At 65.8% G+C, this 104,643-nt stretch carries 102 protein-coding genes and 2 pseudogenes (1 of these 104 running past the window's edge); 50 read left to right on the top strand and 54 right to left on the bottom strand.

Annotated features, from left to right (window positions below; genetic code table 11):
• The 4 genes and pseudogenes from ASE96_RS19255 to ASE96_RS15210 form a co-directional block, all read right to left on the bottom strand.
• A pseudogene (locus tag ASE96_RS19255) lies at positions 1-288 on the bottom strand (hypothetical protein); the annotation flags it as partial.
• Between the two features lie 129 nt (positions 289-417).
• On the bottom strand, positions 418-699 hold the full coding sequence (locus tag ASE96_RS15220; protein WP_056432145.1) for a hypothetical protein: 282 nt from the start codon (positions 697-699) through the stop codon (positions 418-420).
• A gap of 117 nt (positions 700-816) precedes the next feature.
• Entirely contained in the window at positions 817-1,830 is a 1,014-nt protein-coding gene (locus ASE96_RS15215; protein WP_056432250.1) for an isopenicillin N synthase family dioxygenase, read from the bottom strand.
• 123 nt (positions 1,831-1,953) lie between these two features.
• Complete coding sequence (locus ASE96_RS15210) at positions 1,954-2,664, bottom strand: DUF2306 domain-containing protein (RefSeq protein WP_056432142.1); 711 nt, start codon at positions 2,662-2,664, stop codon at positions 1,954-1,956.
• A gap of 108 nt (positions 2,665-2,772) precedes the next feature.
• On the opposite strand from ASE96_RS15210, the gene ASE96_RS15205 reads away from it, so the two are divergent.
• The 4 genes from ASE96_RS15205 (at position 2,773) to ASE96_RS18955 (ending at position 5,148) form a co-directional block, all read left to right on the top strand.
• A complete protein-coding gene (locus ASE96_RS15205) occupies positions 2,773-3,504 on the top strand; it encodes a TetR/AcrR family transcriptional regulator (RefSeq protein ID WP_056432139.1) in 732 nt (243 codons plus the stop codon).
• Positions 3,505-3,623: 119 nt separating this feature from the next.
• Positions 3,624-4,160, top strand: coding sequence for a dienelactone hydrolase family protein (locus tag ASE96_RS19730; RefSeq protein WP_268753764.1), 537 nt, complete (start codon positions 3,624-3,626; stop codon positions 4,158-4,160).
• On the top strand, positions 4,130-4,594 hold the full coding sequence (locus ASE96_RS19725) for a dienelactone hydrolase family protein (RefSeq protein ID WP_268753763.1): 465 nt from the start codon (positions 4,130-4,132) through the stop codon (positions 4,592-4,594). Before ASE96_RS19730 ends, ASE96_RS19725 begins: the two co-directional genes overlap by 31 nt.
• Positions 4,595-4,803: 209 nt before the next feature.
• Positions 4,804-5,148, top strand: coding sequence for a YegP family protein (locus ASE96_RS18955; RefSeq protein ID WP_082492786.1), 345 nt, complete (start codon positions 4,804-4,806; stop codon positions 5,146-5,148).
• Between the two features lie 47 nt (positions 5,149-5,195).
• On the opposite strand, the gene ASE96_RS15190 is transcribed toward ASE96_RS18955, so the two are convergent.
• A complete protein-coding gene (locus tag ASE96_RS15190) occupies positions 5,196-6,215 on the bottom strand; it encodes a hypothetical protein (protein WP_056432138.1) in 1,020 nt (339 codons plus the stop codon).
• A gap of 98 nt (positions 6,216-6,313) precedes the next feature.
• On the bottom strand, positions 6,314-6,616 hold the full coding sequence (locus ASE96_RS15185; RefSeq protein ID WP_056432134.1) for a DUF4193 domain-containing protein: 303 nt from the start codon (positions 6,614-6,616) through the stop codon (positions 6,314-6,316).
• Between the two features lie 427 nt (positions 6,617-7,043).
• On the opposite strand from ASE96_RS15185, the gene ASE96_RS15180 reads away from it, so the two are divergent.
• Positions 7,044-7,382, top strand: a complete 339-nt coding sequence (locus ASE96_RS15180) for a YnfA family protein (RefSeq protein ID WP_056432127.1) — start codon at positions 7,044-7,046, stop codon at positions 7,380-7,382.
• Positions 7,383-7,478: 96 nt separating this feature from the next.
• On the top strand, positions 7,479-8,168 hold the full coding sequence (locus ASE96_RS15175; RefSeq protein ID WP_056432124.1) for a DsbA family protein: 690 nt from the start codon (positions 7,479-7,481) through the stop codon (positions 8,166-8,168).
• A gap of 33 nt (positions 8,169-8,201) precedes the next feature.
• Here the strand turns inward: ASE96_RS15175 and cls are convergent, their stop codons facing one another.
• The 4 genes from cls to ASE96_RS15155 all read right to left on the bottom strand — a co-directional run bounded on the left by cls (position 8,202) and on the right by ASE96_RS15155 (position 13,422).
• Positions 8,202-9,674, bottom strand: a complete 1,473-nt coding sequence (cls, locus tag ASE96_RS15170) for a cardiolipin synthase (protein ID WP_056432121.1) — start codon at positions 9,672-9,674, stop codon at positions 8,202-8,204.
• 67 nt (positions 9,675-9,741) lie between these two features.
• Entirely contained in the window at positions 9,742-10,128 is a 387-nt protein-coding gene (locus ASE96_RS15165) for an SHOCT domain-containing protein (protein ID WP_056432118.1), read from the bottom strand.
• 93 nt (positions 10,129-10,221) lie between these two features.
• Positions 10,222-10,647: a hypothetical protein gene (locus ASE96_RS15160; RefSeq protein ID WP_056432114.1), complete on the bottom strand. Its 426-nt coding sequence runs from the start codon at positions 10,645-10,647 to the stop codon at positions 10,222-10,224.
• 141 nt (positions 10,648-10,788) lie between these two features.
• On the bottom strand, positions 10,789-13,422 hold the full coding sequence (locus ASE96_RS15155) for a helix-turn-helix transcriptional regulator (RefSeq protein WP_156367626.1): 2,634 nt from the start codon (positions 13,420-13,422) through the stop codon (positions 10,789-10,791).
• 229 nt (positions 13,423-13,651) lie between these two features.
• Here ASE96_RS15155 and ASE96_RS15150 point away from each other — a divergent pair, with 229 nt between their 5' ends.
• The 4 genes from ASE96_RS15150 to ASE96_RS15135 all read left to right on the top strand — a co-directional run bounded on the left by ASE96_RS15150 (position 13,652) and on the right by ASE96_RS15135 (position 16,703).
• Positions 13,652-14,125: a potassium channel family protein gene (locus ASE96_RS15150; protein ID WP_235500277.1), complete on the top strand. Its 474-nt coding sequence runs from the start codon at positions 13,652-13,654 to the stop codon at positions 14,123-14,125.
• Between the two features lie 323 nt (positions 14,126-14,448).
• Positions 14,449-14,877 (top strand): DUF6325 family protein, encoded by a 429-nt coding sequence (locus ASE96_RS15145; RefSeq protein ID WP_056432105.1) that lies wholly within the window; start codon positions 14,449-14,451, stop codon positions 14,875-14,877.
• 29 nt (positions 14,878-14,906) lie between these two features.
• Positions 14,907-15,125 carry an SHOCT domain-containing protein gene (locus ASE96_RS15140; protein WP_056432102.1) on the top strand — a complete coding sequence of 73 codons (219 nt, stop codon included), beginning with the start codon at positions 14,907-14,909 and terminating at the stop codon, positions 15,123-15,125.
• Positions 15,126-15,299: 174 nt separating this feature from the next.
• Entirely contained in the window at positions 15,300-16,703 is a 1,404-nt protein-coding gene (locus ASE96_RS15135; protein ID WP_082492775.1) for a hypothetical protein, read from the top strand.
• Between the two features lie 66 nt (positions 16,704-16,769).
• On the opposite strand, the gene ASE96_RS15130 is transcribed toward ASE96_RS15135, so the two are convergent.
• Positions 16,770-17,600: a class II glutamine amidotransferase gene (locus ASE96_RS15130; RefSeq protein ID WP_056432098.1), complete on the bottom strand. Its 831-nt coding sequence runs from the start codon at positions 17,598-17,600 to the stop codon at positions 16,770-16,772.
• 107 nt (positions 17,601-17,707) lie between these two features.
• Complete coding sequence (locus ASE96_RS15125) at positions 17,708-18,088, bottom strand: PLDc N-terminal domain-containing protein (protein WP_056432095.1); 381 nt, start codon at positions 18,086-18,088, stop codon at positions 17,708-17,710.
• 313 nt (positions 18,089-18,401) lie between these two features.
• Between ASE96_RS15125 and ASE96_RS15120 the strand changes: the two genes are divergently transcribed.
• From ASE96_RS15120 to ASE96_RS15075, 10 genes are all read left to right on the top strand, one after another.
• Positions 18,402-19,007, top strand: coding sequence for a helix-turn-helix domain-containing protein (locus tag ASE96_RS15120; RefSeq protein ID WP_056432247.1), 606 nt, complete (start codon positions 18,402-18,404; stop codon positions 19,005-19,007).
• Entirely contained in the window at positions 19,000-19,740 is a 741-nt protein-coding gene (locus ASE96_RS15115; RefSeq protein WP_056432094.1) for a B3/B4 domain-containing protein, read from the top strand. Before ASE96_RS15120 ends, ASE96_RS15115 begins: the two co-directional genes overlap by 8 nt.
• 120 nt (positions 19,741-19,860) lie before the next feature.
• A complete protein-coding gene (locus ASE96_RS15110) occupies positions 19,861-20,736 on the top strand; it encodes an EamA family transporter (RefSeq protein WP_082492785.1) in 876 nt (291 codons plus the stop codon).
• 137 nt (positions 20,737-20,873) lie between these two features.
• Positions 20,874-21,770, top strand: coding sequence for a dihydrodipicolinate synthase family protein (locus tag ASE96_RS15105; RefSeq protein ID WP_056432093.1), 897 nt, complete (start codon positions 20,874-20,876; stop codon positions 21,768-21,770).
• Positions 21,748-22,407, top strand: a complete 660-nt coding sequence (locus ASE96_RS19635) for a hypothetical protein (protein WP_235500276.1) — start codon at positions 21,748-21,750, stop codon at positions 22,405-22,407. Before ASE96_RS15105 ends, ASE96_RS19635 begins: the two co-directional genes overlap by 23 nt.
• 326 nt (positions 22,408-22,733) lie before the next feature.
• On the top strand, positions 22,734-23,444 hold the full coding sequence (locus ASE96_RS19630; RefSeq protein ID WP_235500275.1) for a RidA family protein: 711 nt from the start codon (positions 22,734-22,736) through the stop codon (positions 23,442-23,444).
• A gap of 193 nt (positions 23,445-23,637) precedes the next feature.
• Positions 23,638-24,048, top strand: coding sequence for a hypothetical protein (locus ASE96_RS15090; RefSeq protein WP_235500274.1), 411 nt, complete (start codon positions 23,638-23,640; stop codon positions 24,046-24,048).
• A 96-nt stretch (positions 24,049-24,144) separates the two neighbouring features.
• Positions 24,145-24,531: an SHOCT domain-containing protein gene (locus ASE96_RS15085; RefSeq protein ID WP_056432089.1), complete on the top strand. Its 387-nt coding sequence runs from the start codon at positions 24,145-24,147 to the stop codon at positions 24,529-24,531.
• A 158-nt stretch (positions 24,532-24,689) separates the two neighbouring features.
• Positions 24,690-25,844: an AI-2E family transporter gene (locus ASE96_RS15080; RefSeq protein ID WP_056432088.1), complete on the top strand. Its 1,155-nt coding sequence runs from the start codon at positions 24,690-24,692 to the stop codon at positions 25,842-25,844.
• 39 nt (positions 25,845-25,883) lie between these two features.
• Positions 25,884-26,549: a GAP family protein gene (locus tag ASE96_RS15075; protein WP_156367625.1), complete on the top strand. Its 666-nt coding sequence runs from the start codon at positions 25,884-25,886 to the stop codon at positions 26,547-26,549.
• An 88-nt stretch (positions 26,550-26,637) separates the two neighbouring features.
• On the opposite strand, the gene ASE96_RS15070 is transcribed toward ASE96_RS15075, so the two are convergent.
• The 5 genes from ASE96_RS15070 to ASE96_RS15050 form a co-directional block, all read right to left on the bottom strand.
• Positions 26,638-27,024, bottom strand: a complete 387-nt coding sequence (locus ASE96_RS15070; protein WP_056432086.1) for an SHOCT domain-containing protein — start codon at positions 27,022-27,024, stop codon at positions 26,638-26,640.
• Positions 27,025-27,218: 194 nt separating this feature from the next.
• A complete protein-coding gene (locus tag ASE96_RS15065) occupies positions 27,219-28,739 on the bottom strand; it encodes an MFS transporter (RefSeq protein ID WP_442853903.1) in 1,521 nt (506 codons plus the stop codon).
• A 182-nt stretch (positions 28,740-28,921) separates the two neighbouring features.
• Positions 28,922-30,652 (bottom strand): SulP family inorganic anion transporter, encoded by a 1,731-nt coding sequence (locus ASE96_RS15060; RefSeq protein ID WP_056432084.1) that lies wholly within the window; start codon positions 30,650-30,652, stop codon positions 28,922-28,924.
• A gap of 14 nt (positions 30,653-30,666) precedes the next feature.
• On the bottom strand, positions 30,667-31,800 hold the full coding sequence (locus ASE96_RS15055; protein WP_056432083.1) for a hypothetical protein: 1,134 nt from the start codon (positions 31,798-31,800) through the stop codon (positions 30,667-30,669).
• Positions 31,801-32,052: 252 nt separating this feature from the next.
• Complete coding sequence (locus ASE96_RS15050) at positions 32,053-33,054, bottom strand: SDR family oxidoreductase (RefSeq protein WP_082492773.1); 1,002 nt, start codon at positions 33,052-33,054, stop codon at positions 32,053-32,055.
• A 100-nt stretch (positions 33,055-33,154) separates the two neighbouring features.
• Between ASE96_RS15050 and ASE96_RS15045 the strand changes: the two genes are divergently transcribed.
• Together ASE96_RS15045 and ASE96_RS15040 are read left to right on the top strand one after the other, a co-directional pair.
• Positions 33,155-33,565 carry a winged helix-turn-helix transcriptional regulator gene (locus ASE96_RS15045; RefSeq protein ID WP_056432080.1) on the top strand — a complete coding sequence of 137 codons (411 nt, stop codon included), beginning with the start codon at positions 33,155-33,157 and terminating at the stop codon, positions 33,563-33,565.
• The gene (locus tag ASE96_RS15040; protein WP_156367624.1) at positions 33,562-34,458 is read left to right on the top strand and encodes an MBL fold metallo-hydrolase; all 897 of its coding nucleotides are present in this window, start codon (positions 33,562-33,564) and stop codon (positions 34,456-34,458) included. Before ASE96_RS15045 ends, ASE96_RS15040 begins: the two co-directional genes overlap by 4 nt.
• A 47-nt stretch (positions 34,459-34,505) precedes the next feature.
• Here ASE96_RS15040 and ASE96_RS15035 read toward each other — a convergent pair whose 3' ends face one another.
• A complete protein-coding gene (locus ASE96_RS15035; RefSeq protein ID WP_056432074.1) occupies positions 34,506-35,714 on the bottom strand; it encodes an alanine racemase in 1,209 nt (402 codons plus the stop codon).
• Between the two features lie 190 nt (positions 35,715-35,904).
• Here ASE96_RS15035 and ASE96_RS15030 point away from each other — a divergent pair, with 190 nt between their 5' ends.
• From ASE96_RS15030 to ASE96_RS15010, 5 genes are all read left to right on the top strand, one after another.
• Entirely contained in the window at positions 35,905-36,543 is a 639-nt protein-coding gene (locus ASE96_RS15030) for a hypothetical protein (RefSeq protein WP_235500273.1), read from the top strand.
• Positions 36,540-37,013, top strand: a complete 474-nt coding sequence (locus ASE96_RS15025; protein WP_056432073.1) for an NUDIX domain-containing protein — start codon at positions 36,540-36,542, stop codon at positions 37,011-37,013. Before ASE96_RS15030 ends, ASE96_RS15025 begins: the two co-directional genes overlap by 4 nt.
• Before the next feature lie 112 nt (positions 37,014-37,125).
• The gene (locus ASE96_RS15020; protein ID WP_056432070.1) at positions 37,126-37,452 is read left to right on the top strand and encodes a GYD domain-containing protein; all 327 of its coding nucleotides are present in this window, start codon (positions 37,126-37,128) and stop codon (positions 37,450-37,452) included.
• Positions 37,453-37,488: 36 nt separating this feature from the next.
• On the top strand, positions 37,489-38,013 hold the full coding sequence (locus ASE96_RS15015) for a hypothetical protein (RefSeq protein ID WP_056432067.1): 525 nt from the start codon (positions 37,489-37,491) through the stop codon (positions 38,011-38,013).
• Between the two features lie 67 nt (positions 38,014-38,080).
• Complete coding sequence (locus ASE96_RS15010; protein WP_056432066.1) at positions 38,081-38,689, top strand: dTMP kinase; 609 nt, start codon at positions 38,081-38,083, stop codon at positions 38,687-38,689.
• Positions 38,690-38,714: 25 nt separating this feature from the next.
• Here the strand turns inward: ASE96_RS15010 and ASE96_RS15005 are convergent, their stop codons facing one another.
• On the bottom strand, positions 38,715-39,902 hold the full coding sequence (locus tag ASE96_RS15005; protein WP_056432065.1) for a TerC family protein: 1,188 nt from the start codon (positions 39,900-39,902) through the stop codon (positions 38,715-38,717).
• 356 nt (positions 39,903-40,258) lie between these two features.
• Between ASE96_RS15005 and ASE96_RS15000 the strand changes: the two genes are divergently transcribed.
• The 3 genes from ASE96_RS15000 to ASE96_RS14990 all read left to right on the top strand — a co-directional run bounded on the left by ASE96_RS15000 (position 40,259) and on the right by ASE96_RS14990 (position 44,453).
• The gene (locus tag ASE96_RS15000; protein WP_056432064.1) at positions 40,259-41,371 is read left to right on the top strand and encodes a M20/M25/M40 family metallo-hydrolase; all 1,113 of its coding nucleotides are present in this window, start codon (positions 40,259-40,261) and stop codon (positions 41,369-41,371) included.
• A 122-nt stretch (positions 41,372-41,493) separates the two neighbouring features.
• The gene (locus tag ASE96_RS14995; protein ID WP_056432063.1) at positions 41,494-43,179 is read left to right on the top strand and encodes an alkaline phosphatase D family protein; all 1,686 of its coding nucleotides are present in this window, start codon (positions 41,494-41,496) and stop codon (positions 43,177-43,179) included.
• Positions 43,180-43,220: 41 nt separating this feature from the next.
• Positions 43,221-44,453: an LssY C-terminal domain-containing protein gene (locus ASE96_RS14990; protein WP_326952565.1), complete on the top strand. Its 1,233-nt coding sequence runs from the start codon at positions 43,221-43,223 to the stop codon at positions 44,451-44,453.
• Between the two features lie 44 nt (positions 44,454-44,497).
• Here ASE96_RS14990 and ASE96_RS14985 read toward each other — a convergent pair whose 3' ends face one another.
• The 9 genes from ASE96_RS14985 to ASE96_RS14945 form a co-directional block, all read right to left on the bottom strand.
• The gene (locus ASE96_RS14985; RefSeq protein WP_056432056.1) at positions 44,498-45,976 is read right to left on the bottom strand and encodes a rhamnulokinase; all 1,479 of its coding nucleotides are present in this window, start codon (positions 45,974-45,976) and stop codon (positions 44,498-44,500) included.
• Positions 45,973-48,009, bottom strand: coding sequence for a bifunctional rhamnulose-1-phosphate aldolase/short-chain dehydrogenase (locus ASE96_RS14980; RefSeq protein ID WP_056432240.1), 2,037 nt, complete (start codon positions 48,007-48,009; stop codon positions 45,973-45,975). Before ASE96_RS14980 ends, ASE96_RS14985 begins: the two co-directional genes overlap by 4 nt.
• 4 nt (positions 48,010-48,013) lie before the next feature.
• Positions 48,014-49,180, bottom strand: a complete 1,167-nt coding sequence (gene rhaI, locus ASE96_RS14975; protein ID WP_056432054.1) for an L-rhamnose isomerase — start codon at positions 49,178-49,180, stop codon at positions 48,014-48,016.
• Between the two features lies 1 nt (position 49,181).
• Positions 49,182-49,559, bottom strand: a complete 378-nt coding sequence (locus tag ASE96_RS14970; RefSeq protein WP_056432052.1) for an L-rhamnose mutarotase — start codon at positions 49,557-49,559, stop codon at positions 49,182-49,184.
• Positions 49,556-51,004, bottom strand: a complete 1,449-nt coding sequence (locus ASE96_RS14965) for an L-fucose/L-arabinose isomerase family protein (protein ID WP_056432046.1) — start codon at positions 51,002-51,004, stop codon at positions 49,556-49,558. The genes ASE96_RS14970 and ASE96_RS14965 overlap by 4 nt, the downstream gene beginning before the upstream one ends.
• 130 nt (positions 51,005-51,134) lie before the next feature.
• Entirely contained in the window at positions 51,135-52,196 is a 1,062-nt protein-coding gene (rhaS, locus tag ASE96_RS14960; RefSeq protein ID WP_056432043.1) for a rhamnose ABC transporter substrate-binding protein, read from the bottom strand.
• A 77-nt stretch (positions 52,197-52,273) separates the two neighbouring features.
• Positions 52,274-53,356 carry an ABC transporter permease gene (locus tag ASE96_RS14955; protein WP_056432042.1) on the bottom strand — a complete coding sequence of 361 codons (1,083 nt, stop codon included), beginning with the start codon at positions 53,354-53,356 and terminating at the stop codon, positions 52,274-52,276.
• Entirely contained in the window at positions 53,349-54,395 is a 1,047-nt protein-coding gene (locus ASE96_RS14950) for an ABC transporter permease (RefSeq protein ID WP_056432041.1), read from the bottom strand. Before ASE96_RS14950 ends, ASE96_RS14955 begins: the two co-directional genes overlap by 8 nt.
• Complete coding sequence (locus tag ASE96_RS14945; RefSeq protein WP_056432038.1) at positions 54,392-55,936, bottom strand: sugar ABC transporter ATP-binding protein; 1,545 nt, start codon at positions 55,934-55,936, stop codon at positions 54,392-54,394. The genes ASE96_RS14950 and ASE96_RS14945 overlap by 4 nt, the downstream gene beginning before the upstream one ends.
• A gap of 243 nt (positions 55,937-56,179) precedes the next feature.
• Between ASE96_RS14945 and ASE96_RS14940 the strand changes: the two genes are divergently transcribed.
• Positions 56,180-57,190 (top strand): LacI family DNA-binding transcriptional regulator, encoded by a 1,011-nt coding sequence (locus tag ASE96_RS14940; protein WP_056432035.1) that lies wholly within the window; start codon positions 56,180-56,182, stop codon positions 57,188-57,190.
• Positions 57,191-57,243: 53 nt separating this feature from the next.
• Here the strand turns inward: ASE96_RS14940 and ASE96_RS14935 are convergent, their stop codons facing one another.
• The 8 genes from ASE96_RS14935 to ASE96_RS14900 form a co-directional block, all read right to left on the bottom strand.
• Complete coding sequence (locus ASE96_RS14935) at positions 57,244-57,690, bottom strand: hypothetical protein (protein WP_056432032.1); 447 nt, start codon at positions 57,688-57,690, stop codon at positions 57,244-57,246.
• Between the two features lie 124 nt (positions 57,691-57,814).
• Positions 57,815-58,813 (bottom strand): hypothetical protein, encoded by a 999-nt coding sequence (locus tag ASE96_RS14930; RefSeq protein ID WP_056432031.1) that lies wholly within the window; start codon positions 58,811-58,813, stop codon positions 57,815-57,817.
• Between the two features lie 144 nt (positions 58,814-58,957).
• Positions 58,958-60,241, bottom strand: a complete 1,284-nt coding sequence (locus ASE96_RS14925) for an MFS transporter (RefSeq protein ID WP_056432030.1) — start codon at positions 60,239-60,241, stop codon at positions 58,958-58,960.
• A gap of 94 nt (positions 60,242-60,335) precedes the next feature.
• Positions 60,336-61,745: an MBL fold metallo-hydrolase gene (locus ASE96_RS14920; RefSeq protein ID WP_056432027.1), complete on the bottom strand. Its 1,410-nt coding sequence runs from the start codon at positions 61,743-61,745 to the stop codon at positions 60,336-60,338.
• A gap of 133 nt (positions 61,746-61,878) precedes the next feature.
• On the bottom strand, positions 61,879-62,241 hold the full coding sequence (locus ASE96_RS14915) for a thioredoxin family protein (RefSeq protein ID WP_056432024.1): 363 nt from the start codon (positions 62,239-62,241) through the stop codon (positions 61,879-61,881).
• Between the two features lie 60 nt (positions 62,242-62,301).
• Positions 62,302-62,598 carry a rhodanese-like domain-containing protein gene (locus ASE96_RS14910; RefSeq protein WP_056432021.1) on the bottom strand — a complete coding sequence of 99 codons (297 nt, stop codon included), beginning with the start codon at positions 62,596-62,598 and terminating at the stop codon, positions 62,302-62,304.
• A 42-nt stretch (positions 62,599-62,640) separates the two neighbouring features.
• Positions 62,641-63,552: a sulfite exporter TauE/SafE family protein gene (locus ASE96_RS14905; protein WP_056432019.1), complete on the bottom strand. Its 912-nt coding sequence runs from the start codon at positions 63,550-63,552 to the stop codon at positions 62,641-62,643.
• Positions 63,549-64,196: a rhodanese-like domain-containing protein gene (locus ASE96_RS14900; protein ID WP_056432016.1), complete on the bottom strand. Its 648-nt coding sequence runs from the start codon at positions 64,194-64,196 to the stop codon at positions 63,549-63,551. The genes ASE96_RS14905 and ASE96_RS14900 overlap by 4 nt, the downstream gene beginning before the upstream one ends.
• A 130-nt stretch (positions 64,197-64,326) precedes the next feature.
• Here ASE96_RS14900 and ASE96_RS14895 point away from each other — a divergent pair, with 130 nt between their 5' ends.
• Entirely contained in the window at positions 64,327-64,584 is a 258-nt protein-coding gene (locus ASE96_RS14895) for a metal-sensitive transcriptional regulator (protein WP_056432014.1), read from the top strand.
• Between the two features lie 218 nt (positions 64,585-64,802).
• Here ASE96_RS14895 and ASE96_RS14890 read toward each other — a convergent pair whose 3' ends face one another.
• Both ASE96_RS14890 and ASE96_RS14885 read right to left on the bottom strand, forming a co-directional pair.
• Complete coding sequence (locus ASE96_RS14890) at positions 64,803-66,266, bottom strand: protein adenylyltransferase SelO (RefSeq protein WP_056432012.1); 1,464 nt, start codon at positions 66,264-66,266, stop codon at positions 64,803-64,805.
• A 33-nt stretch (positions 66,267-66,299) separates the two neighbouring features.
• Positions 66,300-67,706 (bottom strand): aminotransferase-like domain-containing protein, encoded by a 1,407-nt coding sequence (locus ASE96_RS14885; RefSeq protein ID WP_056432011.1) that lies wholly within the window; start codon positions 67,704-67,706, stop codon positions 66,300-66,302.
• Between ASE96_RS14885 and ASE96_RS14880 the strand changes: the two are divergent.
• A pseudogene (locus tag ASE96_RS14880) lies at positions 67,705-68,644 on the top strand (DMT family transporter). The gene ASE96_RS14885 and the pseudogene ASE96_RS14880 overlap by 2 nt on opposite strands.
• Before the next feature lie 60 nt (positions 68,645-68,704).
• Here the strand turns inward: ASE96_RS14880 and ASE96_RS14875 are convergent.
• A complete protein-coding gene (locus tag ASE96_RS14875; RefSeq protein ID WP_056432008.1) occupies positions 68,705-69,007 on the bottom strand; it encodes a hypothetical protein in 303 nt (100 codons plus the stop codon).
• Between the two features lie 297 nt (positions 69,008-69,304).
• Between ASE96_RS14875 and ASE96_RS14870 the strand changes: the two genes are divergently transcribed.
• Both ASE96_RS14870 and ASE96_RS14865 read left to right on the top strand, forming a co-directional pair.
• A complete protein-coding gene (locus tag ASE96_RS14870) occupies positions 69,305-69,646 on the top strand; it encodes a carboxymuconolactone decarboxylase family protein (RefSeq protein ID WP_056432235.1) in 342 nt (113 codons plus the stop codon).
• Positions 69,647-69,708: 62 nt separating this feature from the next.
• A complete protein-coding gene (locus ASE96_RS14865; protein WP_082492772.1) occupies positions 69,709-70,281 on the top strand; it encodes an antibiotic biosynthesis monooxygenase in 573 nt (190 codons plus the stop codon).
• A 6-nt stretch (positions 70,282-70,287) separates the two neighbouring features.
• Here ASE96_RS14865 and ASE96_RS14860 read toward each other — a convergent pair whose 3' ends face one another.
• The 4 genes from ASE96_RS14860 to ASE96_RS14850 form a co-directional block, all read right to left on the bottom strand.
• A complete protein-coding gene (locus ASE96_RS14860; RefSeq protein ID WP_056432002.1) occupies positions 70,288-70,668 on the bottom strand; it encodes a VOC family protein in 381 nt (126 codons plus the stop codon).
• A 150-nt stretch (positions 70,669-70,818) separates the two neighbouring features.
• Positions 70,819-72,084, bottom strand: a complete 1,266-nt coding sequence (locus ASE96_RS14855) for an MFS transporter (protein WP_200913064.1) — start codon at positions 72,082-72,084, stop codon at positions 70,819-70,821.
• Between the two features lie 117 nt (positions 72,085-72,201).
• Positions 72,202-72,363 (bottom strand): DUF1905 domain-containing protein, encoded by a 162-nt coding sequence (locus tag ASE96_RS18950; protein ID WP_082492771.1) that lies wholly within the window; start codon positions 72,361-72,363, stop codon positions 72,202-72,204.
• Positions 72,364-72,414: 51 nt separating this feature from the next.
• The gene (locus ASE96_RS14850; protein ID WP_056431996.1) at positions 72,415-73,005 is read right to left on the bottom strand and encodes a ferritin; all 591 of its coding nucleotides are present in this window, start codon (positions 73,003-73,005) and stop codon (positions 72,415-72,417) included.
• Positions 73,006-73,336: 331 nt separating this feature from the next.
• Between ASE96_RS14850 and ASE96_RS14845 the strand changes: the two genes are divergently transcribed.
• Together ASE96_RS14845 and ASE96_RS14840 are read left to right on the top strand one after the other, a co-directional pair.
• Complete coding sequence (locus tag ASE96_RS14845) at positions 73,337-74,440, top strand: baeRF11 domain-containing protein (RefSeq protein WP_056431994.1); 1,104 nt, start codon at positions 73,337-73,339, stop codon at positions 74,438-74,440.
• An 87-nt stretch (positions 74,441-74,527) separates the two neighbouring features.
• Positions 74,528-75,658 (top strand): serine hydrolase domain-containing protein, encoded by a 1,131-nt coding sequence (locus ASE96_RS14840; protein ID WP_082492770.1) that lies wholly within the window; start codon positions 74,528-74,530, stop codon positions 75,656-75,658.
• 60 nt (positions 75,659-75,718) lie between these two features.
• Here the strand turns inward: ASE96_RS14840 and ASE96_RS14835 are convergent, their stop codons facing one another.
• Together ASE96_RS14835 and ASE96_RS14830 are read right to left on the bottom strand one after the other, a co-directional pair.
• Positions 75,719-76,657: a 5'-3' exonuclease gene (locus ASE96_RS14835; RefSeq protein ID WP_200913063.1), complete on the bottom strand. Its 939-nt coding sequence runs from the start codon at positions 76,655-76,657 to the stop codon at positions 75,719-75,721.
• A 91-nt stretch (positions 76,658-76,748) separates the two neighbouring features.
• Positions 76,749-77,675, bottom strand: a complete 927-nt coding sequence (locus ASE96_RS14830; protein ID WP_235500267.1) for an MIP/aquaporin family protein — start codon at positions 77,673-77,675, stop codon at positions 76,749-76,751.
• A gap of 146 nt (positions 77,676-77,821) precedes the next feature.
• Between ASE96_RS14830 and ASE96_RS14825 the strand changes: the two genes are divergently transcribed.
• Both ASE96_RS14825 and ASE96_RS14820 read left to right on the top strand, forming a co-directional pair.
• Positions 77,822-78,592, top strand: a complete 771-nt coding sequence (locus ASE96_RS14825; RefSeq protein WP_056431990.1) for a potassium channel family protein — start codon at positions 77,822-77,824, stop codon at positions 78,590-78,592.
• 238 nt (positions 78,593-78,830) lie between these two features.
• Positions 78,831-80,267, top strand: a complete 1,437-nt coding sequence (locus ASE96_RS14820) for a DUF2252 domain-containing protein (protein ID WP_056431987.1) — start codon at positions 78,831-78,833, stop codon at positions 80,265-80,267.
• Positions 80,268-80,306: 39 nt separating this feature from the next.
• Here the strand turns inward: ASE96_RS14820 and ASE96_RS14815 are convergent, their stop codons facing one another.
• Positions 80,307-81,803, bottom strand: a complete 1,497-nt coding sequence (locus ASE96_RS14815; RefSeq protein ID WP_056431984.1) for an APC family permease — start codon at positions 81,801-81,803, stop codon at positions 80,307-80,309.
• A gap of 275 nt (positions 81,804-82,078) precedes the next feature.
• Here ASE96_RS14815 and ASE96_RS14810 point away from each other — a divergent pair, with 275 nt between their 5' ends.
• Together ASE96_RS14810 and ASE96_RS14805 are read left to right on the top strand one after the other, a co-directional pair.
• The gene (locus ASE96_RS14810; RefSeq protein ID WP_056431980.1) at positions 82,079-82,750 is read left to right on the top strand and encodes a DNA alkylation repair protein; all 672 of its coding nucleotides are present in this window, start codon (positions 82,079-82,081) and stop codon (positions 82,748-82,750) included.
• Positions 82,751-82,958: 208 nt separating this feature from the next.
• Positions 82,959-84,068 carry a cytochrome P450 gene (locus ASE96_RS14805; RefSeq protein ID WP_235500266.1) on the top strand — a complete coding sequence of 370 codons (1,110 nt, stop codon included), beginning with the start codon at positions 82,959-82,961 and terminating at the stop codon, positions 84,066-84,068.
• Between the two features lie 71 nt (positions 84,069-84,139).
• Here ASE96_RS14805 and ASE96_RS14800 read toward each other — a convergent pair whose 3' ends face one another.
• From ASE96_RS14800 to ASE96_RS14785, 4 genes are all read right to left on the bottom strand, one after another.
• The gene (locus tag ASE96_RS14800; protein WP_056431974.1) at positions 84,140-84,865 is read right to left on the bottom strand and encodes a chitosanase; all 726 of its coding nucleotides are present in this window, start codon (positions 84,863-84,865) and stop codon (positions 84,140-84,142) included.
• A gap of 136 nt (positions 84,866-85,001) precedes the next feature.
• Positions 85,002-86,381: a glutamate decarboxylase gene (locus ASE96_RS14795; RefSeq protein ID WP_056431971.1), complete on the bottom strand. Its 1,380-nt coding sequence runs from the start codon at positions 86,379-86,381 to the stop codon at positions 85,002-85,004.
• 31 nt (positions 86,382-86,412) lie between these two features.
• A complete protein-coding gene (locus ASE96_RS19625) occupies positions 86,413-88,446 on the bottom strand; it encodes a chloride channel protein (protein WP_235500264.1) in 2,034 nt (677 codons plus the stop codon).
• 300 nt (positions 88,447-88,746) lie between these two features.
• A complete protein-coding gene (locus ASE96_RS14785; RefSeq protein WP_056431968.1) occupies positions 88,747-89,331 on the bottom strand; it encodes a helix-turn-helix domain-containing protein in 585 nt (194 codons plus the stop codon).
• A gap of 121 nt (positions 89,332-89,452) precedes the next feature.
• On the opposite strand from ASE96_RS14785, the gene ASE96_RS14780 reads away from it, so the two are divergent.
• Positions 89,453-90,451 carry an NAD(P)/FAD-dependent oxidoreductase gene (locus ASE96_RS14780; RefSeq protein WP_056431965.1) on the top strand — a complete coding sequence of 333 codons (999 nt, stop codon included), beginning with the start codon at positions 89,453-89,455 and terminating at the stop codon, positions 90,449-90,451.
• A 36-nt stretch (positions 90,452-90,487) separates the two neighbouring features.
• On the opposite strand, the gene ASE96_RS14775 is transcribed toward ASE96_RS14780, so the two are convergent.
• A complete protein-coding gene (locus ASE96_RS14775; RefSeq protein WP_056431963.1) occupies positions 90,488-94,006 on the bottom strand; it encodes an Ig-like domain-containing protein in 3,519 nt (1,172 codons plus the stop codon).
• Positions 94,007-94,426: 420 nt separating this feature from the next.
• On the opposite strand from ASE96_RS14775, the gene ASE96_RS14770 reads away from it, so the two are divergent.
• The 5 genes from ASE96_RS14770 (at position 94,427) to ASE96_RS14750 (ending at position 100,325) form a co-directional block, all read left to right on the top strand.
• The gene (locus ASE96_RS14770) at positions 94,427-95,110 is read left to right on the top strand and encodes a DedA family protein (RefSeq protein WP_056431960.1); all 684 of its coding nucleotides are present in this window, start codon (positions 94,427-94,429) and stop codon (positions 95,108-95,110) included.
• Between the two features lie 554 nt (positions 95,111-95,664).
• The gene (locus tag ASE96_RS14765; RefSeq protein WP_235500288.1) at positions 95,665-97,371 is read left to right on the top strand and encodes an acyltransferase family protein; all 1,707 of its coding nucleotides are present in this window, start codon (positions 95,665-95,667) and stop codon (positions 97,369-97,371) included.
• Positions 97,372-97,679: 308 nt separating this feature from the next.
• The gene (locus ASE96_RS19620) at positions 97,680-97,952 is read left to right on the top strand and encodes a hypothetical protein (RefSeq protein WP_056431957.1); all 273 of its coding nucleotides are present in this window, start codon (positions 97,680-97,682) and stop codon (positions 97,950-97,952) included.
• 246 nt (positions 97,953-98,198) lie between these two features.
• Complete coding sequence (locus ASE96_RS14755; protein ID WP_082492767.1) at positions 98,199-99,710, top strand: CYTH and CHAD domain-containing protein; 1,512 nt, start codon at positions 98,199-98,201, stop codon at positions 99,708-99,710.
• A 159-nt stretch (positions 99,711-99,869) separates the two neighbouring features.
• Positions 99,870-100,325, top strand: a complete 456-nt coding sequence (locus tag ASE96_RS14750; protein ID WP_056431954.1) for a nucleoside deaminase — start codon at positions 99,870-99,872, stop codon at positions 100,323-100,325.
• Between the two features lie 39 nt (positions 100,326-100,364).
• Here ASE96_RS14750 and ASE96_RS14745 read toward each other — a convergent pair whose 3' ends face one another.
• On the bottom strand, positions 100,365-101,024 hold the full coding sequence (locus tag ASE96_RS14745) for a dihydrofolate reductase family protein (protein ID WP_056431951.1): 660 nt from the start codon (positions 101,022-101,024) through the stop codon (positions 100,365-100,367).
• Positions 101,025-101,161: 137 nt separating this feature from the next.
• Complete coding sequence (locus ASE96_RS14740) at positions 101,162-101,893, bottom strand: lytic transglycosylase domain-containing protein (RefSeq protein WP_156367621.1); 732 nt, start codon at positions 101,891-101,893, stop codon at positions 101,162-101,164.
• 365 nt (positions 101,894-102,258) lie between these two features.
• Here ASE96_RS14740 and ASE96_RS14735 point away from each other — a divergent pair, with 365 nt between their 5' ends.
• The 3 genes from ASE96_RS14735 to ASE96_RS14725 are packed head-to-tail and all read left to right on the top strand — an operon-like array spanning position 102,259 to position 104,297.
• Positions 102,259-102,951: a histidine phosphatase family protein gene (locus tag ASE96_RS14735; RefSeq protein WP_056431944.1), complete on the top strand. Its 693-nt coding sequence runs from the start codon at positions 102,259-102,261 to the stop codon at positions 102,949-102,951.
• A 24-nt stretch (positions 102,952-102,975) separates the two neighbouring features.
• The gene (locus tag ASE96_RS14730) at positions 102,976-103,530 is read left to right on the top strand and encodes a DUF3090 domain-containing protein (protein WP_056431941.1); all 555 of its coding nucleotides are present in this window, start codon (positions 102,976-102,978) and stop codon (positions 103,528-103,530) included.
• Positions 103,530-104,297 (top strand): SCO1664 family protein, encoded by a 768-nt coding sequence (locus ASE96_RS14725; protein ID WP_056431938.1) that lies wholly within the window; start codon positions 103,530-103,532, stop codon positions 104,295-104,297. The genes ASE96_RS14730 and ASE96_RS14725 overlap by 1 nt, the downstream gene beginning before the upstream one ends.
• Positions 104,298-104,615: 318 nt before the next feature.
• Here ASE96_RS14725 and ASE96_RS14720 read toward each other — a convergent pair whose 3' ends face one another.
• Positions 104,616-104,643: the 3' end of an NADPH:quinone reductase gene (locus ASE96_RS14720; RefSeq protein ID WP_056431935.1), read on the bottom strand. Its footprint extends 1,004 nt past the window's final position; only the last 28 of its 1,032 coding nucleotides appear in the window; its start codon lies beyond the right edge, outside the window — the gene reads right to left on this strand; the stop codon is at positions 104,616-104,618.

Here is a 104,643-nt window from a genome sequence, read left to right as displayed (position 1 = left end):
CGCCCCGAGCTCGGCCGCCGGCATCCCGGCGTCGGCCTGTTCACGGCGCTGCAGCAGATCGAACGCGACGGACAAACGTGCCTGACGGGCAGCCAGGGCGGATTTCGCGTCTTCCAGGGCCCGGATTTCAGCAATCAATTGCGCACCGTTCAGCTCAGCCACGTCGCCGCCCAGGGCCCGGGCCACCTCCGCGACCGTGACCCCTGAGGCCACTTCCGGCTCACCTGCGCCAGCCGAATGACGTGTCCCAGCCGGTCGAAATGCGTCGGGCCCCTGCTTGCCGTCCATGAATACACGCTATCGGGCACCTGCGACGCTTTATCGCCGACGGCACGGCGTCAGATCCCCGCAGCTTAGAACCTGCTGAACCCCGGAGGAGGACCCTCCTTGTGCCGTGAATCCCGCTGCCCAAGGCAACTAGCGGGCAGGCCTCGAACGAAGCCGCAAACCCACAATCAGCAGGACCACACCAACCGCGACAATGCCCACCGACAAGTAGAAGAACGTCCGCTCGGCCACCGTTGGTGCGACAAGCAGGGTGAACAGTTCCGGTCCCACGGCCGGATCCACGTCCAGGCCCAGATCCTCGACGTGCATATACCGGGCGAACGACAGAAAACGCACGGCAAAGGCCACCGCTAGACCGACGGCCGTCAGGACGAATCCCAGCATGAAGAGCAGTTGGCTGCGGTTGAACAAGCTTCCCCCAAGAGTCGTTGACCTTCTCTGGCACCCGCAGTCTAACCGTCACCGGCGCAGCGGCCGGCGACGTGGCCAGTGAAGTGGCCAGCTGCGCAGCGGCACCGTGAGCCCGGCTCAGGCCCTCTGCAGATCCGAGTGGTGCTCGGCGACGACGTTGGGATGGGCCCGGAGCCGGTAGCGGAGGGCGTTGTCTCCATAGGTTTCAAGGATTGGGCTGTTCGTCGGATCGACGGACAGGCCGCGCGCCTTGGCTTGGAACTCCGGGCTCACCGCGAGCTGCGGCATCGTCGCGTCCAGCGCGGGGTTGAAGAAGAAGGGAAGCGATATCCGGTCCGTGCCCCGCAGAGGAGAGATCACGCGGTGCAGGGTCGCCTTGAGGTAGCCGTTCGTGGCCAGTTCGAGCATCTCGCCGATATTGACCACGAACGTACCCGGAACCTGCGGGGCATCGATCCATTGTCCTTGGTACTCCACCTGCAGTCCGCCCTTCCCGGGCTCCACAAGCAGCAGGGTCAGGACCCCGCCGTCGCGGTGGGAACCCACACCCTGCTTGGGCTCCGGATTGGACTCCCCCGGGTACCGCACGATCTTGAGCACCGGGAAGGCACGCGAGGCGAAGGCCTCGTCGAAGGTGTCCGCAGGTGCCCCGAGGGACACCGCCAGCTCCCGCAGGAGGGTCAGCGAGACGGCACTCAACCGTTCAGTCCACTCGGTAACAATCCCCCGCATTTCGGGCAGGGCATCCGGCCACAGATTGGGTCCCTCAAGACGCCAATAATCGGCGACGCCGGGCCCCGGCTCCACGGCAGCACGCTCGACGCCGATATCGATCTGCTCGCGCCAGTCCACCGCGCCGTCCGTGAGCTCGCCGCCGACCCTCGTGTAGCCACGGAACTGCGGGCTGTGGACGTTCTCGACGGCGAGCTTCTGCTCGTCGGTCAGCTCGAAGAAGCGCCGGGACACGTCAAGCATGGAATCCGTCAGCTCCTGCGGGATCCCGTGTCCGGCCAGGTAGAGGAAGCCCACTTCGTGCATGGCGTCCCGTAGCTCGTTCCGGAACCGCGCGGCCTCCTCGGGACCCGCGCTCAAACGGGAGAAGTCCAGGACGGGCAATGATTCGAGTGGCATCCAATAGTCCTTTTCGGTGAACATGGCAAGTTGCGGACCGTATTAGCTCCAATGTTACGGATCTAGCCGCTCCGGAGGACATTCAGATGTCGAATTAAGACTTTCGGAGGGCGCCGCTGGCCCTCATCGCGAGGCTCCCGCGCCGGTCCGGACCGGGCGGTCGGCACTACGCACCGTCCGGCCGGACGTTCTGGCCCGTCGCCGGATGACGTACTCGGCGACAGCGAGGTTGATCACCCAGGCCGCCGCCATCAGCAGTGCCTTGGTCCGCTCGTCGGGGGTGCCCACGAGCAGCAGCCAGGCGGAGATCACCACGGCCTGCGTTCCCGCGGCCACTCCGATGGCATAACCGCGCGTCATCCACGCGCCGTGCCGCACGAAATCCCGGCGCCGGATCGCGCCGATGCCCAGACTGAGGCTGACCAGCATGGCCGAACCGAAGAAGAGCCGGATCGGGACGTCGGTGGTGCCGTCCGGGAGCGGGTAGAACGCCGACATCCACAGGCCGGAGAGCCCGGCGAGCAGCCCGGCCGGAATGAGAATAGCGCCGGCGGCGCGGTGCCAGCCGCGCCTTCCCCGCAGGGCGGGGACGAACTGGAACGCCCCAAGCAGGCTGTAAATGGTGACACTCACGATGTGGATGACGACGGGGACGGGCGAGGCAAAGAACCGGGCGTTCTGCGCTGTGATGGCAGCGCCGCCGGTCAGTTCCGTCAACCTTGCCGCGCCGGCCATCACCGGGATCAGGCTCAGGAGGATCAGCGCCGCCAGTACAGGCCACTGGGGCCCGCGGCGCCTGATGGACGGGCGGGAGGTACTGGGTCTTGTTGTCATGAGCCTGGTCCTAGATTTCCGCGGTGTACGAGGTACACCTGACCCGCCCAACGGTAGGTGTACGCGGTACACTTGTCAAGAGGTAACTGCTAGGGAAAGGTTGTGCGGATGACTCAGCAGCTGGAGGCCACCCGCCGCACGCCCCTGAACAGGGAGCGGGTGCTGCGGGCCGCCGTCGAACTCGCTGACGATGTGGGATTCGAGTCGCTCAGCATGCGCAGGCTCGCCGAAGAGCTCGGCGTGGTGCCGATGGCGCTCTACAAGCACGTCGCAAACAAAGAAGAGCTACTCGACGGGATGGTCGCGAGCCTCATCGGCGAGATTGATCCCCCGGTCACCCATACGGACTGGAAGAGTACCGTCCGCTTGCGGGTGCTGTCGGCGAGACGTGCGCTGCAGCGGCACCCTTGGGCCCGCCAGGCGATTGAATCCCGCACCACCAAGACAGCCGCCGTGCTGGATTACATGGAGTCCTTCGCTGGCATGTTCCTGGCCGGCGGATTCTCCGCCGACCTCACGCACCATGTAATGCATGCCATCGGCGGCCGAATGTGGGGCTTCACCCAGGAACTGTTCGATGACCAGTCCGGGCCGACGGCGGAATCCCCGGCGGAGGTGCCTCCCGAAGCCCAGGCCGCCATGATGCAGCAGATGGCGGAGCGGTATCCGAACATCGTGGCGATCGCCACGGGGACGGCCCACGACGGGAGTTCCGTCGTCGGACACGGTTGCGACGACCAATTTGAGTTCGAGTTCGCCCTGGATTTGCTCCTCGACGGCTTTGAGCGGTTGCACGAACAGGGCTGGTCATCGCGGCAGGCAAAGCTGGACCGTCGCTAAACTCTGCGGGGCCGCGGACCACTGGGGGTTATCCGGCCGGACGCCGGCCCGGACAAGACGCGCCCTTGCCTGGCCAGGGACTTCGGAGGAGGATGTGCGCACACTCCGGGAGGCCTTCCATGACCACGCTTGGCAAGTTTGAGAAGTACCTGATCGAGGAATTCTTCGACGATTACCGCTCCGGCGCCCTGAGCCAGCGCACGTTCACGCGCCGCGTGGCCTTTATTACCGGCAGCATGGCGGCGGCGTCGGCCGCCATGCTGACGGTGGGCTGCACGCCGGAGGAAGTCCCGCGCAGCACCGATCCCATGCCCACCCCCGGCCCTTCGGGCACGGGAGCCCTTACCGCTTCCGCGGGTCCGGTGCCGGGCGCCAAGAGCCCCCTCTCTGTTCCTGAGGGCGCTCCGGGCCTCGTGACGGAAACCGTACGGTTCCCCGCCGACGGAACGGACATCAGCGCCTACCTCGCCCGGCCAGAATCGGGCACCCCCGGTCCGGCCGTGCTGATCTGCCACGAGAACCGCGGGCTGACCCCGCACATCCAGGATGTGGCACGCCGTTTCGCCAAGGCCGGCTACGGTGCCCTGGCCCTGGACCTGCTCAGCCGGAAGGGGGCACAGCGGCCATGGACCGCGACGCCGTCCCCGGAGCGCTGACAGCAGCCGGCTCCCAACGCCACGTCTCTGATTTCGCCGCGGCTTTCGATTACCTGCAGTCACAAGACTTCGTCGACGAGGGCCGGATCGCTATGACCGGATACTGCTTCGGCGGGGGCATCACCTGGCAGGCCGCGACGGAGCTTCCGGGACTGAAGGCGACCTCGGCGTTTTACGGGCCCTCCCCCGACCTCGAAAAGGTTCCGGCGATCAAGCCGGCCGTCTTCGGCGTCTACGCTGAACTCGATCAGCGGATCACCGGGGCCTTGCCGGCGCTGCGGGATGCCCTGGCCGCCACGGACGTACGCCACCAGCTCACCGTCTATCCCGGCGTCGACCATGCCTTCCACAATGACACCGGGCAGCGCTACGACGAGGCGCAGGCCACCGCGGCCTGGAACGACACACTCGCCTGGTTTACCCGCTACGTCTGAGCACGGCGTTGCACAGCTTTTACCCAGGGTTTACCTGCCTGGTCTTGTGAGGCCCCGGGCGCCTCCAACAGACTGGTTATCACCAGATGAACGGATCCCTAGGGACCGTTCGACCAGAGCAGCGGGACGAGGGCGCCGCTATGCGTTCCGGCCAGCTCAACGGTATAGAAGATGCCGAGGAGCGGTCCCCGCAGACCGGAAGGATTGACATGGCCGGGACGTTTGAAGTGTTTGTTGACGGGGAGGCGCTTTTCCGGTTCCGACTCAAGGCGCCGGACGGAACCGTTGTGGCCGAGTCGGCTGCATTCAGCGACAAGCCGGCTGCCGTCGCCGGCATCGCCGCGGTACGGGAATGCGCCGGCATGGGGCTGGTGACCGACCTTTGCCCCGAGGGCGGGACGCGAAGCGGGATACTGCCGGCGGAAAGTGCGGCCCGCCCCTGCGGCGGCACGCGTCCCCGTCCTACCTGGCTTCAGCGGGGCGACGACATCCACGCCCGGGCAGGGTCAACCCGACGGGCGACCGCCGCCCCCAAGTGGATCGGCGCGGCATAGCCCGTGCCTCAGTAACCCACGCCGCGTGTTCCTCGCGGACTGCCTGGCTAGCGGACGCCCTGGCCGGCCTCGTACCAGCGCAGCACCCGCAACGCCCGCAGGGTGTTCCACCGGCTGGGCCGGCCGTCTCCGCCCTCCAGCTCGAAGTGGATCCGGCCGGGATGCGTGTTTTCCAGGAGCCAGGTGCCGTCGGGCTGCTGCTTGGACCGGACCAGGGCGATGGCTTCAGCAATCCGCGGGTCGGGCGGATCACCGGCAGTCCTGAAGTACTCCAGTGCGCGGAGCACGTCGTAGTGCCATCGGGTGGGATATGAGAACTCGAGCCAGGCCGGATCAATGACGTCGCCGGTGCTTTTGCGCCGGAACAGCTGCCGTTCGAGCAGGTACTCCCCGCCCCGCCGCCGCGCTTCGATGGATTCCGGCGAACCGCCCGTCGCCTGTTCGTGGGCCAGCAGCCCTTCGAGCACGTTGATTGTTGTCGCGGCCGACGAAACCACCGCGCCGTGTTCCGCCCAGCAGTTCCACCCGCCGTCGTCGAGCTGCTCGCTGACAAGCCGGGCCACCACGGCGTCGACATCCTGGCCGAAGTAGGCCCCGAGCCCAACGGCCATTCCGTTGATGCAGGGCTCCACTTCGCCGCTGAAAAAGGGCTGCCCGCCTTCCTCCCAGCGGCAGTTCTCCCGCACGAGCGTCACGGTCCGGCGCATCTGGTCACCCAAGGGATCGATGCCAAAGTCACGCAGCTGCAGGAGGCTGTACGTGGTGGCGGTCCATGGCTGGCTCCCGTTGTCGGACGCATCGTCCCCGGCGGGTTCCGTCTGGCTGTACGGAGCATCGGCACCACCGGACAGCCCGACGTCGGGATCGCCGCCGTGCGCCGGGAAGTACGCTCCCCCGGCCCACTGGCCGTCCCCGCCGCGCAGCGCCAGCAGCCGGGCGCCCCACCCCTCGGTGGCCACGCGTGCGCGCTCGGCAGCGACGGCGTCGGCAGGCGCTCCGGCCAGATCCCGCAGCGCCTGCCAGCGAATAGCGGGATCAGAATCCAGCAGCCAGTCCAGTACGGTCATGCGCCGATTGTAGTGCCCGGAGTTTTCTCGTCAACGGGTTGTTCCGTCAGTGTTGTCCCGGGCGGGGTGTTCCATGCGGGTGTTCCGGGCGCCGGAGTTTAGCCTTCGCATTCAACGCAATAGAGGTGGCCGTTCTTTTCGCGCGCGATTTGGGAGCGATGCCGGACCAGGAAGCACGAGTAACAGGTGAATTCATCCTCCGCCTGCGGAATGACCTGGACGGTCAACTCCTCAGCGACGATTTCTCCACCCGGGACCAAGGCGCCATCCAGCGAATCCGCTTCATCCAACTCACGCACCACACTGCGGGCGTCGGGGGCATTCGCAGATTGCAGGGCCTCGAGAGACCTGTCCTGCGATTCCTTGACGTCGGAGCGTACTTCATCGTAATCGGTTGCCACTGGGGTGTTTCCCTCTTCCTCGGATTGCCTGGATAGGTATTCAACAGACAGGACTGCTCCAGTATTCCCTCCCGGGCCTCACAGCTCGGGGCGGGACCCGGCAACGCGCCGCCGCCTGACGCTTTTCGGTCAGGACGTGGCTGGATTTTATTTGTACAATCGTTAGAGTTAAGGCTGTTGGTGAAGATTTCTTGGGGGAAATTATGAACAAGGCGCAAAGACGCGCACATGTGGAGCCGCCTTGCCGGGAGTGCGGCTCCAGGGTCATTCCGATCTGGAAGGACGAACGCTCGGTCACGTCCAATCAGCCCGACTGGCGCGTGAGTGCCCGGCAATGCAGCCGCCAGGGGTGCGGCCTCGACGGTTCCCGGAACTGGCCGGACTCCTAAAGCAGTGCTGTCTGCACCGGGCCTGCCATGATGGGTCCGTGACTATTGCAAAATCGGTCGTGTTGTTCGCCCTCGCCGCTGTGGCCGAAATAGGTGGGGCCTGGCTGGTCTGGCAATCGGTCCGTGAGGGCAAGGACTGGTGGTGGGCCGGACTTGGCGTCCTAGCCCTCGGCGCGTACGGCTTCGTGGCGACCCTCCAGCCGGATGCGCACTTCGGGCGCATCCTTGCCGCCTATGGCGGGGTCTTTGTGGCCGGCTCGCTCGCGTGGTGCATGATCTTCGACGGGTTCCGGCCCGACCGATGGGACATCATGGGCTCCGTAATCTGCCTGCTCGGTGTGGCCATGATCATGTTCGCGCCCCGCAGCGGCAGCTGAATCACCTCAGCCTCCTGCGCACCCGACGGCGTTTCGCCTGCCGGCTCCCGCACTGCCGGCCAACCCCGATCCCCACCACGACCAGAAAGCAGTTTGATGACGAAGACGACGGCGACACCCGCCCCGGCAGACACGGACAAAAAGGTACGCCTGGTTCTCTGGATCCTGATGGGGGCCATTATTGCGGCCGGCCTCGTCTGGTATGCGGTCTTCGCCATGAACAGGCCCGCCCCGGCGGCTCCGCAGGCGGCGGCCACCGCGCAGCTGGTCCGCGAGGACAGCCACCGGCTCACCTCCCCCGCTGTCGAGAAGGCCCAGTTGGTCGAGTTCCTGGACTTCGAATGCGAGTCCTGCCGCGCCGCCCATCCGCTCGTCGAGGAACTGAAGCAGGAATACGGCGACCGGATCACTTTCGTGAACCGCTACTTCCCGCTGACCGGGCACCGGAACTCGGGTACCGCTGCCCTGGCTGTGGAAGCTTCCGCTCAGCAGGGCAAGTACCAGCAAATGGCAGCGAAGCTCTTTGAAACCCAGGACCAGTGGGGCGGAAAGCAGGATTCCCAGGCTCCCGTGTTCCGGAGCTTCGCGCAGGAACTGGGACTGGACCTGGCCAAGTACGACGCCGCCGTGGCTGACGAGGCAACCCTGGAACGTATCCGCAAGGATGCCGCGGACGGCACGGCACTGGGCGTCACCGGGACACCCACATTTTTCCTCAACGGCAAGAAGCTGGTCCTGAATACGGAAGCCGAGTTCCGGCAGCTGCTCAGCGACGCCGCCGAATAGGCACCATGGCCTCCCCTGCCCGGCAGGCCTTGCCTATTGAAGGGATGCGGTCAGGCGCGCCAGGTTATCGAAAGCTTTCTGGGCCGCCGGCCGCCGCATCCAGTCCTCGAGCCGCAGCTCGAGGCTGTTCGCCCGGTACCGGTCTTCGATCACGCCAATCGAGTCAACAAAACCGCGTCCATGCACCAAAACGGATACTTCCATGTTGAGGCTGAAGGAGCGGACATCCATGTTGCTGGACCCAATCACCGCCACCTCCTCATCAATGGTGAAGTGCTTCGAGTGCAGGACCTGGGGCGCCCGGTAGAGGTAGATCCTGACGCCGGCGCGGAGCAGGGCCTCGTAGTAGGAACGCTGCGCGTGGTAGACCAACATCTGGTCGCCGACTTCGGACACAAAGAGCTCGACGTCGAGACCCCGCGCAGCGGCAGTGACAATGGCCATCAGGATGGATTCGTCCGGCACGAAGTAGGGACTGGTGATGCTGACCCGGCGTTCGGCCTTGTGGATGAGCGTTGCGTAGAGCTTCAGATTGTTGTCATTCGCGAAGCTCGGGCCACTGGGCAGGACCTGCGCGTCAATAGGCGCCGAGCCCTGGCTGCCGGCGATGGAACTGGAGCTGGCGGCCAGCGGCAGCAGAACGTCCGCTTCGCTGTACCAGTCGGTCGCAAATACCGCGTCCAGCTCGCGGACGACGGGGCCTTCAATGCGCATCATCAGTTCGTGCCACCTGAGTCCGCGTTTCAGGTTGCCCTTCTTGTTGTAACTGGAGTCAATAAGGTTCTGGGATCCGGTGAAGCCGACGCGGCCATCGACGACGACGATCTTGCGGTGGTTGCGGAGGTCAGGCCTCTGCCACTCACCCCGCCACGGCCGCACCGGCAGCATCGGGTGATACTCCGCGCCTATGTCCTGAAGGTATTTCAGGGTTTCCTTCCGGCCCGGGAAGATGAGGCCGGCCAGATGATCGGACAACACCCTTACGGCGACACCCCGTTCCGTGGCACGGGCCAGCGCCTGGAAGAAGGGTTCGGTGGTCGCATCGAGTGACATGATGTAGAACTCCACGTGCACATACTTGGCGGCCGAATCGATGTCCTTGATCATTGCGTCAAAGGTGCCGTCATAGTCATCCATCAGCTCGGCACGGTTGCCTTCCACCATGGGCAGGGCCCCCAGGTTGTTGTTCAATGCCACCGCCGAGTGCAACCACTCCGGCCAGTCACGGCCTTCGCTGATGAGTGTGCTGCCTGCGGTCCGGGCCAGAACCAGCTCGTTGACCTCCTGTTGCTTGTCACGGCGGACCTTGGGCAGTTTCGAGTACCCGACAAAGAAGAACACAATAGCGCCGAGCACCGGTATGAAGATGATGGCGAGCACCCAGGCAATGGCAGACGACGGGGGACGATTCACCGATACCAGCACAGCTGCAATCGCCACGACGAAGATATGGGCCGCCAGCAGAAGTGCAGCGACGGCTTCAGGATCCTGGAGGAATTCGCGCACGGCTACCTGCTGGCTCTTCTGCCGGGACCGAAGTCTGTCCGACGGGTCGGGAGGGCCACGAGCGGCTTCAGACCAGCACCCGGCTCTTGATTCTTTCAAACTCTTCGGCACTGATGGTTCCTGCGTCCAACAGCGCCTTGGCTTGGGCAATCTCTGTTGTGGGGCTCGGGGTGGCGACCTTGCGGATATAGGAATCGGCCTCGTCCTGGTCCCGCCGGGCACGTTCCACGGAACGCTCAGCCATGCCATCGCCCCGGGCAGCCAGATACACCAAGAGGGTCACAAAAGGCAGGAAAGCCAAGAAGAAGATCCAGACTGCTTTCCACCAGCCGCTCAGCCCGTGATCGCGAAAAATGTCACCGATGATCGCAAATAGCCCAAACAGGTAGGCAAAGAAGACACACGCGGTGAAGAACCACCAGAAGATATCCCAAAAATTCTCCCAGAAACTCATTTGTCCACCCTGCTTTCAACTAACTAATGCGGCATCGATCGATATACGGCCATGCGAAGAAATCGAAGGTGAATTCCCCCTGACGGACGGGCTTTAGCAACTGGCTGCGGTTCCGAGGTCGCTCAGTGCCGCCTGGACTTTCACAGCTTCGTCCCGCAAGGAAGCCCGGGCCTGCGCCAGTGTCGCGTCGTCGGGAACGTCCTTGACGGCGCGGTCAAGACTCTGCTCAGCCTCCTTGACGGCATCCACCCGGTCCTTGGCCACGGCCTCGCTCGCATCGAGGAGTTCGTTATGGGTCTTCACAACTTCTTCCCTCGCGGTACGGACCTGGTCCACCGTGGACGTTGGCGTCAGCGCGTCCTTGAAACTCGTCAAGGCAGAGGCGTAGGCCTTGGTAGCTGCGCAGACCTGCGACTCGTTCTCCTGCGGAGTATCCGTGCTACCGCAGCCGGTCAGCAACGCGAGTGCTGCTCCGAGCGCGATGGATCCTGCGAGGAGCGGATGTGCTTTCGTTGGCATGTGGAGGTTCCTTTCCTGGAGGCATTGTCCCCAGCCCGACCAAATGGCACTTATGACAATTCTGTGTGTCAGCACGGGAGGCGTCCTCACCCGCGGCGGGTGAAATCTTACGGCCGGGTGACGTTCCCGGGCCGGGCCTGATTAGACGATTCCGCGTTCGGCGGCCGTCTTGAGGGCATCCCGCCGCCCTGCCGCACCGAGCTTGCGGTAGATTGACCGCTCGTGCGTTTTGACGGTGTTGACGGAAATGAACAGCGCCTCAGCGATCTCCGCCGCAGTCATCACCGAGCGCATGTAGGCCAGGACCTCGCGCTCGCGGTCGGTGAGGGTCCAGTAGGAACGCGTCCGGAGGTGCGGGTTACCTTGCGTATGGCGTGCCATCCGGGCAGCGACGAACGACTCATGGGTGGTCCCCCAGACGGCGTGTTGAATCAGCAGTTCCGCGAGTTCTTCTCTCCGCTCGGTAAAGGAGCGCAGGATAGTCTGCGGCTCCGCCCGATGGACCGCGTGTTCTATCCGCTCATGCACTCGGGCGTCGTCCCCGTTGCCGTGGGCCAGCAGGGCCTCCGTCAGGCTCATGCTGGTATCGAGGTATCGGTTTCGATCTCGATCGATAAGTGCTTTGGTGCAGAGTTCGGCGGCGCCGGTCTCTCCTCCCCGACGCAGGAGTTCTGCCAGCAGCGTGTCCACCAAAGGGGCATGCCCTCCGGTCCCCAAAGACCGAACCATCGTCAACGCACAGGCCAAGTCGCCCTCGGCTTCCGCGATCTTCGCCCTGGCGATCGTGTAAAAGGCTTCCCAAGACACTCCGTAGCGGCCCTGGTCGTGGAAGGACTCCAGTGCTGCGCTGGACTCGGCGAGATGGGCTTGATCACCCGTCGCGCAATCAACCAGCACCCTGTACACAGCGCTAACCGGACCAAGCGAGGACGTGCTGCCGAGCCGCTGCGCCTTAGCCAGATGGGCGCGGGCACCCTTCAGTTCATCTCGCCAGTAGAACACTATTCCGCGTGCCAGCCAGGCCGCCGCCATCTGATCCTGAGAACCGCCGCCCAGCCCGTCTGCGCGCTCCAACGCCCGCGTAGCATGATCCTCGGCGGCCGCAAGGTCACCACCGGCCGCGAACGCCAAAGCAAGTTCTGCTTCGGCGCAAACTTCCATCTTTCCCAGATGTTTTGACGCGCCGGCGGGTGATTGGAGCAGGACGGCCGCCTGGTCCCCCACGCGGTGCAACCTGAACTCAGCCTGGGCCAGCTGGAACAGGCCCGAGGAAGTGGCAGGATAGTCCTCCGTTGCCGCGTCCACCTTCGACCGGCCGTCCGCGTCAGGGTTGCGCAAGTCGATCCGCCGGCTGGTAGGCAAAGGTTCGAAGAGGGCACGGCACCGGTCGAGCTTCCGTCGGCGCGCATCATCCAAAACTGAAGTACGCGCCAGCGCACGCCGGGTGAGTTCCGAAGCGGCCGGGACATCACCGTCAATGGCGCGGCAGACTGAGCCGATCATCAGCATCTCGGGGTCGTCGTTCCACGGGTGTGGCAGATCCCGGCACACTTGTTCAAGCGCGGGGGCGCCGTTGCGGAGCAGGAACTCCAGCCAGTGCTCTCCGAGCGACAGGACAGCCAGTCGGGGGGCATGTGCCTGCAGGGCACGGGCCACGCATTCACTCACGTCGGTGTCCTGGTAATAGCGCGCCGCCACGCGGTGGAGCCGGTCCGCGAGGAGCGGGTCCCTCCGCTCCAATATCCTGCGGCACTGCGCTGCGAACAGCGAGTGCCAACGGTACATGGATTCACCGCCGCGATATGCGTGCTCTTCGATGAAGAGTCCGTGGCGGAGACACGTTTCGAGCAGGATGCCGCCGTCGGGCCGGCCATGCAGCTCTATGGCGAGCCGACGGCCCAGCCAGTCGCAGGAGGTGGCGCGTAAAACAAAATCCACCAGTGACGGATCAAATTGACCCAGGACCTCCTCCGCGATGTAGTCGCCTAGAGGGGGTTGGGCGGGCAAGGTTTTCGTGATCCCGCCCGCCACATTGCGGGCCTCCGTCAGGGCGCTGAGGCTCGCGTGGACGGCGACCGGCCATCCGCCAGTCAGCGTCCAGAGTGATCCGGCGTCGATTTTCGCTCCCTGCCCCAGCGAATCGGCAAACCGGGAGACTTCGTCCCGGGTAAAGGCCAGTTCGGCAGCACCGATCTCACCCAGGCCTTCCCCGTATCTGAGCCGCTCCAACTGGATGGAGGGATGTCCACGCCCTGAAAGGACCAGCCGTAATGCCGGCGGGGCTGAGGCTGCGAGCACACCGACAATTCCCGAGGCCAGTTCCGGTCCCGCCAACTGGACGTCGTCAATGACCAGCACGATCGGCTCCGTCAGGTGCTCCAGAGCTCCCAGCAGCAGATCGTAGGAGGCTGCACGGTCATGGGCGAGGCTCTGGTCCAACGCCATCACGGCTTCGGTGCCAGGCAAAGGAAATGGCCCTGCAGCGGCCTGAATCGCCCCGACGACCCCCTGAAACAGCCGTGTCGGTTGCGTGTCGAAGCGGTCCAGCGACAACCAGGCACACGGTAGATCGCTTTTCCGGACCCAGTCGCCCAAAAGCGTTGATTTGCCGTAGCCGGCGGGGGCGGTAACGAGAGTCAGGCGGTGGGCGTCAGCGGCAGCAGCCAGCGCGTCTTCGAGACGCGGACGTTCCAGCGCCCCCAGACCGCGCAGGGGAGGCCGGATCTTAAACTGCGGACCAGGCACCCGTTCGGAAGTGATTAGCGGTTCTCCCACGTAATTGATCGTAGGGAGGTGTAATTTCGTGCAATAGGGTCATAAGGACCTTGTGTGTACGCCCCTCGCGCAAATGCTGGGCTCCCCCGACCCGGGTCACAGCCCGGCGCGCACTACTTGCTCGGGAGTAACATCAGTCATGGCCACAAAGCAGGGTAGCCGGAAAAACCCGGTTTTTGTCCGGCAACTTGACCGGGCCGCCAGGCGGCACGTTTTTATCGTCGCGGCAATGCGGCTCGCAGCATTTCTGGCCGTAATTCTTCTTCTGTACTTCGCTATTCCAATAGGCGGATTCAATGAAGACAATCCTGCGGCGGCCTGGATCCGCCTCGCGGGAGTCCTGCTCGTTTTTGCCAGCGCCCTGGTGCTTCAATTGCGCATGATTATCGCGGCGGAAGTCCCCCAGGTCCGCGCGGCCGAAGCCGTCGTCGAGACCGTGCTGATGTTCCTGTTTCTTTTCGGTTTTCTCTACACCTCCATGTCCACAACGGATCCGCGGGCGTTTACCGAACCATTGAGCAGGATGGACGCCCTGTACTTCACGACTGTCACGTTCGCCACTGTCGGGTTCGGCGACATCACGCCCGTCAGCCAACTCGCTAGGGCGGTGGTGACAGTCCAGATGATCGCCGGCTTGGGTGCACTCGTGCTGGTTGCCAAGGTCGCGTTCTTCGCGGCCGGACGGCGGCTGGGCACCCCCTGACCTGGAGCCCCGCAGACGCGGCCACCTCCCCGGTCCATCCGCTGTCCACGCCCTGCCGTGCCACGCTATATCATTCCGTCGGCGCTCACCCGAAAGGGATGATCACGCGGCGACGGCCACCGGAAACCTGCGCCCGCCGCCCTGAGACTGTCCAGAAACCGGCATCCTGCGCCCCCGCGGCGCCGTCCGGAACCTTCGTCCGCAGCCGGCGGGTTTCCGACCGCAGGAACGACAGATCACCCTGCGCGGGTGGGGCCGGGCCGGCGGTCCGCACGGACAATAAGGATTGTCACGACTGCCCGACTCGGGAACAGGAGCTTCACATGAAGATCGGTCCGCTGGAAGTGATTATCTGTGCCTTTCCGAAACCGACCATCGACGCAAACGTGATCAAGGCACTCAGCGAAACGGTCAAATCGGGGGCCGTCGCCCTTGCAGATTTGGTCCTTGTGAGCAGGGATCGCGAGGGAGCCGTGCATGTCCGCGACCTGCACGATGACCTGCCCGCGGCGTGGACTGGAATGCTCCTCGATTCCCGGCCCATGACCCTGCTCAACGACGCCGACGTCGAATTGGCGGCCGGAGCCATTAAAAGCAACGAAACAGCGCTGGTCGCGGTCCTGGAACACCGCTGGGCGCAGCGGCTCTCAGAGGAAGTACGGCGCTCAGGAGGCGTGACGGCCCTGCAGGCCAGAATCCCGCAGGAAGAAGCCGTCGTGGCCATCGAAGCAGATGGCGTCGCAACAAGCTGAAAGACATCCATCGACAAGAAGGACCCCTCATGCCATTTGCCAGAGCCGGCCGGCCAGGGCTGCTCGGCACCGTAGCCCGGACCGCTGCCCTATCGGGCACTCCGTCCCGGGGCGCTCCCGCGCCCGTTTCCCCGCCACGAGGCGGAAACGAACTGGCCGACCAGCTCTCCCGGCTCGCCGAGCTGCGCAGCTCCGGTCTGCTCACCGATGCCGAATTTGCCGCAGCGAAAGCCCGGCTCCTGATGTGAGCCTGGGAAGCCAGGCTCCCTTACCCGAACCAAGACTTTGGAGGTGGTTCCCGTGAAGCGATCAACCAGCGTCGCCTCTGTCCATGGGCTACGGGCGGTGCCGACCCATCCTGTCCCTCGCGGCCCGGGTAGGCACATTGGTGCGGCGCGAAGCTACCTCGGCGGCGCGCCCTCATGACACTCCCGAATGATGCCCAAAGCGCCGGCAGCCCCGAGCAGGAAGAAATACGGCGGTTACGCGCCGAAGTCGCCCGCCTTCAACTCGAAAAGGACAAGGCCGGAAAGACCACCATCCCGAAACCACCAGGACAAGGCTCGGGCCTGGCCCGCCGGATTGTTGCCGTTTTCCTGGTGGTGCTGACTGCCGTTCTGGCCTGCGCCACCGTGCCGGCCTTGTACCTGCGCAGTGAGGTCCTCGATACCGACCGCTACGTGGCCACCGTCGCGCCGTTGGCCTCGGACCCTGCCATTCAGGCGGAGATCGCCAACAAGGTCACCGCGCAGATCACCGAAGCCGTCGACATCGAAGGCATCACGCGTGACGCGATGACCGAACTCGGAAAAGTCGCACCGCGTGTGGCCGCCGTGATCTCGGGGCTGGCGCCCGCAATCGCGGAGCAGACCAGAACGCTGATCCACACCGCCGTTTCCAGATTCGTTGCCAGCCCGCAGTTCCAGGATCTTTGGACCCAGGTCAACAGGGTGGCCCACCAGGGAATCGTCAACCTGGCTACCGGCAACACCGGCGGCACGGTCAGTATCGACGAGAGCGGCACAGTCACCATCTCCACCAAGGAAATCATCGCCCGGGTCAAGACCCTGCTTGTAGAGCAGGGAGTGGACATCGCGACCCGGATTCCGGAAGTCGACGCACAGATCACGCTTTTGCAGTCCCCCGAACTCGTCAGGGCCACGGACGCCATCCGAACGCTGGACCGGACCGCCCCCATCCTGGCCTGGATGACGGTGCTGAGCGCTATTGGAGCCATTGCTGTGGCGCCGCGTGGCTGGAGGAGGCGGACGACGAGCCGCCTCGGGTTGGGGATAGCAGTGGCCATGGCGGTACTGGCCCTAGGACTTGCCATCGGGCTGAACATCTTCCTCAGCACCATCCCGTCGGCAACGGTCTCCCCGGCGGCGGCCGAAAGCCTCGTTGAAACCCTCGTGGTGCCTCTCAGAACCGCCGTGCGGTTTGTCTTTATCGTGGGCTTGCTGATTGCCGTAGCGGCTTTCCTGAGCGGCCATTCGCGCCCTGCCGAGCGTGTGCGGCGAGGTCTTGCAAGCGCCGGAGACTACGTGACCGGAAAGGTGGGTGCCGGGCACGCGAGGCAGTGGCAGTACTGGCTGGCCCGCTACCGGCGGATCCTGGAAGCTGCAATCCTCGGCGTCGCCGTGCTGGTGCTCATCCTCTGGCAGTACCCGACGGCGGCCGTGGCCATCTGGACGGCAGTCCTGGCCGGCCTGGCGATTCTTCTTATCGAACTCCTGTGCCGTCCGGCCGTTGTCGCCGCCCATACCGCCGAACCCGTGACGACAGGACCTCCGGAGCAAACGAATCCAACGCTCCCCCTGCCATGAGCCGGGGACGCCACTGCCGGTTGCGCGGTGGCGTCCCCGCTGTTCACAAGGTCCGTGGGAACACAGCTACGCCGAGGACGGCGCAAACGGGTACAGGTCTTGCTCGCCCCCGTGCACAACGACGCACGTGGCATCCGGCACCTCCTGCCACGCCCCGCGGAGATCCCCCAGCGGTTCGGATACCACCAGCCTGGTGTCGTCCGAGAGGCCGTGGAGCAAGGGGTTGTCCGGGTACTGGTCACGGAGAGTAGCGATGTCAGTGCTGTGGAAGAGTGACCGGGAGTTGCCCTCGCTTGAGTAGCGGAATGCCCACGTGGTATCGCCGTCGGTGGTCGCGACGGTCATCTGGATTGGATGCTCGACGCCGTGGCGCCGTCCGACGTCTTCGATGAGTCCAACCGCCTCAGCGACCGCTGCGCGGGGGTCCCGCTCCAGGCCAAAGGTGAGCGCGAGGTAGAAGAACATTTCCGAGTCGGTGGACCCTTCGATCTCGGGATAGAGGCTCGGCTCGACGGCCATGGCCAGGTCACGCTTCACTTTCGAAAAATCCGCGAGAACCCCGTTGTGCATCCACAGCCACCGGCCGTGGCGGAAGGGGTGGCAGTTCGTCTGTTGGACCGCCGTGCCGGTAGTGGCACGGATGTGGGCGAAGACGCGGCCAGCCGAGGCCTGTCCTGCGAGTTCGCGCAGGTTGCGGTCATGCCAGGCGGGCTCCGTGCTGTGGAACACACCAGGTAGAGGAGCGGTCCCGTACCAGCCGACGCCGAAGCCGTCCCCATTGGTGGTTTCAACTCCCATACGTGCATGTTTGCTCTGCATAACGAGCGAATTGGCGGGTTTGTAGAGAAGGTCATCCAATCGCACGGGAGAACCCGAATACGCAAGCCAACGGCACATGCCACTCTCCTTCTACTCAGGACGGATTTCCATTACGATTCCACCACCAGCACGGTGCCTGCGCATCATCTCCCGCGGGTGACCCGTCGGGGCCACCGTGCCCGTTCTCATTGCTGGCGAAGGACTCGTTCCTTGACCGCGGCGAATTCGTCGGCGGTCAGGGCGCCGTCGTCCATCAAGGTTTTTGCTTGGGCGATTTGTTCCGCCTGGTTGGTTCCGGCCGTCCGGCGGACGTAGTCGTCGAAATCTTCCTTCGCCACGTCGCGGCGGGCAGCCTGCCGCAAGGACATGGACTGTCCGAAAGCAATCAAATATGCCAGACCGCCAAAGACCGGCAGGAAAATCAGGACGAGCACCCAGACAGCCTTGCTCCATCCGGTGCGGGTCGAATCAGCGAAAATGTCCTTGACGATGAGAAACAGAACCACCAGATATGAAACATAAAGTAGAAACGAAATCATCAGCCAAAAGAAGTCCCAGAAAGTCATGTCGATTCCCTTTCAGCCCGCGTGTCCCGGGTCCCAGGTCCGGAAAGCCAGCGTTTCGTCGGGTCTTGGGCGCGTATGCCCGCATCATCCCACAAATGCCGGTGCTCCGGAATGGCCCTTTGACGGCGTGATCAGAGCGCCCCGCCTGACGTCCCCGGCTGTGAATCGCAGAGCTATCTGGCAGTGAATTAGCCATGCTTAGTGGCCGATGAGGAGGGTGTCCTGTGAGCACCACGGATTCTCCTCGGACTACCAGGTCGAAACCCTAAGGAGCCGTTAGTACGATGCACTAAAAGTGCAGTATGCTGCACTTATGGATGAAGGTACAACGAGCCTGGCGCTGGCCATCGGCTCCCGGGTTAAGCAGGAGCGGCTAACGCGAGGCTGGACGCTGGATCAGCTGGCGGAGTCTGCGGGGGTAAGCCGCAGGATGGTAGTCAATGTGGAGCAGGGTGCCGCGAATCCCAGCGTGGGAACCTTGCTGAGGATCAGTGACGCCCTGGGTGTGGGGCTGCCGGCGTTGGTCGAGCCACCTCGGTCGAGGCCTGTGAAAGTCACGCGCAGTGGTGAGGGCGCCACTTTGTGGAGCGGTGAGTCCGGGGGCCGCGGGGTGTTGGTGGCTGGCACCGAGCCGCCGGACGTGGTGGAACTCTGGGACTGGACCCTGGGCCCTGGGGACCACCATGTGAGCGAGGCCCACACATCGGGCACCAAAGAGCTCTTGCAGGTCCAGCAGGGCACGGTCACCGTCGAGGTCGCAGGCCAACCGGTCACCCTCGATGCAGGCGACGCAGTGACGTTCCCAGGCGACGTGGCACACTCCTACACGAATCCGGGAACGGAATCGGCCAGGTTCTCCCTGGCCGTCTTCGAACCGGGCGTGGGGACAGGACGCCGGCCGGAGGTCTCCGGTGCGTAAGCCGGGCCTGCTGCAGGAATTTCTAGACGGCGGCCGGGTTGACGCCGCCGTGTTCGCGCTGCGGCCCGACTACCGTGCGCTGCTGCTGGCCGTTGACGGACTCGTCCCGGGCCCGAGCGACCCGGCCGGTGAGGAACTGCTGCGGGCGGCGGAATCCGCGGCCCGGGCGCTGGTCAGTGACCGGCCGGTCGAGCAGCTCCCGCACGTGGCTGCGTGGCGTGAGGCGTACCAGGGCTTCGGCGCCAAACCGAACCGCACTCGCAACAGCCTGGAGGCACTGGTGCGCCGTGCGGCGTCCGGCTTACCCCGGGTGAACCGTCTCACCGATCTCTATAACGCAGTCTCGGTGCTCCACCAGATCCCGCTGGGCGGGGAGGATCTGACCCGCTACAGCGGTGCGCCGCGGCTGGTCTGCGCCACCGGCGAGGAGCCCTTCGATACCGCCGCCGCCGGCGCCGCGGTGATCGAACACCCGGAACCCGGCGAGGTGGTGTGGTGCGATGACGCCGGCGTCACCTGCCGGCGCTGGAACTGGCGCCAGGCACGCCGCACCCAGCTCGGCGAGCACACCACCTCCGCGCTGTTCATCCTCGACGCACTCGAACCCCTGACCGACGCGGCACTCCACGCAGCAGCCGAGGACCTGACCGTCCGGCTGACCCGGCTCGGTCCCGACGTCAGGGCCGCCCGCCGCCTGATATCCGCCGGCACAATCAGCGATGAAGGACACTGACATGCTCATCCACTCCCGGCTACGCGCGATCGCTGACCGGCAGGCCCGAAAGGGCCAGCCGTGAGCCAGCGCACCCCCATAGATGTTCCCCTGCCGCCGTGGGGGCTGGCCGTGGCCGCCATGCTCTCGGTCCAGCTGAGTTCGGCCCTGTCAGTGGATTTGATTGCGGCGGTGGGGCCGGCCGGAACCGCCTGGCTCAGGCTCAGCGTGGGGGCGCTCGTCTTTCTGGCCGTTGCCCGGCCTCCATTGCGCGCGCTGCGCCGCCCCGACGTGCCCGTGCTTCTGGGGCTGGGCGTCGCCACCGGACTGATGACCATCGCTTTCCTCGCCTCCATCGAACGTATCCCGCTCGGCACCGCCGTCGCGATCGAGTTCCTCGGTCCGCTGACCGTCGCGGCCGTGCGCAGCCACAGCGGGCAGGCGCTTATCTGGCCGGCCCTGGCGCTGCTCGGGGTCGTCCTGCTGACCGAACCCTGGGCCGGAGAGATCAACCTCGCCGGTATCGGCTTCGCGGGCCTCGCGGCCGTCGGGTGGGCCGTCTACATTGTGCTCACCCAGCGGATTGGCGACCGCTTTACGGGCATCGGCGCACTCTCACTCACCATCCCCGTCGCCGCTGCCACGGCAGCTATCGCGGGCATCCCGCAGTCCACCGGACACCTCAACCTTGGTATCCTCGCCGCCGCCTTCGGGCTGGCCGTCCTGATGCCGGTCCTGCCAATGGCGCTCGAGATGCTCGCCCTGCGCCGGATGACGCCAACCGCGTTCGGCACCCTGATGGCCCTCGAACCCGCCATCGGCGTGCTACTCGGGCTTCTCGTGCTGCACCAGCAGCCCTCGCTCACCCAATTCGGCGGCATCACGCTCGTCGTCCTTGCCGGCGCCGCCGCGCAGCGCGGTGGCCGACGGCAGCCGCACTCCGCGAACACGCCGGCGCCCGCACCGACCCCGACCTCGTCGGCCAAGGACCAAAGTAGGCAACAGTCCTCCAAATAGGCGCGTCCGCCACAACTGTCGCTGCGGGAGGATTCCCTGCCCACAGGTGCCCGCAGGTGCCCGCAGCTCACCCGCCCGCCCAGCAGCATGCGCCGCAGGCTTTGCTTCACCGTGATTCAAACAAAGGAGTTATACCCATGTTCACCGGCTTGAGCGCCTTCCCCCTGACCCCTCTGGCCGATGATGCTGTTGACGAGCATGCCTTCGTGCGCCTGGTCGAACGGCTCACGGAGGCGAAGGTCGACTCCATCACCGCACTCGGTTCCACCGGCTCGTATGCCTACCTGAGCAGCGAGGAACGAAGCCGTGTGGCCCGTCTCGCCGTCGAACACGCCGGCCAAACACCGGTGTTCATTGGTGTCGGTGCCTTGCGGACCTCACACGTCCTCGCGAACGCTGAAAAGGCGGAACAGGCGGGAGCTTCCGGGCTGCTGCTTGCTCCGATGACCTATCAGCCCCTGACCGAAGATGACGTGTTCGAACTGTTCCGGACCGTCACCGCGGGCTCGTCGCTGCCCGTCATCGTCTATGACAACCCGGGCACCACCCATTTCACGTTCACGAACGAGCTTTACGGACGCATCGCGGAACTGCCCGGTATCGCTTCCATCAAAATCCCGGGCGTCCCGGCCGATCCGGAGCAGGCAAAGGTGCGGGTTCAGGAAATCCGGGCAGCCGTCCCTGCGCACGTGACCATCGGAGTTTCCGGTGACGCCAAGGCCGCCGCGGGACTGGCCGCCGGGTGCGATGCCTGGTACTCGGTCATCGGCGGCACTATGCCCGCCCTGGCGATGCGGATCACCAGGGCCGCCCTGGAAGGGCGGGTCTCCGAAGCCTCCGCCGAGTCCGAACGGCTTGCACCGTTGTGGCAGTTATTTGCCGAACTTGGCGGGAGCATCCGTGTCGTTGCGGCACTAGCGGAACAGCTCGGACTGGCATCACCATCGTGCCTGCCGCTTCCCCTCCAAGGACTAACCGGGAAGCAGCGTGCCCGTGTGTCCAGGATTGTCGATGAGCTCGGCCTCACCCCGTAGCGCCGGCCTCGGCGTTCCACCCAGGAAGGACCGCCGGGCCGGGGCGCTGGTCCGCTACGTCTTCGCCGCAACCTTGGTTCGCAGCGCCGACGGCGGTGCAGTAGTCGCCATCGTGCTGCTCGCCCACGCCTGCGGGATGCCGGGCTGGCTGGCCGGACTCCTGGGAGCATCAATCACAGCGCCCCACCTGTGCGGGCCGTTCATCGCACGACGCCTCGATACAGCCCGCGACGGGCGCAAAGTGATCGCATCCTCCGCTGTCCTCCACGGCGTGCTGCTCGGTGCTGCAGCACTGCTCCTGCCAATCGCCTGGCCGGTCTGGCCAGCCATGCTGCTCTTCGCCTCCGGAATCTTCGGGCCGATGCTCACCGGCGGAATCAGCAGCCGCCTGCCCTCCATCGCCGGGCCCGAGCAGCGCAGCCAACGCAGAGCACAAAGCTGGGACGTCGCAAGCTACGGGCTTAGCGGACCCTCGGCCCCGCAGCAGTGGCGTGGATCGCGGCAGCCGCCGACGCACTCACCGCGACACTGGTCCTGGCCTGAGCCGCCGTCGTCGGTGCGGGAGCCGTCCTCGCACTCCCCAAGCAAGAGCCACTCGACAAGGCAGTCGACGTGCCATCGCCCGGACGAACACTGAGACTCATATGGAAACGCGGCCCGCTGCGCCGCACACTCGGGCTCACCGTGACCGTCGCATTCTCGGTCGCGGTATTACCGATCTACGCCGTCGCAACAGCCCCCGCGCTCGGCGGGGCCGCAGCCGCAGGAACACTGGTGGCGGCCTACGGGATAGGAAATCTCCTCGGATCAGCAACGCTCATGGTCCGGCCCCTTCGCAGCGACGCAGACCCTCTCATGAGCTCCCTTGCCGCACTAGTCGCTGCAACGCTGATACTCGTAATGCTGACTCCGACATTCCCCACTTCCCTCATTGCCTTTTGCCTGGCAGGGATCGCAAACGCAATGTTCTTCGCGGCAACCCTCGCCGCGCGCAGCGAATACGCACCCATCGAGGCCCGCGGCCAAATCTTCATCTGGGTAGGCGCACTCAAGATCGCGGCGGGATCCGCCGGGGCGAGCGCACCAGACGCACGCCAAAAAACGCTGGCAAAACCACGCCACATAGTGAGTGCTGCGATCCGAGCAGGTGCTGGACGGCTGGGATCTCGCGGCATCCGCGCCGGCAGTAGACTGAAAATCATCGAGCGGACGGCCGTGGCATCGGGTCCCCGGCCGGTACGCTCCGGCAGCGCGTGTCCGCCGATGGAGAGGACCTCAGCGATGGAACCGACCTATGTGATGGCCGAGAGCGCCCCGGCGCCCGTGGGCCCCTACTCCCATGCATGCGGTCTACCGAATGGCCTGCTGTTCCTCTCGGGTCAGACGCCCATCGACCCGGAGACCGGTCAGCTGGTCAGCGGTGGCATCGAGGAGCAGACGGCACGCGTCTTCGACAACCTCGGCCTCGTCCTCGAGGCGGCCGGCAGCAGCTGGCGCGATGTAGTCAAGGTCAATGTCTTCCTCGTCGACATGGACGACTTCGCAGCGATGAACGCCGTGTACGCGAGGTATTTCGACGGCCAGTATCCCGCGCGCACTACGGTCGCCGTCGCAGGGCTCCCGCTCAGGGCGCGCGTCGAGATCGAACTGCAGGCGATGCGCCGCGTGGGGTGATCGAAGCGCACGTTCACCTCGATACGCTCACTCCCCGGCCACGACCGCCCGCCCCTTTATCACCCCCGGCGGGTGAGGTGCGCCCAAGGTTCGAGGCCAACGATGGTGTTATCTGGCGGTGATTGGGCTGCCACGAGAATGACCTTCCGAGAGGGGGCCCTGAATGTCGGGAACACGCCCAATGCTCGTACGGTTGTCCGCACTCGGAGCAGCACTCTTGCTGCTCGCCGGTTGCAGCACCCCGAGCCCGCCGGCCGGCACGTCCAGCCCGGCACCGTCCGTTTCGCCGGCGTGCGCCGCTGCCGATGCTTTTGCCGACGCGCTGACAAGTTTCAAAGACACTCTCAAACCAGGGGCCACGGTGGACCAGATCCGGGCCGCCCGGGACCAGGTGGTGAAGACCTATGACGAGCTGGTCGCGGCAACAGGCAGTGCGGCCAAAGAACGTGTGGACGCCGTTACATCAGCGGAAGCGCGGTTCACTGCCGCCGTCAACGACGTTCCCGACGATGCCACGCTGACCGAAGCAGCCGCCTCCCTGCGGGACGAAGCAGCAAACGTCCAGGCCGCCCTGAGCGATCTCGCGACGGAGGTCCAGTGCTAAGTTCCGGAGCTCCCCGGAAAACCGGCCGGTGAACTGAATTAAACCCAGGCTGCGTTTACGGACAATGCCGCATCAATCGAAAGCAGGGAAGCCAAAATGAGTTTCTGGGAAAACTTTTGGGACATATTCTGGTGGTTTTTCGTCGTCTATGCGCTCTTCGCTTTTCTTTATGCGTTGTTCATCGTCATTGCCGACATCTTTCGTGACCACGAGCTGAACGGCTGGTGGAAGGCCGTCTGGATCGTTTTCCTGGCGTTCGTACCCTTCCTGACGCTGCTGGTGTACATGATCGCCCGCGGCAAGGGCATGGCCGAGCGGTCCATGAAACGCGCCCGGCGAGACCAAGAAGCCGCAGACTCATATATCCGCGAGGTCGCTACCGCGAGCCCGACCGAGGAAATCTCCAAGGCCAAGGCCCTCCTGGACGCCGGAACCATCAGCCCTGACGAGTTTCAAAGGATCAAGAGCAGGGTCACAACCTAAAGACACCATCGACGCCGCCATCACCTTGAACGATTACCTCGTCAACGCAGCGGACACAAGCGGTCGGTCCGGCCGGAAGCGGAGGGCGCCGCGCGGTCCCTACTAAGGAGGGCCGCCGCGACCCTAGACTATTTCCAACGCGAACGAAGGAGGGCTCCATGGGGCCGGAACCAGCGGAGTCGTATCCACGTCCTGTCCTCCCCCGCTCCGCCATCATCCTGCTCACCTTGGCCTGCGCGGCTGTCGTGGCTTTCGGACTGGCCGCCATGCGGGGAATTGTCATCCCCGTCTTCTTTGCGTTTGTCCTCACTCTCTGCGTCCATCCCCTGCGGCGCTGGATGCAGGGGCGCGGAGTGCCCCGGGGAATCGCTACCGGGACCACCATCGCAGCAGTTTTTGCGTTGCTGACGGGCTTCGCCGTTATACTCTTTGCCTCGCTCGCCCAGTTCTCCGCACTCTTGCCGCAGTATGCTCCGGAGCTCGCCCAGCTGGGCGCCTCCGTTACCGCGCTGCTGGAATCAGTGGGGTTCGGCCCGGAGCAGACACAGGCCGTTCTGCAGGGGTTCACTCCCGGCCGACTGATCAGCTTCCTTGGCGGAGTCCTGGGAAACATCACGAGCATAGTGGGCAGCCTGGTGGTCATCCTGACGATGCTGATCCTCATGGGGGTGGATGGCTCGCGGATGCCGGCCGTGCTGACACATCTGAATTACCACCGGCCGGACATGGTCACCGCGTTCAACGACTTTGGGCGCGGAGTCCGCCGGTACATGGTGGCCACCACCGTCCTGGGGGTAGCCCAGGGACTCTTTAACTGGCTCCTCCTGACCATCCTGCAGGTTCCCGGCGCCCTGCTGTGGGGTTTGCTCTCCTTCATTTGCAGCTTCATTCCGAACATTGGCTACTTCATTGCGATCGTCCCGCCACTGTTTTTCGGGTTCCTCACCGGCGGGTGGCCCACTGTTGTCGCCGTGATTGTCTTCTACGGCGGGATCAACACGGTCATTCAGTCCATCGTCCAGCCTAAGTACGTCGGCAATGCGGTGGCCCTCAGTGAGACCATAACCTTCGCCTCGGTGCTGTTCTGGGCCGTCATCCTGGGACCTGTCGGCGCCGTCCTCGCAGTGCCCCTCACACTCCTTTCCCGCACCATCCTCCTCGACTCCGACCCGACCATCGCGTGGTGGCGGCCCTTGACCGGTGACAAGAAGGACCTCGAGGTCATCCTCAAGCAGGAAGACGATGCGATTCGCGCGCGCCGGGCACGGCGGGGCTCCGGCAACCCGGACACCGGCAGCACACCGAAGGCATGACATGCCGTCGGGTGATTGTGCAGGCCGGGTGACCGCCAGGTGCTGAGCATCGTCACGAGCCTGATGCTGTTCGCCCTCGCAGGGGCCATCAGCACTGTGCCCGTGAGCATCACCATCATGATCCTGCTCTCCCCCGATCCACGCCGCGGTGCACTGCCCTTCCTGATCGGCAGTGTCGCCGGATCGATCGTGGTTGTCGGCCTTTCGGCCGTCGGGCTGCAGCTCCTGCCTGGCCGGCCGAGGCTGAGACAGGACGAATTGCTGGCACAGATTGGCCTGGTGGTCGGCGTTCTGCTCATTGGCTACGCCATCTACCTCTTCTGGCACAGAAGTCAGACGGACAGTGCGGTTGTCGGGAAACTCAAAACGAGGTTCCAGTCCGCGCGCCAGTGGGAGTTCGTCGTCCTGGGCCTGGGCCTGAACCTGCGCCCCAAGGCTCTCCTGCTCGCCGTCGCGGCGGGTGCGGTGATCAGCGTACGGGAACCGCCATTGTTCCAAGGAATCCTGCTGGTCCTCGCCTACGCCGTTGTGACCCAGTCAGCCGTTGTCGTGCCGATCGCCGTATGGCTGAAGTCCCCGGAGCGGGCCGAAGTGCCGCTGACGGCGCTCTACACGTGGATGCAGCGGAACGGGCAGACGATTGCCGCGATCGCAACACTGACAATCGGGATATTCATTATCGGCTACTCGATCTTCCAGCTGTGAACGAATTCTGCTTCCAGCTGTGACTGAAGCAGGAGCGCCCCGGCGATAAAGATCGCCGGGGCGCTCCTGCTTCGTTATTGCTGCGATGTCAGACCAGCACGCTGCTCTTGATCCTTTCAAACTCGGCAGGGCTGATGGTTCCGGCGTCCAGGAGTGCCTTGGCTTTGGCAATCTCCTCGGTTGGGCTCGCCGCGGCGGCCTCGCGTATGTACGCGTTGGTGGCTTCCCGGTTCTGGCGTGCCCGTTCAGCAGCCCTTTCGGTCAAGCCCTTGCCGCGGGCAATGAGGTACACCAGCACACTCAGGAACGGCAGGAACGCGAGAAATACGAGCCAGACGGCTTTCAACCAGCCGTTTAGCTGTTTGTCCCGGAATATGTCACTGATGATGACGAACAGCGCGAACAGGAAGGCGAAAAATGCGTAGACATAAATGAACCACCAGAAAATATCCCAAAAGTTCTCCCAGAAACTCATGTGGCTTCCCTACTTTCAGTTGATGCGGCTTTTGTACGGGTACGCGGCCTTTGGTGGGAATGGAACTAACTGCAGGTCTGGGTCGTGGACTGGCAGCCTGACCACTGGCAGGTACAAGCATTCTCTGTCCCGGGCGCCAGTGACTTCCTCATCCGCCGGGGGTGAAATCCAGGGGACTTTGCGGTCTGCAAATGTCACCCCAGAATTGCGCCCTCCCCGGCACCGGACGCTTTGGGATCCGGAAGTCTCATCATGCGGAAGGACGTGAACAGCCCGGCCAGGCCGGCCAGGATCGGAACTACCAGGGCGATCTGGAGGGCCAGGGGCCGCGCTTCCGTGTTGATCCGGATGATCTCGTCACTCACTTCCTCCGTTTGGCCGGCAAGGAGTTCCTCAAGCTGCGCATCGCTCATCACCTGCGCGTCCTGTTCCAGGGTCTGCGAGACCTGCTGTTGCTGGTCTGGCGCAAGAACCGTGCTGGACGTAGCCATGCCGATAAAGATCGTCGAGAGCGAGGCCAACATGATGCCGCCGGCGAACGCGAGCCCAAGGGACAAACCGAACGACCCTGAGGCGGAGTTGACGCTTGCAGCCTCGCTGACCCGCTCGTCGGAAATCGGGGACAGAGTGTAGTTGTTGAGCTGGGACACCAGCAGCCCCAGGCCGCATCCCGAAATGATCAGCGGCACCAGGAGCCACCAGCCCGAGTCCGCGCGTGGCACGATCGGAATAAGCACTACCAGGCCCACGATCAAGAGCAGAAAACCCCACCGTATAAGACTGGCAGGACGGCGCGTCCCGGCCCTCTTGCCGGCAAGCATTGCGACCGCGAACATGGTCAGCGACAGGGGCGCGATGGACAACCCTGCCTGCATGGCGTTGTATCCGAGCACCATCTGAAGGTAGATGGGCAGCACGATCATGGTGCCGCCGAGCGCGACCTGCTGAAGCATTTGCCCCGTGGCACCAAAGCGGAAGGCTTTCGACTGGAACAAATCCGGATCCAGCAGGGCCGCCTTGCCTTGGCGTTTGCGCCTGACGAGCCAGTAGATCAGGCCGCCCAGCCCGACCGCACCGACGGCCAGGAGGGCACCCACCGCTTCGCCCCCCTCCTGCCAGACCAGAATGCCAAGCACGATCCCGCCCATGCCGACAATGGACAGCAGTGACCCGAAGAGATCCAACGACCGGGGCCCCACATACGGGACATCATGAACCAGTTTGATGCCGGACAGCACCACCGCAATGATGACGGCCTCCAGCATAAAGGCGACGCGCCAGGACAGGAACGTGGTAATAAACCCGCCGAGCAGGGGCCCCACTGCGGCGGCAATCGCAGCCGAGGCGCCCACCAGGGCATAGACCCGCTTCTGAGCCGCGCCCTCGAAATTTCCGTGGATGAGGGACTGCATGGCCGGCAGCAGGAGCGAGGCACCAAGCCCGCCGATCACGGCCCAGAAGATGATGATCGGGAGCAGGCTCTGCGCCAACGTCATGGATATGGCACCCACCGCGTAGCAGACGAGCCCGATCACATAGGCGCGCTTGCGCCCGATCAGGTCGCCGACTTTTCCGCCGATCAAGATGAAGGCGGCGGAGACCAGCGCCTCGAGCGCGATCGCCGACTGGAGACCGCTGACAGTCGAGTCGATGTCCTGCACCACCGCAGAGATCGAGACATTCATGATCGAGGTGTCGACGACCAGCACAAACATCGCCATGGCCAACAGCAGGGCGAGTCTGCTATTGAACGGTTCCGCCTGGGTGTCGCCGCCTTGGGGTGGGTTCATCTGCCATCGTCTCCCTGCTCGAAGGGCGTGCTACCCCCAAAACTAGCCATGGCACGTGGTGGACAAATCATTCCCGGGGCATGAGGTTGCCGCCGGGCGGCCCCCGCCTATTCAGGCTTGTCTTCACGGCGCCGTTCGACGGCGGACTGTTCGGCCTCCACGGCCCGGAAGATGTTGCCGTGGATCATGCCCTCGCCCATGCGTTCTATCACGCCGTCCCGGGCCAGGGTTGCCCGGACCGCGGGTTTCAGCCGGGCAAGGCGCAGGTTGACGCCGGCCTCGCGCGTAAGTTTCACAATTTCCGCCATTTTTGCTGTGCCTTGGGAGTCGACGAAGTTGATCCCTGCGCAGTCCAACACGATGCCGGTGATCCCGTGGGTTGACTGGATGATGTCGCGCAGACGGTCCTCCAGCGCGTCGGCGGTGGCGAAGAAGAGACCGCCGTCGAACCGGATGACCGCCACGCCGGGAATCACCTCGTCACCGGGGTGGTCATCCACTTCGCGGAAGACCTGGGTGCCCCGTTCCCGACCGAGGACGGGCATCTGCGGGTGCGTGGCCACCCCGACCAGCCAGATGAGCGAAAGCCCGATTCCGATGATGACTCCCGCCAGCACTCCGAAGATCAGGGTGCCGGCAATGGCTGCGATGGCAATCCAGAAATCAAACTTTTGCACCCGGGCCAGCCGCCGCATCTCCGGCACGTTCATCATGCCCATCACAACGGCCTCGATGATGAGCGCCGCAAGCACCGGCTTGGGGAGGATCGAGAACAGCGGCGCCAGGAACAGCAGTGTGAGCAGGACGGTGACTCCGGAGGTGAGGGAGGCCAGTCCGGTCTTCGCTCCGGAGTGGTCGTTGAGCGAACTCGCTGACAGGCTCGTCGAGACGGGCATCCCCTTGAAAAGGCCCGCAGCCATGTTGGCAAATGCCTGGGCAATGGACTCCTGGTTGATGTCTATCTGGTAGCGGTGCTTGGCGGCGAACGCCCGCGCGTCCCCCGCCGTCTGCGAAAACCCGATCAGGACCAGCGCCACCGCCGCTAGCGCGACGGTTTCCACGTTGTCCCACATCAGCTGACCGTCGGGGATCTCGGGCGACGGCAGCCCGCTGGGCACGTCACCTACCAGGGCCACCCCCTTGGCGCCAAGATCGAACACGGCCGCCGCCAGCAACCCGCCCACCACAAGGACCAGGGCTCCGGGGACCGTGGGCGCAATCGCCTTCAGTCCGAAAACCACGGCCAGCGCGATGACACCCACCAGCACGGTGGTCAGGTGCGCCTCGCCCAGGGTCCCAAGCCATGACCGCAGTTCCTGGATCGGATTGGATCCGGTGACGTCGGTCCCGGTCAGTTTCGGGAGCTCCCCGATAACGACGTCGATCGCCGCGCCGAAGAGGAACCCGGTGACCACGGCCCGCGAGAGGAACTGGGCGATCCATCCCATCCTGAGGACGGCAAGGAGTAGGAACAGGATCCCGGAAGCGAGGGTGATGCCCGCGACAAATGAGGCGACATCCTGCTCGTTGGTGATGCCGGCAGCGAGCACGGCGCTCGCGGCGACGGCCGCCAGTCCTGAGCTGGGGCCCATCGAGATCTGCCGGCAGGAACCCAGGACCCCGTACACGATCGCGCCGGCGGCCGCAGCGTACAGGCCGTTTTGCAGCGGGATGCCCGCGATCCCGGCGTATCCCAGATTCTTGGGAACGATCAGCGCCGCGACAGTCACCCCGGCGATCAGGTCGCCCCTCAGCCACGTGCGGTTGTAGGTGCGGAGCTGGCCAAGGATGGGCAACCCCGTCAGGCGCCCTCGCTGCGGCTTCTTGCCTTGTTCCACCTAACGCCTTCCGATCAGGAGTCCGCGGCGGTCTTATCCGTTCCGGGCGCCGCAGTTTGGGCGGCGGTATCAGTGCGTTGGAACACGGGGCGGGCCGGCGCGCTGGCGGCGAGCTGGTCGGCGTCGACGGCGGCCAGGTTGCGGATCAGGACGATCAGCCAGGCGAAGACCAGCGAGGCCGCGATGAGCTCCACGGCGGTGAGGTTGTAGTAGCCGACCGGGAAGTACATCAGCACGGCGAAGGCGATGACCGCCAGGAACACCAGCCCCAGCAGATTGAACGTCGCCGGGATCGAGGGAACCAGCGAACGCATGCGGACGATCAGGGTTCCGAACACCACCACCATGCCGGACGCCGCCGCGGTGTGGAGCCAGAACTGTTCGTCGACCGGAAACAGCCCCACACAGGCGAGGAGGATGCCGATGAGGACGATGCCGCCTTCCAGGTGCCGCACCCGGCGCCGCGCGGGCGCTGTCTTCGCCGTCGCTTCGAGCGTCCTCGTAGAGTATCCGGCCAGGGTTGTGACCACAACGCCGGCGACGATCAGCGTGAGATTGAACGCCACCCCGGAGACGCCGGAGCTCATGCCGAGGGCACTGAGGTTTTCCTGCCACCACTGCGGGTCTTCTGCGGTGAGCATGCTCGTCAGGACACCCGTGACGAGGAATACGGCGAGAAGCGCGGCGAGACGGTAGGCGTTCATGGTGACTGTCGACAGGTACGCGATGTAGGAACTGATGGCTCCGGTGACCCCGACGAGGATTGCCGCTGCCAGGGGATACAGCACTGCTCCCACGAACGCCCGCTGGAAGATTGAGAACAGCGCCAGCCAGCCGAACAGGAAGATGCAGGCATGGGCCAGCGCGAGCGCGAAGATGTCAATGATGTTGCGCGTCCGGCCTCCGCCGGGGGCGGGCGGAGCGTCATGCGCCTGCCGCTGCCGGGACCCGATCACCGCGGCTGCTGCGCCGAGGACGGCCGTCCCGAGCGCAGCGATGTCGCCCACCGACCCCCGTCCGGACAACGCAACAGGTTCACGCCCCACCAGCAGGAACGCAATCATGCCGAGGATGAGAAAGCCTGCGCCGCCGATGACGAGCGCCCGGGATTCTGAGGTGACTGCAGCGTTTCTCTTCAGGGCAAACATGGCTCACTTCGCTTCCCCGGGGGTTGAGGATCATCGAGTGCCGCCGTCACCGGCCCTTCATCCTGCTAGGGCGAAGGGCCACGTCGGCTGCTCCATTCCGGAGTACCCCTACGCTATGACCACCTCGGCTGGGTGCCGTCACCCGCCAAGGATGAAACCTTCGCGCCCAAACCACGCGGTGGACATCAGGTCTCTCTCCCAGATATGGCACGCAGGGTGTTGAATAGTAATAGGTCCGCACCGCTGCCGAACTCAGCAGGGTGTTGGACCGGCTACTTTGCTTGCCGGAGCGTGGGGGTCCGGTGTGAGACGGGGCCGGCGACGCTTGAGAGCCCTCTGAGACCGGGGTTCTCTCCCCCAGCCGTCGTCGGCCCCTTGGACTGTCCCCTCGTGCCGGCTTGCAGCGGCGGCCACCACGGCCTCGCGCATGGATGTTGCCGGCCGGCCGATAAGGGCGCTGAGGTCCCCGCTAGTGACGAGTAGTTCGCCGCGGGCAATGCCCAGGTCGCTGTCCGCGAGGATGGCCGCGTAGCCCGCCGGCAGCCCGGCACCCACTAGGACCTCCGTGTACTGTCCGACGGGCAGGTCCTGGTATGTCACCGTCCGGCCGGCGGCGGCGCCGACTTCCGCCGCGAGCTCGCTGAGGGTGAACGGTGTGTCGCCCCCGAGTTCATAGACCTTCCCTGCCTGGTCGTCGCGGAGCAGCACGGCAGCGGCGGCGCGGGCGTAGTCGGCGCGGGTGGCGGCGCTGACCCGGCCGTCACCGGCGCTGCCCAGTACGGCGCCATGCTCAAGGTAGGTGCGCAGCTGGTCGGTGTAATTCTCCAGGTACCAGCCGTTGCGGAGCAGTGCGAACGGGAGCCCGGACGCCACCAGCGCCTCTTCCGTGGCCTGGTGTTCGGCGGCCAACTGCATGTCCGTGTGGTCGGCGTTGGCGATGCTGGTGTAGGTGATCAGCCCGACGCCGGCATCTTTGGCTGCCGTAATGGCGTTCTGATGCTGCTCAACGCGTTTCCCGGGCTCACTGCCGGAGATCAGCAGCACCTTTCCGGCACCGGCGAACGCCCGGCGCAGGGAGGCCGGATCCTGGAAGTCGATCTGCCGGACCTGGACGCCCCGGTCGGCAAGGTCCGCGACCTTGGCCAGGTCCCGGCCGGCGGCCACGATCCGGCCCGCGGGCACGTTCTGATCGAGTAGGGCTTCAACGACGAGGCGTCCGAGCTGTCCGGTGGCGCCGGTGACAACGATGGTCATGATGGTCCTTTCACCAAGGGGATGCTGACATCCATGCCAACGGCACCGAAAGGGCATTACTTCCCAAAAGAGAGTACGCACTTTGAAGTAAGGTACTGGCATGAAGGTAAGTACCGAACCTGACCAGTCCGCTCTCCAGGGCGCGGACGGCATCTTCCCCGCCAACTGCCCCAGCCGTACGGTCCTCGATCACGTCTCCAGCAAGTGGGGCGTACTGATCCTGGTGGCGCTGTGGAACGGCCCGCAGCGTTGGAGCGAGCTTCGACGCCGGGCGGAAGGCATCAGCGAGAAGATGCTCGCCCAAACACTCAAAACTCTCGAAGGGGACGGTTTCCTCCGTCGAGATGCCCAGCCGGTGATCCCGCCCAGGGTGGACTACAGCCTCACCGACCGGGGCCGCGAGCTTGTGTCCGTGCTGCTCCCGCTGGTGGCCTGGATAGCCGAGCACGCCAGCGAAATTGTCGACGCCGGGCCATCCGCCGGAGCCGTGACTGCGATAGTAGAGCCGTGACGGATCTTGATTTTGACGTGCGCTGGTACCCGGGGATGCGCTCCCGCCGGCGCAGCGCAGCGCCGCCGATCCAGGTGCACCGGGCCGCGCCAAACACGGTCCTGCTCCGGCAGAGCATCGCGGACAACTTCGAAGCGCCGTTCCTCTACCTGCTGTTCGGTGAGGAGCGCGCCCTCCTCCTGGATACGGGTGCGACGGCGGACGCCACCCGGTTTCCGCTTCGGGCCACCGTCGACACACTCATTGAGGAATGGCTGCAGGGGCATCCCCGGGACGGTTACGAACTCATCGTTGCCCACTCGCACGCCCACGGGGATCATGTCGCCGGCGACGGGCAGTTCACGGACCGGGCCCACACCCGGGTGGTGGGACACTCGGCCGGGGACGTCGCCGCGTTCTTCGGGATCGGCAGCTGGCCCCGGGGCGCGGCACGCTTTGACCTTGGCGGGCGGGTGCTTGAGGTCATCCCGACGCCGGGGCACCATCCTTCCGCCGTCGCCATCTACGACGAAGGGACGGGCATACTGCTCACCGGTGACACCGTCTACCCGGGCCGGCTCTATGTACAGGACTTTCCGGCCTTTCAGGAGTCGCTCCGCACCCTCTGCGATTTCAGCGCCGCGCATCCTGTCGCCGTGGTCCTTGGCGCCCATATCGAGATGTCCACCCGGCCGTTCCGGGATTTTCCGCTCGGCTCGACCTGGCACCCTGACGAGGCCCCCCTCCCGCTGACGGTCCGGGACCTCCACACCGTCCGGGACGCTGCCGCCCGGGTCGCAGACCGCCCCGGGGCCCACCGGTTCGCCAACTTCATCATCTGGAACGGGCCCTGCCGGCGGGAGGCCGCGGCCCAGTCAGCCCGTCTCCTCCTGTTCAGGGTCTTCGGCCGGTAGCGCCGTCCGGAATTCCCGGACAGCGACGCCAGTTCACCGGCGCCAAGTCAGCCGGGCCGGACCGTGGCCAGGGACGAACGGTGGAAGTCCGTGCGCCACACATCGATGGCCTGTGCATTGCCGTCGGTGACCACGTATTCAGGCCAGCGATCGAAGGCCGAGCAGGGGTGGGATATCCCGAAGTCGACCACATCCGTGACCTCCAGCCCGCTCGCCCCGGTGAGGACAACGTGATGGTCGAAGAGGTTGCGCACCACGGCGGTTGCCCCTTCCCTGGCGTCGCCGTCCGCGGTGCGGGCTGACAGGAAGACCGGCAGTCCGGCGTCGTAGGCGAGGTCCCGTTTGCCGGCGCCGACCACGATCATGCCCTCTTCCGGGGCGGACAAGACCACGGCCCGGACCGAAACTGCCGGAGTGAGGCCCGGGACCGGGCTGACGGCGGCGTAGGTGCCGTGATCATGCGTGACATAGCAGCCTGACCGGAGGATCTTCCGGGTACCGGGCACCAGGGTGTCGTCGGGAAGGTGCTCCACAACCCGGTCCGGGAACGCGGACCCGCCCATGGAGTAGATGGGCGCGGCGGTCTCAAAATATTCCGCGGCTGCGAGATACACGTCCCGCACCAGCCGGCAGTGCCGGTCGACGGCTTCGATGGTGGCCTCCGCCCTGCTGTTGGGCACCACGCCTTCGTAGCCGGCAACCCCGGCGAGCCGGAGGCCGGGCGTGCCATGGACCTGTTCGGCGATGCGAAGGGCATCGTGGAGGCTCCGGGTTCCTGTCCGTCCCCCGGGTGTTCCGACGTCGATCAGCACGTCAAGGCTGACGGCCGCCCGAGCGAAAACCCGGGCCGCGGCCTCGACGCCTGCCGCCGAATCCACGAAGCAGCGGATCTCCCGGCCAGGATCTTCCTCCAGCCATGAGCGGAGGCGCATCAGACCGTACCGATCGACCACCTGGTTGGCAACCAGGACGTGCCGGCGCCCCCAGTCCAATACCGTAGCAACCTGGTCCACGGTGGCGACGGTGACTCCGACGGCGCCGGAAGCCACCTGGCGGGCGATGATCGGTGCGGACATGGTTGTCTTGACATGCGGGGCAAGATCCACGCCATGGTGCCGGCACCAGGCCGCCATCACCTCGATGTTCTTGTCGAGGGCCTCGCTGTTGAGCCGTAATTGCGGATACGCCGGCGCGGTGGCCAGGATGGCCGCAGCGTCCTCGGCGAGTCCGCTCTGGTGTTGGATCGGGCTGCTCACAAGGCTCCTTCGTGGTCACTGGACAGGTCCGCCCGCCCTGAAGGATCCGTCGGCGGCAATCCGCGGTGAATGATGCGTTGATTGTGTCATGTCGCGCTTTCGCGGCTGGCCGGGAATACCGCACGTCTGCCCGTCCCGGGAGGATAATGGCACGGGTAGCCAACGGTACGCACGGACGGGAGGAGTCCGGATGCATTCTGCTCCGCGCATCACAGTGGAGGTGCCTGTGCTCCGCGTTGGCTCCGGGGCCGGGGACTACGAGGCACTGGGCAACTACGTCGATGCGCTGCGCCGGCCCCAGGGGCTTCACCTCACCCTGCTGCACATCGGCGTCCTGGCTGACTTCGCCCGGGACATCGCGGACTGGACCAAAGGCAGCACGACGGCCGGGAACGCCGCCGGCACCACGGTTGCCTGGCTGGAGGGGCTGCCGGTGCTGGCAGGATTCGCCGCCCGGGCCGAACGGCTGGTCTTGCTGGGCGGCGGGCGCGTGAGCGGCCTGGAAGTGGAGGTGCCGCAGCATGTGCGGGACTACCAGGTCTCCCTCGTGAAGGCGCTGCACGAACTGTTGGACGCCCTGCTGGTGGACAATGTCGATGACTTCATCCTCAGCTCCCAGGCCTTGGGTTTCCGGTACCCCCGCTGGACACCCCACATCGCCGTGGGCCGCCCCAAGTCGAGGGACCGCGGACCCTGGGACATCGAGCCGGTGGCGGTGGAATTTGGCCCGTCGCGGATCCGGAACCGCCAGTTCCTCCCGGCTCTGGACGCCGGTGGAGGATGCCGGGACCAGGACCTCGGGCTCCCCGGGGCAGGTGGCGGGCAATGACCGTCCGGAGTGCGGGCATTCTGCTCTACCGCCGGCGCGGTGGACGGGACGTGGAGGTGTGGATAGCGCACATGGGCGGCCCGTTCTGGGCGCGCAAGGATGCCCGGGCCTGGTCGATTCCCAAGGGCGAATACCTCGACGACGAGGACCCCCTGGCTGCAGCCCAGCGGGAGTTCTCCGAAGAAATGGGCACTCCTGCGCCGTCCGCCGACTACATCCCGCTGGGGGCCTTCCGGCAACCGTCGGGAAAGGTCATCACCGTCTTCGCGGCCGAGACCGACTTTGCTCCCGAAAAGATCGAGAGCAACACCTTCGCTCTGGAGTGGCCGAAGGGATCCGGAACCGTGCAGGACTTCCCCGAGGTCGACGGCGCGGAGTGGAATCGTGAGGCAGTTGCCCGCAGCCGGCTGGTCAGCGGGCAACTGCCGATCCTCGACGCGCTCATGCAGCATCTGGGGCGTGCCGACTGACGACCGCCGGTCCTAAACGCCTCTTTTCAGAGCTGCGGGGCATTGCTGGCCCGGCGGAGGACTGCCATCCTTGGGTAATCCGCACTCCCGGAAGTGACCGAAGGGAAAGACGATGCCGCTCTACCTGTCGAAGTTCAGCTACACCCCTGAGACCTGGGCCAGGATGATCCGCAACCCGGAAGACCGCGGAAAAGCGGCGCAGGCGTATATCGAGTCGGTGGGCGGCACGCTCCACGGCTTCTGGTATGCGTTCGGCAGCCATGACGGCTACAACCTGTGGGAGGCCCCCGACAACGTCTCCATGGCCGCGGTGGCGGTGGCAATCGCCGGGGGCGGCGCGCTGAGTTCGTTTGAAACGACCGTCCTGTTGAGCGTGGACGAGACGATGTCAGCCCTGCGGATGGCAGCGGAGGTCGGCTACCGGGCCCCCGGCGCCTGACGGTTCTGTTCCAACCACTGAGAGGGGACTTCCTCGATGAATGCGATCGAACCGGCCGGGCGGACTGAGCCTACTGCGAGCCAACGCGCGGCGAGCCTCAAGGAGCGCGTCTATATCAGCTTCACGTGCCTGGCTGTCGTCCTGGCCCTGAGGAGCCACGCTGACGAAACGTCGCCCGCCGCCGCGGCTGCCACTCTCAGTATCGTGGTGGTCGGCTCCCTGTTGGGCATCTTCGTCGCCGACCTACTGAGCCACCTGACGGTACATGAGGAGCTCCCCAGCCGCCCGCAGCTGCGACACATGGTCGCCGTCAGCACCGAATCCCTCAGCGTCCTGGTGACGCCGCTCCTGCTCCTCACGGCGGCCGGCCTGGGTCTCTGGTCGACGGCCGTGGCGCTTCAATGGGCGATTGTCGTGCTCGTTGTCACACTTTTTGTCATCGGGTACCTCGCGATCCGGCGGCTTGACCTTCCGTTCCGCCACAAGGCCCTCATCGTGTTCGCTGAAGTAGTGTTGAGTCTTCTGGTCATCGCGCTCGAACTGCTGGCCCACAATCTCTGAGGGATCAAGCGGCGCCTCTCATTCGTTGGCTCAGGTAACCCCACCACCAAACCACGAAGGACACTGCGTGCTGATCGTGCTCACCGGAATTGACGGCTCCGGAAAAACGACGGCGGCCGAGGCCACCGTCGCGGCCGCCCGCCAGGCGGGAAAAAGCGCCCTGCTCCTCCGTAACTACGCCGGCCGCCGAAGGATGTCCCTGCTCAGCGCGAGGCTCGGCATACAGGCGCCTCCCCGGCTGGCGGACTTCCTTGAAACGGCGGTCCGCACGTTCAACGTCCTGAATGCACACCGCCGGGCCCGGAACTTTCACGGCCTGGTTGTGATGGACCGGCACCTTCATTGCCAGCTCGCGCTCCGCGGAATGCATGGACTTCCCAGGGGGCGCTTCCTCCCGTGGCTCATCCGAATACTCCCCCGGCCCGATCTGGTCATCTACCTCGACGTCGACCCCCGCGAGGCCCACGCCAGGATCCTCGCCCGCGGCACCGACTCGGAGCGCCTCGAGGACCTGGAATCGCTGCGGGACGCGTATCAATCGCTGCCCGAGTTCCCCCGGTTCACCCGCCTCACGGCCGGCGGTCCCCCCGGCGACGTGCTCTCCCGGATGCACGCCGCGATCGAGAAGGCGGGCGGACCGCGGCCGGACGAGTGCTCCCACGCCAGCCCGCACTGACCCGCAAAGGTACGGCGCCCGGTGCCTAACGGGACAGGTATTCTTCGTGCTGGCGGTGCGCTTCCGCCACCAAGGCCCGAATCTTGTCGATGTCCTTGGCCTTGTTTCGATACTTCAGATCCATGCCCAGGATTTGGGACTCCTCCTCGGTCAGCATCCGGTAGATCCGCTCGCGTTCGGCAGGGTCGGCCGTGTATTCGAGGTCGAGGTAGTTGGCGGCGTGCCGGCGCGCATTGTTGATGGACGTCTGGGCTTTGCCGGCTTTGCTCATCAGCGACGCGACGACAGTAAGGACGAGGACCCCGACGATGACGCTCAGGGACGTCGCGGTGCTGATCTCGACGACGGGGACTGGCTGGCCGCCGTTGATGAACGGCAGGTTGTTCTCGTGCAGGGCGTGCAGCACCAGCTTGACTCCGATGAAGGCCAGAATGACCGCCAGGCCGTAGGCAAGGTAGATGAGGCGGTCCAGGAGCCCGTCGATCAGAAAGTACAGCTGGCGCAGGCCCATCAGGGAGAAGGCCGTGGCGGTGAAAACAATGTACACATTCTGCGTCAGCCCGAAAATCGCGGGGATGGAGTCGAGGGCGAAGAGGATGTCGGTCCCGCCGATCGCGACCATGACCAGCAGCATCGGAGTCAGGGCCCGTTTCCCGTTGACAACGGTGAAGAGCTTGTCGCCGTCGTAGTGTTCCGTGGTGTGGAAGAGCTTCCTGGCGATCCGGATCATGAAGTTGTCGGCCTGGTCGTCACCATGGGCGTCCGGCCGGAGCAGGTTGCCTGCGGTGATCAGCAGAATCAGGCCGAAGATGTAGAAGACCCACGCGAACGAATTGATCAGCGCGGCGCCCAAGAGGATGAATCCGGTGCGGGCGATCAGCGAGAAGACGATGCCAAAGAGCAGCACCTTCTGCTGGTCTTCGCGGGGAACGCGAAAGCTCGCGATGATGATCAGGAAGACGAAGAGGTTGTCCACGGAGAGTGCCTTCTCCGTGATGTAGCCCGCGAAGTACTCAGACCCCATTTCGGTGCCGCCGAAGACCCACACCACGACACCGAAGACAACGGCCAGGCCCACGTACAGGGTGGACCACGCGGCCGCCTCCTTGAGCGTGGGCACATGGGCCTTGCGGATGTGGAAGAAATAGTCGAAAGCCAGCAGGGCCAGGATGACCGCAATGGTGATTGCCCAGATGAGGGGAGAAACTGTCATGTTGCTCAACTTCCGTGAAGGGGCGGGCCCCTGGGTCCAGTGCTGTCCGGTCCTTTAGATGGTATTAGGAATCTCAGCGATGGTGTCAGCGTGCACGCCGCCGGCCATTTCCTCGATGATGTCTTCGAAGGAAATGCCGGGCGCACTGCGGTCAACATGATCCTAAGGAACGTCCGCATACGCGATTCGCACAGCTGTTTCACAGGCGCGGGCTATTGACGATACAGCCGCATCCGCAAGAATTGACGAAACTGATAGGGGTATCGCGGATTCATTGGTGACCGCGGTCGGCCGGATGTCGGTGACGGGTGACTTGACCGGCAGGACTGGAACTGACTAGTGAAGGGTTTCCGAGCATGTTGACTCTGAGTAGACACGTCCTCCCCGCAGTCCTGGCTGTTCTGCTGCTCTCGGCGACGGCCTGTAATTCCGGGTCCGCGGCCGGCTCCCCGCCGGGCTTCCAGCCCGACGTCGTGACTACCGACCCGGGCGGCGGCACGGAATCCCCAGAACCCAGCGTTGCCGTCCCCCGCCCGGGGCCCCCGGGCGCCGTGGACGCGCGCGCGGTGCTGACGGCCTTCAAAGGCCGGGGCATGGTAGGCCACCTTGAGGCGCTGCAGCGGATCGCCGATGACAACGGCGGGAACCGCGCGTCGGGAACCTCCGGGTATGAGGAATCCGCCCGGTATGTTGAGGAGCAGCTTCGCGCCGCCGGTTACAACCCGGTCCGGCAGACGTTTACCTTCGAGCAGGATCGCAGGAACCGGAACCAGGCGGAGAGCTTCAATATTCTCGCCGAGACCGGGGGCAGCGCCGCCAACACCGTGGTGGTGGGCGGCCATCTGGACTCCGTCGAAGATGGCCCGGGGATCAACGACAACGGCAGCGGCGTCGCTGCCATCCTTGAGACGGCGAAGTGGATGAAGAAGAACGGGATCACTCCGGTGAACCGGGTGGTCTTCGCGTTCTGGGGCGCCGAGGAAAATGACCTCGACGGTTCCCGGCATTACGTCGACGAGCTGAGCAAGACGGAGAAGGACCAGACCTCGGCGTACCTGAACGTGGACATGGCGGCCTCTCCGAACGGTATACGGTCCTTCCACGACGGCGACGGGTCCGATTTCGGGGATGCCGGGCCCTCGGGCTCCGACGGGATTGAGAACGTCTTCGAGCGCTACTTCACAGAGAACGCCCTGCCGGCGGAGACCACGGCCTTTGAGGGGGGCGACTCCGACTACGACGCGTTCCTGCAGGCAGGGATTCCTGCCGGCGGCCTGTTCAGCGGCGACTCGGAATCAAAGACGGACGCCCAGGCGCAGGCCTACGGCGGCACACCCGGCAGGGACCTCGACCCGTGCTACCACGAGGCCTGCGACACGCTCAGCAATATCGACAGCGCGCTGCTCCAGGAGATGTCCGGCGCCCTGGCGTACGTCACCGCCGCCTACGCACTGGCCCCGCGGAACTAGATCCCCGGTCTTGGTCTGAGGGCAACCGGTTAGCCTTGCACCCGATGAAAAGCAGCCGCTCCGTTGGTCCATATTTCGCCAAGCCATGGCCGGGCGCGGGGGCGAACAGGTACAACTGAGTCATGACAACCTCTTCCTTGGTGCTCGGCCCGATGATGCGCTACGTGGATGAGACCTCGGCGAGTGTCTGGGTGGAGACCCGGTCCGCTGCCCGGGTCACTGTCCACGCCGGAGGCAGGCAATGGCAGGCCGCCACGTTCGCGGTTCACGGTCACCACTACGCGCTGGTGGAGCTGGATGCACTGGAGCCAGGCACGGTGACGCCCTACGTCCTCGACATCAACGGAAGCCAGGCCTGGCCCGATCCCGGGTCGGAGTTCCCGCCGTCCATGATCGCGACGCTCCAGCCCGGCAAGCCGCTGCGGATGGCCTACGGCTCCTGCCGCACCAGCGTCCCGCACGATCGGGCAGGCAACCGGACACACGGCATCGACTCACTGCGTGCCTACGCCCTCAAGATGGCCTCCGGCGACGACACGCCGTGGCCTGACTTGGTGACGTTCCTCGGGGACCAGGTGTACGCCGACTTGACCAGTGAGCAGATGCAGGAGTTCATCCGCGCCCGGCGCGACATCAACGCACCGCCCGGCGAGGAGCTCAAGGACTACGAGGAATACGCCCACCTCTACTTCCTGGCCTGGTCCGACCCCGCGAACCGGTGGCTGCTTTCCACGCTTCCCAGCGCCATGATCTTTGATGACCACGACATCCGCGACGACTGGAACACCTCACTCAGCTGGAAGAAGAAGATGGAGGCCACTTCCTGGTGGCATGGCCGGATCGTCGCGGGTCTGGCCTCGTACTGGGTCTATCAGCACCTCGGGAACCTGTCGCCGCAGGAGCGGGCCGAGGACGCGATCTGGCAGCAGATCGCGGACCACTCGGGCGAGGACGAGATCGACGTCAGCGCGCAGCTGGACGTTTTCGCTGATCGGGCCGATCGGGACCCGGAATCCTACCGGTGGAGCTATTGCCGGGATTTTGGCGACACCCGGCTGATCGTAGTGGACTCCCGCGCCGCCCGGAACTTGGAGCCGGACCACCGGGCACTGGTGGACAAGTCAGAAATGGCCTGGCTCGACGGCCGGATGCGCGGCGGTTTCCGCCATCTGCTGGTGGCGACGTCACTGCCCTTCCTGCTGCCGATGGGTTTGCACTACGTCGAGTCCTGGAATGAGGCCGTTTCCCAGGGTGCGTGGGGGAAACGTGCCGCCCGCATCGGCGAAAGGCTGCGCCAGGCGGTGGACCTTGAACACTGGGGAGCCTTCCAGAACAGCTTCCGGGAGGTGGCCGTCATGGTGAGCGAGGTGGCCGACGGCAAACGCGGCCCGGCCCCGGAGACCGTGACTTTTCTCTCCGGAGACGTCCACTACTCCTACGTCTCGGAGGTGGAGCGCACCTCGGGCAGCAGGATCATGCAGGCCGTCTGCTCCCCCATCCGAAACCCGCTGCCCCGGCTGATGAGGTCCTTCGCGGCCGTTATGTCCTACGGTTTGGCCACACCGGTGGGCGCCCTGGTTGCGCGCTCGGCCAAGGTCCCGGACCCGCCGTTCCGCTGGTCCGGCGTCAAGGGGCCGTGGTTCGACAACAACCTGGCCTGCCTGGAGGTGGCACCGGAGGGGCTGAAACTGTGGTGGCAGACCGGCGTCGTGGACGGCGGGGACCAGCTGCATCCCGGGCTGAAACTCGTTTCCTCCGTCACGGTGGCCCCGCGGCGGGCGGAGGAGCCCGCCAGCGACCGTCCGTGAAAGAGCGGCGCCAGGGTGGGCTTCCCGGCAATGCGGATACCGTGCTGGACCGGGCGCTGTTTGTGTTCAGTGGCGTTGCCGCCATCTGGCTGGCCACATTGCTTTTCGAGGAGAGCCTGCAGCGGTACATGGCCTGGTTCTCCATAGTATTCTGGGCTGCCCTGGCGTACCTGGTTCTGCCCAGAGTCCATCGGATCCTGACGAAGATCTATCTTCCCGATTACTTCATCGGCCGGGCACGGACAAGCGACGGCCTGCTGGGTGACCCGGTCAACTTGGCCTTGCTCGGAAGCGAGGATCAGGTCCATGCCGCCATGCACCGGGCGGGCTGGACGCAGGCCGACGACGTCGATCTGAAGAGCAGCCGCCGGATCGTCCTGTCAACCCTGACTCGGCGGAGCTATGCGGAGGCGCCGGTCAGCCCGCTCTTCATCTTTAGCCGCCAGCAGGACTTTGCGTATCAGCAGGAGGTCGACGGGAGCCCGGGCAAACGGCATCACGTCCGTTTCTGGCGCTGCCCGCCCGGGTGGGTGCTGCCCGGCGGCGTTCGGGTCGATTGGCTCGCCGCCGGCACGTACGACCGATCCGTAGGATTGTCGCTGTTCACCCTCCAGATCACGCACAAGATCGAGGAGAACACCGACGACGAAAGGGACCACATCCTGGCCACCCTGAAGAAGGCCGTACCCGAGGCGGAAGTCTCGGTCATCCGGGATTTTTCGACCGGGTACCATGCGCGCAATGGCGGCGGCGACACGATTTCCACCGACGGGGACTTGCCGGTCGTCGACCTTGCGCCCGTCATCGCGGCTACGGCAGATCCGCCCCGGCTGCCGGGGGTCAACCGGAGACGGCCCGCCCCGACGCTCTTCGGGGGCGTCCTCGTGTTTTTTCGCGGTATCGCTGCCCTCGTCCTGGCCGCCTCACTGCTGATCGGGGGCACTCCCGCCGCGGCAGCAGAACCGGCCGGGCTGTCGCCGGCCGCTGCGACTGTCCTCGCGGTGTTCGGCGTCGGAGAGATCCTTCTGGCCTGGGGTGTTCTTCGGGGCGGAAACCTCGCCAGGGTCGTGGCCATGCTTCTCAGCGCGGCCGCCATCATCACCCAGGCCGTCAATGTCCTCAACGGCGGCCCAAGTGTCGACTTCCGGACCAACCTTCTGGGTCTCTCCTTGGACATCCTCCTCATCATCGCCCTCACCAGCGAGCCTTCCCGCACCTACGCCAAGAACTACAGACAGCGTAAAGTCCGGCGCAGTCGGGTCGCCGCTGTGTGAGCATGGGGTCAAATCCTTGGGAACGGGTATGGCGACCGCAGTGGTCAGCTTTTCGCCGCCGCCGGCTGGTACCGCTCAAGCGCTGTGCCCCCGGCCACGATCTTCCTCAGTTCGGCGAGCCCTCCTGAGAGTTCGCCCGCGGCCCGGGCCTGGACCAGCACGTTGCCGAGGGCGGTCGCCTCGACAGGGCCCGCGACGACGGATTTGCCCGTCGCGTCGGCGGTGAGTTGGCACAGGAGCCTGTTCTGGGATCCGCCCCCCACAACGTGCACAACGTCGATGGCCCGGCCGGCGAGCCGCTCGGCGTGGTTGATGGTCCGGGCGTAACCGGCTGCCAGGCTGTCGAGGATGCAGCGGACGATCACTGCGGGCTCGTCTGGCAGGACCTCGCCGTCCCTCTGCGCCGCAGCCCGGATCCTCGCGGGCATGTCGTCCGGCGCGATGAAGGCCGGGTCATCGGCATTGATCCGGGGCCCGCCGGCCGGCAGCATCGCGGCGCCGTCCAGCAGGTCGGCCAGGGGAACCGCCGCGCCCTGCGCGGTCCAGGTACGCTGGCATTCGCTCAGGAGCCAGAGTCCGCCGACGTTGCGCAGGTAGCGGATGGTGCCGTCGACGCCGCGTTCGTTGGTGAAATTCGCCAGCCGGCTCGCCTCCGTGAGCACGGGATGCTTGAGCTCGATGCCCACCAATGACCATGTGCCGGAGGAAATGTAGGCGAAGTGCTCGGTCTCGGCGGGCACGGCGACGACGGCCGAGGCGGTGTCGTGCGAACCGACCGCTATCACCGTGGTCTCCGCCGGCAGTCCGGTCCGCGCGGCGATGGCCGGCAGCAGCGTGCCGACGGCGGCGCCGGGCTGGATCATCGGCGGAAAGAGGTCCGTGGGCAGCTCAAGTGCGGCCAGGAACTCCGTTGCCCACTCCCCCGCGACGGCATCGAAGAGCCCCGTGGTGGAGGCGTTGGTGGCCTCGGTGCGGCGCTCGCCTGTGAGCAGGAACGCGATTAGGTCCGGAATCAGCAGGACCTGCACGCCGTCCAGTTCTTCCTCGCTCGCGAGCTGGTAGATCGTATTGAATTCCAGGAACTGCAGCCCGGTGGTCGCGTAGAGCCGTTCCGGGTCGAGGCGCCCGTGAACGTCGGCCACGGCGCCCCGGCTCCGGTCATCCCGGTAGCTGAAGGGCTGCGCCACCAGCCGGCCGGCGGCGTCCACCCGTCCGTAGTCCACAGCCCACGTGTCGATCCCGATGCTGGTGATCCGTTCCCCGTGTGCTGCTGCGCTGGCCGCGGCGGCCGCCAGCCCGGTGAGCACTTCCGCGAACAGCGCGGTGAAATTCCAGCGCAGGCCGCCGCCGGTCTCCACCACTGCGTTGGGGAAACGGTGGACCGTGTCCAGGTTCACCTCCGGGGTCCCGCCGTCACGGGTGATCCTGCCCAGTATGACCCGGCCCGAGGAGGCGCCGATATCGACGGCGGCGAACACTCCGCCCGCAACAACCGCCCCGGCCGGGGATGGTTCTGTTGTCATCGGAGGAAGGCGGTGGCGACGCCGGCGTCCACGGGGATGTGGAGGCCGGTGGTGTGCGAGAGTTCGTCGCTGGTGAGCACTGAGACGGCGTTCGCCACGTTTTCCGGCAGGACTTCTCGCTTGAGCAGGGTGCGCTGCGCGTAGTACTTGCCCAGGTCCTGCTCGTCGACGCCGTAGACGGCAGCGCGTTTGGCGCCCCAGCCGCCGGCGAAGATCCCGGAGCCGCGGACCACACCGTCAGGGTTGATGCCGTTGACCCTGATCCCGAACTCACCCAGTTCGGCCGCGAGGAGCCGGACCTGATGGGCCTGGTCGGCTTTGGTGGCGGAGTAGGCGATGTTGTTCGGCCCGGCGAAGACGGAGTTCTTGGAGGAGATGTAGACGATGTCCCCGCCCATGCCCTGGTCGATCAGGACCTTCGCCGCGGCCTTGGAGACCAGGAACGAGCCCTTCGCCATCACGTTGTGCTGGATGTCCCAGTCCTTCTCCGTGGTCTCCAGCAGGGGTTTGGAGATGGAGAGACCGGCGTTGTTGACCACCAGGTCCAGTCCGCCGAAGGCCAGCACGGCGGCGTTCACCGCGGCGACGACCTGCGCTTCGTCGGTGACATCGGCCTTGATCCCGACGGCGACGTCGGAGCCGCCGAGCTCCGCGGCGACAGCGCGGGCGCTGTCCAGGTTCAGGTCCGCGATGACCACACAGGCGCCCTCGGCGGCGAGCCGGGTGGCGATGGCCTTGCCGATGCCCGACGCCGCCCCGGTCACCAGCGCGATGCGGCCCGCGTGGCTCTTGGGCTTGGGCATCCGGGCCAGTTTGGCTTCCTCCAGCGCCCAGTATTCGATCCGGAATTTCTCCGATTCCTCGATCGGGGCGTAGCGGGAGACGGCCTCGGCGCCGCGCATCACGTTGATCGCATTGCGGTAGTACTCCCCGGCGACGCGGGCGGTCTGCTTGTCCTTGCCGTAGGAGAACATGCCGACGCCCGGGACCAGGACGATGGCGGGGTCCGCGCCGCGCAGGGCCGGTGAGTCCGCGTCGGCGTGCCGGTCATAGTAGGCCTGGTAGTCCACCCGGTACGCGGCGTGGAGTTCCTTCAGCCGGGCGATGGACTCCTCGACCGACGCGTCCGCCGGCAGGTCCAGGACCAGCGGCTTGACCTTGGTCCGCAGGAAGTGGTCCGGGCAGGACGTGCCCAGCGCACCCAGCCGCGGATGTTCGGCGCCTTCAAGGAAGTCCAGGATCGCGGCGTCGTCGGTGAAATGCCCGACGACGGGCTTGTCGCTCGAGGCCAGTCCGCGGATCACGGGCGCCAGGGCGGCGGCCTTCGCGCGCCGTTCGGCCTCCGGGAGGGCGGCGTAGCCCGGCAGCTTGGCTCCGAAGGGTTCGGGCCGGCCGTGCTCGGCGATGTATTTCTCGGCCTGCTCGATGATCCACAGGGAATTCGTTTCGGCTTCCTCGCTGGTGTCGCCCCAGGCGGTGGTGCCGTGGCCGCCCAGGATGGTGCCGACGGCACGCGGGTTCGCGTCCTTGATCGCGGCGATGTCCAGGCCCAGCTGGAAACCGGGGCGCCGCCACGGCACCCAGGCCACCTTCTCGCCGAAGATCTCCTTGGTGAGGGCTTCGCCGTCGGCGGCCGTGGCAATGGCGATCCCGGCGTCCGGGTGGAGGTGGTCCACGTGGGCGGCGTCCACCAGCCCGTGCATGGCAGTGTCGATCGAGGGGGCGGCGCCGCCTTTGCCGTGCAGGCAGTAATCGAACGCGGCCACCATCTCGTCTTCACGCTCGACGCCGGGGTAGACGTTCTTGAGCGCGTTAAGCCGGTCCAGCCGGAGGACCGCGAGCCCGGATCCAGTCAGCGTGCCGAGGTCGCCGCCGGAGCCTTTGACCCACAGGAGCTGGACGTCTTCCCCGGTCACGGGGTCCTTGTCGGTGCCCTTGGCGGAGGTGTTGCCGCCGGCGAAATTCGTGTTCCGCTTGTCCGCCCCAAGGCGGTTGGAGCGGGCAACCAGCTGTTCAACGGTTGGATTGGTCATGGTCTTAGGCTCCCCATCCGGCCTGGTGGCCGCCTTGGCGTTCGGCATTGATGTGCTCCTGGTAACCGCTGGCGGCGAAGGCGGCCATCGGGTCTGCGGGCAGGCCCCGTGATTCGCGCCATTCAGCCAGCCCGGGGCGGACGTCAGTGTAGAACGCGTCCATCAGCACCGCGTTGGCAGCGAGGACATCTCCCGCGTTCTGGGCGGCGTCAAGGGCTGTGGTGTCGACAAGGAGGGCCCTTGCGGTCATTTCCTGGACGTTGAGCACGGAACGGATCTGGCCCGGGATCTTCCCCTCGATGTTGTGGCACTGGTCCAGCATGAACGCCACCCCGGCGGCCGGCTCCAGCCCGCCGCCGCGCACCACTTCCGTCATGATCCGGAACAGCTGGAACGGATCCGCGGCGCCCACGATCAGGTCATCATCGGCGTAGAAGCGGGAGTTGAAGTCGAAGGACCCGAGTTTCCCCAGCCGCAGGAGCTGCGCGACGATGAACTCGATGTTGGTCCCGGGTGCGTGGTGGCCGGTGTCCAGGCAGACCTTGGCCTTCTCGCCCAGGGCGGCGCAGTGCACGTAGGAGGTGCCCCAGTCCGGGACATCGGTGTGATAGAAAGCCGGCTCGAAGAATTTGTACTCCAGGACCATCCGCTGGTCCTCGCCGAGACGGTCATAAACCTTGCGGAGGGATTCGGCCAGCCAGTCCTGGCGGGAGCGCATATTGCCCTGGCCCGGGTAGTTGGTGCCGTCCGCCAGCCAGATCTTCAGGTCCCGCGAGCCGGTCATGTTCATGATTTCCAGGCACTCGTACATGTGGTCTACGGCCTTTTGGCGCACGGCCGGATCGCTGTGCGTGAGGCTCCCGAACTTGTAGTCGTCGTCCTGGAACGTGTTGCTGTTGATCGTTCCGAGCTTGACGCCGAGGCCGTCCGCGTATTTCGCGAGTGCCGCGTAATCGTCCACTTTGTCCCAGGGAATGTGCAGGGCCACCGACGGGGCCAGCCCCGTCAGGGCGTTGACCTGGGCGGCGTCGGCGAGTTTTTCCTCGATGGTGCGGGGGGTGCCCGGGGTGGTGAAGACCTTGAACCGGGTGCCGGAATTGCCGAAGGCCCAGGAGGGCAGTTCGATGCTCTGTTGTTCGAGGGTGGTTAGAACGGCGGTGGGGATAGACACGTCAGTCTCCTAGGGACTTGGACTGGGTGAGGGCGGACGTGGCGGCGGCCAGCTGGTCCTCGAGGTTGAATACTTCGGTCAGTTGGAGGAATCCCGCATCCGGGGTTCCGTGCAGGTCTTCGAAGAAGCCGGACATTTCGGCCTGCCAGCGGGCGTTGGCGTCCGTGGCTGCCATCCGGGCCTGGGCTTCTTCGAGGCTGTCGGTTTCGAAGTAGCCGATCAGCAGCCCGTCGGGGCGGAGGAAAAGGGAATAATTGTTCCAGCCGGACGATTTGAGGGCCTGGAGCATTTCCGGCCAGACGGCGGCGTGCCGGGCCGTGTATTCCGCGATGAGCCCGGGTTTGAGCTGGAGCTGGAAGCAGACGCGCCGGGTATTCATGGCACCACCACCTGCCGGTGTTCGATGCCCAGCAGGGACGCGGCTGCCTTGATGTCTGCCGCGCGGTGTCCGACGCAGAGTGCCCAGTGGTGGCCGATGCCGGTCTGGCTCCAGTGGTCCACCCAGAGTCCCGGGTCCCCGCCGAAGTCCACCCGGGAGGTCGTATTGCCGATCGCCAGGAGCGGGCCGGGCACCACTTCACCTTCCGAGGTGATGAACACGTAGCTGCCGTCCGGGTCCTGGCCGAGGCCGAACGTGGTGACCGGGCCGTGCCGCACGTCGAATTCGACCGATACGCCCCAGCCGCGTTTGCCGTGGAAGACGCCGAGGCCGCGCAGCAGCGGATCCTGCGCGGACACCGCCAGGTGGGCGGGGCCGTCGTGGCCCATCTCCACCACGTTGTCGAAGAAGTTCAGGGCCTGGATTTCAGTGAATGATCCGCCCGCGCCGATCGCCTGCGCGGCAAGCATGGCGATGGAGGTACGCAGTTCGAATTCACCGGCCATCGGGATTCCCCGGGCCGTGAGGATGGAGGACCCCAGAATCATCCCGGCGCCGAGCCGTTCGTGCTGTTCACCGGCGAGGCCGCGGTGATAGTAGGCCACGGAGTCCAGGTCGAAGTCCTCCACGAGCCGGTCCAGGCCGACGGATACTTTGGCACCCCAGGCGAAGTCGTCGTCGTTCACGGATTCGTCGAGGACAAACAACTGCCGGGCAAGGTCGAGGCGGTCAGCGACCTCCGCGTCGGTGACCCCGTTGACCCGTTCACGGAGGTCATCGAACTCCAGCACCTCGACGTGCGAGCCGAAGGTGGTGGACACGGTGGTGAGGTCGGTGGCGACGTCCAGCATTCCCGGGTACAGGTGGCCCATAAGCCCATGCCGGGCGTTGCGCAGCCGGGCGCGGACGCCGGCAGCGTGCACCCACTGGGTGATGCGTTCCCATGCCGACTCCTGCTTGAGGTGTCCGGAGACAGAGCGGAACTCGATGCCGGCGCGGCGGAAGACGTTGGCGACCTCGGGGACCGGGCATTGGCCGCAGTAGGCGAGCCATCTGCCGGTGTCGAAGTTGGCGTGGTCCATGGCCTCGGTGGGCTGCAGGTCAATCACCAGGACCGGAGTCTTGGCCCGCTGGGCTATTGGCAGCACCATGGAGGAGGTCAGGTAGGTGGTCAGGAAGATGACGATGAGGTCGCAGTCGGCGACCCGCAGCTTTTCGCCGGCCGCGGCGGCTTCCTGCGCGTCGGAGATGAAGCCGGTGTCGACGACGTCGGCGTCGAGTTCCTCGAAGCGGCTGGTGACGTAGCGGACGGATTCCTGCAGCTGGGGCAGCAGCTCGGGAAACTGGGGCCAGTAGGCGCCGAGGCCGCCGGAGACAAGTCCGATGCGGGTGGGCCGGCGGCGGTGCGGTTTCAGCAGCCGGGCGGCCGGGTGGTTCTGGTTCATGTGGGGTGCCTTCCGGCATGGAAAAGGAACTCGTGGGGCGCTGTGCGGGGGTGGTGCCGGGCAGGCTGTCACCAGCCTGCCCGGCGGCTCGGAAGCGGCGGCTCAGTGCGGACCGCTCAGAAGCGGCGGCTCAGAAGTCGTACTTGTCGATGTTCTCGGCGTTGAAGACCGTGGGCGGCCCAACGATGACGAGGCCTCCCTTTTCGACCTTGCGTTCGCCCAGCTCGCCCGCGGTGAAGGTATCGCCCTCAGCGCCGGTCATCGTGCCGTCCGTGAGCGCCTTGCCGGCGAAAGCCGCAACGTATCCCAGCTGGGCGGGATCCCAGAGGGCAAATTCCTTCACGGTGCCGTCCTTGACAAAGGGGCGCATTTCGTTCGGCAGGCCCAGTCCCGTGAGGGCGACTTTGCCCTTGTACTCGGACGTCGAGAGGTACCGTGCGGTGGCCGCAATGCCGACCGTGGTGGGCGAGATGATGCCCTTCAGGTTCGGGTGGGCCTGCATGAGTCCCTGGGCCTCCTGGAAGGATTTCGTGTCGTTGTCGTCCCCGTAGACCTTGGCCACGAGCTTGATGTCCTTGTAGTCGGGGTTGGAGGCCAGCTCCTCCTCCATGAACTTGATCCACTCGTTCTGGTTCGTCGCGTTTGCGGTGGCCGACAGGATGGCGATTTCGCCGCTGCCGCCGATCTGCTCGGAAATCAGCTTGGTCTGGATCAGCGCCACCTCCTTGGCCACCACCTGGCTGATAAAGACGTCGCGGCAATCCGGGTTGGCGTCCGAGTCGAACGCCACGATCTTGGCCCCGGCTGACCGGGCTTCGCCGAGGGCCGTGCAGACGGCGTCGGGATCGTTGGCGGCGATCACAATGACGTTCGTTCCGGCTTGTGTCTCGGCATTAATGAAGGACACCTGGCTGGAGGCGGAGGCCTCGAGCGGCCCGACCACCTGGGAGGAAGCGAAGCCGGCTTCCGTGGCGCCTTTCTTCCCGCCGCCCAGGACGACGTCGGTGTAAGGGTTGTTGAGCTGCTTGGGGATGAAGGTGATCTTCTGGTCCCCCTCCGCGGCGGGGCTGCTGCCGCCGTCGGATCCCGAGCCCCCATTACAGGCTGTCAGGGCTAGTGCGGCGGCGGCAGCGATCGCCACCATGCCCGCCAAACGGCCGGTCTGGCCTGTGCTCTTGCGGTTCAACATCATTGTTCTTCCTTTTTCCTCGTGCGGTCGGTGCGGCCGGTCCGGTCTGGACGCGGCAGCGGTAGTGCCTGGGCAGGTTTTCAGTTGGTGGTGCGGGTGAAACTCCGGCGGACGCGTCGGGTGTGGCGCCATTGTCTGATCGCGGAGCCGACGCTTGGCGCCACCACGGACACGATCAGCAGCAGTCCGGTCACGGTGATGAGGACGACGTCGGACACGCGGGCCAGGCGGAGGGCGTAGTTGAGGCTGCCGATCAGCAGGACACCGGCGATGACGCCGGGTATGGAGCCCTTGCCGCCGAAGATCGAGACGCCGCCGAGCAGGACCGCGGCGATGACGGCCAGTTCCAGTCCGGACGCGTTGTCGCTGCGGGCGCTCGTGTAGCGCAGCGTCCAGTAGATCCCGGCCAGGGCGGAGACGGCACCGGAGGCCACGTAGAGCCAGAATTTACTGCGGGCCACGTTGATGCCCACGAAGCTGGCGGCCTCCTTGCTGTACCCGATGGCGAACAGTCCGCGGCCGAACGGCGTGAAGTGCAGGAGAACCCCGAAGAAGACAATGACGGCAACGACGCCGATCATGACGGTCGGGATGCCCGTGCCGCCGAGCTTGGAGGTGAAGAAGGCCGTCAGCGCTTTCGGGAAGTTGGCCACGGCGTTGTCGCCGATGGTCACGAGGGCAAGGCCACGGAAGAGAGCCAGGGTGCCGATCGTGACTGCCAGGGAGGGCAGTCCGAGGACCGCGATGAGGAAGCCGTTGAACATACCGGCCGCGACGCCGGCCAGCAGGCTGATCGCAAGCACCAGCCCGATGTCCATACCCCCGGCCCACAGCACACCCATCAGCGCGCTGGTCAGCCCGGCAATGCTGGCAACGGACAGATCGATTTCGCCGGTGATGATGATCAGGGTCATCGGCATGGCGATCAGCAGGACCGGGATGACGTCCAGGAGGAGGAATCCGGTGGTCACCGGTGAGGCGAAGCGCGGGATGGTGATGGCGGCGTAGATCAGGAACGCAATCAGGGCATAGATAGTGATGGCGTCCCGGCCGGCCAGGATCCGTGCGGCTCCGGTCTTGCCCTTGGGCTCGGAGGCCAGCGGCTTGGTGTTGTCAGCCACCGGCGCCGGTGCCGTGCCGGTTGTCGATGTGGTTTCAGACATTGCGCGCCTCGCTTATCCGCAGTTTCTTGGCTGTGCGCAGGCTTGCCACGCGGTCGATGATGATGGCCGTGAGAATCAGTACGCCGACGATTGCCTGCTGCCAGAATTTGTCGACCCGCAGGGCGGTCAGGGAGCTGGTGATCGTGGTCAGGAGCAGGGCGCCGAGGGCCGCTCCGGTGACCGTTCCGCTGCCGCCGAAGATCGCCACTCCCCCGACGACGGCGGCAGCCACGACGGTCAGTTCCATGCCGGTGCCCGTGGTGGCTCCGACGGAGTTGAAGCGGCTGGCATAGAGCACGCCGGCCAGGCCGGCGAGAGCGCCGTTGGCCAGGAAGGCCAGGAACACGCGTTTGGACACCTTGATGCCGAAGGCAGTGGCCGCATCAGGATCGGATCCGATGGCGTACAGGTCCCGTCCGGGACGGGTGCCGGCCATGTATACCGCCACGGCGGCGACCACCAGGATGGCCACCAGCGTGATGATGGGAAACCCCAGCACGGTGTCCACGGAGAGTGCGCCAAAGGCGTCCGGCCGGTCACCGGCGAAGTACTGCTTTCCGCCGGCCCAGGCGTTGTTCAGGCCCCGGAACACGTACAGGGTTCCGAGGGTGATGACGAGGGCGGGGACTTTGGCTGCGGTCACCAGAAAGCCGTTGACTGCCCCGAGCAGCGCGCCGAAGGCCATGCCGATCACGAACACCGCGAAGATCGGAAGGTCGGGCATCGCGGAGAAGATGGAGCCGGTGCCGAAGGCAACGAGTCCCAGCATCGATCCGACGGACAAGTCGATGTTCCGGGTGATGATCAGCAGGGTTTGCCCGGCGGCCAGGATCATCACGATGGTGGCGTTCAGCAGGAGGTCCTTCACGCCCTGCGGGGTGAGGAAGAGGGGGTTGACCAGGTAGGTGACGAGCACCAGCAGCGCAAGGGCGATGATCACGGGCAGTTCCCGCAACCGCAGCAAGGACGCTGCGGCGCCCCGGGCACCGCCGGGGGCCGCCGTCGTCGCTGGCTTCTTGTGGTCCAGAGCTGAGCTCACGGGGTTCCTCCTGAGGAAGACGTTGCGGCGTGCATGACGGATTCGGGGTTGGCTCCGGCGCGGTCCAGTTCTGCGGTGATCCGCCCTTCGCGCATGACAAGGACCCGGTCCGCCATCCCGAGGACTTCGGGCAGTTCCGAGGAGATCATCAGGATGGCGATCCCCCGCCCCGCGAGGTCGGAGATGAGACGGTGGACTTCGCTTTTGGTGCCGACGTCGATTCCGCGGGTGGGTTCGTCGATGATCAGCAGATGCGGGTCCATGGCCAGCCACTTGGCCAGCACCACCTTCTGCTGGTTTCCGCCGGAGAGGGTGGAGACCGCGTGCTCCTGGGACCCGGCCTTGACCTGGAGCCGTTTGCTCCATTCCTGGGCTGCGCGGCGCTCGGCGGCGCCGTTGATCAGCCCCGCCGTCGCCAGCTTGTTCCGCAGGGTGAGTGTGATGTTGCGGGCCACGGAGAGGTTCATGACCAGCCCCTGCTTGCGGCGGTCTTCGGGGACAAATCCCATGCCCGCTGTGATGGCCGCCTGCGGATCGCGGGGTTTGAGCGTGCTTCCCCTGAAGCTGATTTTTCCGGCGTCGTAGGGGTCGATGCCGAAGACGGCGCGCGCCACCTCCGTGCGTCCGGCGCCCACCAGGCCTGCCAGCGCCACGATCTCCCCGGCGCGGACGTCGAAGCTGATGTCGCGGAAGACCCCGGCCCGGCTGAGTCCGTCGACTTTCAGGACGGTATCCCCGATCTCGGCCACGGTCTTGGGAAACAGCGCCTCGATGTCGCGGCCCACCATCTCGCGGACGATCTCCGCGACGGTGACGTCGGCGGTCCGGTGCGTGGCAATGTAACGGCCGTCCCGCATGACGGTGATCCGGTCACACAGATCGAAGACCTCATCGAAGCGGTGCGAAATGAAAAGGATGCCGGTTCCCTTGTCCCTGAGGCTGCGGGCGACGGCGAACAGGCGCTCCACTTCAACACCGCTCAGGGCTGCCGTGGGCTCGTCCATCACCAGCACCTTGGCGTCGAGCGAGATGGCCTTGGCGATTTCGATGATCTGCTGGTCCGCAATGGACAGGCCCTCGGCAGTCCGTGTGGGGTCGATGGGAACGCCAAGCCGCTCGAAAAGCAGGCCCGCCTCCCGGACCATGGTTGCCTTGCTGATCAGGCCGAACCGGCCCTTGGGCTGGCGGCCGACGAAGATGTTCTCCGCGACGCTGAGGTCCGGGAAGAGCGTGGGCTCCTGGTAGATCACGGAGATTCCGGCGGCCTTGCTGTCGCCGACATTGCGGAACTGGACGCTCTCCCCGCCCACCCTGAAATCGCCCGAGTCCGGGTGGTGCAGGCCTGCGAGGATCTTGACCAGCGTGGACTTGCCGGCGCCGTTCTCCCCGACCAGTGCGTGGATTTCGCCCGCCCGGATGTCAACGGTGCCGTCGGCCAGGGCGACCACCGGACCGAACGTCTTGGCCGCGTGGGAAAGGGAGAGGGCCGGCCCTGATCGCTCCCCTGAGGGGCCGGACCGGGAACTGTCTGTCTGCTGCATGTAAGTAACCGCACCTTTGGGGCTGAGTGAACGTCGATAATGAATCGTTTCAGAGTTGCTGTGATTTGAATCATAGGAGTACTCCGGCCCGGGCGTCAAGAGATGTCACCACCGTGGATTCACAGTTTTGATTCGTTTCAATGAAAGGGTTCAAAACGGGCCGTGGACGGGTATCCTGAGGGCACCATCAGATAAGCCGCATGTGACCCGCCCGCGGCGACGCCAGTATTCAGGAGCTCAGGAATGGTTTCAGCCAGCGTCAAGGACGTCGCCGCCCTGGCCGGCGTCTCCGTCGGGACCGTATCCAATGTGCTGAACCGGCCGGAAAAGGTCTCCGGGGAAGTCACGGCCCGGGTGCAGGCGGCAATCGACAAGCTGGGTTTTGTGCGCAACGATGCCGCCCGCCAGCTCCGCGCCGGCATGAGCCACAGTGTCGGGCTGGTGGTGCTGGATGCCGCAAACCCCTTTTTCACGGAGTTGGCCAGAGGAGCCGAAGACCGGGCGGCGGCCGAACATTTCACTGTCCTGGTGGGCAACAGCAATGAGGACGCGGGCCGGGAGGCGGCCTACCTGGATCTCTTTGAACAGCAGCGCGTCCGCGGGGTGCTTCTGTCCCCCGTGGGCAATGTGATCCCCCGGCTCGAACAGATGCGCCGGCGTGGCATCCCGACTGTCCTCGTCGACCGGCAGGCAGACAACCCGAGCTTCTCCTCCGTCGCCGTGGATGATCTGGCCGGCGGCGAGATGGCTGTCGCGCACCTGCTGTCCACGGGACGCCGACGGATCGCCTTCGTGGGTGGACCGGAAGGTATTCGCCAGGTGGCCGACCGGCTCGCCGGAGCGCGGAAGGCCATGGAGACCGCGCCCGATGCCACCTTGGAAGTCATCTCAACAGAGTCGCTGACAGTGCTCTCCGGCCGGGCCGCCGGAGAAGCCATCCGGCTCCGGCCCGCGGCTGAACGGCCCGATGCGATCTTCGCGGCCAACGATTTGCTCGCGGTGGGTGTCCTGCAGGGCCTGATGCTGATGGGCGGTGTGCCGGTGCCGGACGAAATAGCGCTGATTGGCTATGACGATATTGAATTCGCTGCCGCTGCGGTGGTTCCCCTGTCATCCATCCGGCAGCCCAGCGCCCTGATTGGTTCGACTGCCCTGGAGTTGCTGCTGCGGGAGGCAAGCTCCGAGGCCGGGTTCGTTCCGCGCCAGGTGGTTTTCCCGCCGGAACTGGTGGTCCGCGCGTCAACCCGGGCCTGACGTCGTCGGGCTGGCGTCCCCGGGCCGCCGCGACGTCACGGCCCGGCGGACACTTACCGATACTGGACCGGCGCCGTGGGGTCCGGTGCGATGGTGTCCACCGCCGCTTTCCTGCCGTCGTCCGGGACGCCGCCGGGTGCGGCCCCTTCAGCGGCGGGCGGTTCGGGCCGTTCGACAGGCACGCTGTCCGCTGCGATGTCGTCGCAGACAGCGTCGACTTCCTGCCAGAACCGTGCGTCGACCCAGTAGCCCGTATGGCTCAGGACATGCGGCAACGGCTGGGCGAACACATATTTGTGCGTTGACGGGTCGACAAGGCGGACATCCGTGGTGCTGGGCGCAGGCCAGTGAGCCGTGGCGACCGGACCGCCGATGTAGTCCGTGTCGGCGTAGACATTGCGCCATCGGACAGCACCCAGGCCCCCGGTGCCGCGGGCGAAACCCTGCAGGAGAGCATCGCTGACCAGGGCGGGAAAGGCCCACCGGTACAGCTTCGCCAACGGGGAGCCGAGCGTGACAAGGCCAATGCCCTATTCCCCGTGGCGGGCCGACTCACGGGCCAGCACGGCCGCGGCCACCACGCTGCCTTGCGAGTGCGCGGTGAGCACCACCCGGCCCTGGTTGTCATGCAACCTCCAGATCCGGCGCGTCAGCTCCGGCACCGCCCGCTCGGTGTACGACGGCGGCGCGAAAGGGGACCGCGTGAGCCTCCTCCAAAGCGAGCATCACGATCACAACAACCAGTGTGGCGGCGGAGACGGCGGCGGCTGTCCGGGCACTGATCTGGGCCCATGTATCGGCAAGTTCCATGACCCCGCCGAGTTGGGAGACACACCAGCCCAAGGTCCCCGCTGCCACCGCGATGCCTGCCGCCAGGTGCAGGTCCGACAGGTGCTGGTGCCAGCGGCGCCCCGACCAGAACTCGGCGCTGCGCAATCCCCCCGCCTGCGCGGCGGCACAGCGGCCGAACGGCACGGGCCGGTCCGCCCCCTGGGTCGGTGGTTCAACGCCTTCGTAGCTGGTCCGTGAACGGGACGCCAGGACATAGAAGAGCACCGCCATGGCAACGGGCGCGATAGTGCCTGCCGCCAGCCGGAGTCCCGGCCGGTCCAAGGGAGCCAGAACGTCCAGCACGGGCATGCCCCACAGCTGGCTGCGGCATTGGATCTGGCCCAGGCATTGGTAGGCGAACGTATCCAGGCTGGGCATCGTGACCATGATGGCGGTGCTCAACGTCAGCGCGAGGGCGGCGAGCCGGGCAAACCAGCGGAAGGTCCACGTCGTCGGCTCCGCCGTCGCCTCCTCGGGTCCGGACATCACAGCGCGCCGCGCCATCCAGCCGGCCATATTGGCAAGCATCGACGGCAGCAGCGGCGTCCACAGCACCCGCAGCGGCGAGTGCGAGGTCAGTCCGCCCCAGGAGTACGCCTCCCGGTGCCGGCCGCGGGCGTCCGCCGTCCGGTAGAACCCTGCGATCCGGTCCCCGGCGACCCTGGTCGGCTTCATGTCGCCGAGGAGTGCCTCTGGCGGCGTGCCGCCCACGCCGTGCACCCGTATCTCCGTCAGACCGCTGAGGTCCACGGCGTCGGGAACGAGTCCGGCCGAGTCCTTGGTGCCGCCCATCAGACCCCCGTCAATGCCGCTGCGAGGCTGGCAAAATCCGACATCATGATCTCCTGCCTCAGGGGGACGGCGCGGGGCTGACTTGATATTGGACCTTGCCACTAGAGATTGCAATGGCCTGCTCCGGAGGGGTCCTCCGCCAGGTCAGGCCAGGCGGTGGTGGTCCTTGCCGCGCATGCGGACGGCCACAAGGAGTCCGGACAACGCCGTCAGTCCGGCGACGACTCCGACGGCGGCCGGAATGCCGTACGCATCGGCGATGATCCCGGAGAGCAGCGCGCCGACAGCGAAGCCGCCGTCGCGCCAGAGCCGGTAAATGCCGACCGAGCGGGCGCGCCATTCCGGATGCGCGACGTCGCCGATCGCCGCCAGCAGGGTGGGGTACACCATGGCCGTGCCCAGACCGAGGAGCGCAGCGGCCGTGAGCCAGATCCCGAAGTCCTCGCCGACGGCGATCATCGCCAGGGCGGCGGCCTGGACCAGCATGCCGCCGACGATCAGCCATTTCCGGCCGTATTTGTCCGACATCGCCCCGGTGACGAGCTGCGCGGCACCCCAGACGGCCGGGTAGACGGCGGCGAGGATGCCGATCTTTTCGATCGTCAGTCCGGCGGCAGCGAAGAGGACCGGGAAGAGGCCCCAGGCCAGTCCGTCGTTGAGGTTGTTGACCATCCCGGCCTGGCTGACCGAAGACAGTGACTTATCCCGGAAGCTGGTGAGGGTGAAAATCTCACGGTTGCTCAAGTGTCCGTGGGCGTCGGCGTGGGCGTTCGTGTGGTTGGCCGCTTCCAGCCGGGCGTGGCCCTGGGTTTCCTTCACGGCGAAGACCGACAGTCCGAGGCCCAGTGCGATGTAGGCCGCGCCGAGCAGGAACGGTCCGGGCCGCAGGCCGTAGGTGGCGGCAATGTAGCCGGTGGCGAGGGCGGTTCCGGCCACGCCCAGGTACCCGGCCGCCTCGTTCAGGCCCATGGCCAGGCCCCGCCGGGACGGGCCCACCAGGTCCATCTTCATCACGACGGTGGTGGACCAGGTGAGGCCCTGGCTGATGCCCAGGATCACGTTGGCGGCGACGATCCAGCCCCAGGAGGGACCGAAGATGAGCATCAGCGGCACGGGCAGGGCTATGAGCCAGCCCGCTATGAGGACGGGTTTGCGGCCGAAGCGGTCGGACAGGGTGCCGGCGAAGTAGTTGGTGGCGGCCTTGGCGAGGCCGAAGGCGAGGACGTACGTCAGTGCCGAGGTGTACAGGTCAAGGTGAAAGACCTGCCCGGCCAGCAGCGGAAGGACGGTGCGTTCCTGGCCCAGGGTGCCACCGACCAGGGCGTTCACGGCGACGAGGAGCATGAACTGGGCCAGGTTCTGCCGCAGGCCCAGCGTGATGCCGGCGCGGCGGCCCTGCTGCAGTGAATTGGTGTTGCCGGAGGTCATGCTGCTCCACATGGTTGGGGACGAACGGTGGCGGCGGCCCTAGGGTTCAGGGCCGCCGCCAGCGGTGTCGGTCAGTTAGTGCCGGTGGGGCGGGTTAGCGGGCGGAAACGGAATCCAGTTCCTGCTGCCGTGCGGTCCACGCGGCGTAGCTGCCGTCGAGTTCGACGACGTCGTAGCCGGCGCGGCGCAGGGCGCTGGCCGCGACCGAGTTCCGCACGCCGCTCTGGCAGTAGCTCACGATGGTGCCTTCGGCCGGGAGCTCATCCAGGTGCCACATCACGCGGCCGCCGCTGAGCTGGTGGGAGCCCGGAACGTGACCGGCGGAGTGTTCGGTGCGGTTCCGCACGTCCAGGATCATGGCGGCGTCGAAGCCCTCGAGCTCCTCGGGCTGGATGAGCTTCGGGGTGCTCGTGGGCAGGCCCTCGAAGCCGGTGACGTACCCGGCGACCTTGTCGATGCCGACCCGGACCAGGTGGTCCCACATGTCCTGCGCGGCGTCCTGGTCGGGAGCCAGCAGCACCAGCGGGTTCGGATCGGTTTCCGGGTTCACCACCCAGGCGCCGAAGCTCGCCACGGACTTCCCTGCCGGGACGTTAAGGGAACCGGTCACGGTGCCCTGGTGGACCTGGTCGTTGGGGCGGGTGTCGATGAACGTCACCTTGTCCGCAGCGAGGTCCTGCGCAACCGTGTTGAGGTCCAGTTCCTGCAGCGGTGCGCGTTCGCCCATGACCGCCGGACCCTCACGGTTTTCCCGCTTCATCCGGCCGAAGTATGCGTGCGCGTCGGGCTGGCCGTCGAGGAGTTCATCGATGAAACCCTGCTCATCGTTGGCCGCCAGGTACGGGCCCCACCAGGCGTAGAGGCGCTCGTAGCCGACAGTGGAGGACGGGATCGCGCCCAGGGCCTTGCCGCAGGCGCTGCCGGCGCCGTGGGCCGGGTGGACCTGGACATAGTCGGGCAGGGTGAGGAATTTGTCCCGCAGGCTGGCGAAGAGCTGCTTCGCCCCCACGAAGCGGGTGTCCACGCCACCGGCGGCTTCATCCAGCAGGTCCGGGCGGCCCAGGTCGCCGGAGAAGACGAAGTCACCCGAGAGCAGGTACCCTGCCTGGTCGCTGAACGCGCCGTCGGTCACCAGGAAGGACAGGTGCTCCGGGGTGTGTCCCGGGGTGTGCAGTGCCTTGATAAGGATGTTACCCAGGGTGATCGTGTCGCCGTCGAACAACCGCTCCCCGTCGAATCCGTACTGCCAGTCCGGTCCACCTTCACCGGAAACGTAGATCTTCGCCCCGGTGGCCGCGGCAAGCTCACGCGTGCCGGAGAGGTAATCGGCGTGGATGTGGGTCTCGGTGACCGCCACGATCTTCATGCCATTCTTCGCGGCCAGGGCCTGGTACACAGCGATGTCGCGGCGGCCGTCCACCACCACCGCTTCACCCTTGGCCTGGCAGCCGATCAGGTAGCTGGCCTGGGCGAGGTCCTCGTCATAAATGCGTTCCAGAAGCATGTGCTCTCCTTCGTAAAGAGTGGGGGTCAACCCCGTCGACTACTAACAATAATAATACCCCGGGGGGTATACAGCAAGATGGGTTGCGCCCGGAGTTCCGTTGCCCCTTCCCGGGGTTCAGCCGGCGCGGCGGTCAGCCCTGCGGCTGCGCCGCCTGGGCCCGCACACTGGCCATGTCCAGGTTCTTGACACCCTCGATGACCTGCTCCAGGCCAGCGGCGTTGAGCGCGCCGGGCTGCGAGAAGACCAGGGTCTTGTCACGGAAGGCCATCAGCGTGGGGATCGAGGTGATTCCCGCGGCAACCGCCAGGGCCTGTTCGGCCTCGGTGTCCACCTTCGCGAAGGTGACGTCGGGGTGCTTCGCCGAGGCCGCTTCATAGGTGGGGGCGAACATGCGGCAGGGGCCGCACCAGCCCGCCCAGAAGTCGACCAGGACGATGTCGTGCGTTTCCAGCGTTTCGGCGAGGGTTTTTTCGGTGATGTCGATGGTTGCCATGTCCAACTTCCATTCCTCCGGGTTGTAGGCCTTCTGGCGGACTGCAGCTTTGGGGCCGGGTCAGGTGGTCGGCAGGCCCGCACGGGTCCAAGCGATCATGCCGCCGTCCATGGTGTCGGCGGTGAAGCCGGCACCGTTCAGGGCATCCGCCACGCGGGCGCTGCGGTTGCCGCTGCGGCAGATGGCGATGACCGGAATTTTCGGGTCCAGTTCTGCCAGCCTGGCCTGCAGCTCGCCCATGGGGATGTGGAGCGCGCCGGGGATTATGCCTTCGGCAACTTCGAAGTCCTCGCGGACGTCCAGGAGTTGCGCCTCGTTCCGGCGCCGGTCTGCTTCGGTGATGCTGATTTCTGCCATGGTGATGCCTTTCGTTTCAGGAGTGGGTGGGGGCGGGTCCCGTCAGACCGGAGTGGGCTGGACGTCCCGGCTTTGGGTGACGCGGTTGGACTTGCGCAGCGGGCAGGACCGGACGAACAGCCAGCAGACGGCCGCCGCGACTGCGGCGGTGCCCACGACGGCCAGCGCGATGGGTCCGCGCAGGTCCACGGGGGCCTGCTGGATGAGGACGAAGGCCCCCATGACCAGCACGAACCAGCCGAAGCCCTTGCGCAGGGCCGCTTCCGGAATGCGGCCGGCGAGCTTGGACCCGATCAGGGTGCCCACGATGGCGGCCGCCGTAACGGCCAGGGTGATCCCCCAGTCCAGCTCCACTGTGGTGAGGTACCCCGCCAGTCCGGCGAACGACTTCATGGCGATCACAACGAGGGAGGTGCCGACGGCGATTGCCATCGGCAGGCCGCCGAGCAGCGCCAGCGCAGGGACTACCAGGAATCCGCCGCCGGCGCCCACCAGGCCGGTGACCAGGCCGACGACGAGCCCGTCGAGCAGGACCCGGAACAGCGGCAGTTCGGTGTGCTTGGGCGCCTCGATGGCCGCCTCATCCTTCTTCTTGCGTCCGCGGATCATGGCGATGGATGTGGCGACCATCATCAGGGCAAACGCGATCAGGAGGATCTGTCCGGGGATGTGCCCGCCCAGGAGTCCGCCCACGAAGGCGCCGGCCATGCCGGCGGCGCCGAACAGGAGGCCGGTGCGCCACATTACTCGTCCGGCGCGGGCGTGGCTGAAGACACTGACGGCCGAGGTCACCCCGACCACGAACAGGGACGCGGCGATGGCTTCCTTGGCTTCGAATCCGGCCACGTAGACCAGGATCGGCACGGTGAGGATGGATCCGCCGCCGCCGAGCACACCGAGCGACAGCCCGATGAGCACGGACAGGGCCAGAACGAGAATCAGCGTGGCGGTCATGAGGCCTTGGACTCCGGAGTCACGGCAGCGGCGACGGGAAACTGCAGGATGGCGGACTCGCGGGTCGGCTCCTCGGCGGCCTTGTTCCACGGCATGGCGGAAATTGCCTGGCCCATGGCACAGGTGTTGGTGGCGGCCGAGAAGGTCAGGCCGGCGCCGATGACTCCGGCGAGAAGGCGGATTTTGGGTGAGACGAACTTGCCTCCGGCGAGGCCCAGCACCACGAGGGAACCGGCGGCGAGCCGGACCTGGCGCTCCAGGTCCCAGCGTGACTTGCCGCGGACCACGTCTCCGCCTGCCTCGGCAAACCCGGGGGCTCCGCCGGCCAGGACATAGGCGTTACCGATGCCCGCGCCGCCCAAGCGCTGCCGTGCCTGCTCGGCGCGCGCTCCTGACTGGCAGACCAGCACAACGCGGCTGCCCAGGCGGGCCGCGAGCTCTTCAGTGTGCTCGGAAAGCAGCGGCAGCGGGACGTTGTAGGAGCCGCGGATGTGCATGTTTTCAAACTCGGCGGCCGAGCGGACATCGATCACAATGAGGTCCTGGTGCTCCTGGAACCAGCTGCGCAGCGTTTCCGGAGCCAGTGAGGTGACGGCCGGCGCGGCCGGGGAAGCGTTGGCGGAGGAATCGGGAGAGGGCGTCATGGGTGTCCTTTCGAGACGGTCTAGCAGAGAACTGAATACCCCACCGAGTATTACAGATACCCCTGGGGGTAGTCAAAATACCCGTGGGGGTATATCCTGGGGTATAGCCATCCCTAGATTTGGAGCCCCCATGGACCTTGATTCAGCAGAACTAAAACCCACCATCAACCGGCTCAAGCGTGCTCAGGGGCAGCTGGGGGCTGTCATCCGGATGCTTGAGGAGGGGCGTGACTGCAAGGACACCGTCACGCAGCTGGCCGCCGTCTCGAAAGCGCTGGATCGGGCGGGCTTCGCCATCATTGCCAGCGGGCTGGAGCAGTGCGCGGCCCGGAACGACTCCAGCATGGACACGAAGGACCTGGAGAAGCTTTTCCTGTCACTGGCGTGACTCCCCCGCCATGCAGGCTCCCCCGCGCCTGCATGGCGTGCCTCGCGTTCAGGAGCCGCTGGCTCTTCGTCAGCGTGGGGCGAGGAGGCAGAATACGTTGCCCTCGGTGTAGGCGAGGCACACCAGGCCACATCGGCCTGGCCGACGTCGGCGCGGAACAGGTTGCCCTCCGGGTCGGCTGCACCGTCCGCGGCGCGTCACTCGCCCCGCGGCAGCCGCTAGGTTCCGCAGAACGTCCGGTAGGGGCCGAAGTCTTTCGGCGCGGCGGCGGCGAAGCGCTCCAGACCAGGCCGCTCGTCGTAAGGGCTGGTCACGGCCTCCAGCAGGCGGCTGAGCGGGTCCAGATCGCCGGCTGTGGCGGCGTCGAGGGCCTCTTCGACCAGATGGTTACGTGGGATGTAGGCCGGGTTGACCCGGTCCATCGCGTCGGCGTCGGGGCCCAGGGCGCTCCAGCGCGCCGCCCACGCATCGAACGCTGCCGGGTCGGTGAACAGGCTCCGCGCAGGTGCCGTGTGGCCGCGGGCGGCGGCGCCAAGGCGTCGGAAGAACGACGTGTGGTCGGCGCCGGCCGCCTGCAGCAGGCTGAGCAGCTCGTCCACGAGAGGCGAGGCCACGTCGTCGTCGAGGCCGTCCGGCAGACCGAGCTTGGTCTTTATACCGGCCGACCAGGCTGCGCTGTACTGCCGCCGGAATGCGGCGAGGGACTCCTGTGCCAGGGCGACCGCCTGCTCCTGTTCGTTGTGGAAGAGGGGCAGGAGGGCCTCCGCGAGCCGCGTAAGATTCCATTCCGCCACCAGGGGCTGGTTGCCGTAGGCGTAGCGTCCGGTCTCGTCGATCGAGCTGTAGACGGCGGCCGGGTCGAACGCGTCGAGGAAGGCGCAAGGACCGTAGTCAATCGTCTCGCCGGAGATTGTCATGTTGTCGGTATTCATGACCCCGTGGACGAATCCCACCAGCATCCACTGGGCCACCAGCGCCGCCTGGGCCGCTATCACCGACTGGAACAGCGCGAGATAGGGCTGTTCGGCCTCAGCCGCGCCGGGGAAGTGCCGGGTGATCGCGTGATCGGCAAGGCGGCGCAGAAGACCGAGGTCGCCGGTGGCGCGGGCGTACTGGAAGGTGCCGACGCGCAGGTGGCTGCTGGCGACCCGGGTGAGCACCGCGCCCGGCAGCATGGTGTCGCGGAGCACGGGGCGCCCCGTCGCCACAACGGCGAGGGACCGCGTCGTCGGGATGCCCATGGCATGCATCGCTTCACTGACGATGTACTCCCGCAGCATCGGGCCGACGACGGCGAGGCCGTCGCCGCCGCGGGCGAACGGCGTGCGCCCCGAGCCCTTGAGGTGGACATCGCGAAGATGCCCGTCCGCGTCGGTGATCTCCCCGAGCAGGAGGGCGCGCCCGTCACCGAGGCGGGGGGCCAGCCAGCCGAACTGGTGCCCGGCATAGGCCTGCGCCACCGGGGTGGCGCCGCCGGGCACCAGGTTTCCGATCAGGAAACGCACGCCGTCGCCTTCGCGCAGATAGTCAGGATCCATGCCAAGCTCGGCGGCCAAAGGCTCGTTAAGGACGAGGAGGTGCGGTTCCGGTGCCTCCTCGGCCTGCCAAGGAATGGCCAGCTCCGAAAGCTCCCGGGCAAAGCGGCCGCCAAAGGCGACGGCTGGAGGGGCTACGGCAGTCATACAACAAGGTTATCCCCGGCACCCTGGCCGGCGTTACTGGCGTTTCAGTGACTCCCCGATGATGCGCGCGCCGTCGCGGAAGGCGCCGGGGTTGGGTCCGGCGTAGTTGAGCCGGATGAACGGTCCTGCCGGTTCGGCCGGGAACCACTCGGTGCCCGGCGCGACGATGACCCCCGCCACCTCGCAGTCCCGGGTGAGCTGTTCGAGGTTTGTCCCGTCAGGCAGGCGCGCCCACAAATTCAACCCTCCCCTCGGAATGTGTTCGATGTGGGCCTGCGGGGCATACTCAGCCAGGCTGCTGACCAGAAGGTCCCTCCGGGCATGGAGCTGGTGGCGGAGACCGCGGAGGTGCGTCTGCCACGCAGGCTGCGTCACGACGTCGAGGGCTGCCGACTGGAGCACGCCGCTAACATACATCGATTCGGCTCCCCTGTCGGCCAAAATCCGGTCGCGCGCCGGGCCGCGGGCGATGACTGCGGCGACACGTATGCCCGGGGAAACGCTCTTGGTCAGCGACCGCAGGTAGACGACATGCCCGGAATCGTCGCGGGCCGCCACGGGCGCGGTCGACGTTGTGATGCCGAAATCGTGCGCCCAGTCGTCCTCGACGAGGAACGCGCCGTGCGCCCGGACCACGTCCAGCACTTGTTCGGCCACCCGCGCGGACCACTGCGCTCCGGTGGGATTGGCATAGTTCGGTTGCGCGTAAAACAGGCGCGCGCCGGTCTCCCCGAAGGCCCTGTCCAGCTCTTCCGCGTCCGGACCTTCCGGCCCGCTCGGCACAGGGATGACATGGACGCCGGCCTGGGCCGCGGCGAGGATGGCGCCCCAGTAGGTTGGGGATTCCATCAGCAGGGGCTGCCCGCTGCCGGCCAGGGCGCGGAACACGGAGCTGAGTCCGCTCTGGCTCCCGGGCAGCACCGTGACATCGCTCGGCGTTGGCGGGGCGACACCGGCCGGGGTGGAGGCCCTCAGTTCCTGGGCAAACCATGCCTGCAGCTCCGGCAGCCCCGCCGCCGGCGGACGCGACACGGCCGCGTCTCCACGGGCGGCACGTGTGAGCGCACCCCGCACCAGGCGCTCCGGCAGGAGCTCCCGGTCCGGATACCCCGAGTGGAAGGCAATGAGATCGTTCGCCGTGGTCCGCATCGCAGTGGAAGGAGGCCGCAGCGGCGCCTGGGGCGAACGCAGCGCTGCCGTCTGCCAGCCGTAGTCCGCGGGCCGCGCCGTGCGGACCGCCCGGACGAAGGTCCCGACGCCGGGACGGCTTTCGGTCAGCCCCATGCCCGCGAGGGTGCGGAGCGCCTTTTGGACGGTCACGGGACTTGCCTGATATTCGGCGACCAATGAGCGGGTGGAGGGCAGCCTGGCCCCGGGCGGGGCGGCCGCGATCCATTTCCGGAGCCGGTCCACAATTCGCGAACTGCTATCGTAGGACATGAAAGCCAATAGTAGCGCTATCGAATCAATCCGGCCACCGCTATCCACCGCGCCCGGGAACGGGTTGTGGTGGGGACTGCTCGGAGTGGCGGCCTTTTCCTTTACGGTTCCGTTCACCCGGGTGGCCGTCGGCGGAATGGACCCCTTGTTCATCGGATCCGGCCGCGCGGTGGTGGCGGCGGTCCTTGCCGCATGCGCCCTCGCCCTCACCCGGCAGCGCCCGCCGCGCGGCGTCCAGTGGGCGCGTCTGGCGCTTGTTGCGGGCGGGATTGTCGTCGGCTTTCCGCTACTGACCTCGTTTGCGCTCGCCCGCCGTCCCCGCCAGCCACGGCGCCGTCGTCATCGCTGTGCTTCCGGCGGCGACCGCAGCGATGGCAGTCGTCCGGGGCCGCGAACGCCCGCGTCCTGCCTTCTGGCTCATCACCGCCGTCGGGGCGGCCGCAACCATTGTTTTCGCCTCCGCGCAGACGGGCGGCTTTGGCCAGCTGCACTGGTCAGACCTGCTGCTCTTCGGTGCCGTCGCGGCCGCAGCCATCGGATACGCCGAAGGCGGCCTGCTCGCACGTGAACTTGGCGCCTGGCAGACAGTCTCGTGGGCGCTCGTCCTCTCGGCACCACTGATGGTGTTCCTGATGAGCGTCTCGATGTCCCAGCAGACGCCGTCGGGCACACCTGTGCAGTGGGCTGCGTTTGCCTACCTCGGCGTGGTCAGCATGTTCCTTGGCTTCTTCGCCTGGTATCAGGGGCTGGCCATCGGCCCCATGGCCCAGGTGGGTCAGGTCCAGCTCATCCAGCCCGTCTTGAGCATTGGCTGGGCCGCGCTCCTGCTGGGCGAGAGCGTGGCCTGGTCCACGATTGTCGGCGGGCTGGCTGTCATTTTCTGCGCCGGCCTTGCCGTGCGCACGAGGAACAGCACACCGCCGCCGGGCCCCCGGTGAGGGCCCCCGGTCAGGGCCCCCGACGCCGGGGCCGTACACAGCCGCCGTCAGGGGTTCGGTTCAGACTGCTGCCACCATCTCGATCGCGACCGTCTCGATGATCCTGGTCGATGGCTCACCGATCAGGGCCGGCGCCGTCACCCCTGTTTTCCAGGTGTCGTTCTGCAGCCGGCCGAGAAAATCCACGGCCGCAGCCTGCGAATCGAAATCCATCTCGAGCATCACGTAGTCCTCCTGGTCAAGCGGACGCGAGATCCGGTAGGACCGCACCCCGGAGGCGGCACGGTTCAGCGGGTCGCTGTCGAAGGCCCTCCTCCACATGCCGAAATCCCGGACCCGGTGTTCGATCTGCAGGGTAATCATGGAGCACTCCTGTCGACAGTTCTAGAAGCCCAACTGTAGGCCTGAAAGGCCCTCCAAAGTAAGGAGCCGGGCCGGAGTGGTTTCCGGATGGATGTGTTAAGGATGCGTTCCGGGTTGCCCGCTTCGGGTGGCCGCTGATCGGCTCATCCCCCGCGGGTGATGCTGACCTCCGCGGCGGCGGGATACGTTGCATGGCGGGTGGCGGAGACCGGCTGTCGTCGCGTCACCCAGCACATATCCGATTCAGCACCCAACCGTCTCAGCACAGAACCGCCGCGACCAGATGGAGACATGACCATGGCCGAAGAAGAAACCCCCGTCCTCGACGCACTCGCCGAGATCACCGCCGTATCGATCGACCGCTGCAACCTCGATGACCGTGAGATCATGCTGGCCCGGATCGCTGCGCTCGTGGCAGTCGACGCCCCGCCCGCCTCTTACCTGCTCAACGCCGGTACCGCGAGCGGCGTCGGCATCACCTTGGAGGACGTCCAGGGCATCCTCATCGCCGTCGCGCCGGTGGTCGGCACTCCCCGGGTTGTGGCGGCGTCCGGCAACCTCGCCAGCGCGCTGGGCTTCGCCGTTGCCGTGATCGAGGCAGAGCTTGAAGCCGAGCTCAACGCCGAGTCCGAGGGCTGACACCGGCCCGGCGACGTCCCGGGCCGGTGAGAGGGGTTCGCGACGCCGGTAAGATTTGTGCAGTGACCCTTCCTGATTTGCGCCCCCAGCCCGTCACCGTCTCCGTTGTGCGGACAGTCCAGCCTGGCCGGACCCGGCAGGCCAGCGCCTGGGCCCATGCCGGCCAGGAACTGGCCCGGGAGTGGCCGGGTTATCTTGGGTCCGGCTGGGTACGCTCGGCGGCGGATTCGAACGAATGGCACATGCTGTACCGCTTCGCCGATGCGGCTCTGCTGAACGACTGGGAGCAGTCGGACGAGCGGCGCTGGTGGATTGACAGCGCGGCGGACCTCGTGGAGGTCACCCAGGTTGAACGGCGCACGGGCATCGAGGGCTGGTTCGCCCAGCCCGGCGATGCCCTTGTCACCGTGCCCGAGACCGTGGTGCCACCCCGCTGGAAGCAGATGGTCAGCATTTTTCTTCCCTTTTTTCCGCTCAGCCTGCTGGCCAATTTCCTGCTGCACCCGCTGACCGGTGACTGGCCGCTGCCCCTGCAAGTGCTGCTGGCCGTCTGCCTCCTCACCCCGCTGATGACCTACGTCTTCCTTCCGGTGACCACCAGGCTCCTGGGCCCCTGGCTTCGCAGCAAGCGCTGAAGAGGGCTACGGGCGCTGGAAGATATTCAGAATGTTTCCCTCGCTGTCCAGGAACCAGGCGGCTTTGCCCATCGGGGTGTCCGCGATCCCGTTCTCAGTCTTCAAGCCCGGAAAGTCGTACTCTTCGAACACAACGCCGCGTCCGCGGAGGTCCTCAACTTCGGCGTCGAAGTTGTCCGTTCCCCAGCCAATCTGGGTGTTTTTTGCGGTGCCCGCAAAGTCGGTCCGGTACAGGAGAAATGCTGTTCCATTCCCGCACCGGTAGATGAGGTTCTCCTCGTCCGCGGCGTCGGAGGGTTCCAGCCCCAGCACGTCACGGTAATAGGTCCTCGCCCGGGCGATGTCCTTGGCGGGGAGGACGGCGGTGATTTCAAGATCCTTCAGCATGACTAATTTCTCCCTCGTGATCAGCGTTGATCATCTTCCTGGAAGCCACCCAGCCCTTGGCCATCATCCTGCCCAGCACCGGCGCCGGCCACCCCTGTCAACGCTCGAAAGGTGCTGATGCGCACTATCCTAGGCTTGGGCCCGGGAGAGTCAAGACTGCGCGGAATCCGCCGCCGTCGAGGTATTGGCACGGTCGGCCGCGGGGTGCTGGCGCCGGCTCGCCAGCAAGAAGGGCGCCGCGATCAGCTCGATGACGCCGGCAATCGCCAGGGAGACGGGATAGCCGTACACATCGGCCGCCCGGCCGAGCAGCGGCTGGACCACCACGCCGCCGCTTGATCCCATCAGCGAGTCGAAGCTGAGCACTGTTGCGCGCTGTTTCGAGGCGATCATGTCGTTCAGATAGGCCTGGCGCACCGGGGTGCCCGCCGAGGACACCAGCGCCCAGAGCGCCAGCAGCGCCAAAGCCACCCAGAAAATCCGAGTGAACCCGAGCACAACCAGCAACAAGGAGCTCACGACGCTGCTCAGGATCAGCACCGTCGTGCGACGGCCGACCAGGCGCCGGATACGGGGCGCCAGCCAGCCGCCAAGCACTTGCGCGCCAGCCACGATGGCCGCCGCCAGGCCCGCCACCGAGTACGCGCCGGGATCGCCAAAAAGCTCAAGAAGGTACGGCTGAAGGGCGTAGAAAACATAGATTCCGACGCCGGCGCTGAACGGCGCGGCCAGCATCACGTAACGCACAGGCGGGTTTTTCAATCCGTTCTCGATCGAGGCGTCAAGTACGGCCCGGGTCGCGTGGAGCGGATGCGCGGAGCGCTCCGGGGTGAACCCGACGTCGCGCATGAGCCAGAAGGCCACGGCGAACATGACCAGCAGCACTCCCACACGCAGCAGGAACGGCACGCCGAGGTCGGTGGCCTGCGCGATCACTCCGCCGGCGACCGAGCCGGCGAGCATCGCCACACCCGACACCATCAGTCCCCTCCCGAGCACCGTCTCCAGCCCGCCCTCGTACCCCGAGAACCGCAACGCGTCGACGAGCCAGGCCTCCACGGCTCCGGAGAAGAAAGTGAAGCCCAACCCGAGTAGAACGGACACCACCGCCCACCACCAGAAGGGGGCGGAAAACTGCCAGAGCAGGTAGTAGAGGTAAGTGGAGATGGCCAGTGTCGCCGTGCCGAGCAGGAACGACACGCGCCGGCCCCACCCGTCGGCAATCACTCCGGTGGGCACCTCGAACAGAACCATCCCGGCCGTGAAAAAGGCGTTTGCCGCAAAAGCCTCCAGATTGCTGAGTCCGGCGTCCAACAGGAAGAGGGTGTTGATCCCCCAGATGAACGAGGCCGCAAGGGTATTGCCCAGCGTCAGCGTGAGGAAGATGCGCTGGATCTTTCGAGCGGCGGCGTTCATCACCTCGCCGTCCCCGCCGGGGCTAGTGGGGAGCACGTGCCCATTCTCGTCCCCTTGCCCTGTGCGCGCCAGAGCAGCGGCTAGATGCGCAGGAGCATCCGGATCAGCGGCGGCGGCTCAGCCAGCGGCGGGCACCTCGAGGTGGACGCTGACCTGGTCTCCCGCTTCGGTGTCCTCCCGGACTACCGCCGCCACCTCCTCCGGAACCGTGAGGAAGTGCCACCCGGCTTCGCCCGGATAGAGCCACAAGCGGGCCGTGAAGGTGTACTGCAGCACCATTGTCTGATTATTGCAGGATGGCGTTCGCCGCTGGGGAGGCCCTCTTCTTCGCTAGAGTGAGCCGCCCGCAGCCTCCGGTGTGCCGGTGTCCTCGGGGGGTCCGCCGTGGCCGCCTCTGTGGCCGTGACGACCACCGTGGCCTCCTCCCCCGTGCTGGCCGGCGTCCCCCACCCGTTCGCGGGCCAGGAAGGTCTCGACGTCGAACAGGTTGTCCGCCCGGCGGGCGACGTTCAGCAGCGTGGACATCGAGGCGACCTCCTCGACCTGCTCCTTGAGGAACCAGAGCATGAACTGTTCACCCAGGGGATCGTTTTCCGCCCGGGCCGCGGCAAAAAGTTCCTTGATGCGGTCAGTGACCTCAACCTCCTGGGCGAGGGCAAGGACCAGGGGTTCCTCTGCCGAGGTGAAGTCGTTCCGTACCGGGTCGATCCCCGGGATGGTGATCTTGATGCCACGGTCCAGGATGTACCGGACCATCATCATGGCGTGGTTCCGCTCCTCCAGGGATTGGCGGTAGAAGTGCTTGGCAAGCTGGGGAAGGTCCTGCCCGTCGAACCAGGCGGCGATGGCGATGTACTGCTGCGACGCTGCGAACTCATTGCCGACCTGGCGGGTCAGCAGCTCGTTGAATTGTGGGCTCATGGTGCTCTCCTCGAGTCGGTGTTCAACGGTGTGGACCTGGGGCGCCAAGGTTCTGCCGGGTCAAGGTTGTGCGGAGTCCGGGACTGCCGGAGGGCCTGTTACGAGCGTCCTCCGCTTTGGATCCCTGCGTCAAGGCACATTCCTTTCGCTTCCGCTGATTGCACGAACCGGCCTTCGTGCCGTTCCCGCCGTCTGTTGACACGAGCAGTTGAGGGTCTGATGCTGGGCTGACCCGGTATTGCCGGGCCTCGGCGGGGCAGTCAGCAGCAAGCAGGTGGAGCATGCCCGTCGCCGTCCTTTTGAACGCAGGGATAACAACAAGGAGCACCCCATGCATATTGACATGCCGACCCGGTACGACTTGGAACGCCTGGCGGCTGTACGCGATCCGCACAGCGTCACCATCTATCTTTCGACAAGCAGCGTCCCGGCCGATTCGGAGAAGAATCAGACCAAAGCGCGTTCTTTGTTCGGTTCTGCCATCAAACAGCTCCAGGAGGGAAGCGGCAAAGAATCCGTCGCTGCCATAGAAGCGTTTCTCAACGAACTGTTGGAGGCCCCGGAGTTCTGGTTCGATATGGGCCGCAGTTTAGCCATCTTCGCGACGCCGACGTCGGTTCTTGAGTTCCGTTTGCCGAACGATCTCGAAGACCAGGTGAGCGTGACTGATCGGTTCGCCATCACACCGCTCCTTCGCGCCATAACGTTCCCCAACGCGGCGCTTGTGCTCGCGATCTCGCAGAACGGGGCCCGGCTCATTGAGGTCTCGGCCGACCGGCCGGCCGAAGAAGTCACCGTCCCTGGAATGCCGGCTGACGCCGCAAGTGCCGTGGGGCTCGATTCGATCGGCGGTCGTTCCCCCTCCGGGCGGCTGCAGGGCGACGAGGGACGAAAGGTGCGGCTAACCCAATACGCCCGGTCCGTGGATCACGTGCTTCGTCCGATGTTGAACGGACAATCCCTGCCGCTGGTGATCGCTGCGGCGGAGCCACTCAGGAGCATTTACCGCAATCTCACGGGATACGCGCACGTCGCTGCCGAGGTCATCGAAGGTAACCCGGACGAGCTGACCGCGACCCAATTGGCGGACGCCGCGCGCGGTGTGCTGGACCGGATTTACGCGGCCGATCTTGTGGCCCTGCAAACGACGTTTGAAGAACGCCGCACCAACTCTCGCGCGGCGACGGATCTGAGCGATCTGGCACGGGCCGCTGCCTTCGGCGCGGTGGAGACGCTTGTGGTGGACATGGACGCGGCGGTCAACGGTTCCGTCGGGGACGACGGCGTGCTCACCCTGGACGCGGACGCGGGCAACAATGTGATCGAGGAAATCGCCCGGCGGGCACTCGGAACGGGTGCGCGGGTTCTTGCCGTGCGCCAATCCGACATGCCGGAGAAAGCGCAGGCCGCAGGAATTCTTCGCTACGCCGTCTGACCCCTGAGCGCTACTGGAGCGTAAAGCATCGTCGGACTCGGAATGCATCGTGCCGGCGAAACCAGACCGACGTGATGAAAGGGAACCATGGCGACAGATGGCACCGACGCGGACGGGCCGGGCGAAATCATCGCGGCGGGCAGGCCACCCAGCGGCGCTTCGGCGGCGGTCACCACGATGATGCGTCGGGGCAGCGTCCCGGGCTTTTCGATGGCCGTGGTGAATCGTGAGAGGGTGCTCCTCGCCGCCGGTTACGGTCTCGCCAACCGTGCAGCGAACAGGCCCGCAACCGCCTCGACGTCGTATCTGTGGTTCTCCATGTCCAAGATCGTGACGGCGACGGCTGCGCTCCGGCTGGTGGACGAGGGCCGCCTCGATCTGAGGGCCCCGATCGGCGAGTACGTTGGGTACCTTCAGGCGCCGGGGACCTCGACGCCGCGTGTGGGCCAGCTACTCAACCACACCGCCGGTTTCGGCAACCCGATGCCCGTCCGCTGGGTTCACCCGGCCGACGCGGATCCGCCGGACCCCGGGGCCCTGCTCCGGCGCCTCATGAGCAGGCGCCGCGGCTACCGCTACCCGGCCGGGCAGAGCGCCAGGTATTCCAACGTCGGCTACCTTGCCGCCGGAGAGGTCATCGCCGCCGCGGCCGGGGTGCCCTTCGAGGCGTATATCCAGCAGTCCGTCCTGCGACCCGCCGGCATGGAACACACCGGGTTCCGCTATGAAGAGGGCGCGGACATTGCGACCGGGTATGTCAAGGCGCCCCGGATCGTGGATCCTTTGCTCCGCGGCCTGTTGCCCGGCGGGATCGCCGGCGACCGTCACGGGCAGTACCTGTCACTGAATCCGTTCTACGTGGACGGACCCGCCTACGGTGGCCTGGTGGGCGACGTTTTGGACGCCGGCAGGTTCCTTCGCCTGCACCTTCGCGACGGCGAGATCGACGGCGTCCGGGTCCTGTCCGCCCAGGCCGCCCGCCGCATGCGCTCCATTGACCAGGCGGGCAAGCCCTTCGACCACGGAACCGGGTGGTTTCGCCGGCCCACAAAGGCCAGCGGGGACTGGGTGGAGCATTTCGGCGCCGGCGCGGGCTTCTGGAACGTCATGCGCCTCTACCCCGACCGAGGTCTCGGCGTCGTCGTGATGAGCAACAGCACCCGCATGTACGACTTCGAACCGCTCTTCGCGCTCCTGGCATCGGCCTCGTGGCCCTAGTCGCGGTCGGTCAGGCGCCGTGCCCGCCCGTCACTGCCTTCGACAAATTGCGCCTTGCCCTCATCGGCGCCGGTCCAGCGCCTTAAGCAGCCGCCTGACCGAGCCGCCGAGGTTCCAGTCAGCCGCGAGACGCTCCAGCTCGACGCGGGACTCACCGGCGACAGGCCGCAGTTCCGCGCCGGCCTCCTCAAGAGTGGGCAGCTCGAGGTCGCGCACCACACCCACGACGGCGGGAGCGACCGCAAGGTAATCCGCGGCCGCCGCGAGCTTCGACCGCACGGACGCGGACAGTCCGCTTCCAGCATCCGCCGCCGCCGTGAGCAGCCCGTCGAGGGTGCCGTAGTCTCCGAGCAGGGACGCGGCGGTCTTCTCGCCGATGTCGGCGACACCGGGCAGACCGTCGGAGCTGTCGCCGCGGAGGGTCGCGTAATCGGCGTATTGCACGGGCAGCACGCGGTACTTTTCGACGACCACCGCGTCGGTGAGGACTTCGAGGTTCCTCATGCCGCGCGCGGTGTAGACCACCCGCACCTGACGGGCGTCGTCGACCACCTGGAAGAGGTCGCGGTCCCCCGTCACGACGTCGACGGGAAACTCCGCGTGACTGGCATAGGTGCCGACGACGTCGTCGGCCTCATGACTGGCGGCCCCCACGACGGCGATGCCCGCCAGGTCGAGCACCCGGCGGATCATGGGTATTTGCGCCGTGAGTCCGTCCGGCACGATCTCCACATCGGGGGCACCCTCCACCACCTCGGCGACCCGGTGTGACTTGTACGTCGGGATAAGGTCCACCCGCCACTGCGGACGCCAGTCGTCGTCCCAGCACGCCACGAGGTGCGTCGCCTCGTGGTCGGCAGTAAGCCGGGCGATCATGTCCAGCAGGCCACGCACGGCGTTCACCGGCGTGCCGTCGGCGCGGCGGATCGTGTCGGGCACGCCGTAGAAGGCGCGGAAGTACAGCGACGCGGTGTCGAGCAGCATCAGGCGTTGGGACATAACTGATCCTGACACGGCTGTGCCTGTTCGCGCTTCCTTCCGTGTTGGCCTCGGCGGTCACGGCGTTACGGACGCGCCGTCCAACCGACCGCTATGCTCCCTTTTCTGTGGCGGCCTCAGTGAAGAGAGCCCCCTGCGCAGCTTCGGAACCAGATTTTCCGCCGCCGGCGCCGCGCAAAATGAAAGCGATACCGACGGCGGCCGCCGCACCGGCCAGTGGCCCGGCGACATACACCCAGTAGTGGCTGAAATTTCCGCCCACAAGATCGGGCCCGAACGTTCGTGCCGGATTCATCGATGTGCCCGAGATGGGACTGCCCCACAGACCGGCCACGGCGATGTAGCCGCCTACCGCGAATGCCCCGAGCAGCCCGATGTTCTGGGCCCCGGAGGCCGTTCCGAGGATGACGCTGACCAACGCCAGCGTCAGCAGCGCCTCCATCCAGAACGCGGCGCCCGCAGAGTAATCCGCAGCCGGGTAGTTCGAACCGAAGGTGGCGGAGACGCCGATCACGGCCTGCAGCAGCAGACAGGCCAGCGTCGCGCCGAGGAGCTGAACGACAATGTAGCCCGGCACCCGGCGCCATGGGAAGTCGCCGCGGAGCGCGAAAGCGAGGCTGACTGCAGGGTTCAAATGGGCACCCGAAACCTTGCCCATGAACAGGATGATCCCCATCACCATCAAGCCTGGAGCCACCACGGCCGCCGTGCGGCTGATGACACCGGGGAAGGCCTGGCTCATCATTCCACCCCCGGCAGCCACGATGACGAGCAGAAATGTGCCATACAGCTCCGAGAACAGGCGCCGCCATTCCTGGCGTGGATCACCGAAATCCTGGATTCGTAGCAGGAGGTTCTGTTCGACGGTTCCCAGCTCGCTGGCGAGGTTTCGCTCATGCACGGGGGCTTCACGCGCACCCTTGCGTCCGTTTCCGTCCTTGCCCTGATTTTCCGCCATGGCCTTCGCCTCCGCCGGGTGCTGGCTTAGTGATCTGACGTGCCCGGCGCGGGCCGGCACCGCAGAAGCCCAATGTACCGCCGCCAGGGCCGGCTGTCATCGCAGTTCTCGTTTCTGTTCGGGGGAAGACAGCGCTGCCGTCCGCAAAAGCATCCGGCCGGGCATTTTCTGAGGACATCCGGGGAACAACGTCCTACGATTCAGCCATGAAGCAAGAGACGTGGAAGAAGTATTCCGAGTGGCCCCTCGTCGGCGCGGCCTTCCTTTTCCTGGCGGCGTATTCCGTTCTGATCATTGCGGAACCGCCCGCCCCCTACGCGGACGCTCTGGTGATTGTCATCTGGACAACATGGGCTGCCTTCGGCATCGACTACGTCGTGAAACTGCTCCTGGCGCCCCGGCCGGGTCGATGGTTCATCCGCCACCCTTTGGAGTTGCTGATGGTGGTGCTCCCGGTGATGCGGCCATTGCGGCTCCTGCGGCCCTTCACGTTGCGTCAAGTGATGGACCGTGCACCGGGAACGGCCATCAGGGCGCGCGTCATGGCCTACGTCATTGCATCCGCCGTCATTCTTGTCTACACCGTGGCCCTGAGCGTCCTCAGCTTCGAAAAGGGCGCCGAGAACGCGAATATCACTACGATGGGTGATTCCCTGTGGTGGGCGATGGTCACCATCACCACCATTGGTTATGGCGACTTCTATCCGGTCACCGTCCTTGGTCGTTGGGCTGCGGCCGCGCTGATGATCGGCGGCTTCGTCGTCTTGAGTATGGTCACCGCCACTGTGTCTTCCTGGCTGGTTGAAAGCGTGGCCGCCGCAACCGCCGCGCGGACGAAAGCCGGCGAATCCGCGAGGAGCGAGGAGCTCGCCCGGCTGACGGCGCAGATCGAGAGGCTCCATCACCGGCTGGCCCTGGGCCCGGAGGAAACCGGCGCCGGCCACACCGATGTCAAGCCACGCAGGGAACCCGGTTAGGGGTTGCAATGCTGCCGGCCACGCGGGCCACGCTTCAGCAACGAGTGGTGCGCCGGCAGTGCGTTGACGATTGGGCGCTTCGAGGCCACAATCGCATTGTGACGGCGGTCGAGATACGTGACTACGCAGCCATTTTTGATGAGCACGGAGCCAAGGCGCCTTTGCGCGCTCAGCCGGGACTGGCGCCGGGCACCTAGTGCCGGTGGCAGTTCCTGACGTAAGTGGGAGGTTGCCGATCATGGCCGAAACCAAAGTCAAGCACCCGAGCGTCGAGGAACGTCGCGCGAAGGGCAAAGGGTGCCGGGAGCAGACGCCCGTGTCCAGCCACACAGGATGGACTCCGGCTGCCGACCGCCCCGATCCGGTCGCGCTGCTCGAAGAACAGAACCTCACCCGGGAACAGGACCTGGTGCCGGTGCGTCACGGCCGGATGCTGGTCTCGCCGTTCACGTTTTACCGCGGTGCGGCCAAGATCATGGCCGCCGACCTGAAAGACACCCCCCGGGCTGGCCTGGTGTCCCAGCTGTGCGGGGACGCCCACCTGTCCAACTTCGGCGTCTTCGCTTCGCCTGAGCGGACCCTGCTGTTCGACCTGAACGACTTCGACGAGACACTCCCGGGCCCGTTCGAGTACGACGTCAAGCGCATGGCGGCGAGCTTCACCATCGCGGCGCGGAATAACGCTTTCACCGCGGAAGAAACACGGGATGTCACCGTCGCCGCCGTGCGGGCGTACCGCGAAGCGATGTCGGAGTTCGCGCAGATGGGCACCCTGGACATCTGGTATGCCCGCCTGTCCGAAGAGCAACTCCTGGAAACTCTGTCGTTGGCCGTGTCAAGCCAGAAGGGCAAGGCCCTCAAGAAGGCCGCCGCGGGCATGGAAAAGTCGGCGCGGCAGAACGTCGCAAAGGCCCACACCCGTGACAGCCTGCAGGCGCTCTCCAAGCTCGCCGAGCGCGTGGACGGGAAATACCGCATCGTCAGTCAGCCGCCCATGGTCGTCCCCGCCCGGGAACTGGGCAAGTCCTACGGCATGTCCGGCAATGAAGTTCAGCGCGCTATTCGCTCGCAGCTTCGTTCCTACCGGGCCACGCTGCCCGACGACCGGCGTATCCTTCTTGAGCGTTTCGAAGTCATCGACGTCGCCCGCAAGGTGGTGGGGGTCGGCAGCGTCGGCACCCGGGCGTTCATCGCCTTGCTCCAGGGGCGCGACGAGCAGGATCCGCTGTTCCTGCAGGTCAAGGAGGCCACGAGGTCGGTACTTGAGGACCACTTGCCGAAGAGCCGCTACAAGCAGCCGGGCGAGCGTGTGGTGCAAGGGCAGCGGATGATGCAGGCCGCGAGCGACATCTTCCTCGGGTGGACCAAGGGGGAACAGGACAACCGGTACCTGTACTGGCGCCAGCTGCGTGACATGAAGGGCTCAGCCCTGGTGGAGACGATGAAACCGCTCGGCATGACACTTTATGCCCACGTCTGCGGATGGACCCTCGCCCGTGCCCACGCCCGGTCCGGCGATCCGATCGCGTTCGCCGCTTACCTGGGCAAAAGCGATAAGTTCGACCGGTCGATCACCGACTTTTCCGAACGCTACGCCGACCAGAACGAACAGGACTACCAGGCCTTTGCCGACGCGGTTCGTACAGGCCGGCTGGAAGCAACCGACGCCATTTAGGCCGACGGCGCCGGTGCGGCTACCGGGTTCGGCACAAGGTCAGCGGCCGGGTGGCAGCGGCGGGACTTGGTCATCTTTGCCGACGTTCTGAATGCCGACCGGTTCGCCCGGCCGGGCATTGGAGTTCCTGGTGATCAACCAGGTGACGAACCACAGCACAACGCCGATCGCCATCAGGCCCCCGGCGATCTGATACTGGATGACGGGCCGGCCCACCCACGGACCGGCGAGGAAGGCACACAGCAAGGCCGCCACGACCGGAAGCTGCCCCGGCGAGGTGAAGAACACCTGGCGGCTGGGGTCCCGCTTGCGGCGCAGCACGAGGCAGGCCACATTCACCACGGTGAAGACGCACAGCAGCAGGAACGCCGTCGTACCCGAGAGGTTCGCCACGACGTTGCTGTCCGGGTCGCTCGTAACGTACCAGATGAGTCCCAGCGCGAGGATGGTCGAGAATGCGATTCCGGCCCACGGCGTGCGGCGCCCCGGGAGAACCCTTCCGAGCTGCCGCGGCAGGACATTCTGACGGGCCATGCCGTAGATCAGGCGGCTGGCCATCAACATGTTGATCAATGCGGTGTTGGCGACGGCGAAGACCGCGAGGAACGGAAAAACCTTGTCGATCGGGAAGTCCGGCGAGCCCTTATGTACCACTTCGAGGAGCGCGGCGCCTTCGGCTTCCCTGATCCCTTCGAGTTCGGCGGGCGTAAGCACGGTAACCACGGACACGGCCACCAGCATGTAGAGGATCACCGCGATGCCGAGACCGGTCAGCATGGTCCGGGGGAAGATCCGCTCGGGATTCCGGGTCTCCTCGACCATGTTCACCGAGTCCTCGAAGCCGACCATGGCAAAGAACGCGATGGAGGTGGCGGCGGTGACTGCCAGGAACAGGCCCTTGTCCTGGGAGTCGGTGAAGACTGTGATCTCCGCGAAGTTCCCCGTTCCCTGGGCCATCACGTAAAAGCCGACGCCGATCACAATGCAGAGAGCGGTCATCTCGATGAGGGTGAGCACCACGTTGAACTTCACGCTCTCGCCCACGCCGCGCAGGTTGATCGCCGCCAGGAGCAGCATAAAGCCCATCGCGACGGCGGTGATCGCTCCCTGTCCTGGCATGCCCATCCAGCCGTTGACCACGAGGCCCCCGAAGAGGTTTTGGGCGAGCACGTTTGCGGAAGTCGAGGCGCTTGTGATGCCGGAGCAGACGACGGCGAAGGCAACCAGGAAGGTCACGAAGTGGATCCCGAACGCCTTGTGGGCGTAGAGCGCTGCACCGGCTGCCTGCGGGTACTGCGTGACAAGCTCAAGGTAGGAGAAGGCGGTCAGCGTCGCGACGATGAACGCAAGCAGGAACGGCAGCCAGACGAGGCCGCCGACCGTGCCGGCCATGGTCCCCGTAACGGCGTACACACCGGCACCGAGGATGTCTCCGACGATGAACAGGAGCAGGAGCTTGGGCCCCAGGACCCGCTTGAGTTCCGGTTCATCACCCTCGGGAGTTGCGTCGAACACCTTGTCTTCAGTTGTGCTCATGGGTGACCTCCAAACAGTTGCGCGGGTCCCTCATGAGCCGCACCGGACCCTCAACAATGTGAATTACCTCACCTTGGACCCCTCACGTTGCTTTGGCAACGACTAGTGACCAGAACCGCCGAGCCCAACGCCCGACTTTTGCCCGGCCAGGCCGGCTTCTTCGAAGAGCGTCGCGGCCAGGCCCGCTGCTGGTTCTTGCCGGTGCGTTTGCCTGACACCTACTGGACCGCGTTTCCTACTACGCTGGATCCCAGACCTAGGGACAGGAGGCTGTGATGGCCGGGACGACGGTGGCCGAGGTGTTGGCCGAACTGGCCGCGCTCGAGGACCCGAAGGTCCGCGCAGTGAACGAGAGGCACGGTGACGATCACGGTGCGAACCTCAGCAAACTGCGCGCGATCGCGAAGCGGCTGAAGATCCAGCACGAACTTGCGCGCCAGCTCTGGCAGACGGGTGACACGGCGGCACGTCTGCTCGCAATCCTGATCTGCCGTCCGAAGGCGTTCGAGCGGAACGAGCTGGACGTCATGATGCGCGAAGCCCGCGCTCCGAAGGTGCAGGACTGGCTCGTCAATTACGTGGTGAAGAAGAACCCGCACTCCGAGGAACTGCGCCTGGCGTGGTCCGCCGACCCGGATCCGGTGGTGGCGGCTGCCGGCTGGGCGCTGACCACCGAACGCGTGGCGAAGAACCCGGTGGGTCTGGACCTCCCGGGACTGCTAGACCTCATCGAGGCGGAAATGAAGGACGCCCCGGACCGCCTGCAGTGGGCCATGAACCACTGCCTGGCTCAGATCGGGATCGAGCACGCGGAGCACCGAGCCCGGGCACTCGCCATCGGTGAGCGCCTGGAGGTGCTCAAGGACTACCCGACTCCCCCGGGCTGCACATCGCCGTTCGCGCCGGCCTGGATCACCGAGATGGTGCGCCGGCAGCAGGACAAGTAGGACGCCTCCCGCCACGCCGGCGCCTCGGAGAGGGCTTCAGTTTCCTACTGACGCGCGGAGCGGGCATCCGATACACTCAGGGTCCCACGGTCCATCAACCCGGCGGTTCGCCTAGACGGACGAACCGCAGGGCTGAGTAGAGAGGCCAGCCATGGACTTCGCGCCGGAACATGAGAATCCGCTGGATCCCTTTCCCCACTACGGGCGGATGAGGGAAGCTGCACCCGTCTTCCACGACGAGCAGTCGGGGACGTGGCATGTCTTCCGGTACGACGACGTGCAGCGGGCGCTCTCCGAACATGCCAGGTTTTCCTCCCGGATGGGCGGCGACGATCCCTCCGAGACAGGTCAGCTGTTCGCGGCCAGCCTGATCACCACCGACCCGCCGCGGCACCGGCAATTGCGCTCGCTGGTAACCCAGGCGTTCACGCCGAAAGCCGTGGATGCGCTTGCTCCCCGCATCTCAACGCTCACGGACGAGCTGTTGGAGGGGATCTTGTCCCGCGGAACAGCGGATCTGATCCAGGCATTGGCCTACCCGCTGCCGGTCATCGTGATCTCGGAACTTATGGGCATTCCCGCCGAGGACCGTGACCGCTTCAAACAGTGGTCCGATGTCATCGTCAGCCAGACGCGGGCCGGTGGGACGAACGAGGACCACCACGCCACCAACATGGAAATGACCGGATACTTCCTGAACCTGATCGAAGAGCGCCGGAGCCGGCCCGGCCACGATTTGATCAGCAACCTGCTCTCCGCCGAGATTGACGGGCAGAAACTGAGTGTGGCCGAACTGCTGGGCTTCTGCAGTCTGCTGCTCGTCGCCGGCAATGAAACAACGACCAACCTGATCGGCAACGCCGTTCTCAGTTTCACCGAAGTGCCCGGCACCATCGAACGCCTACTGGCGGAACCGTCACTGATACCTCAGGCCATAGAGGAAGTGCTCCGCTTCCGCTCGCCCGTGCAGTCCATGTATCGCGTGACCGTTGCTGACACCACCCTGGGCGACGTTCAAATTCCGGCCGGTGCCCCGCTGGTGGCCTGGATCGGCTCCGCGAACCGCGACGAGCGCCAGTTCCAGCACCCTGACCGGTTCGACGTCGACAGGGGCCAGATCCGGCATCTGGCGTTCGGCCACGGCATTCACTTCTGCCTCGGTGCACCGCTGGCCAGGCTCGAGGCAAAGATCGCACTGGAAGCCGTCCTGTCCCGACTCCCCGGGCTGGCCCTCGTCCCGGGAGCCCCCCTTGAGCGGATGGACAGCACCATCGTCTATGGCTTGAAGACGCTCCCGGTCCACTGGCACGCAGCCTGAACTGGACGAACCCGGCAGGCCCCCTGTCCACACGTTGGTTGGGGCCTGCGCAACCTTGGAACAGTGGCCGCCTACCGTGGTTCCGGATACGATCCGAGCTCGAATGTGTCGCCGTAGACGGACCAGCTAAACGGCGGGATGAGCTCCAGGTTGCCAGCCTTCAGGAGTCCGTAGTGGATGCCCTGGCGCCCGCTCCGCTGGTAGTCACCCCAGGCCTTGAGGATCCTCACCCGGGCATCCACCACGGCGGAGAGGTACTTGGACTCGTCCCCGCCCTGGGCCGGGGGGCGGCGCGCTTGCCGGGCCGCGGCCAGAATGCCGCCAAACGACTCCTCGTCGTCCCCAGGTCCGTGGTTGACAGATACGTCGTAGTAGATCGCAAGCCCCAGTGGCCCAACCCCGTCCCGGGTTGCTTCCTCCAGCGCTGGCCCCCAGTAGACCCGGTCCCGTTCCTCCTGCTGGACCCGCTGGAAGGCAGGGTCACCTGCCGCCGAGCTCCAGTCCGCCACGAAGGAGGGGTCCAATAGCCGGTGGCTCAGCGCAGGCCGATCTCTGGAGCCCGCGTCCATGATCTGCTCCAGCAGGCGCGTGTACTGCCCCAGCGGATTTCCCGGGGCGGCCTTTGTGTATGACTGCAAAAGCTCGAGCATGTCGCCGGTGCCGCTGCACCAGCCCACCAGTCCGGCGGTGTAGCCCCGGCCGTCACCGATGTCCTCGATGTAGCCGAAGGAGGTGGTCCAGTCCGGAGTGGAGTTCTCGGCGGTGGACGTGAGCTGGAGCGCTATCTCCTTGTACACAGGATTCGCGATATCGGCCCGGGCTCGGGCCTGCTCACTGACCTGCTGGCCCCTTCGTCCCCAAAATCGACCCGGCATCAGACCTCCCGAAGTAGTCGTGACGCCGAGCCTAGCAACCCGCCAGCCACCGTAATAGTCAGTGGCCGGGTCCGGTGACGATCTTCTTGCGTTCGGATTCGTGCGCACCGCCCTTCTTCGCCAAAGTGGAGCACGCCTCTTCGATGTCCCGGGCGAGCGTATCGACGTGCTCCCGGCTCATCGTTTCCTTGACCAGGGCCCTCATGATGGTCACGTCCTGGGCGTTCGGTGGCAGAGTGTAGGCCGGCACCATCCAGCCGCGCTCGGCCGCAAGCTGCCAGGCGATGTCGAACTCGTTGTACCCGGGGTCGGCGGAGAGCCGGAACGCGACCAGGGGAAGCTGCTCCTCGTCGGGGCCGATGATCTCGAACCGGCCCATGGCCTCCAATTTCTCGGCGAGGACGCGGGCGTTGGTCTGCATGTTCCGCATGATGTAGGTGTAACCGGCACGGCCATAGCGCACGAAGTTGTAGTACTGGGCGAGGACCATCGCCGAGCCCGTGGAGAAGTTCAGGGTGAACGTCGAGTCGGTCTTGCCGAGGTAGTTCTCCTCGAAGACGAGGTCCTTGGCCAGATCGGCCTTCTCCCGGAAGATCAGCCAGCCGATGCCGGGATAAACCAGTCCGAACTTGTGCCCGGAGACGTTGATCGAGTGGACCTGCTCGAGCCGGAAGTCCCACGCGGAGTCCGGGTAGAGGAAGGGCCAGACGAATCCCCCACTTGCCCCGTCCACGTGCAACGGCACGTCAAGGCCCCGCTCGCGCTTGATCCGAAGCAGCAGGTCGTTGATGCCGACGATGTCGTCCTTGTGCCCGGTGAACGTCGTACCCAGCACGGCTGCGACACCGATGGTGTTCTCATCGACATGGGCCTGCACGTCGTCCGGGCCGATCGTGTATTTCCCCGGCTGCAGTGGCACGATCCGTGGTTCGACGTCGAAGTAGCGGCAGAACTTCTCCCACACCACGTGCACGTCGCCGCCGAACACCAGATTGGGGCTCGACGTCGACGCACCGGCGGCCTCGCGGCGCTTGCGCCAGTTCCACTTCAGGGACAGCCCCCCGAGCATGATTGCCTCGGAGGATCCCTGGGTTCGGGCTCCCGTCGTCTCGCCGGGCGCGTGGAAGAGGTCGGCGAGCATCCGAATGCAGCGCTGCTCGATCTCGGCCGTGCGGGGATATTCGGCGTGGTCGATGAAATTGCGGTGCAGGTTCGCGGCGATGATCTGCTGGGCCTGCGGCTCCATCCATGTCGTCACGAAGGTGGCCAGGTTCCGGGCCGGATCACCCTCCAGCGCCAGGTCCTCAGACACCAGCCGCAGGGCGTCCTCAGCAGGAATGCCGGTCTCCGGGAACTCCCGGCTGGGAACCTCCTGGGTCACGAATCGGTTGCCAAACAGGGCCGCGTCGGCAGCCGCTTGCTGGGAATTTACTGACATCACTTCTCCTTCAGAAACTGTTGCAAAGGGGTTACGGATGAGTTCCCGGGTCCGCAGGAACCGTGGCGTCGGTGGATTCCGGACTGAGCATCAGAACCGCGCCGGCGAGGAAGCACAGGGCTCCCACGAGGGTGCCGAGATTGGAGAGCTCGGCGTTCCAGAGATCGCCGCTCGACGGTATGACAAAGGCCGCGGCGGCAGAGATGCCGAACGCAACAGAGCCAGCGACGTTGATCACGCCGATCTTCCACGCCCGCGGCCTGGGCCTACCTTCAATGGTTCCGCGACCGGCGTAATGTAACGCCACAGCGCTCGACGCGAGGAAAGCGACTGAGCCGAGAGCGTCGGGCCGCCACACCCGCTGCTCGGCGAGCGCCGCACTGAGGTTGACCAGCAGCGCGTTCGCCGTACTCCAGTTGAACCACAGCGTGCCGGCAAGTTGAAGCGCGCCAGCGAGCCAGACGAGATTCCGCGGCGCCCATGCCCACAGCGACTGGCGCCGCGAGGAACCCATGGCCGGGAGCGCGTCAACGGCTTCGCGGTACTGCAGGAACGCAGCACAGGTGAAGAACAGCGAACCGACGAAGAACGTGAGTCCACACCAGTGCAATCCCACGGCCTCGGCGTAGAACGGCACAGCCCCCAGGGCGAACAGACTCGAGCCAATGATGAACAGCCAGGCGATCCTGCGGTCCCGTGCGGTCAACGGGCCCGCGCTCGAGATCTCAGTTGCATGGTTGGCCCTCAAGGGGGCTTGATGTTGGACGCCGCCGGGATCGTCAGGCGTCACGGACGCCGTCGGGCCCGGGACCGGGAGCGCATTGGTGATCACGAAGGCCACCGCCACAGCCACCACCACCTGGGGTGTTACCGCCACACCGTCCACACCCAGCAGCAGCGTGGCCAGCAGCGTCGACGTCAACGGCAGCCGCAGCATAGCTGCGCACATGGCTCCCATGCCCATGCCGATCCCTGCCGCGAGATTCATGCCGGGCAACCCGCTCGCAGCAATACCTAGCGCCGCACCGATAAACATCGACGGGAACACCGGCCCGCCCCGAAATGCGCTCAGCGAGAGGCCGTAGACCAAGGTCTTACAAGCGATCAGCAGGACCAGCACAGCAAGCGGGTAGTCCGCGGCATGTTCCACCAGCTCCGGCAGTGCGTCCTGCCCCGAGAACAACACCTGCGTAAAACTGTGCCCGGAGATCAACTGGTAGGCCATCGCGGTAAGACCGATCAGCAAGCCGAGCGCAGACGTCACCAGCACCCGGTTCAGATGCACGACCGGACGCAGCGACAGCGCGACCCAGCGGATCAGCCATCCCAACAGCGCGCCGACCGCGCCCATGATCACCGCCCAGCCCATCGTCGCCAACGTCGGCGACACTGCAGGCGGCACCACGGGCAGCGCCAGCGAGAAGCTGCCCAGCCCGGTCCAGCCGTCCAGTCCGACGAACACCAGCGCCCCGACGCCAGAAGCGATCAGGCCGGGCAGGGCGACCAGGCTCAGCGTCATTCCCCCGATCCCGGCGGCCTCCATGATCAGGAATGCACCGAGAACGGGAGACCCGAGCAACGTACTGATCGCCGCGAAGCTGCCGGCGGACGCCATGATCGTCAGGGACATCGGCGGAGCGTCCTTTTTCACCAGCCGCACCGCCAGCGCCCCGAGGCCGCCACCGATCGCGATCAGCGGCCCTTCAGGCCCGAGCACCGCACCCAGGCTGAGCGTGGTCAGCGCTGCGAGTACGATGCCCACGAGCTCCTGGCCGGTGGGCGGACCGCCGCCCGTCTTGAATCCGAAAGCGGGTGAGTGGCCGCCGTTTCCCGGCAGGTACCGGATGGTCAACGCCGTCAATAGCCCACACAGCGCCAACCATGGAACCGGCCACCACGCAGGAGCAGGACCCCCGAGGACCTGATTCGGTAACTCGTTGAAGACGAACCGCTGAAGCGCCGCGACGAAAGCGAGAAACCCGTACGCAATGATCGAAACGGGAACGCCCAGGACCGCTGCCAGCACGAGCGCAGCGATGTACGGCCTGGAACGAATCACGACCATCGGATCGATCCTTGGCGGGGACGCGGCAGGCTCGCTCATTCCGGACAACCCGGCGGGCCCGTGACGATTCGCGTCACCCCGACTGCCCTTCCGTGGGCCGGTGGAAACAGTTGAGCATCCCTTATCCTTCCGCGGGCCGCCCGCTGCACGGCGGGAGCCTTTAGTGAGGTCTCACTAGCGACAGAGGCTGGTCAGTCACATGTTCGCCAAAGTAACGCTTCGAGTCGGGACAGTCATCACCCAATGCGGGTGAAAGGGAACCTGCGACCACCGATGCCCGGAACCATCGGACTTCTTCGGCTATGAGGACTTGGGCCGCGCGCGTACGTGCATCCGCTCGCCCTGCTGTCCGAACAGACTGATGAACTCGACGGGTCTGCCGTCAGCACTGGCGAACCAGTGCGGCGTACGGGTATCGAATTCCGCGGCTTCGCCAGGGCGAAGTTCAAAGTCTTTGCCGCCCAGCACCAGGCGCAGCCGTCCGTTGAGGATGTAGAGCCATTCGTAGCCTTCATGAACGCGCGGGTCGGGCTCTGCCCCGCGGGCATGGCCCGCGAGCACCATCTTGAAGGCCTGCAGCCCGCCTGGGCGGCGTGTGAGAGGAACGGCCGTCATGTCACCGTGGGTGATGGGCTGGAGGTGGATCCTGGGATCGCCGGTGGGCGGGGCGCCAACCAGATCATCGAGGGGAACACCGTACATCCTTGCGAGGGGCAGCAGGATTTCGAGGTTCGGCCTGCGTTGGCCGGATTCCAGGCGGGACAGGGTGCTCACCGACACTCCGGATGCGGAGGACACATCTCCGAGGGTGAGGTTCCGTTCCGTACGGAGTGCCCGAAGCCGGGGGCCGACGGCCCCGAGCACATCGTCAAGCTCATTTGCCATACCCCCACTTTGCCATAACGGCAACAGGCTTTGTCAAAAATGCTTCGTGCGGTGGAAGCTGGTTTAACCGCCCGGGAACTCCGGCGGCGAACTTTCAGGGCCAGACGAAGGACAAATCTATATGGACACCACACGGTACGACGTTGTCATTGTTGGCGGCGGCGCGGCGGGACTCAGCGCGGCCACGACGCTGGGCCGGGCGCTGCGCTCGGTGCTGGTCATCGATTCCGGAACTCCACGCAACGCCCCGGCGGCGGGTGTTCACGGGTATCTTTCAAGGGACGGCATGAACCCCCGGGAGCTTCTGTCCATCGGACGCAGCGAGGTGCTCTCCTACGGCGGAACGGTCATTGACGGCGAAGCCGTTTCGGCGCGGCGAACCCCCGACGGGTTCGACGTGGTTCTCGGAGACGCCCGCCGGTTTTCCGGCAGGCGCCTCCTGGTCACCACGGGCTTGACGGACGAACTCCCTCCCATCGACGGGCTGCGGGAGCAATGGGGAAAGGGCGTTGTGCACTGCCCCTACTGCCATGGCTGGGAAATCCGCGGGCAACGGATTGGAGTGCTGGGCACAGGCCCGCTGTCCGTCCATCAGGCACTGTTGTTCAGGCAGTGGTCCCCGGATATCACCTTTTTCCTCAACGACACCGTCGAACCCACCGACGAGGAATGGGACCAGCTCGCCGCCCGGTCCATAACGGTGGTTGACGGTGCCGTGGCTTCCGTTAACGCTGTCGACGCCGTCCTCACGGGGCTCACGCTCCGCCAGGGCACCTCCTTCGATGTGGAGGCCCTGGCTGTCGGAACACAGATGGAAGCCAGATCGGCGTTTCTGGAATCACTCGGGTTGGGTTCCCAGGTGCATCCGTCGGGGGCCGGACGGTTTGTCGAGACCGACGCCATGGGTGCGACGGCTGTCCGCGGCGTGTATGCGGCGGGCAATGTCTCCAACTTGATGGCTCAGGTGATCACCGCGGCGGCCGAGGGTGTCATGACGGGCGCAAGGATCAACGCAGACCTCATCGAAGAGGAAACCCGGTGGGCCGTTGAGGGGCGCTTCGGCCCCTTCTCGGCCGCTTCTGAAGCAGCGGTCTCTCAGCCTGCGATCTGGCAGCCCTGAGCCAGCACCTGTCACAAACCTCCGCCGGTAGTGCAGCTAGCCGCTGACCACGCCTGTCCGCGAGTTCCATGTCAGCCGCCCGCCGCGGAACGCCGATTCCCGGCCGACGGGTACGGCGTACTCGTCGGTCAACGGATAGCCGAGCCGGCCCCGTTCCCAGCCCAGTGAGGCCCACTTTGTCCGGATGGCCCCCTGGACCGCGTGCGCCCCCGTCGCCGGCGACCAGTAAATCGACGAGCCCCTCGAACCGGAGAAATGGTTGTACCGGCCCACGCCATCTGCCGTTCCCAGTTCATCGGTCAACGGATAGCCCAGCGGACCGCGTTCCCAGCCCAGTGAGGCCCACTTCGCCCGGATGCCTCCTTGGACCGCGTGCGCCCCCGTCGCCGGCGACCAGTAAATCGACGAGCCCCCCGTCCCGGAGAAATGGTTGTACCGGCCCACCCCATCGGGCGTTCCCAGTTCATCCGTCGTCGGATAGCCCAGCCGGCCCCGTTCCCAGCCGAGTGACGCCCACCTCGCCCGGATGCCTCCCTGGACCGCATGCGCCCCCGTCGCCGGCGACCAGTAAATCGACGAGCCCCCCGAACCGGAGAAATGGTTGTACCGGCCCACCCCATCGGGCGTTCCCAGTTCATGCGTCGTCGGATAGCCCAGCCGGCCCCGTTCCCAGCCCAGTGAGGCCCACTTCGCCCGGATGGCCCCCCGGACCGCATGCGCCCCCGTCGCCGTGGACCAGTAAATCGAAGAGCCCCCCGAACCGGAGAAGTGGTTGTACTGGCCCACGCCGTCAGGCGTTCGCAACCCGTCGGTCGTCGGGAAGCCGAGGCTGCCGGCTGCGCCGCCCGCAGCCTGGTAGGAGGTGTAGATCGCGCCGTGGACTTCGTGTGCCCCGGTCGCCGGCGACCAGCAAATCACCCCTTTGTTGTAGTCCTGGCACTTGCCCCCCGGGACCGGATATTCAAGAGTGAGTGACCTGCCGAGGACTGACCTCGGGTCCCCGGCACCGATCTGGTAGGCCTTGAGCGCAATGGGGTCATCGACGCCCTTCCCGGTGAGCATCACCTTCTGCTCGCCCTGGCCGTCGTTCGCGGTGAACAGGTAGTAGGTGTCTTGGGTCCCGGCCTGTCCGGCCACTGTCGGCTTGAACGTGACACTCTGATAGGCGGATTCACCCGGAGGGATCACCAGGCCCTCGGAAATCGGCAGAGTGGTTGAGAAGACTCCCTGTGGCGCCTTGGCCTTCGTGATGGTCATGGGGATATTTCCGGAGTTGACTATCGTGAAGTCCCAGGTGGCAGCTGCGCCTACGGCGACGTCACCAAAGTCCAGCGTCGGCGGCAGCTGCAGGTGGGCCGCCCCTGACACTGCCGTCGCCGTCACCGGAACTGTCAAGGCGCCGCGATCACTCGAGACGAGAAGCGCGTCGGTCACCGGAGTCGCCGTCGTCGGGCTGAACGTGATGGACACCGGGACCGAAGTGAGCGGCTGGATCGTCTGCCCCACGGCCGGCACTGTCGTTGGATCGACCTTAAGCGCGGCGCTGGCCGGCAACGTGACGCCAGTGACCGTGGCGACGGTCGTGCCGGTGTTGACGACGTTGACTGTCTGGCGGCTGCTGGTCTGCGTGGGAACGTCCATGAAGCCGATCGTGGCCGGCGTCGCCCCCAGGCCGTCCTTCGTACCCACGCCGTGGACGCCCAGGAGATCAGTCTCGCCGTCGGACGTTTTGACGGTCAGCGCACCGTCCGCCTGCCCCGGTGCAGTCGGGGAAAAGGTCACGGGCACGGTCATGCTTCCGCCCTTGGCCAGGGTCCGGGGCAGGGTGAGAGTTCCGATCCCGAACGGGGCAGCAGCTGTGACGGCGCTGACTGTCACCGCGCGCGTGGCCGTTATCGTCACGCTGCCTCCCCCGGTGGCACCCACCGCAGCCGTGCCCAGGTCGGTGTTCGCCGCCCCTACCGCGGAGGTCGTCGGCGCTCCGAAGCCCAGAATGTGCCCGTCCCTCGTTCCCACGAAGACCCGGCCGTTGTCGGTGGCCACCGAGGAGAACTTGGCGGCCGTGCCCAGCGGGGCCGTGAAGACCTGCTGGAGCTTGCCGCTGCTGTCCGGGAGGGCCCGGTAGGCACGAAGTTCCGCGCCGACGCCGGTGGGGCCGGTGGAATACACGGCCCAGACCAGGGCCGAGGAGGCGTCCGTGCCGTTGGAGGTCACCGAAGGCGCACCGGAGGTGTACCCGAAAGTGCCGACGGAGGTCCCCACAGAGGCGAGCTGCATGCCTCCGGTGCTGGTTGGCAGGAGCTTGTGCGCGCGGAGGTAGCCCTTGTTTTCGACGGTGTAGATGTATCCGCCACTGGCAGTCCCGAGGAACGCGGGCCGCCCCCAGACTCCGCTGTACGGGCCGGCTTCGTCAAGGACGGCGTCGCCGCCGGCCGGCCCCTGCCCCATGCCGCCCAGGTTGTCCCGGTCCAGCAGGTAGACACGACCGTCCTTGCCGGCCTGGACCAGCAGGTGCGGGTGAGCCAGCGTCCCGTAGCCGTCCGGGATGGCGATCGGGGCGCCGGAGCCGAGGTCGGCGTCGTCCTGGTCCAGTTTGGCGTTGTTGGCCGGGCTGAAGAAGTCAGTCGGCTTGAGGTTTCCATCGGTGCCGACATTGAGCCGGACCACAGACTCGGCGAGGGTTGCAGGGGGCGTTTTACCCGGACCGGGCTTCGGCGAGATGCCGTTGCCGGTGGCAAACAGGATTTGCCCGGCCCCGTCCGAGACCAGGCCTCCGCCGGACTGCCAGATCCCGCCCTCCGCGTTGCTGTTGCCGGACTCGGTGGCCCACATCGTGGTCTGCCGCCCGGCGGTAGACACGCCGACAACGTAGCCGACGAAGGGGGCATAGTCGCAGTGGCTGGCGAACCCCGCGTACACCACCCCGTTCATGAGGAGCAGCCCGGGCCGCTGCATTGCGGTCATGGCGTTGAACGGGCGGGACGGGTCGTTCGTCGGTGCGCCGCTGATGAGGACCGGGAACCCGGCCCGCTCAGCCCCTGTCACCAGATCGAGGGAGTGCATGTACCAGTGCGGCAGCTGCGGGCTCGCTCCGTCGTTCGTTTTGGCCAGCATGAAGACGGACTTTGTCGCCGGGTCGTAGACCGGGGTGGACGTGATGCCGATGTTGGGCGTGAGGTCGCCGCAGCTCACTGTTGACGCCGGCCAGGCCGGCCCTAGGGTGCGTACCCACTTCGCCGCGCCCGTAGCGCTGTCCAATCCGTAAGCGAAATTGTTCTCGGTCGCTGCAACGACGGTGCCGCCGACAACGAGCGGCTGGGCGTACACCTGCCCGTCCACGGCTGTGGAGAACAGCCTGCCGAAGGTCGAGGACGCGACCGACGACGGCGTGAGCGCGCTTTCGTTGTTGTCCCACCCCGTCCGCAGCACATCGTGGGCGACGGTTCCCACGTCCGCAGCGGCGGTGCCGCCTGCGGACAGCCCGGTAAGTACGAGCAGTGTTGACAGCAGCGCCGCCCGGGCACGGCCAGGCGGAAGTTTGGGTTGACCACGCATATGAGAGACCTTTTTCCGGAGCCTTGTTGACTGACTCACTGCGTGGATCGTAAGCGCGAAAAAAGTGCCGCACAGGAGTGGTCCCTACCCGACTTTGAAGCGCAGGACCCTCTATTCCCACGCCGTCAATACTTGCTCGGCGCGCCCGGATCCGCGTGACTACTTGGGTGGTCGAAGCCGCGCCGGCAGGGGATGGCTGCGCCGGGCATGTGGCTGGGCCAAAGCGCCGGGAAATGCCAGACCGGTGTCGGGCTTCCGGGCGGGGTTGCGGCCGCAGCGTGCTCTTGACGCGGCCCGGGCCACAAGGGTATACAAGGGCCATCCCGGTGTCGTCGCAGGGGTCACTGCCACAGTACAAACGCGGCAGCGCGGGGACCGTCGTTATGCACCATGGCGGAGCAGCGAAGTGAGGTGTGAGCGATGACCGGAATAGCCGCCCTCCGCTTCGTGGCCCTCGGCTCGGCGGGATTCTTTGCCGCGGAAGCTGAGATTGCGGCCGACTGGGGCTACTACTTCGGGGTCTTCGTGATCGTGCTGGCACAGTGCGCCGGCGTACCACTTCCCGCCGTGGCCGTACTGCTTGGCGCCTACGCGTCGGCGCGCCACGGAGAGCTCAACCTTGCTGCCGTTATCGCCGTCGGCAGCCTGGGCGCCATGATCGGGAGCACCATTGGCTACGTACTGGGACGGGTGGGAGGCCGCCCGTTGATGCTGCGACTTGCCCAGCGCTTCCACGCCGATGAGAATCGCATCGTCCAACTGGAGTCGTTCTTCGATCGGCACGGCGGCACAGCCTTGTTCTTCGGCCGCTGGGTCATTGTCGTCCGGCTCTGGGGCGCCATTGCCGCGGGGGCTGCCAAGATGCCGTGGCCCAAGTTCGCGCTGTGGACCATCACAGGGTCCATTGCCTGGGTCGCGAGCCTCAGTGTTCTTGCCTATCTGGCTGGTGCGCTGGCCCATGCCATCGGTGACGCCCTCGACATCGGCGGCTGGGTGCTGGTCCCCATTGTCGCGGTTGGCCTGGTGTTCGTCTGGCGCCGGCGCCGCCGCCGCAAACTCAAGTCAGTGGAAGGGCCAGGAGACGGCGTGCCAGACGCCGAATGAGACCTGCGCCTAATCGTCCCGCCCGGGAGTACGTCGGCCCCGACACTTAGACGTCCAGCTTCTGTATTCGCGGTCTCGCGGCTGTTCCTGTCGCCACAGCGGCCGTGCCATACGAGCCCGAGGAATTACCCGACAGCTCAGCCGGGGTGCAGGTAGCCCTCGTTACCGAAATTAGGGTAATGAATACCCATGTGTCGAGGTGCAATCCCCCGTACCGTAGGTTTTGTGTCGCCGATATCGCGCATCACCGTACGCGATGCATAAGGACGCCGCCGACCGCCCGAACGATCCAGAAGATCAGCTTTCGGCAGCCGAGCACAGCTCGCGCACGGCGTGACCGGGCTAAAACTTTGGGCAGAATCGCGATTTTGGAAAGAATGCGCGACATCGTGGGCGGTCACGTCCGCGAATGTCAAAGAAACGTCAAAGGAACGTGTGATGCATGAAGCGTTGACTACTTTCGTGCGGGGCGAAGAGCAGCGCCAGAGCAAGGAAGCCGTGGCACAGCGACTTCCGGGGGTTCTCCTTCGGGGCCGAAAGGGGTGCGCTCCGTGATGGAGCCCCAGACCGCGGATTCGTCGCCGAGCGTCGGCATCGTGGGAGAAACCCCGCTCGTCAGCGGGGCACCGGCCGCTCCGTCACGTGTTTCCGGACGGGACCGGTACCTGGATCTGTTGCGTGCCATCGCCCTTGTCCGTGTTGTCGCCTATCATTCCTTCGCCGGCGCAGTCTGGCTGAGCATGGCATTCCCCTCGATGGGCGTGATGTTCGCCCTCGCAGGATCCCTCATGGCACGGTCCCTTGAACGCCCCGCACTTGGAGTTCTCAGAAGCCGTACCCGGCGCCTGCTTCTGCCGCTGTGGGCTTATAGCGGAACCGTTTTGGTTCTCCTGCTCTGGCAGGGCTGGACTCCGACAGTTCGAGCCGGCGGGTCCTGGCTCCAAATCCTCCTGTGGTTCATCCCCCTCGGGGACCCACCGTTCCCGCAAAACATCGGCTCTGACGCTGGTCTAGTGGAATCCTCCTGGGCTCTCCAGGCTGAAGAGGGCTTGTGGTACATCCGGACATATTTCTGGTTCATGCTGATGTCTCCGCTTCTACTCAAGGCCTTTCAACGGCTGCCATGGACCACGCTGCTTGCGCCGTTGGGCCTCATGGCAGTTCTCAGCATGGGTCTTGTCCCTCTTCCGGACTGGGGAAACAGCGCCATCACCGATTTTGCCACCTATGGATCCTGCTGGATCCTCGGCTTCGCCCACAACAACGGCCTGCTGTTCAAGATGCCTCGGCGGGCCGTCTTCGCCGCTGGTCTGGCCCTCATGGCACTGGGCCTCATGTGGGCGTCCAGCCACCTCGAGGACACGAATTGGGACTTGAATAGCATTCCCTTGGCCCAAGCACTGTGGTCGCTGGGCTTCTGCGCCATGTTGCTCCGAATCTCGCCATCATGGAAGGCGCTGCCCAGGCCGATTCGGTATCTGGACAAGCCCGTCAACCTCATCAACAACCGGGCCCTCACCATCTACCTCTGGCACAACCTCCTGCTGGTGATCAACGTGATGGTGATCGACCGGCTCTACAGGATCGACGACGTCGCAGCAGCCATACCTTGGGTTCTAAGTAGCGAGTGGACCCAGTTCATCGGTGTGTGGCCGCTCCTCGCAGTCCTGTTCCTCACCATCGGCTGGATCGAAGACGTCGCCGCCGAACGCCCTCCGCGGCTGTGGCCCACCGGTTCACCCAAGAAACCATCGGCCCTTCCCGGAGCCGCCGACCGCAACCGGTCCGGCCGGGATCTGCACAGCCGGACCGCGGATGCTCAACAGCCCACGGCCGGAAGCGGACTCCGCACCAGTCATCCGCAGCCTGAGGAACCACAAGCCAGCAGCGGCGGGCTGAACGGCATACCATTGGCGCGGCAGCCAGGCCAGTTCACCGCATACAAATGCACAGTGCCCGCAGGTCCGGACAGTACCCGGCCTGAACCACACACTCGTGATGGAAACGGCTGGATCTATGTCCTGAAGGGACGCCTCCTGCTGGGACTCGGGGACCAGGACATGGTCCTTGCCCCGGGCCAGTCAGCAGAAATCGGCGCAGGCACGGCCCACTGGATTGGAAGCGCCGGGACCGAGCCGGTTGAGTACCTGGATATCTTTGCAGATCACGGCGTCCCGGCCTCTCAGCCCGAATCGGAGGACAGCCTGTCGACGCCCATGCATGGCCCGGCCCGCCGGGCAGACGGCCGCATCCTCAACTGAGCTAGGAATCCGAGTGGCAGGTGTTATCAGTGAAGAAACTTATTCCCCTCGTCGCTAGCGGAGCCCTTCTGCTGGCCGGCTGCACACCCGCGTCTCCGCAGACAACACCAACTCATGGGCCGGTGGACCATGCAAGGCAGACACGCAAACCAACACCGCCACCCCAGCGTTCGGCTCCGGCGGGCTCCGCCGATCAGTTCGCCAGCATCATTGGCCAAGACGAGCAAACCTGGCGAGCTTATGAGGCAAACATTGACGCATGCAACAAGGCCGCCGAAGGACGTACGCCGGACAACTACATACAATCCATGGAGTGCATCAAGAATGCCCAAAAGGCTGCGGCTTCAGCCGAGGATGACATCACCGCGCTCCTCGCTCTTGGATCCCCGCCCCCAGAACTCGCGGTCCTGGTCACTGAGACCCTCAATGCCCTCACACCGCTAAGCGAGTCGAACGCAGCAAGCCTCTGTCAGGATGCCGGGAGCGACCTCTGCGCCAGCGCTGTTGACCGGATCGACCAGTCTGCGGCGACGCTGGTCGAGGTGCTGGACGAATGGGCACCCTACAAACAACCCGGCTGATGCTGCAACGGCCACGGCGAGACATCGTCGTGGCACACACCGACACGCAGGAAAGCCGCGCCCGCGGCAAACTCGTCGTCACCACCTAATGAGCAACCTCACCATCATCGGTAACGGCAACATGGCCCGGGCATCGCGGCAATAGCCGACCTCATGAGCCAAAATGACGACGGCGGGGACTCTCCCGCCGTCGTTCTCTTTCGTTCCGTCATGCCCGTGCGGGAGCGCGGGTCGTAGAATTTCGCTATGTCCGCAACACGCGCAGTTGAAATCGAACGGAAGTTTGATGTCGAGGAGGAGGCCATTCTCCCTTCGCCCCGGGACCTGCCCGGCGTTGCCCGGGTTGATCGGCCCGTGGAACACCGGCTGGAGGCCGAATACTTCGACACCGAGGACTTGCGCCTGGCGTCCGCGCGGATCACCCTGCGCCGCAGAACCGGCGGAGAGGACGCCGGGTGGCACCTGAAGTTGCCCGCCGGACCGGACGAACGGACGGAATTCCGCGAACCGCTCGGAGAACAGGCCGACAGCATCCCGGAAACCCTCCGCGGGCTGGTCCGTGTGCACACCAGAGACCGGGCGCTGGTACCGGTGGCCCGGCTGAAAACGAGGCGCGTCGTGTACCGGCTCAGGGACACGACGGACGCCGTTCTCGCGGAGTTCAGTGATGACCGGGTGCAGGCTGAGGTACTGATCCACCAACGGGGTACCCGGCAGTGGCGGGAGTGGGAGATTGAACTCGTCGCCGGTCCCCCGGCCCTGCTCGAGTCCGTGCAGGACCGGCTTGCCGTAGCCGGCGTCCGGCCCTCCGCCTACCAGTCCAAGCTGGCACGGGCCCTAAACCTGGATCCTAACCCCACGGAGCGGGCGCCGAAGCGCAAGGGACCGGCTGGAGAGGTCATCCTCGCTTACCTCCGGCAACAGGTGCAGGACCTGAAGGATCAGGACCCCCGCGTGCGGCAGGACGCCCACGACGCGGTGCACAAGATGAGGGTGGCCACCAGACGCATGCGTTCCGCGCTGGCGACGTACCGGAAACTGCTGGACGACGCCGAGTCGGTGGGTTTCCTGCGGAATGAACTGAAATGGCTCGCCGGTGTGCTCGGTCAGGCCCGCGACGCGGAGGTCATGCATGCGCGCCTGAAGGACATGGTCGCCGAAGAACCCGGAGAGCTGGTCATGGGACCGGTCGCCCGCCGGGTCGATCTTGAACTCGGCGGCGCCTACCAGGAAGCCCACGCCAAGGCATTGGAAGCATTGGACGGACAACGCTACTTCCGGCTGCTCGACGCCCTGGAGGCCATGATCGCTGACCCGCCGTTCGCGCCGCTGGCCTCGAAACCGGCGGTCAAAGTCATCCCCCGGCTGATCCAGCGTGACATCAAACGGCTGCGCACTGCGGCCCGGGGGGCCAGGCGGCATCCTGCCGGTACCAGTGACCACCCGGCCCTCCACGAGGCCCGCAAGGACGGGAAACGCCTGCGGTACGCAGCAGAAGCCGCTGCCCCCGTCAACCCCAAGAAGGCCGCACGACTGGCCAATGCAGCCCACGGCGTCCAGAAAGTCCTGGGAGACCATCAGGACAGCGTCGTTACCCGCGAGCTGCTGCGTCGACTCGGCGCCGAGGCCTTCATCCTGGGCGAGAACGGGTTCAGCTACGGACGGCTGCACGCGCTGGAACAATCCGCCGCACTCGAGGCAGAGACCCGCTTCCACCGCGAATGGAAGAAATTCCCCGCCATCTCGCTGAAGGCATAGCGCCGAGCGGGACCGGGATCCCCCGTGCCCCTGGCATTCACGGCCGTGGGCCGTGTGAGCACCTTGCGCGGTCTCCCCTCAAGCAGCGCTGCATCCCTCCACCGGATCGCTGACGGCGTGGCCCAGGCCATCGAGTGGCACTCGATTTAGACTGCACCCATGTCCCAAACTGAACGAACCATCACAGACCAGGTCTTCGAAGCTGCCTTCGAAGCCGCACAAAAGAGCCTTCGAGAGGGCGGCATCCCCATCGGTGCTGCGTTGGCCCGCGGCGGGGTCGTCATTGCCAGCGGCCACAACCAGCGCGTCCAGCATGGCGATCCAATCGCCCACGGCGAGATGTCTGCGCTGCGGGCCGCCGGTCGCCAGAAGAGCTACCGGGACACAACCCTGTACACCACCCTGGCGCCGTGTGCGATGTGTACCGGGACCATCATCCAATTCAAGATTCCGCGCGTAGTGGTGGGCGAGGCCGAGACATTCCCCGGCGAATTCGAACTTCTCCGCTCACGCGGCGTCGAAGTGGTGGTGTTGAATGATGCCCGATGCGTCGAGATGATGCGCACCTTCCAGGAGGAACACCCTGAGCTGTGGGCGGAGGACATCGCCGAGTAGTCTCAGTTGACCGGGGCGAGGACCCGCCCTCAAGTCGGTCTACCGGGCCGTGCGACGAGTGAAGACCAGATGGAGAACTCCGGATGGAGAAGGGGTCGCTTCGATGTCAAAGCGTTGTTCGAGTCCTTCGAGTCCGTCCCAGAGCCGTTCGCCCCGGCCCAGGACGATCGGCACGAGGACGACGTGCATGTGGTCGATCAGATCGGCCTCGAGGAACTGACGAACCGTGCTGACGCCGCCACCGATCCGGACGTCGAGGTCTCCGGCCAGGGCGCGGGCCTGCGTGAGCGCGGAGACGGGGTCGGCGTCAACGAAATGGAAAGTTGTTCCGCCTTCCATCGCGAGTACGGGCCGGGGATGGTGTGTCAGAACAACGACAGGGGTGTGGAAGACAGGGTTATCGCCCCACCATCCCTTCCATTCGTCGTTCTCCCACGGACCGCGTTGAGGGCCAAACTTGTTGCGTCCCATGATCTCCGCACCGATCCCGGGCCCCCATTGGCTGGCGAACGCCTCGTCGACGCCGAAGGATCCCTCCGACTCCCCGTGGAAGCCCATCTCGCGGAAGGTGCGCGTCTCGAATGCCCACTCCATTAGCCGTGAGCCGGCGTGACCGAACGGCGCGTCGAGTTGCTGGCCCTCGCCGGTGCCGAAGCCGTCGAGGGAGACCGAGAAGTTATGCACGCGGACGAGGGACATGTCATCTCCTGAAGTGCTTGTCGTTTGCAGTCACTTTATGGTGATCGAACCCGACAGCTCAAGACCGACGATGGGAGAATCAAGCCGCGATGCGTGTCCCCTTGCATTCACCGCCATGGGGCCTTGAGCCCGTGGACTCATTCGGCGGTGCCCGTCTTCGCGGCGTAGGCGGTGGCTTGGGTCCGCACCTGGCGAATGTAGGGATCGGACTGGTTGTAGGAGTAGATGGCGTCGGTCCATCCTTGGGCGGTTGAGAGGTCACGGCCGTTTGCGCACAGGTAGGTCGCCGCGCTGAGGGCGGCGTCGTCGATATTGAACGGGTCCGCTGTTCCGTCCTCGTTCCCGTCCTGCCCTACGAGCTGCCAGGTGGAGGGAATGAACTGCATGGGTCCGACGGCGTGGTCCCAGCTGGCATCGCCGTCCAGGACACCCGCGTCCGTGTCCGCGATGGCGGCGAAACCGTTGCCATCGAGACTCGGGCCAACAATGGGGCCGCTCGCCTGACCTGCGGCGTTGAGACTGCCGCCGCCGTAGGTTCCGTGCGCTGATTCGACGGAGCCAACGGCTGCCACGGTGTTCCAACCGATCCCGCACATCGGAGCGGAATCGTTGGCCGTGGCTGCCGCTGCAACGTAGGCCCTGAGCGCGCGGGCAGGGATCCCGGTCTGCGCGGCAGCCCGGATGAGCCACTGGGCATCCGGGCTCGGGGTTACGTTCACGGCGGTGGTGATCCCGGCGGACAACATTTCAAGTTGCACCCCCGCTCGCGGGGGTGCAGAAAGGGCCCCGCGGGCGTCTGCGCCGGGCAGCCGCACTGCCCAGAACGAGAAGACGGCGATGAGCGAAACCGCGAACAGGCTGAAGACCATACGGCGTTTTAGACGGAGCACGGACTAATCAAACCATCCAAGCTCCGCGGACAATGCACACACCCCTTTGTGGACCCTTCTCGCAGCACTGGTGCCCCCCTCTGCGACGTGGACGCCCGAAACTCCCTATCCCACGTCCTCGGGAACATTCAAATGAACGCGCGCATGTAACGGTCACACTGGCTGTGCCGGTTCTTCCGGTTTTGCTGCGTCGGCCATGAGCTGGTCGATGCGTGCCGAGTCCGTCTGGGCGGCGTTGAGCGCGTCGGCGTGCTTGAAGGATTACGCCAGTGCCTTACCTGCCTGCTCGACGCGCGACCCGGTACGGTTCACACCGCCATCGAGCGGGTGGTTAGGCTGGGTGGATGGCGACAGTTATTCTCGTGCGGCACGGCCGCACCACAGCCAATGCCACTGGACTTCTGGCCGGTCGGGCCGTCGGCGTCAGCCTGGACCAGATCGGGCGCGACCAGGCGGCTCTGACCGGAGACCGGCTCGCGGCCGTGCCCGTAGTCGGGGTGGTGTCGAGCCCTCTTGAGCGGTGTCAACAGACCGCCCAACTCATCCTCGATCGCCAGGCTGGCACGCCGTACGCGCCGGTCGATCTCGATCTCACCGAGTGCGATTACGGCCAGTGGCAGGGCCGCACGCTCAGTGATCTCGCGACCGAGGATTTGTGGCCGGTTGTGCAGTCGCAACCGTCCGCCGTCGTCTTTCCCGGCGGAGAATCCATGGCCGCGATGCAGGCTCGGTCGGTGGCAGCGATTCGACGCCACGATGCAGCCTTCGAAGCCGAGTACGGGCCAGGGGCCGTATGGGTGGCGGTGAGTCACGGTGACATCATCAAGTCAATCCTCGCCGACGCGCTCGGCATGCACCTTGACCTGTTCCAGCGCATTAACGTGGGCCCCGCCTCCGTATCGATCGTGCGCTACGGCGCTAGTCGGCCGAGCGTCTACGCGACCAACACCGACGCGGGTGATCTGTCGTGGCTGTCGAACGGCATCCACTCTGGCGATGCGCCGGTGGGCGGCGGTGCAGGGCAAACGGCGCCATGAACCTCATGTGCCTAGAATACTGACATGCCTACACGTGTTCATGAGTTTGCCTGGCCTGATCGGGTCGTCGTTGGCACCATTGGCCTTCCGGGGGCGCGCACGTTCTATCTGCAGGTGCGCGCAGGTACGCAGATCGTGAGTATTGCCATGGAGAAGCAGCAGTCGGCTCAGCTCGCGGAGAAGATCGACGAAATTCTCGACCAGCTCATCACCGTCGAGGGCAACCCCTTCAGCGTTCCCACGAGTACTCCCATTGAACTTGTCGACAATGACCAGCTCGACGCCGTTCAGGAGCAGTTTCGCACCGGCGCCATGAGCTTGGGTTGGGACCCAACCACGGCCCAAGTAGTAATAGAGGCCTACCCCATCACCGATGTCGATGCTGATGACAACGACGAATCACTCGATGAGGACGGCGCCAACGAGCCCGAAGTGCTGCTGGTGCGAATGCCGGTCGGCACCGCCCGCGCATTCGCCAAGCGCACCCGTGAGGTCGTGGGCGCCGGGCGTCCGACGTGCCCGCTCTGCGGTTACCCCATAGACGCCGACGGGCACATTTGCACCCTTCCCGAGGTCTGATGCCAGCGCCGGACCTAGTGACCGCAGAGCTGACGCTCACCGGCCGCATCACGACGGCTTCAAACGCTACATTTCTGGGTAGCATCGGCGACATGGTGGTCGTCTATAAGCCGATAGCAGGCGAAAGTCCGCTGTGGGATTTTCCCCACGGCACCCTGGCTCACCGGGAGGTGGCCGCCTACCTGGTCTCGCAGGTCTTCGGCTGGGACGTCGTGCCGCAGACCTGGCTGCGCGATGGTCCGATGGGCGAAGGAATGGTGCAGCTCTGGCAGGAGCAAGACCCCGCCCAAAGCGCCGTGAACCTGGTCGCGACGAACCAGGTGCCGGAGACGGGCTGGAAACAGGTTCTCGAGGGACGAGATGAGAACGGACGGATGGTGGCCCTCGTTCACGAAGACTCGCCAGCGCTCAGACGCATGGCGGTGTTCGACATCATCGTCAACAACGCCGACCGCAAAGGCGACCACATTCTTGCCATGACGGACGGACACCGGCACGGCGTGGACCATGGGCTCACCTTTCACCGGGACCACAAGCTTCGCACGGTGCTGTGGGGATGGCTGGGAGACGCTCTGACCGCCGAGGAACGCGACGGCATCGATCGTGTCAGCGAAGGACTGCACGGTGGGCTGGGCCGAAACCTGGCGGACTTGCTCAGCGCCGAAGAAATCGCATCGCTCGCCGCGCGCTGCGCCCGGTTGCGCTTGGCAGGGCGGTTTCCGGCTCCGAGCGGTGAGATGCCGGCGGTGCCCTGGCCGCTGTTTTAAGGGAATTACGGCTAGGACCGGACTCCTCATGTGCTACGCCCTCGTATCCACGAACGACCGCCGCGATCGCACAGTGATGGCTGCGGCAGCGGGTTAGTTGGCGGGAAGGCCATGGCAGCAAAGCCCACCAGTTCCTGCTAATCGCCCTCAGTCACGATGAATTTCCCTCCCAGTGGTGCTCCCCAGGACCACACCCGACCGTCGGTCAGGTCGACCGTCCGCGTCACACCTACCGGTCCGCAGACCGGACTGCTCGGCCGGCTCAGCGCCGCGGCTGTCCGGCGTGATTGCCCCCGCGAGGCTCCGAGGCGTTATCGGCTAGCTCGCTGACACATCGATCAGCACC

This window comes from Arthrobacter sp. Leaf69 (assembly GCF_001422645.1).
Classification (GTDB): domain Bacteria; phylum Actinomycetota; class Actinomycetes; order Actinomycetales; family Micrococcaceae; genus Arthrobacter.
This window is presented reverse-complemented; position numbering and strand designations above follow the sequence as displayed.

Coding starts and splice junctions, on each gene's coding strand:
- ASE96_RS15210 (WP_056432142.1), bottom strand. CDS start 2,664: ATGACAACAAGACCCAGTACCTCCCGCCCGTCCATCAGGCGCCGCGGG.
- ASE96_RS14740 (WP_156367621.1), bottom strand. CDS start 101,893: ATGGTCTTCAGCCTGTTCGCGGTTTCGCTCATCGCCGTCTTCTCGTTC.
- ASE96_RS15085 (WP_056432089.1), top strand. CDS start 24,145: ATGAGTTTCTGGGAAAACTTTTGGGACATATTCTGGTGGTTTTTCGTC.
- ASE96_RS14815 (WP_056431984.1), bottom strand. CDS start 81,803: ATGAGCACAACTGAAGACAAGGTGTTCGACGCAACTCCCGAGGGTGAT.
- ASE96_RS14775 (WP_056431963.1), bottom strand. CDS start 94,006: ATGCGTGGTCAACCCAAACTTCCGCCTGGCCGTGCCCGGGCGGCGCTG.
- ASE96_RS15080 (WP_056432088.1), top strand. CDS start 24,690: ATGGGGCCGGAACCAGCGGAGTCGTATCCACGTCCTGTCCTCCCCCGC.
- ASE96_RS14940 (WP_056432035.1), top strand. CDS start 56,180: ATGGTTTCAGCCAGCGTCAAGGACGTCGCCGCCCTGGCCGGCGTCTCC.
- ASE96_RS14825 (WP_056431990.1), top strand. CDS start 77,822: ATGAAGCAAGAGACGTGGAAGAAGTATTCCGAGTGGCCCCTCGTCGGC.
- ASE96_RS14730 (WP_056431941.1), top strand. CDS start 102,976: ATGCCTACACGTGTTCATGAGTTTGCCTGGCCTGATCGGGTCGTCGTT.
- ASE96_RS15030 (WP_235500273.1), top strand. CDS start 35,905: ATGCATTCTGCTCCGCGCATCACAGTGGAGGTGCCTGTGCTCCGCGTT.
- ASE96_RS15160 (WP_056432114.1), bottom strand. CDS start 10,647: ATGCCAACGAAAGCACATCCGCTCCTCGCAGGATCCATCGCGCTCGGA.
- ASE96_RS15165 (WP_056432118.1), bottom strand. CDS start 10,128: ATGAGTTTCTGGGAGAATTTTTGGGATATCTTCTGGTGGTTCTTCACC.
- ASE96_RS18955 (WP_082492786.1), top strand. CDS start 4,804: ATGGCCGGGACGTTTGAAGTGTTTGTTGACGGGGAGGCGCTTTTCCGG.
- ASE96_RS19730 (WP_268753764.1), top strand. CDS start 3,624: ATGACCACGCTTGGCAAGTTTGAGAAGTACCTGATCGAGGAATTCTTC.
- ASE96_RS14885 (WP_056432011.1), bottom strand. CDS start 67,706: ATGTCCTACGATAGCAGTTCGCGAATTGTGGACCGGCTCCGGAAATGG.
- ASE96_RS15205 (WP_056432139.1), top strand. CDS start 2,773: ATGACTCAGCAGCTGGAGGCCACCCGCCGCACGCCCCTGAACAGGGAG.
- ASE96_RS14980 (WP_056432240.1), bottom strand. CDS start 48,009: ATGACCAATCCAACCGTTGAACAGCTGGTTGCCCGCTCCAACCGCCTT.
- ASE96_RS14750 (WP_056431954.1), top strand. CDS start 99,870: ATGTCCCAAACTGAACGAACCATCACAGACCAGGTCTTCGAAGCTGCC.
- ASE96_RS14765 (WP_235500288.1), top strand. CDS start 95,665: ATGGAGCCCCAGACCGCGGATTCGTCGCCGAGCGTCGGCATCGTGGGA.
- ASE96_RS14910 (WP_056432021.1), bottom strand. CDS start 62,598: ATGGCAGAAATCAGCATCACCGAAGCAGACCGGCGCCGGAACGAGGCG.
- ASE96_RS15130 (WP_056432098.1), bottom strand. CDS start 17,600: ATGTGCCGTTGGCTTGCGTATTCGGGTTCTCCCGTGCGATTGGATGAC.
- ASE96_RS14810 (WP_056431980.1), top strand. CDS start 82,079: ATGGCCGGGACGACGGTGGCCGAGGTGTTGGCCGAACTGGCCGCGCTC.
- ASE96_RS15045 (WP_056432080.1), top strand. CDS start 33,155: ATGAAGGTAAGTACCGAACCTGACCAGTCCGCTCTCCAGGGCGCGGAC.
- ASE96_RS14850 (WP_056431996.1), bottom strand. CDS start 73,005: ATGAGCCCACAATTCAACGAGCTGCTGACCCGCCAGGTCGGCAATGAG.
- ASE96_RS14965 (WP_056432046.1), bottom strand. CDS start 51,004: ATGAACCAGAACCACCCGGCCGCCCGGCTGCTGAAACCGCACCGCCGC.
- rhaS (WP_056432043.1), bottom strand. CDS start 52,196: ATGATGTTGAACCGCAAGAGCACAGGCCAGACCGGCCGTTTGGCGGGC.
- ASE96_RS18950 (WP_082492771.1), bottom strand. CDS start 72,363: ATGGTGCTGCAGTACACCTTCACGGCCCGCTTGTGGCTCTATCCGGGC.
- ASE96_RS15110 (WP_082492785.1), top strand. CDS start 19,861: ATGCTCTCGGTCCAGCTGAGTTCGGCCCTGTCAGTGGATTTGATTGCG.
- ASE96_RS14820 (WP_056431987.1), top strand. CDS start 78,831: ATGGCCGAAACCAAAGTCAAGCACCCGAGCGTCGAGGAACGTCGCGCG.
- ASE96_RS15050 (WP_082492773.1), bottom strand. CDS start 33,054: ATGACCATCGTTGTCACCGGCGCCACCGGACAGCTCGGACGCCTCGTC.
- ASE96_RS14805 (WP_235500266.1), top strand. CDS start 82,959: ATGAGGGAAGCTGCACCCGTCTTCCACGACGAGCAGTCGGGGACGTGG.
- ASE96_RS15215 (WP_056432250.1), bottom strand. CDS start 1,830: ATGCCACTCGAATCATTGCCCGTCCTGGACTTCTCCCGTTTGAGCGCG.
- ASE96_RS14755 (WP_082492767.1), top strand. CDS start 98,199: ATGTCCGCAACACGCGCAGTTGAAATCGAACGGAAGTTTGATGTCGAG.
- ASE96_RS14780 (WP_056431965.1), top strand. CDS start 89,453: ATGGACACCACACGGTACGACGTTGTCATTGTTGGCGGCGGCGCGGCG.
- ASE96_RS15015 (WP_056432067.1), top strand. CDS start 37,489: ATGAATGCGATCGAACCGGCCGGGCGGACTGAGCCTACTGCGAGCCAA.
- ASE96_RS14970 (WP_056432052.1), bottom strand. CDS start 49,559: ATGAATACCCGGCGCGTCTGCTTCCAGCTCCAGCTCAAACCCGGGCTC.
- ASE96_RS14845 (WP_056431994.1), top strand. CDS start 73,337: ATGCATATTGACATGCCGACCCGGTACGACTTGGAACGCCTGGCGGCT.
- ASE96_RS14835 (WP_200913063.1), bottom strand. CDS start 76,657: ATGTCCCAACGCCTGATGCTGCTCGACACCGCGTCGCTGTACTTCCGC.
- ASE96_RS14725 (WP_056431938.1), top strand. CDS start 103,530: ATGCCAGCGCCGGACCTAGTGACCGCAGAGCTGACGCTCACCGGCCGC.
- ASE96_RS19630 (WP_235500275.1), top strand. CDS start 22,734: ATGTTCTTCGCGGCAACCCTCGCCGCGCGCAGCGAATACGCACCCATC.
- ASE96_RS15135 (WP_082492775.1), top strand. CDS start 15,300: ATGACACTCCCGAATGATGCCCAAAGCGCCGGCAGCCCCGAGCAGGAA.
- ASE96_RS14985 (WP_056432056.1), bottom strand. CDS start 45,976: ATGACAACAGAACCATCCCCGGCCGGGGCGGTTGTTGCGGGCGGAGTG.
- ASE96_RS14840 (WP_082492770.1), top strand. CDS start 74,528: ATGGCGACAGATGGCACCGACGCGGACGGGCCGGGCGAAATCATCGCG.
- ASE96_RS14930 (WP_056432031.1), bottom strand. CDS start 58,813: ATGGGCGGCACCAAGGACTCGGCCGGACTCGTTCCCGACGCCGTGGAC.
- ASE96_RS14915 (WP_056432024.1), bottom strand. CDS start 62,241: ATGGCAACCATCGACATCACCGAAAAAACCCTCGCCGAAACGCTGGAA.
- ASE96_RS19635 (WP_235500276.1), top strand. CDS start 21,748: ATGAGCTCGGCCTCACCCCGTAGCGCCGGCCTCGGCGTTCCACCCAGG.
- ASE96_RS14795 (WP_056431971.1), bottom strand. CDS start 86,381: ATGTCAGTAAATTCCCAGCAAGCGGCTGCCGACGCGGCCCTGTTTGGC.
- ASE96_RS15175 (WP_056432124.1), top strand. CDS start 7,479: ATGACGAAGACGACGGCGACACCCGCCCCGGCAGACACGGACAAAAAG.
- ASE96_RS14945 (WP_056432038.1), bottom strand. CDS start 55,936: ATGCAGCAGACAGACAGTTCCCGGTCCGGCCCCTCAGGGGAGCGATCA.
- ASE96_RS15020 (WP_056432070.1), top strand. CDS start 37,126: ATGCCGCTCTACCTGTCGAAGTTCAGCTACACCCCTGAGACCTGGGCC.
- ASE96_RS14925 (WP_056432030.1), bottom strand. CDS start 60,241: ATGACCTCCGGCAACACCAATTCACTGCAGCAGGGCCGCCGCGCCGGC.
- ASE96_RS19625 (WP_235500264.1), bottom strand. CDS start 88,446: ATGGTCGTGATTCGTTCCAGGCCGTACATCGCTGCGCTCGTGCTGGCA.
- ASE96_RS15055 (WP_056432083.1), bottom strand. CDS start 31,800: ATGTTTGCCCTGAAGAGAAACGCTGCAGTCACCTCAGAATCCCGGGCG.
- ASE96_RS15105 (WP_056432093.1), top strand. CDS start 20,874: ATGTTCACCGGCTTGAGCGCCTTCCCCCTGACCCCTCTGGCCGATGAT.
- ASE96_RS14870 (WP_056432235.1), top strand. CDS start 69,305: ATGGCCGAAGAAGAAACCCCCGTCCTCGACGCACTCGCCGAGATCACC.
- ASE96_RS14735 (WP_056431944.1), top strand. CDS start 102,259: ATGGCGACAGTTATTCTCGTGCGGCACGGCCGCACCACAGCCAATGCC.
- ASE96_RS14920 (WP_056432027.1), bottom strand. CDS start 61,745: ATGCTTCTGGAACGCATTTATGACGAGGACCTCGCCCAGGCCAGCTAC.
- ASE96_RS15070 (WP_056432086.1), bottom strand. CDS start 27,024: ATGAGTTTCTGGGAGAACTTTTGGGATATTTTCTGGTGGTTCATTTAT.
- ASE96_RS15145 (WP_056432105.1), top strand. CDS start 14,449: ATGAAGATCGGTCCGCTGGAAGTGATTATCTGTGCCTTTCCGAAACCG.
- ASE96_RS15065 (WP_442853903.1), bottom strand. CDS start 28,739: ATGTTTGTGCTGGTCGTCGACACCTCGATCATGAATGTCTCGATCTCT.
- ASE96_RS15000 (WP_056432064.1), top strand. CDS start 40,259: ATGTTGACTCTGAGTAGACACGTCCTCCCCGCAGTCCTGGCTGTTCTG.
- ASE96_RS14785 (WP_056431968.1), bottom strand. CDS start 89,331: ATGGCAAATGAGCTTGACGATGTGCTCGGGGCCGTCGGCCCCCGGCTT.
- ASE96_RS14955 (WP_056432042.1), bottom strand. CDS start 53,356: ATGTCTGAAACCACATCGACAACCGGCACGGCACCGGCGCCGGTGGCT.
- ASE96_RS15190 (WP_056432138.1), bottom strand. CDS start 6,215: ATGACCGTACTGGACTGGCTGCTGGATTCTGATCCCGCTATTCGCTGG.
- ASE96_RS14875 (WP_056432008.1), bottom strand. CDS start 69,007: ATGATTACCCTGCAGATCGAACACCGGGTCCGGGATTTCGGCATGTGG.
- ASE96_RS14900 (WP_056432016.1), bottom strand. CDS start 64,196: ATGACGCCCTCTCCCGATTCCTCCGCCAACGCTTCCCCGGCCGCGCCG.
- ASE96_RS15025 (WP_056432073.1), top strand. CDS start 36,540: ATGACCGTCCGGAGTGCGGGCATTCTGCTCTACCGCCGGCGCGGTGGA.
- ASE96_RS14895 (WP_056432014.1), top strand. CDS start 64,327: ATGGACCTTGATTCAGCAGAACTAAAACCCACCATCAACCGGCTCAAG.
- ASE96_RS15125 (WP_056432095.1), bottom strand. CDS start 18,088: ATGACTTTCTGGGACTTCTTTTGGCTGATGATTTCGTTTCTACTTTAT.
- ASE96_RS15140 (WP_056432102.1), top strand. CDS start 14,907: ATGCCATTTGCCAGAGCCGGCCGGCCAGGGCTGCTCGGCACCGTAGCC.
- ASE96_RS19620 (WP_056431957.1), top strand. CDS start 97,680: ATGGAGTGCATCAAGAATGCCCAAAAGGCTGCGGCTTCAGCCGAGGAT.
- ASE96_RS14855 (WP_200913064.1), bottom strand. CDS start 72,084: ATGAACGCCGCCGCTCGAAAGATCCAGCGCATCTTCCTCACGCTGACG.
- ASE96_RS19725 (WP_268753763.1), top strand. CDS start 4,130: ATGGACCGCGACGCCGTCCCCGGAGCGCTGACAGCAGCCGGCTCCCAA.
- ASE96_RS15005 (WP_056432065.1), bottom strand. CDS start 39,902: ATGACAGTTTCTCCCCTCATCTGGGCAATCACCATTGCGGTCATCCTG.
- ASE96_RS14770 (WP_056431960.1), top strand. CDS start 94,427: ATGACCGGAATAGCCGCCCTCCGCTTCGTGGCCCTCGGCTCGGCGGGA.
- ASE96_RS14995 (WP_056432063.1), top strand. CDS start 41,494: ATGACAACCTCTTCCTTGGTGCTCGGCCCGATGATGCGCTACGTGGAT.
- ASE96_RS14905 (WP_056432019.1), bottom strand. CDS start 63,552: ATGACCGCCACGCTGATTCTCGTTCTGGCCCTGTCCGTGCTCATCGGG.
- ASE96_RS14745 (WP_056431951.1), bottom strand. CDS start 101,024: ATGTCCCTCGTCCGCGTGCATAACTTCTCGGTCTCCCTCGACGGCTTC.
- ASE96_RS14890 (WP_056432012.1), bottom strand. CDS start 66,266: ATGACTGCCGTAGCCCCTCCAGCCGTCGCCTTTGGCGGCCGCTTTGCC.
- ASE96_RS15120 (WP_056432247.1), top strand. CDS start 18,402: ATGGATGAAGGTACAACGAGCCTGGCGCTGGCCATCGGCTCCCGGGTT.
- ASE96_RS15150 (WP_235500277.1), top strand. CDS start 13,652: ATGCGGCTCGCAGCATTTCTGGCCGTAATTCTTCTTCTGTACTTCGCT.
- ASE96_RS14860 (WP_056432002.1), bottom strand. CDS start 70,668: ATGCTGAAGGATCTTGAAATCACCGCCGTCCTCCCCGCCAAGGACATC.